The following is a 115,343-nucleotide window of genomic DNA, read 5'->3' as shown; positions in this document are numbered from 1 at the left end:
ACCGGCAGCTCGGCGGCGTCGGCGACGGCCGTGAAGTGGCGGTACAGGCCCTCCTGCGGGGGCTTGTTGTAGTACGGGGTGACGACCAGCAGACCGTGCGCGCCCGTCCGCTCGGCGGCCTTGGCCAGCTCGACGCTGTGGTGGGTGTCGTTGGTGCCGACGCCGGCGACCACGTGGGCGCGGTCTCCGACGGCCTCCAGGACGGCTCGTACCAGGTCCGATTTCTCCGCGTCGCTGGTGGTGGGTGACTCACCGGTGGTGCCGTTGACGATCAGGCCGTCGTTGCCTGCGTCCACCAGGTGGGTGGCGAGCCGCTGTGCGCCGTCGAGGTCGAGTGCGCCGTCCGCCGTGAAGGGCGTGACCATGGCGGTGAGGACCCGCCCGAAGGGGGTCTGCGGAGTGGAGGTCGGAGCCATGGCATACACGCTACTCGGTGCTCATCGCACGGTCTGCCCTCGGGGGCTCGGAAAAGTCAGGACAAATGCGGAGCCCGGCACTGCCTGCTCGGGGGTTCAAGCAGTGCCGGGTCCGTTTGATCAGGCTAGATGAACTTCTCCAAATGCCGCAATACGGACACTTCGCCCGGATGATCCGTACATACGTCTCCGTCGCTCGACTTCGTTACGTCCGTTACGGCGCGACGCGGCCGTTGGCGTTGAAGGCGGCGTACGTCAGGGGCATGAGCTTGGCCCACTCCGCCTCCATCTTCTCGCCCACCATCTCGATCTCCCGCTGCGGGAAGGACGGGACCTTCGCCAGCTCGTGCTGGGTGCGCAGGCCGAGGAAGTGCATCAGCGAGCGGGCGTTGCAGGTGGCGTACATCGAGGAGAACAGTCCGACCGGGAGGACCGCGCGGGCGACCTCGCGGGCGACGCCGGCGGCGAGCATCTCCTGGTAGGCCTCGTAGGCCTGGCGGTAGGAGTCCTCCATGGTGCGGCCGACCAGTTCCTGCTGCGCCTGGGTGCCCTCGACGAAGACGTACTTGCCGGGGCGGCCCTCCTGGACCAGCTTGCGGGAGACGTCCGGGACGTAGAAGACCGGCTGGAGCTCCCGGTAGCGGCCCGACTCCTCGTTGTACGACCAGCCCACGCGGTGCCGCATGAACTCACGGAAGACGAAGATCGGGGCGCTGATGAAGAAGGTCATCGAGTTGTGCTCGAACGGGCTGCCGTGCCGGTCCCGCATCAGGTAGTTGATCAGGCCCTTGGAGCGCTCGGGGTCCTTGCCCAGCTCGTCCAGCGACTGCTCCCCGGCCGTGGAGACGCGGGCGGCGAACAGCACGTCGGCGTCGGAGGCCGTGTGCTTGATCAGCTCGACGGTGACATCACTGCGGAAGCCGGGCTTGAGGTCATCGGCTGGGGTGTCGGTCACGGTGCGGAGGGTCCTTCCATCGCGTCTTCGGAGCGGCGCCAACTTTACGGGGGCCGTTGAGCCGAACGGTCACGGGCATGCCGCGAGATTCATGCGGGACGTCTGCCGATATTGGGCACGTTTTCGGGCACTCGCTCGTCTGTATCAGTGACGACGTCCAGTGACAGCGTCCACTCGAAAGCTCCCAGGAGGAAGTACCCACCATGTTCCGCCGGCGTGAACCCGTACCCTTCGCCTTCCTCGCCGAGGCCGACAGGTTCCGTAGCAATGTCGCTCCCCCGCCTCCCGAGCGGTCCTCCGTGAGTCAGATAGCCGGGCGGTGGCTGCTGGGGCTCACCATCGTGGCCGCGCTCGTCGGCTCCCTGGTCATCGGGATGCCGGCGCTGAGCCTGGACCACTCCTCCGAGACGCAGCAGTCACAGGCGTCCCAAGGGCGCTGACTCCATCCGGACCCCCCGATAGTGGTGAGCGGGGACACAGGCGGATAGCCTCACCGGGCACAGCCCCAGCATGGATCGAGTGAGGACCAGCCGTGCCCCTGCCCTTCCTGACGGCCGACCGCGCATTCGAGGCGGCGGAGGACGTCGCGTTGCCCTTCGACGACCGTGAGCGCTGGCGGCGCCCCTACCGGCCCGGGCCCTGGAGGGTCGGGGTGGCTGCGTTGGCGCTGCTGCTCGCCTCGTACGTGCTGTTCGCGGCCGTCATCATCGCGTTGACGGGGTCGGTGTCGGAGGCCGGCGCGGTCTTCGGCTGCTCTTTGCTGGTGATCGCCTGCGCGCTGCGGCTGCTGCGGGTGGGCGTGTGGGTGAGCGACCGCGGGCTGCGGCACGTGAGCTTCCTCTTCACACGCACGCTGCCGTGGGACCGGGTCGTGGCCGTGCGGACCGTGCAGCAGCCGGTGCGCTGGCTGGGGCTGCCGCGGACCGTCCAGGGGCAGGCCCTGACCGTCGTGCGGCGGGATCGGCCCGCCGAGGCGGGCGCGCAGCTGCTGACCACGCACGGGGCGGACTTCCTGTCGCGCCCCGAGGCGTTCGACCGGGCGTCGGACGCGGTCGAGGCATGGGCCGCGGAGAACCGCAGCGGCTGATTCCGCGCACACGCACGAAGGGGCCGGTCCGCCACAGGTGCGGGTCGGCCCCTTCGCGTTCTCGGCCCCGTCGCGTTCTGCGCGGTGCGCCGGACGGACGTCGGCTCAGGCCGGCTCAGGCCGGCTCGATGTGCTTGCCGTCGTGCAGGCTGATCGCCCGTTGCATCGCCTTGCGGGCGCGCGGGGTGTCGCGGGCGTCGTGGTAGGCGACGGCGAGGCGGAACCAGCTGCGCCAGTCGTCGGGGGCCGCCTCGGTCTCGGCCTTGCGCTTGGCGAAGACCTCGTCGGCCGAGTCGCGGTCGACACGACCGCCCGGGGTGCGCTTCAGCTCGTCGACGGGCAGGCCGCCTTCGGCGTCGAGTTCGGCGGCGAGGGCGTTGGCGCGGCGGACGAACTGGGTGTTCTTCCACAGGAACCAGACGCCGATGACCGGCAGGATCAGCACCGCCACACCGAAGGTGACGGTCAGCAGCGTGCCGGACTGTATGAGCATGACGCCGCGGCTGCCGACCAGGACGAAGTAGAAGACCAGGACGGCGGCCGTGAGGGCGTAGGAGAGCTTGGCTCGCATGTCGGTCTCGGTCTCAGCCGAGGTCCAGGAAGTGTTCCAGGCCGAAGGTGAGGCCCGGAGTCGTCACGACCCGGCGGGCGCCCAGCAGGATGCCCGGCATGAAGCTGCTGTGGTGCAGCGAGTCGTGGCGGACCGTGAGGGTCTCGCCCTCGCCGCCCAGCAGGACCTCCTGGTGGGCCAGCAGGCCGCGCAGGCGGACGGCGTGCACGGGGATGCCGTCCACGCTGGCTCCCCGCGCGCCGTCCAAGGCGGTCGCGGTGGCGTCGGGCGCGGGGGCGGTGCCCGCCGCGCGGCGAGCCTCGGCGATGAGCTGGGCGGTGCGGGTGGCGGTGCCGGACGGGGCGTCCACCTTGTTCGGGTGGTGGAGTTCGACGACCTCGACGGATTCGAAGTACGGGGCGGCGATCTGGGCGAACTTCATGGTGAGGACGGCCCCGATGGAGAAGTTGGGCGCGATGAGCACGCCCGTCTCCGGGGACCCGGCCAGCCAGCCCTTGAGCTGTGCGAGGCGCTCGTCGGTCCAGCCGGTCGTGCCGACCACGGCGTGGATGCCGTGCCGCACGCAGTAGTCGAGGTTGTCCATGACCGAGGCGGGCGTGGTCAGTTCGACCGCGACCTGGGCACCGGTCTCGGTCAGCGTCTGAAGCTTGTCGCCGCGGCCGAGGGCGGCCACCAGTTCCATGTCCTCGGCGGCCTCGACCGCCCGTACCGCCTCGGAGCCGATCCGGCCGTTGGCGCCGAGGACCGCCACGCGCAGCTTGCTCATCGTTCTCGTTTTCCTTACGGGAGTGGATCAGGCCACAGCGTCGTGCAGCCGGGAGGCCTGCTTGTCCTTGAGCGGTCCGATGACCGACAGCGACGGGCGTCGGCCCAGGATGTCGCGGGCCACGGCCCGCACCTCGTCCGGGGTCACGGCCGCTATCCGGGTCAGCATGTCGTCGACCGACATCTGCTCGCCCCAGCACAGCTCGCTCTTGCCGATGCGGTTCATGAGGGCGCCGGTGTCCTCCAGGCCGAGGACCGTGGAGCCCCTGAGCTGGCCGATGGCGCGGCCGATCTCGTCGTCGGACAGGCCCTGCTCGGCGACCTGGTCGAGTTCGTCCCGGCAGATCTTCAGCACGTCGTGGACCTGCGAGGGCCGGCAGCCCGCGTACACGCCGAAGAGGCCGCAGTCGGCGAAGCCGGAGGTGTACGAGTACACGCTGTAGGCCAGGCCGCGCTTCTCGCGGACTTCCTGGAACAGGCGCGACGACATGCCGCCGCCGAGGGCCGTGTTGAGCACGCCGAGGGCCCAGCGGCGGTCGTCCGTGCGGGCCAGGCCGGGCATGCCGAGGACGACGTGCGCCTGCTCGGTCTTGCGGCCGATCAGCTCGACGCGGCCGGCGGTGCGGATCGCGCGCCGTCCGTCGCGCGGGGCGATGGGTGCGGCGTCGGGGCTGTTGAGGGCGCCCGCCTTCTCGAAGGCCGCGCGGACCTGGCGTACGACCTTGTTGTGGTCGATGTTGCCGGCGGCCGCGACCACGAGGTGGGTGGGGTCGTAGTGCTTCTTGTAGAAGCGGCGGATGCGGTCGGCGGTGAGGGCGTTGACCGTGTCGACCGTGCCGAGGACCGGGCGGCCGAGGGCGTTGTCGCCGAACATCGTGTGGGCGAAGAGGTCGTGGACGCAGTCGCCGGGGTCGTCCTCGGTCATCGCGATCTCTTCGAGGATCGCGCCGCGCTCGACGTTGACGTCCTCTTCGAGGATGAGCGAGCCGGTCAGCATGTCGCAGACGACGTCGATGGCGAGCGGCAGGTCGGTGTCGAGCACGCGCGCGTAGTAGCACGTGTACTCCTTCGCGGTGAACGCGTTCATCTCGCCGCCGACCGCGTCGAGCGCGGAGGAGATGTCCAGCGCGGACCTGCGGGTCGTCCCCTTGAAGAGGAGGTGCTCCAGGTAGTGCGTGGCGCCGTTCAGGGACGGCGTCTCGTCGCGGGAGCCTACGTGCGCCCAGATGCCGAAGGTGGCCGAGCGCACCGAGGGGAGGGTTTCGGTGACGATCCGCAGGCCGCCCGGGAGGGTGGTCTTGCGGACGACGCCGATGCCGGCCGTGCCCTTGATCAGGGTTTGGGTACGGGCGACGGCCCGCGCCTCCGAAGAGGTGCGGGCCGTCGCCGTGGAGCTACGAGACGTCACTTGTCGGTGTCGTCCTTCTTGTCGTCGTCACCCGCGGCGGAGCCGCTGTCGGACTCGCCTTCGCCCTCGACCACGGGGATCAGGGAGAGCTTGCCGCGGGAGTCGATCTCGGCGATCTCGACCTGGACCTTCTGGCCCACACCGAGGACGTCCTCGACGTTCTCCACGCGCTTGCCGCCGGCGAGCTTGCGGATCTGCGAGATGTGCAGCAGACCGTCCTTGCCCGGGAGCAGCGACACGAACGCGCCGAAGGTCGTCGTCTTCACGACGGTGCCCAGGTAGCGCTCGCCGACCTCCGGCATGGTCGGGTTGGCGATGCCGTTGATCGTGGCGCGGGCGGCCTCGGCGGCCGGGCCGTCGGCGGCGCCGATGTAGATGGTGCCGTCGTCCTCGATCGTGATCTCGGCGCCGGTGTCCTCCTGGATCTGGTTGATCATCTTGCCCTTGGGGCCGATGACCTCGCCGATCTTGTCCACGGGGATCTTGACGGTGATGATCCGCGGGGCGTTGGGGGACATCTCGTCCGGCGTGTCGATCGCTTCCATCATCACGTCGAGGATGTGGAGGCGGGCGTCGCGGGCCTGCTTGAGGGCCGCGGCCAGGACGGAGGCCGGGATGCCGTCCAGCTTGGTGTCGAGCTGGAGGGCGGTGACGAACTCCTTGGTGCCGGCGACCTTGAAGTCCATGTCGCCGAAGGCGTCCTCCGCACCGAGGATGTCGGTGAGGGCGACGTAGTGCGTCTCGCCGTTGATCTCCTGGGAGATCAGGCCCATGGCGATGCCGGCGACGGGGGCCTTCAGGGGCACACCGGCGTTCAGCAGCGACATGGTGGAGGCGCAGACCGAGCCCATGGACGTCGAGCCGTTGGAGCCGAGGGCCTCGGACACCTGGCGGATCGCGTAGGGGAACTCCTCGCGCGTCGGCAGGACCGGCACGATGGCGCGCTCGGCGAGCGCGCCGTGGCCGATCTCGCGGCGCTTGGGGGAGCCGACGCGGCCGGTCTCGCCGACGGAGTACGGCGGGAAGTTGTAGTTGTGCATGTAGCGCTTGCGGGTCACCGGGGAGAGGGTGTCCAGCTGCTGCTCCATGCGCAGCATGTTGAGGGTGGTGACGCCCAGGATCTGGGTCTCGCCACGCTCGAACAGCGCCGAGCCGTGCACGCGCGGGATGGCCTCGACCTCGGCGGCGAGCGTACGGATGTCCGTCAGCCCGCGGCCGTCGATGCGCTTCTTCTCCTTGATGACGCGCTCACGGACCAGGGACTTGGTCAGCGAGCGGTACGCGGCGGAGATCTCCTTCTCGCGGCCCTCGAACTCCGGCAGGAGCTTCTCGGCGGCCAGACCCTTGACGCGGTCCAGCTCGGCCTCGCGCTCCTGCTTGCCCGCGATGGTCAGCGCGGAGGCCAGCTCCGGGCGGACGGCGGCGGTGAGCGCCTCCAGGACGTCGTCCTGGTAGTCGAGGAAGACCGGGAACTCGCCGGTGGGCTTGGCGGCCTTGGCGGCGAGGTCGGCCTGGGCCTTGCAGAGCACCTTGATGAAGGGCTTCGCGGCGTCCAGACCGGAGGCGACGACCTCCTCGGTCGGCGCCTCGGCGCCGCCCTTGACCAGCTGGATGGTCTTCTCGGTGGCCTCAGCCTCGACCATCATGATCGCGACGTCGCCGTCCTCCAGGACGCGACCGGCGACGACCATGTCGAAGACGGCGTCCTCGAGCTCGGTGTGCGTCGGGAACGCGACCCACTGGCCGTTGATCAGCGCGACGCGGACGCCGCCGATCGGGCCGGAGAAGGGCAGACCGGCCAACTGGGTGGACGCGGAGGCGGCGTTGATCGCCACGACGTCGTACAGGTGGTCGGGGTTGAGCGCCATGATCGTGGCGACGACCTGGATCTCGTTGCGCAGGCCCTTCTTGAAGGACGGGCGCAGCGGGCGGTCGATCAGGCGGCAGGTGAGGATGGCGTCCTCGGAGGGACGGCCCTCACGGCGGAAGAAGCTGCCGGGGATCTTGCCGGCGGCGTACATCCGCTCCTCGACGTCCACCGTGAGGGGGAAGAAGTCGAGCTGGTCCTTGGGGTTCTTGGAGGCGGTGGTGGCCGACAGCACCATGGTGTCGTCGTCCAGGTACGCCACGGCGGAGCCGGCGGCCTGCTTGGCCAGGCGGCCCGTCTCGAAGCGGATGGTGCGGGTGCCGAAGGAGCCGTTGTCGATGACGGCCTCGGCGTAGTGGGTCTCGTTCTCCACTAGCGTTTTCTCCTCGTCTTCGTCCCGCGCTCTGCCCGTGTGGCAGGGGGACGGTTGCGGAGAGGCGCGCCGTGCGGTGCGGGCCGGTCTTCGATCGAAGCACCCGGGGATCTCTTTCCCGGGGGCCACTACCGAGGACCGGCGGCGGTGAGGTGCGCTTCTCCTCGTTCGGTGTGCGTGGTGACGTTTACCCGCAGCGAGTACACGTCATCACGCTGTGTCGTACGTATTGCGTTGTGCTACCACACTACAAAGCGTTGGTGACACTCCGCACGTTTCCGCACGAAGGCGGGGTGTACGACGGCCCCTGCCATGCGTCCTGTCGTGCGTACAGCAAAAGGGAGCGGTCCCGATGATCACGGGAACCGCTCCCCTCACGGCGTCCTACTTGGCGCCCGCCGCACCGCGGCGGATGCCGAGGCGGTCGACCAGCGCACGGAAGCGCTGGATGTCCTTCTTGGCGAGGTACTGCAGCAGGCGGCGACGCTGACCGACCAGGATCAGCAGACCACGACGGGAGTGGTGGTCGTGCTTGTGGGTCTTGAGGTGCTCGGTCAGGTCCGAGATCCGGCGCGACAGCATGGCGACCTGGACCTCGGGGGAGCCGGTGTCGCCCTCCTTCTGGCCGAACTCGGTGATGATCTGCTTCTTCGTAGCGGCGTCGAGCGGCACGCGTACTCCTCGTAGTCTTTTCAGTGGCCATCGAGTGCCCCCGGTCTGTGTCTCGGGGGAGCTTCCGTTACTCGGGAGGCGGGGATCCGCTGGGCGCGACCTCCAGAGCCTTCAGGGAGTGCCTGAGGGTTCTTCCGGGGGTGCGTACACAAACGGCCGTCATTGAGGGTACCAGGCAGTCGGGGGCGTCCTCGCACGGGTCCGCAAAAGCCGGAAGGCGGCGCGGCCCCGGCCACTAGGGTGAACGCACAGATCGTTTTCGTACGTCGGGAAGGGGCCGTTGCGGCATGGCGGAGACGGAAGAGCAGACCAAGGCGCGCAAGGAGCGGGAGCGCGACGAGCTGTACGCGCTCGACATCTCCGGCGTCGAGTGGAAGTGCGCTCCGGGCACGGAGGAGCACGAGGAGCGCGTCGAGATCGCCGAGCTGCCCGACGGGGCCGTGGCGATGCGGTCGTCGCTCGACCCGGGGACGGTGCTGCGGTACACCGAGGCGGAGTGGCGGGCCTTCGTGCTGGGCGCCCGGGACGGCGAGTTCGATCTGGAGCCGGCGCCGCACAACGGGGGTCTGGCGGCGGAGTAGCGCGGTCGCGGAGCGAGCGGGGGCGCGGAGCGAGCGGGGGCGCGGAGCGAGCGGGGCGCGGCACAAAGCGCAGGCGCGCAGTGGTGGAGCAGCCGTGACGGCGATCGTCACGGCTGCTTCTTCGCGTTCGGCCGCGGGTCAGCCCGTCATCGAGCGGGCGGTCGCGTACACGTCGAAGACGGCCAGCGCCAGCGGTACGAGGGTCAGCAGGACGAAGCCCTCGGCGATCTCCGTGAACCGGCCCCAGAACGGCGTGAGACCGCCCCGCGAGGCGATCAGGCCGACCGCGGTGACGATCGCGGAGGCAGCGGCGATCGCGGCGACGAGCCAGATCGTACGGATGTCCAGGTCGGCGCGGTCGCCTGCGAGGGCGGCGCGGATCGCCGAGTGGGGCGGCTTGAGGGCCAGGCCGAGTCCGAGCAGGACGAGGGAGGCGAGGCCCGCGGCCAGCACGGGGGCGACCTGGGCGGTGTAGCGGAACAGGTGGGCGCGCATCAGCAGGGCGATGCCGGTGGCCAGCGCGAGGAGCTGGGCCCAGACGTCGTCGGAGAAGCCGAGGACCGTGCAGGCGCCGACGGTGATCGCCGCGCAGCCGCCGACCAGGCCCACCAGAAGTTCGTGGCCGCGGCGGGCCTGGGCGGCGATCCGCTCGGCGTCGACCGGTTCGCGGGGCGTCGGGTCGGCGCCGTAGGCGCTGCGCGCGCCGGACTCCGGGGCGTCGAAGCCGATCGGCAGGCGGGCGAAGCGCATGGACAGGCCGGGCAGGAAGGCCAGGGCGCCCACGCCGACGGGGGCGCACAGGGCGGCCGTCTCGGCCGGGGTCCAGTGCGCGAGGATCGCCGCGAACACCGCCGCCAGGCCGGCGCCGGAGGCGACGACGAAGGCGACGAAGGGGCCGTCGCCGCGCGGCGAGCACAGGGTGAGCAGCACCGAGGCCAGCAGGACCGCCGCGCAGGCCAGCAGGAACTGGAGCTTGCCGATGCCCTGGCCGTCGGCGAGCGGGAGCAGCCCGGAGCCCGCGACCGCCACGCCCGGCAGGGCGCCGAGTCCCAGGGCGACGGCGGAGCCGCGGTCGTCGTAGACGCGGGCCCGGACGCAGGCGAGGGCGACCAGCAGGACGCCGACGACCGCGGCGAGGACGCCGGGCAGGCCGTGCATGTCGTGGTGCGGGTCGCCGGTCCAGGCCACGAAGGCGAGCAGAGCCGGCAGGACGCCTCCGCCGACGAGGCCCGCGGCGCGGGTCAGGTCGCCGCTCCACAGGGTGTGCTCGCGCGTCACGGCGGAGGCGACCGCCTCGGACACGTCGTCGAAGACGGCGGGCGGCAGTGACTCGGCGAAGGGGCGCAGGGTGAGGAGTTCGCCGTCAAGGATGTGCTGGGCGGCGAACGACCGTGAACTGTCGAGGACGGCGCCGTCCCGGCGGACGAGGTGGTAGCCGACCGGGGCGCCCTCGGCGGGGCTCTGCCGGGACAGCCTGAGGATCTCCGGGTAGATGTCGGCGACGGGGACGTCGTCGGGCAGAGCCACGTCGATCCGGCTGTCGGGGGCGACGATGGTGACCCGGCAGAAGCCGAGCCCCGTCCCCGCCGCGGGAGCGGCTGCGGCGCCGCGCCCTTCTCCGGTGGCTGCCGCGGAGGCCGCGATACTCACCTGCTGCTCCCCCTCAGTGATGGTTCCGCGTCGACGGTGTGAATGTGCAGTGTGGAGTCCCGCTCCGGTGCGTGCGCCGGGCGGCCCGCGGGTGTGCTCACGCGAACATCCGGCACCCTACCGCCCTCTGGTCGCAGGGGCAGTCAGTAGGATCACGCGGCGGCCTGCGTCCGCCTGACACGGGGTGGCGGACGGTACTTCGGGGGCCTCGCAAGGGGATTGGTGAGCAGTGAGCCATATCGTCGTGAAGCGTCCGCCACGGGCGCTGCCGTCCGAGGTGCCCACGGGCGAGGTCGTGCTGCAGCCTCCGCCGGAGCTGCCGCGGGGGCATCAGGAGAGCGTGCTGATGCAACTCCTGCCGACGCTCGGCATGGGCGGCTCGGTGGTCTTCTTCTTCACGAGCGGGCAGCCGTTCATGAGGATCATGGGCATGGTCATGATCGCCTCGACGGTGGCGATGTCGATCGCGATGGTGGTGCGCTTCCGCCGCGGCTCGCAGGGGCAGTTGGCGGACATGCGCCGGGACTACCTGGGCTATCTGGCGCAGACCCGGCGCACCGCGCTCGACACCGCGCGGGCCCAGCGGGACGCGCAGTACTACCTGCACCCCTCCCCCGAGCAGCTGTGGGCGCTGGTCGCCGAGGGCAGCCGGGTGTGGGAACGGCGGCCCGGGGACGAGGACTTCGCCCAGGTCCGCGTCGGCCTGGGCGTCCAGGCGCTGGCCACCCCGCTGCTGGCCCCCGAGACCGGCCCGGTGGAGCAGCTGGAGCCGCTGACCGCGGGCGCGCTGCAGCGCTTCATCGCCGTCCACGACAGCCTGGACGACCTGCCGATGGCCGTGTCGCTGCGCGCCTTCTACCACGTCACGGTCAGCGGTGAGCCGCGGTCGGTGCGCTCCTGTGCCCGGGCGCTGGCCGGTTCGCTGGCGGCGCTGCACTCGTCGCAGGACCTGGTCCTCGTCGTCGCGGCGGGCCGGGAGGAACTGCCGCACTGGGACTGGGCCAAGTGGCTGCCGCACGTCCAGGCCGCCGGCGCCGTGGACGGGGCGGGCAGCCGCAGGCTGATCGGCGCCGACACCCGTGAGCTGGAGCAGCTGCTCGGGGCGCGGCTCGCCGGCCGGCCGCGGTTCCATCCGAACGCCGCGCCGCTGCCCGACGAACCGCACATCGTCGTCGTCCTGGACGGCGTCTCCCTGCCCCCGGACTCGGTCCTGGCCAACCCTGAAGGCCTGCAGGGCGTGACGGTGCTGGAGATCGTGCCCGGTGAGCTCACGGGGGCGGGCGGCGAGCTGGACATCGTCGTACAGCCCGGCGCGTTGCGGCTGGAGTCGGCGCACGGGGCGGTCTACGAGGGGACGCCCGACGCCCTCTCGCCGGAGTCCGCCGAGGCGCTCGCGCGGCAGCTCGCCCCGCTGCGGATGGCCTCCGGCGGGGACGACGACGAGCCGCTGCTGGCCAACCTGGAGTTCACCGACCTGCTGAGCCTCGGGGACGCGGCGTCCGTGGACCCGTCGCGCACCTGGCGGCCGCGTTCGCTGGCGGAGCGGCTGCGGGTGCCAATCGGGGTGGGCGAGGACGGCCGTCCGGTGATGCTGGACCTGAAGGAGGCGGCGCAGGAGGGCATGGGGCCGCACGGGCTGTGCGTGGGCGCGACGGGCTCCGGCAAGTCCGAACTGCTGCGCACCCTGGTGCTGGGCCTGGCGGTCACCCACTCCTCCGAGACCCTGAACTTCGTCCTCGCCGACTTCAAGGGCGGCGCGACCTTCGCCGGCATGGCGCAGATGCCGCACGTGGCGGCCGTCATCACCAACCTGGCGGACGATCTGACGCTGGTCGACCGGATGGGCGACTCCATCCGGGGCGAGCTCAACCGCCGTCAGGAGCTGCTGCGGGACGCGGGCAACTACGCCAACATCCACGACTACGAGAAGGCGCGGGCCGCGGGCGCCGCCCTGCAGCCGATCCCCTCCCTGGTCCTGGTGATCGACGAGTTCAGCGAGCTGCTGACGGCGAAGCCGGACTTCATCGAGATGTTCGTGCAGATCGGCCGGATCGGCCGCTCGCTCGGCGTGCACCTGCTGCTGGCCTCGCAGCGCCTGGAGGAGGGGCGGCTGCGCGGCCTGGAGACCTACCTGTCGTACCGCGTCGGTCTGCGCACCTTCTCCGCGGCGGAGTCGCGGGCGGCGCTGGGCGTGCCCGACGCGTACTCGCTGCCGAACGTGCCGGGTTCGGGGTTCCTGAAGTTCGGCACGGACGAAATGGTGCGGTTCAAGGCGGCGTACGTGTCCGGGGTCTACCGCTCGGGCGGTCAGCGGGCGGCGGCGGGCGGCGGCCCGCTGCCGGTGGACCGGCGGCCGGTGCTGTTCACGTCGGCCGAGGTGCCGGTGCGGTACGCGGCCGTGCCGCAGCAACTGCGTTCCGGGGAGGGTCCCGAGGTCGACGAGGCGCTCGCCGATACTGTCCTCGACGTGATCGTGCGCCGGCTGGAGGCGCAGGGCCCGGCGGCGCACCAGGTGTGGCTGCCGCCGCTGGACAGCCCGCCGTCGCTGGACGCGCTCCTGCCCGGGCTCACGGCCGTTCCGGAACGCGGGCTGACGCAGCCGGGCTACGAGGGGGCGGGCCGGCTGGTCGTGCCGGTCGGCCTGGTCGACAAGCCGTTCGAGCAGCGCCGCGACTCCCTCTGGGTGGACTTCTCCGGCGCGGCCGGCCATATGCAGATCGTCGGCGGCCCGCAGTCCGGCAAGTCGACGCTGGTGCGTTCGCTGATCTCGGCGTTCGCCCTCACCCACACCCCGCACGAGGTCCAGTTCTACGGCCTCGACTTCGGCGGCGGCGGCATGGCGACAGTGGCCGGCCTGCCGCACGTGGGCGGGATCGCCTCGCGGCTGGACCCGGAGCGGGTGCGGCGCACGGTGGCCGAGGTGTACGGCGTGCTGACCCGCCGCGAGGAGTACTTCCGCGCGGCCGGGATCCCGTCGATCGCGGACTTCCGGGCCAGGCGGGCGCGGGGCGACATCTCGGTGACGGACCAGCCGTGGGGCGACGTCTTCCTGGTCATCGACGGGTGGGGCAACTTCCGCGCGGACTACGAGGCGATGGACCAGATCATCCACGAGATCGCGGCGCGCGGTCTCGGCTACGGCATCCACCTGGTCCTGACCGCCTCGCGTTCGATGGAGGTCAGGGCCGCCCTCAAGGACCACCTGATGAACCGCCTGGAGCTGCGGCTCGGCGACACGATGGACTCCGAGATCGACCGCAAGGTCGCCGCGAACGTCCCGGCGGGCGTTCCGGGCCGCGGCCAGTCCCCGCAGAAGCTGCACTTCATGGCGGCGGTGCCGCGGATCGACGGCCTCACCTCCGACACCGACCTCTCCGACGCCACCCAGGCGCTGGCCACGGAGGTCTCCCGACACTGGCAGGCGGCGCCGGCTCCCGAAGTACGGCTGCTGCCACGCGAGTTCCCGGCCGCCTCGCTGCCGCCGGGGAGCCGATTCCCGCGCCGCGGGGTCGCCTTCGCCCTCGACGAGAACGCCCTCGAACCGGTCTTCGTCGACTTCGAGCAGGACCCGTTCTTCCTCGTCTTCGGCGAGAGCGAGTCCGGCAAGTCGAACCTGCTGCGGCTGCTGATCAAGCAATTGACGGAGCGCTACTCGGGCGACGAGTGCAAGCTGTTCGTCGTCGACAACAGGCGGTCCCTGCTGGATGTGACCCCGTCCTCCCACCTGGCGGAGTACATCCCGATGTCCAACGCCATGGAGCATCACATGGCCGCGCTGGCCGACCTGATGAAGCGCCGGACGCCGACGGCCGACGTGACGGCACAGCAACTCCGGGACCGGAGCTGGTGGCGGGGGCCGACGGTGTTCGTCGTCATCGACGACTACGACCTGGTCGCGACGTCGAGCGGCAATCCGCTGGCCGGACTGACGGAGCTGCTGCCGTTCGCCCGGGACGTGGGCGTGCGGTTCATCGTCGCCCGGTCGACGGCGGGCGCGGGGCGGGCGTCGTACGAGGCGTTCATGCAGCGCATCAAGGAACTGGGCGCCCAGGGCGTGGTGTTGGCGGGCGACCCCGGGGAGGGGGACCTCCTGGGGGGCGTACGGCCTCGTCCGATGCCTGCGGGGCGGGGGGTCTTTGTGTCGCGGCGGCGGGGGAAGCCGTTGGTGCAGGTGGGGTGGGTGCCGGAGGGGGTGGATGAGGGGGCGGATGAGGGGGCGTAGTTGGCGGGCCTCGCCTCACCTGCCCCCCGTCAAGCCGCGTGCGGTGAGTTGTGGAAAGTATGGTGAGATCCGTGAACTCACTTGAACCGAGTTCACGGATCTGGCTGCTAGGAGCGGGCGTAACTGTCCCGTCCGGCGGGCGGGCTTCACGGGGACACGGGGAAGGGGTTCACGCGTGGCGTGGGACGAGTGGGAGCAACTCAAAAGTGCGGCGGCCGAGCAGCATGCGGCCCAGATGCAACTGAACCACGTACCACTCGATCCGGGTGGCGGCACCGGCACGCTGGTGTCGAACAAGCCGGCCTGGTCCAAGGCCGGTCAGGACGTCGGCTCGCTGCGCGAGGACGTCAGCAAGGCGATGGGCAAGCTGACGGACGGGCAGAAGGGCCTTGGTGAGGACGCCGGTTGCCTGACCGCGGCGGCCCAGAAGGACGTCCATGACTCGTGGGAGACCTACGTCAAGAACGTGAGCGGGCGCTGCGGGAAGCTCTCGGCTCTGCTGGAGAAGGCGGGCAGCGACCAGCTGAAGACCGACGAGGCGATCGAGGTCGAGATCGGCAACCTGAAGGTGGAGTACGCGGATACTCCGGCCGTCGGCGGCAAGGGCTGAGGGCGGTAACGAGACGTCATGGACCTCGCAACGCTCAAGGCCCTCAAGCCGACGGAGTACTCGGAAGCGGCCGACGGTTATCGCAGCACCTCTGACATGGCGAGCGCGGCCAAGGACCGCATCGAGAACCAGATCGTCGTAGCGATGCGGAACTCCCTGAAGGGGGAGGCGGCGTCCGCGGCAATCAAGCAACTGGGTGAGCTGGGCAAGAACTTCCACTACGTCCAGGTGGAATGTGGGCTCGTCAGCACGGCTCTCGAAGCTTTCTCCTACGAGGTGGGAGCTGCCAAGGGCAAGCTCGACGCGGCGCTCGGGGGCGCGCAGGCCGCGAAACTCACGGTGAACGCCGACGGTTCGGTGTCCTATCCGGCGGGTGGGGAGAAGGACGCCGACGGCAAGATCCCCGACGGCGGCACGGTGAGCGGCCTGACGGACGGCACGGCCGCCGCGATCGGCCGCCAGGCGGCCAACGTCGACCCCAACCCCAACCACCGCCTCGCCCAGGACTACGCCGACCAGATCGCCGCGGCGCTGAAGGAAGCAACGGAGGCCGACGAGAAGTGGGCGCCGAAGCTGCGCGCGCTGAAGGCGGACGACGACCTGACCGTCTCCGACAAGGACTGGGCCGACGCGTCCTCGGACACGAGCGGCGTGAAGGAGGCGGGCAAGAAGTACCTTGACTCGCTGCCCCAGCCGCCGAAGGAGGGCAGTCCTGAGGCCAACGCTGAGTGGTGGAAGGGGCTCGACGCGGAACAGCAGGCAGCGTGGATCTCCATGCGCCCCGATTCCGTGGGCGCGCTCGACGGACTGCCGGCCACGGTCCGGGACGAGGCGAACCGCATCGTGTTCGACGAGGCGCGGGGATCAATGCAGACAGAGCTCAACTCCATCCCGAAGCCGCCGCTCAACGAGTGGACCTACATCACCGCCGGGGGTTACCCGTCCAAGGTCCACACCGATGAATGGATGGAGTGGCACAACAAGTACGGCGATCGGTACGAGCTGCTCACCAGCAATCTCAAGGGAATGCAGAGCATCCAGACACGCTTCGACCAAACCGGCACGAACGGACTACCCGAAGCTTATCTGTTGGGATTCAGCACCGAAGGAGACGGCCGAGCAATCGTCGCCAACGGAAACCCGGACACTGCGGATCACACGGCGGTCTACGTTCCAGGAACCACCTCGGACTTGCCGGGTATCGAGGGGAACCTGAACCGAATGGTCAATGTCTGGCATGCGGCCGATGCCAAAGCCCCTGGCGAATCCGTTTCCACCATCACCTGGCTCGGCTACGACGCACCTGACAGCGTCTTCAAGGACGCACCGCGGGCACACTACGCATATGACGGTGCCCCGGCATTCCGAGGATTCATGGACGGACTGGACGCATCGCATTCCGGCGATTCACCTTCGCACACCACAGTGATCGCCCACTCGTACGGAACGACCCTTGTCGGTGCTGCGGCCCAGACGGGCCATCTCAACGCCGACGACCTTGTGTTTGCGGGCAGCCCTGGTGTCAGGGTGTCCGGTGCGGATGAACTTGACGTCCCCAAGGGACACGTGTGGAACGAAGAGGCCGACGGAGACATCGTTCCGGACGTGGGCCGCTGGGGCCACGGCGGGGACCGCTTCATCATCCCCAGCGATCCGGAGTTCGGCGCCAACCAGATGACCACAGACACCGAAGGACACAGCGGGTACTGGGATACAGGATCGGACGGAGACTCGACAAGTCTGCAGAATCAGGCCCTTGTCGTCGTCGGAAAGGGCGACAGCGTGCCGCTGAAGCCGCCGCCCGACCCGTGGGCGCATGTGAAGTAGGAACTCCGGCCCACAACCCCGCCCGACGAAGTAAGGCTTCTGACGTGAAGAGCAAATTGAGCGCTTTTGTGCTCACAGTCTCCCTGGCCCTCACCACTCTCACCGGATGCAGCATGACTGACGACGATTCCAACGCAATTCCGTCCTCCGGCACGAGCACTTCGCGTGATGCCTCAGATGCCATGGAGAAGGTGTCCAGCACTATCTATGACCTGATCGGCGTCAAGGGAAAGGCATCCGACAGCCGTCCGACAGTCCTGGACTGTTCGGGAAAGGACACGAAGACGTACTTCCGAATCTTGCACCCTTGGAGCTTCGTCCCGGCGTCGGTGAGCGACCTCGACGTAGCGATGAAACGACTCAAGGAGGAACTGCCGAAGAATGGGTGGGAGATCGTCAACTACGGGCCGGACACAAGCAAGAACCGGAACATGAATCTCACCGCCGACAATGACAAGAAGAAGGTCAGTGTCAAGGTCGTCGCCATGGCGAAGGACGACCCACCGATGTTGAGCCTGGACCTCATCTCCGGGTGCTACAAGGTCCCGGACGGCCAAGAGGTCGAGCGCTTCTGACGACTCGATCCGAGCCCACCGCCTCCTGTTTCGCCGACCGCTTCCTCGCAGGGCCGAACCGTTTGAGCACGGCCCTGGGTGACCGGGCACACACCCTCGCAGCGGAAACAACGGCAATTCGCCACGACAGGCAGTACCGCAGCACGTTGGCATCGGCGCCGCCGCCATGGGCACAGGTCCGGGTCAGGCCGACACCTCGGCCCGATCCAGTCCACGCCTCAGATGCTCAGCGTCGGACGTCAGGCGCCCGCTCGGATGCGGCGCCGGCGCTCACTGCGCCCTCTCCGGCAACGGGCGATGGCAGGCGCAGTCGCAGCGACGTACCAGCGGCAGTCCCCCGCTGTGTGGCAGCGGAATGTCCCGCAGGCGTCGGCAAAAGCTGTGTACGTCCTCGTGCCCGGGCCGACTCGCCAGCGTGCACTCCGGCGACAGCTCCCGCGCCTCCCTTGCCGTTCTGACAGACCGCGCGCTCACTGCTCATCCCGGGCTGGGCGGGACGGAGACAGGACAGTGAGCACGTCCGGCTGCGGCGGGTAGTGCACGACGCACACCTGGCACGCGTACACGACGAAGCCCGGCCCCGAGTTCTGGTGGACCACGCCGACTACGACCGGAGTCTCGGTCGTCACGTGGCAGCGCACGCACATCCGCACGGGCGGGCGGGGTGTCTTACTTCCCGTCGCCATTACGCCGCCCTCCCCGCGCCGGTGCCATGACGGTCAACGGCGATACGGAAGTCCACCGCCAGGCCCGGCGCGACGCGACGCCGTGTCTGCCGTGCATGCTCACACTCCCGTTCCCGGCAAGCCCGCTCCGCCGCGAGCACGTACGGACGGACCGTGGCCGTAGAGGTGCCGTCGAGGAGCTCGGGTAGCCCGTACGGGGACCGGAGCGCGGGGAGCCGCACGACCACTGCGCCGGGCCTCTTGGGAATGCGGGTGGGGGCGGGTACGGCGGAGCGTGTACCCGCCCTTCGCCTGCCGGTGCCGGGCGCGAACACGCCCAGGATCCAGCGCAGTAGCGCGTGGATAATGCTCATTGTCATCAACCTCCGTGGGGTTGGCGGCCATGCCCCCGGACGGCGCCCACCGTCGCGGGGGTCTTCTACTGACGTCGACTATACGCCAACTTAGTACGTCTTAGCACGTCTCATCACGTAACAAGACGCCCTATGCTGGCTTGAGCTGGCCTTTTACGCTCCAGGACATGATAGAAATCGACCGGGAGAGCATCGTTCCGATGTACGTGCAGCTTGCTTCCGCCCTGCGCGAGCGCATCCGACGCGGCGAGATTCCGGTTGGCCGCCGCATCCCTTCTCACTTCGAACTGGAGCAGGAGACGGGCGGAGCAGTCAGCCGTCGAACCATCAAGTCCGCCATCGAGGCACTACAGGCCGAGGGAATCGTTCAAGGAGTCCAGGGCAAGGGCGTGTTCGTCATCGCTCTGCCGGCCGACACGTCCGAGGACGACAAGGTCGACGACTGACAGGCAGGTCACTGCTTCAAGGTGCCGGAGACGATGGAGGACCCATTACGCCTTCACCGACGCCTCTTGCTCTCCGGCGCGCGCCGAAGGTTCCGGACGACACAGCACAACACCAGGGTGGGCACCTCCCGTGCGTGCCCACCCTGTGCTGCGCAGTTCGTGCTTGGTCTCACATGAAGTAGCTGGCGCCCTTCAGGTCGCCGCCGCGGTAGTCACCGCCGGCGCCGTGGACCTTGTGCGAGATCTGGAGCAGCGCCGCGTGGATGCCTCGGGCGTGCTTGTTCCACTCTTCGCTCTTGCTCTGGAACTGCTGGAATGCCTCGCCGCCCCAGCCCGCGGACACATTGAGCACGGCCTGCCGCAGCGCCTCGAGGTCTTCCTCGAGCTTCCTGGCCTGATCGCCGAGTTCGGTGGCGAGCGCGTCCATGGTGCCGTAGGTGACGGCGAGTTCCTCGTAGTGGACTCCGGACATGTCTTCCCTCGTTTCTCTGAAGATTTCAGCCGGACTTCGCGGTCCGGAGAACGGTGTGGTTCAGCGCCGCCAGTGGCTCGCCGGGAGCTCGTCAGTAGCTGTTGAGCGCCGAGGTCTTTCCACCGAGGTCCTCGACCGAGATCTTGGTCATGTCGGCCGTGATCTGGTCTTCGAGGTTCTGCTTGTCGGTCTTGGTCATGTGGATGCCCTCGAGGAAGTCGTCGAGCATCTTGCCGATCGCGGCCATGTGGCCGTTGATTTCCGTCTGCTTGGTGTTGAACGCGTTGGCGCCCTGGCCTGTCCACGCCTTCTCGATCATGTCGATCGTGCCCTGCAGTTTCGCGAGGGAGCCCCTGATGTTGTCGTATCGGTCGATGACTTCCTTCTGGAGCTTCTGTACATCGCCGTCATTGAGCTTGCGGTCGACCATTTCGGCACTCCTTGTCGTAAGCCGTGGTTCGTTCTGCGCGCCTCGCTGCGCCAGAAGCGTTGTGTGAGACCGGTCGTCGTGCGTGGGTCGTCATGCGCTTCGCCGTGAGCGGATCAGCGCGAAAGCGCCGCCCCCGATCACCAGGACAGCCGCCGCGGCTCCGAGCGCAACCCACATCGTGGTGTTGTCGGAGGTGTCGGAGGTTGATCCTGCCGCCGAAGTCTGGCCGTCTGAAGTGCCCTTCGAGGGCTGTGGCGAGGTTGATGCGGAAGCGGAAGGTGAGGTACCTGTCTTGTTCGTGACACCCGCTGCGTTTTCCCTGGCGAGCGGGTCGGTGTTGGCCGGTCCCGGGTTGAAGTCGCTTTTCTCCAGCACCATGCGGGGGCGGATCAGTCCGTATCCGAGGTACGTGCTCGGGTCGTCCTTCGCCCAGTCGCGGCCGGCGGTGTCGATCAGGCTGGCGAGGACCTGGTTGGCGGTCCACTTGGGGTGGGCGGACCAGACGAGGGCGGCGGAGGCTGAGGCGATGGCGGTGGCTTGGCTGGTGCCCTGGCCTGTGCAGTACGAACGGAACGTCTCATCGCACCAACTGGGCACGTCAAGGCCGGGGGAAGCGAGATCAACGTAGTTCCCGTATTGCGAGAACTTCGCAACCGTACCGTTCTCGTCTGAAGCTGCAATTCCGACAACATACGGATACCCGGCCGGATAGCCGATGGGGCTCTTCTTTTCCGCGTCATTGCCAACGCCAGCAAACATCAACTTACCCTTGGATTGGGCGTACTGAATTGCCGCCGCTTCCTCGGCATTATCGCCGGGACTGCTGAAGGACATGTTAATGATTTTGGCGTCGCTGTCAGCTGCAGCCCTGATCGCCTGTGCCGAGTTCGCGGTCTTCTTTCTCTCCGTCGCATCCTTCAGCTCGTCGAGCGTGATCCTGTAAGGAACGACCTTTGCTCCGGGAGCAAGACCTTTCAGGCCGTCACCAGCACCAGTCCCGGCAATCAGTTCCGCCATAGTCGTTCCGTGGCCCGTGTAGTCCTTGGTCGCACCGTACGCCACGGCCTGCGGCACTTCGTCGGTGAGTACCTGGCCCTTCAGAGAGGAGGTGTCAGGGTTGACGCCCGTGTCGATGACCGCGACCCTGACGCCCTTGCCGGTGCTCACCTTCCACATCTCGTCCGCTTTCATCGCCGACAGGTACCACTGCTGGGACTGAACGTCGGCGGCTGCGGTACTCGGAGCCAGACCTGCCGAGAGAACGGCCAAGGCACCGAGCACTGAACAGACGGCGGAAACCCGTCTCCCGTTTCGTCCCGCGAAAGAGGCGCTCCGCCCGCCGCGTCGGCTGATCCCTGCCACCATGCTTCTATCTGTCCTCGCTGTTGTCTGGTCAGTCGGTCGCCGACGCGTCATCGCGCCGCTCGTCACGGCGCGAACGTTTCTCGCCTGAACCCTGGTTGCGCCCAGAACCACGCGCCGCGCCCGGGCCGCCGGGCGTGTTTCCGTTGTTACTGCTTCCGGAGACTCGTCCCTTCGGCGTTCCGACCACACCGCCGGGACTGCCGACGGGGCGGCGAGCCGCCTGTCCCGCGCCCGTGCCCGTCGTCGAGCCCGGGGTCCCGATCACTCCACGCTGGCCGGGACTCTCGCCTGCGACACGTGAGGTGGGTCCGCCCTCACCGCCGACGACCGTGCCGCGCGGCAACCTGGAACCGTTGGTGCCGGGGGCACCCCCGGTGACAGGCTTCCCGCCGACAACGCCGTCGCTGGTACGTCCGGCGCCGGCGCGCCCACCTCCCGGACGTCCGGGAGTCGTGGCACCCATGCCGGTAACGGGACCGCGTGGGACACCGCCGGAACGCCCGGTCGCCGACCCTCCGGACTTCGGCGCTCCTCCAACCACGCCTCGCCCCATAGGACCAGCCACACGACCACCTGCTTGCCCCGGTGCGCCAGTACGTCCAATCGGCCCCATGGGACCAGATCCCGTACGCCCTGCCGGGGTACGGCCCTGCATACCGCCGACTCGACCCTGCGCCGAGGCAGGAGCTTTGATTCCGGGCTTGCCACCGAACCCAGAGGTGCGTCCGACTGGCCCCCGCAAGGCTGAGGGTGCCCCAACAGGGGCGAAAGGAGTAGTTGTTCCCACCGGAGTTACGTTGGGGCCTGTCGTCGACGGCGGAGTGACGGGCGTCGGCTTCACGGTCTCCTGCGGCGGCAACGTACCGACGCTGTCGATCTCCGTACCAACATGCCTATTCGGGCGCGTGACGGAATCGTCCAACTCTTTGGCAGACGGCAGAGGGGTAGCCGACTGTGGCTCAGCCGAGGCATTCACCGAGTGATGCCGCACGGTATCCGAAGCACTTGTCCCCGAAAGCGATCGGTCCTCCCTGGCACCAGGAGGCTCCTCGCCAATGATGACCTGCGGCGCAGGCACCCCCACATCCGGCATCTGAGGAAACACCGGCTCCTCCGCCAGTTCCATCATCCCGCTGGACACCGTGTAGAAGGACGCCAGGCGGTACATCTGGTTGATTGCCTCTTGGCGGTCCTTCTCGGCCGCGACTGCCGCCACGTAGTCCTTGTTGCCGTCCACTTGCTGCGGCGTCGGAATGTCGTCGACCTTCTTGGGGTCGATGCGGTTGTCGCGTGGGGGCATCGACTTGCGTACCGAGGCGAGGCCGGAGCTTGCTGCCAGGACCTGGGTGCCCACCTCGTCGGTGTAGCTGGCGAGCGCCAGGGCCGTGGTGGTGAGGTTCATGCCCCAGGTGTAGAAGGCGGTGTGGGCCTCGCCCTCCCAGTCGACGTTGCCCAGGTTGCGGCTGAGTTCGTTGGCGGCGTCGTTGATGGCGTCCCGGGCGTCGACGAGGGCCGTGGCCGCGTTCTCCATGGTTTCCGGGCTCGCCGACTCGACGATGTCGATCATCGCGTTGAGGTCGTAGCCCTCGAAGCTGGTCTTGCCGAAGCCGCCGGGGCTGCCGGCGGGCGGGGGGCTGATCACCGCGGCCTTGTTGACGGCGTCGTCCACGCCGGTGTTCTGCTGGGCGGCGTCCTGGCGTTCGGCCTGGTAGTGGTCCGGCTTCTTCTTGTCGCCGCTCATCAGTACCCCGCGTCGGTGTGGTCGGCGTCGTTGGTCCGCTGGATCTGCTTGTTCAGCGTCTCTTCCCGGTCCCGGTTGACCTCGGTGCGGATCTCGTGGAACCGGTAGCGAAGCTCCTCTTCGAGGTTGTCGAAGGTGACGTCCACGCCGTGCACGGCGATCTGCATCGCCTCCAACTGGAGTCCGAGCGACTTGGAGAGCGCCGTGATGCGCTCATGGACGCGCGCGTACTGGAGGTGGAGTGCCTTTGCCTCTGGGAAGTTCCCCGCTCCGAACGTGGCCTCCGACAGGTTGTGGTCCCCGACCTTCGCCGAGCCGCCCGCGGACTTTTCGAAGGCCGTGAGCAGGTCGTCCACCCGCTTCTTGAACGTCGACAGCGCCATGTAGCCACGCCGTACGTCAGCGGCGCCCCCGCCCATGTCCGCAGGAATCACGACAGCCCATCTCCCCGTTTTCCGCTGCCCGTCCTGAGCAGCTCAGCCCACGCCTCTCAAGTGTTCATGACCGCAACACAACCACTGTAATGACTTCCTCTGACAGCCCCAACTGCCCTATGCAACAACCGTGCTACCACCTACGCGCATTCAACTCATTCCTCGCGGAACGGCACACCGCGAGGGACATGAGGGACACTTCGACCGTCATGTTCGGGATGTTCCCCCCTGCAACCAGAGCCGGGCCCCGACCTCGCTCGGATACTCGTGGACCGTGAGCATGGCCACGAACCAGCCGACGCCCCACGCGACGATCGCCGGTAGGACAGGCGCCGCGATCAGCAGGGGTAGAACTGCGGCACGGGCCAGTCCGGGGGCACGTCTGGTATCGCCGCGCTTGGCGTCCCACATCTGCTGGGGATTGGGAGGGGCGAGGAGTTTCCGGCGATGATCCCGACGTTGCTTCATCCATCCCCACACGACAGCCACGCCGGACGCGATCGCCTGCGTCCAGTCCCACGCGGTTCGCACGGTGGGCGGAAGATCGCTGCGGGGAACACCCACGTAGAGCCTGAGCGCGATGCAGCAGATGAAGGCGAGGACGAGGAAGAACAGGACGGCCGTCCAGACCCGGCGTGCCCAGTAGCGTACCCCCCGCTCGTACCAGGTGGTGCCCAGTCCTGGCAGGGCCGGGATCACGTCGGGGGGCGCCTGCGTCGTCATGGTCGGGACCCTTGCCTCTCGAGCTCGAGCCAGCGCCGAGCCCCCACCTCGCTGGGGTACTCGCGCACCGTGAGCCAGGCGGTCAGCCAGCCGACGATGTACGCGGCGAAGGCCGGCATGACGGGTGCCGCGAGGAGCACCAGGCCGCGGCCGGCGGCTGCCCGGCCGGGGGCGCGTCTGTTGTGGTCGCGTTTGGCCTGGCGGGTCTGCTCGGGGGTGGGCGGGTTCAGGAGGGCTTCGTGGTGGCCGCGGCGCTGCTTGATCCAGCCCCAGACCAGAGCTGCGCAGGACGCCGCCACCTGCACCCGGTTCGCGACGGTGCGCGCGGTCGGCGACCACTCGCTGGTGAACCCCTGGTAGAGGCTGAGCGCGAAGAAGGAGACCAGGGCCATCACCACGAGGAGGAAGACGGTTGTGCGGGCGCGGCACAGCCAGTACAGAGCGCCGCGCCGGTGCCATGTGGTGCCCAGTTTGGGCAGGGACGGGATGTCGACAGCAGTGATTCGTGCCGTTGCTGTCGCCGCTGAACGGCTCATTTCCGCATCGCCCGCCGGGCACCGACTTCGCTGGGGTATTCGCGGACGGTGAGCATCGCCACGCTCCAGCCCAGAGCGAACGCTGCGAGCGCCGGCATGACAGGAGCGGCGATCAGCACGAGAGCGCGGCCGACGAAGGCCAGTCCCGTGGAACGGTGGGTCTCGTCGCGCTTGCGCATGCGGAACTCGTCGGGGCCGGGGGGATCAAGGAGGTCCCTGCGGTGGCGCCGACGCTGCACCAACCACCCCCAGGCCACGGCCACGCAGGAAGCGACAGCCTGCGCCCAGTCCCACGCCGTGCGCGCGCTCGGCGGCAGCACGGTACGAAATCCCCGGTAGAGGCTGATCGAGGCGAAGCACAGGAAGGCGAGGACAGTGAGCAGAAGAAGGGCTGTCCAGACCCGGCGCATCCAGTACCGCGCACCGCGCTGGTACCAGGTGGTGCCGAGTCCTGGAAGGGATGGGATCCGGACGGGCGCCATCGAAGCGGGGATCTCAGAAGATGCTCGTGACGCCATGCCACACGTCCTTTCCCAGTCGTGCGTAGTCGTGTCCTGTCTCCGACAGGACGTTGCCAGTGCCGTGCAACACCCCGCCGACCACGCCGTGGTCGTGGATGTCCTCGCTCCAGTGCTCATGGAAGGAGTGATCGATGATGCCGGTGGCGCCGATCACTACCAGCCCGCCGCCCACGGCCACGGCGGCGACGGGCACCTCGAAGGGCAGGGCGGCCACGACGCCCGCCGTGATGGCCGTACCGGCCACCAGACCGGCGACGTTCGCGCCGCCGTCGACGGCAACCGACTTCTGCCACGACCAGCCTTTGTCGTGGTCGTCGGAGGCTTCGAGGATCCCGCAGGCACCGGCCGCGGCGACATCCAGGACCGGGACCTCTTTCAGGAAGTCCGGCAGCTTCTCCAGGCTCTTGCCCGCGCGGAGCGCGTCCGCCGCGTCGGCCAGTTTGACGTTGAGGGCCCGGTCGTACGGCAGTGCCGTGCTGCCGTGGTCGGCGCGGGCCATGGCCTCTTCGAGCGAGTCCACCTTCATGACCGCGTCGGCGTACGCGCCCTTGGCCGGAAGGTCGTCGGGCAGTGCGCGGCCCGCCTTCTGGTACGCCTTGCGCTCGGCGCGGAGTTCCTTCTTGGCGGCCTGCGCCTCCGCCTTGGCGTCGTCGATCCTGGTGCGGGCCTTCGCTCCGCCGGCCCGGGCGTCCTCGGCGTCGTAGGCGTACAGCCCGCGCAGATAGTCGGCGATGGTGATCTTGTCGCCGGTGGACGCAGGTGCCGTCACCTGCGCGTACAGCCCTCGCAGCTTGTCCGCCGCGACCAGCCGGGCGTGCTGCGCCGTGTGCAGCACCTCCTGGCGCACCTTGTTGTACTCGCCCATCGCGGAGATCGTCTTCTGGTCCTGCGCGCTCGGCGGATTCGCGGTGACGATCGTCTGGGGCACGCCCATCGCGGCCATGGGCACGCCCTTGCCGGTCGCCACGTGTTCGGCGTTCTGCAGGGCCGTCTCGCAGGTGGTGAGGGCGTCGGCGAGGTCGGAGAGGATGTCCCCCGCGTCGTGGACGAGGTTGGCGAAGGCGCCGGCCGTCAGCGCGTCCTCGCTCCAGGTGGCGCGGAAGGTCTCCGCCGCCTCACCCTTCCAGGCCGCGTCGCCGACCAGCGCCTCGACGGCGCGGCTGATCGGGGTGATGACGTCGTCGAGTTTGTCCTTGGCGTTCTTGTACGTCTCGGCCATCGTGCGCAGTCCGCCGATGTCGCCGCCGACCCAGCTGTCGGCCATCAGCCGTCACCCGCCATCAGGTCCTCGAACAGGCCGTGGACGTCGATGTCGTGCCGTTGGAAGGAGTCGCGGGCGTACGTCACCTTGTCGCCGTGGTCGTCGAGGCGGTCGGCGAAGCCGATGTGCAGGGCGACGATGAGGTCGGCGACCTCCTTGAGGGCGTGGTCGAGCCCGGCGTCGCCGCCGCTGACGAGGGGTGGGGCGACGTCGGCGTGCAGCTTGCGGTAGTTGACGGCCTCGTCGTGGAAGGTCTTGGACATCGAGGTCAGGTCGCCGAGGACGGCCTTGAAGTCGGGCGGCATCAGCGCACCTCCCGGGCGTAGGCGGCGAGGTCGTCCGGCTGCCAGTTGTGGTGGCCGGGGGCGATACGCGGGTCGAGAAGGACCATGACGTCGTGTTCGGCGACGGCCTCGGCGAGCGGGCCGATGGAGGTCGCGACCCAGGGCTGGGCCTCGCCCAGCGCGGCGACGAGGCGGGCGCGTGTGGTGAAGGCGAAGGCCACGGCCCCCGTTCCGGCCCCGGACCCGGCTTGGGTTCCGGTTCCGTCCCCGGTCTTGGTTCCGCTTCCGGTTCCGGTGTGGGGGCTGGTTCCGGCCGTTGGGTGTTCGAAGAGTTCGTAGGCGATGAAGGGCACACGGGCCGGACGGCCGTCCGCGTCCGTGACGTCGGCGTAGCGGGGGTGGGCCGGTACGAAGACCGGCGTGTGGTAGGCGGGGACGCCGGGCTTGGGGCCTGGGTGCGCGGGCTGGGTTGCTTCGGTTCCTGCGGCCTCGGCGTATTCGAGAAGGCGTGATCTACCCGGCCGTGGCGTCGGAGGAGGGGCCGGGGCCGCGCCTACGGGCGGCTCTGCCTCGATGTAGTCGAGAAGGCGCGAACGGATTGGTGTGCCCACCGCCGTCTCCTGTTCCCCGTGGACCTGCGGATGGTGTGGCGGCACCACCGTAGCCAGGGAACTTTCGGGCAAGTCCGGCTATTTCAGGTTGACAGGACCGGAGGATGCGGAACCCATACAGGTGTTTGGCCGTGGCCAGATCAGTACTTGACCGCGAGATGACCCGGCTTCCGGTCCGCCGGTCAGGGCGTGTCCGTCTGCGGGCCGGAGCCGGGCCCGTAATCGGCACGCGGAGCGCTCATCCGGCCTGCGACGAACGCGAGCCAGGCGCTGGGTGGGTACGGGGCCGGCGGGTCGACCTCCATGCCCAACTCGGCGACGGCCAAGGCGTAGTCGGGCTCGTCCAGGTCGAGGGCGAGCAGTTCGTGGAGTTCTCCGACGAGGCGGGCCACGAGGTGCGGGTCGGTGGTGGTGCGGTAGTCGTCGACGGCCGCGTCGTGGTCGTCGAACTCGTCCGGCATGTCCTGGGAGAACCAGCCGCCCAGGAACTGGGTCAGTTCCGGGAAGCGGGTCTGCCATTCCCAGTGGGTGGCGGGGGCGGCCATGGGCGGGACCTCGCCCTGCTCGATGCTGTGCCTGATGTGGTCGGCCAGGCAGTACAGCCACTGCTGGATCTCCGCCTCGGGCAGACCGACGTCCGGGATCGCGTAGAACTCGCCCAGGCGGAGGCGGAGTCGGCCCGGCGGGTTGTCGGCGTACTCGCGCAGTTGCCGCTCGGCGACCGCCAGCGCCCAGGGGCGGGTGTGCCAGGTCTGGCGTAGGTAGGCCGTCAGGGCATGGCTGGGCTTGTCCGGGGTGTCGTCGGCCGGTTGGCCGGTGTAGGCGCGGATCACCTGGTCCAGCTCGCCGTAGCGGCGGTCGTGTTCGAGGGGGCTCAAGGGCACGGTGTCAGCCTCTACTTGGTCTCTACGAGTAGAAGGGAAAGGTGGCGTGCACGGAGAACCCGTGCGCTGCGGACGGCTCGCGGCGCAGCACGACCCGCGCGGCCCGCACGTCGACGGCGCCGCGCCCTGCCAGCATCATCGCCTGCAGCAGCACCCGCCCGACGGGCTCCTCGCGGGACGGCCAGGACGCCTCGATCGTCAGCCGCTGCCGGGTGGACTGCGCCAGCCAGCGGTGGATGACCTGTTCGTTGCGGGTGACCACCTGTTGGGTCGCCCACTGGGCGGTCGCGCGGTCGGGGTAGGTGGCGGTACGGGTGCGCAAGGGGCTTCTCCATCATGGGCAGTACGGAGTATCGGGGCAGCACGGCGGATCGCATCACATCAGCGGAACGACCAGACCATCCCGACTTCCGTCTCCGACACGAGTACCAAGCCGAAGTCGAAGGTGCGCACGGAAAAGGGGTACCACCGAGAAACCCGCTGGTAGTAGTCGTGGGTATCGCTGCCGTGGCCGGTGTTCGCATAGAAGTGCGAGCCTTCAGGGAAGCGCGACAGGATGACCCGGGCCTTCGCTTCAAGGGCCTCCCTGCGCACCTCGAAATCCGGTTCCTTTGTGACATCGATCCAGCGCGTGGAAAGGGCCACGAGGAATCGTACGGCCTGAGAACGCGGGATCTCATGCAGGTAGGGCTTCCAGGCGTCCGCGGTCGCGACAGCCTCCGGAGGCATGACGAAGGGGTAGGACGGTTCGTCGAGCCTTTCGAGTTCGCCCTCCCATATGTCCACCATGCGCCAGCCGCGGGCGTCGCGGGTGTCACCGCGCATCAGGGTGGACAGGTCGAGCACCCAGTTCTCGTGCTCCCTGCTCGTCACCTTGGCAATGGTCGCCCGACGCTCGTACACGTCGATCGCATCGGACCACGAACGCTCGTCGAGTTCGGCCATCGCTGTCTCCTCACTCACTCATTGCGGCATGGACGTCAGGACCACGAACGGCGGGTCCAGGTTCGGTTCGTATTTGAGTACGGTCAGAACACCGTGAGCGTCCTGTGGTGGCGTCGCCTGGTCGTTCACCACCGGCGCCGTACGCCCTGTCACCGCCGGAATTCCCAGAGGCCCTGAGGGCACCGCATCCACGGAGAACTCCTGCCTCTCACCCGGCACCGGAGGCGGCGGGCCTTTAATCCACTTGTCAATTTCTGCCGTATTGGTCCGGACATTGTGCTGAGTGTAATACTGCGCCGATTCCAGGTCGGTGAAAGAGGAAGCCGCGGGAATATCGACCTTGCCCGACCCGGTCGCCTCGTCCCGCAACCGCTGCGTCAGCTGAGCGTCCGTCAGCCCGACGTGCTTGTCGATGCTGTGCCCGCCGTACAGTTCCTCCTCGGTGGCCAGGTCGATGGAGTACTTGTAAGGGGTCTGGCTCTCCGTGCGCTGCCAGATGTGTTCCTTCTTGAAGTCGTTCAGGGAACGCGCGCCGTACGCCTCCGCACGTGCCGCCTCCGCACGGAATGTGGGCACGCTGAGCAGTGCCTCGTCCAGTTCGATCTCCAGGGTCTTCAGCTTGGTGGCCGCGTCGCTGAAGGCCTGGTGGTACTTCTCGACCGCCTCGTCGGCGGCCGCCTTGTCCATGTGCGAGCGGAACGTCAGCACGATCTCGCCGAACGCCATGGTCGCCGCGAGCCGGGTCAGCTCGAACAGGTCGAGGCCCGTGGTCAGGTCTTTGACCGTCGCCTTCGCGGCCTCCTTGCCGAGGCGGGTGGTCGTCTCCGCGGTCTTGATGCGCACCTCGGCCAACTCGTCGAGGCTCGCCTGCACGGTGGTCGCGGTCTGGCGGAGAATCTCGATGATGGGCCGCTGCTTCGCCGGCACGACACTGCGGTTGGTCTTCCAACTGCGGCCCATGGAGGCCCGGTTGCCCTGGGCGTCGTAGGTCCTGCCCCATTCGGTGGTGCCCCAGATGGTCTGGCAGAACGCTTTCATCGCGCCCTGCCATTCGTCGTTGCCCTTGTTGTTGGTGATGATCTTGATGGCGCTGTTGAAGTTGTCCGACGCCGCCTTCGCGTCCTTCTCGACCGCGCGCCAGGCCGTTGCCATGCCCTTGAGATCCCCGTCCCTGGCACCCGGGGTGATCTCGTGCATCTTGCCGAGGTTGAGGCCGTGCTCGATTGCGGGCCGGATGACGTCGGCGAGGAAGTCGGGGACCTCGCCGAGGATTCCGGAGATGTCCCAGGAGTCCGCGTCCTCGCCGGTGCCGGACCACTTGATGTCGTTGACCGGGCCGTACTTGGGCGGCTTGTCGATGACGGCGGGCGGCGGCTTCTCGAAGGGCGGCGGACCGTACATCTTGCGGGCGAACCAGTCGGCCTGGGTGTACTTGTTGGCCGTGTCCGTCAGGCCGACGGCGACACCGCCCACGCTGACCACGCTCTTCGCCCAGAGCTCCAGAAACTTCTCGTTCACCGACTTGTACGCCGCCGCGAAGGAGTCCGCGCCCCAGCCGGTTCCCGCCGACTGGCTGTACTGGTTCAGCGCGTCGACGAGAGCCGTCGCGCCCTTGTCGTAGTCGAACTGCCCGTCACGCACCACAAGTGCGGTGTAGTGCACATGCTGCGGCTGTACGTCGAATCCGCCGTCGCTCCCGCTCTTCTTGGGCGACTGGGGTCGGGCGTCCGACCGCTCCTGTGCGCGCTCCTCGTCCGTGGGCCGCCGCTCGGCCATCAGGCGCCGCCCCAGCCACGCAGCACCGCCAGGTGCGCCGCCGCGTAGTTGGTGTGGCCTGTGGTGACGTACTCGTGCAGCCACTTCTGGGCCGCTTGGAGGTCCTGGGCGGAGCGGTCCCACTCGTCGAGTTTGTCGACGAAGACCTCCCGGGTCTCGCCCTGCCACGACAGAACGACGGGCACGACCCGGTCGTAGAGGTCGTCCAGTTTGCCGTTGAGTTTCTTGAGGACGTCCTCAAGGTCGGCGGCCAGTTCGGCGAGGGTGGCGAAGGAAACGGCTATGTGCTCGTCGTCGGGTGCGGCGCCGGTCGACATGACTCCCCTGTGTTCGTCTCGGCAACTGCGGTTCTGGTGCGGTCCTGATGACGTTCTGATGCGGTTCTGAAAGGGCTACAGGTCGTCGAGGCTGCTGCGCGGCGTCGAGGTCGGTGGCTCCGTGTTCGGTGTCGAGAGCCGGTCGACCTCGCTGTCGACGTCCACCTGGATCCGCCGCATCTGCGCGAGGACCTCGAGGTCGTCCTGGGAGAAGCCGTCGCGGCTCAGTCGTACCGCTTCCTCCAGGAGTTTCATCACTTCGCGGATGCGTACGGCGTCCTCGGCGGCCGCTCGGTGGAAGTCGCGGTACGCCGAGGCCGCCGGGCCGCGCCAGCCCGCCTCGATGTTGTCGACGATCGCGTCCATGCGCTGCACCTGCTTGTCCAGGTGATCCTGCATGTCGTCGAGGTCGTCGGCGAGTTTGGCGAGGTCCGTTGCGGACGCCCGTAGATCGGGGCCGCCGCCCTGCCCTGAGGCGGCTCCTGGCACGCCCATGCTGTACCTCCGTCCCCCGGCACATCGGCATCACAAGTCACTTGCTGTTGCGATGATCCTATAAGTCGGTGGTCATCGCACGCTTCAACTCGCCCCGGTACGCAGTGAGATGGCCGGAGTTCTCTACTCCGCCCCGGCGATCCTGCGCGCCCGCCTGCGCGCGTCCCGGATCGCCACCGCCGTCCCGCCCAGGCCCGCCACCAGAACCGCCGCCGCCACGACCACGTACGTGGCGAAGCGGGTGTTGCGTTCGTCGGGGGTCTCGCCGGTCTGGAACTTCGCGGCGGACGGGGCCTCGGCCTTGCCCAGGCCGTCCTTGGGGCTCGGGGACTCGACGGGTCGGTCGTCCTCGGTGAGAGCGCGGACCGGGTCGACGACACCCCAGCCGACCAGTCGGTCGTGGCCCGCGATGGTGCGTTCCGCGGTCTGTTCGATCTGGGCGACGATCTCGCGTGCGGTCCAGTCCGGGTGTCTCGCCTTGAGCAGCGCGGCCACGCCCGCGACGTACGGCGCCGAGAAGCTCGTGCCGTTGTCGGAGCAGTGGCCGCCCTGGGGGACCGTGGAGATCATGTCGACGCCGGGAGCCGCCACGCCGACGAACTCGCCGGACTGGGAGAAGGAGGCGCGTTCGTTGTTGCGGTCGGAGGCGGCCACCGCGAGGACGCCGTCGTAGGAGGCGGGGTAGGTCTCCTTGACGTTGCCGCCGAGGCCGTCGTTGCCCGCCGAGGCCACGACCACGATCTTCTTGGCCAGGGCCTCGTCGATCGCCCGTTCCAGGTCGGGGGACGGCTTCATCGCGTTCGAGGTGTCCTGGGAGATGTTGATGACTCCGGCCCCGGCCTGGGCGGCGTAGCGGATCGCTTCGGCCAGGGACTTGGTGTCGCCGTGGCCTTCGGCGTCGTTCTGCTGGATCGGGATGATCGTCGCCTCGGGGGCGAGGCCTACGAAGCCGGTGCCGTCGAGGGGGCGGGCCGCGATGATGCCGGCGACCTTGGTGCCGTGGCCGACGGTGTCCGTCGTGCCGTTCTCGTTGCCCCGCTCCACCGGGTCGCCGTTGTCGTCCTTGAGGTTCTTCGGGAGCAGGTTACGGCCGGCCTTCGCGTCGACCGCCGCGGTGAGCTGCGGGTTCTTCACGTCCACGCCCGTGTCGATGACGGCCACGCGGACGCCCTTGCCCTTGGAGCGGCTCCACAGTTCGTCCAGGAGGACGCGCTGCAGCGACCAGGGGCGGCCCGGGTACTCGCCGTTGGGGAACGTGCACTGGTCCGAGTAGGGAAGTCTGCCCGCCCTCGTCGCGGCTCCCGCGGCCTGCGCGGGGGGTGCGAGGAGCGTGGCGGTCGTGAGGAGGGTCGCGGCCGCCACCAGCGTCGTACGCACGGCCATCGCCGTACCCCGGGGCCTCGCCGTCGTCGTACGCAGGGCCATCCTCGTCCTCCTCCTCACGAGCCCTGGGGCTGGCGGGCCGCCGCCGTCGACAGGCGGGGGCCCGTGGGCAGGAACTCCGACCAGGCGGCCGGGATGGGCGCCGGGTCGACGTCCTTGTAGCCCAGCAGGGTCTGGGCCTGCTTCGCCTCCTGCTGGAGCTGCTCGCGCTTCTCGGCGGTGGTGCCGATGCCCGCGTCGTCCGTCGCGCTGTCGCCGTTGGACTGCAGGACGTAGCGCAGCCCTGTGTCGGTGACCAGGAAGACCGGGCCGGCCTTGGTCTCCTCGCCCTGGAACTGGCGGTAGAGCTGACCGGAGCCCGGCGTGACGTAGGCGCTGGAGGAGCCGGTGGGCAGCGGGGCCGGGAACTCCGTGCCCGCCCAGGTGCTCAGGGTCGTGGCGCCCGAGGTGGCGTTCACGCCGCGCAGGACGCTGCAGACGGTGCTGCGGCTCCCGGCGGCCGACGACGCCTCGTTGACCGGCTCGGGGACACCGGTCGGCCAGCGGTGCTCGGTGCCGAAGGCCTGGCCCGGCACGATGGCGCCGGGGCTCATCTCCCGGGCGTGACCGGCCTGGCCGAGCGGGGCCAGGTCCTTGCTGAACAGCAGCAGCTGGGCGACGAACGCGGACACGGGAGCGACCCGGCCGCTCAACACCACGTAGTACTGCTCCTTGTTGTTGTCGAACGCCTTGAGCACCATGCCGACCTTGTCGGCGGACTCGTCCAGCTGGCCGGGTGCGCCGGCCGCGGCGCCCGGCTGCCCGGGGACCTCCGGGAAGGCGATCGGGTCGCCCTGGTGCAGGGTCGCCAGCCACTCCGCGGACACCCGTTGGGGCTGCCGCCCGGAACCGACCACCGCGCGCAGCAGCAACTCGTCGCTCTTGTCGACGGGGTAGGCCGTGCCGTCCGCGTCGACGACGTAACGCTTGCCGTCCGGGTCCGCCACGTAGAGCAGTTGGCCGCCGTGGAGGCGCTCCGCGCCCTCGGTGGCGTCCTTCTCGCGGGCCGCCAGGACCAGCGCGGCCTTCTGGACGGAGTCCCCGCCTCCCGCGCCCGGCCGCTCGCAGACCGCCCAGCGCTTCGGGGTGCCCGCCTCGGAGGCCGAGGGCAGCCGGTCGGGGGCGTACGGGATGCCGACGGTGACACCGTGCGGGATCCTGCCGTTGTCGAGGACGGACTCCGAGACGGTCACGACGTCGCCCTGGCCCTCGTCGAGGAGCAGTTTGGCGGAGGCCATGTTGAGGACCGGGTGCAGCTGGACCTCTTTGCCGGTCTTCAGGACGACGTAGCGGGTGGTCGACTTGCTCGCGACGATGACCTTGGCGTTGGGCACGTCCCAGCCCTTGGGAGCGGTCGGCTTGAACATGCCCCACGCGCCGAAGACGGCCATGACGATCACCCCGACGACCACGCCGGGCAGGATCGCGCGCAGCGGGCGCGGCGCCCCCTCCTCCGAGCCGTCGGGCGACGGCTGCAGAAACGCCGCGAGCATCCGGCGCTTCGCGAAGGTGTAGGCGTTGAGCTGGTCCCGCCGAGATGCCATCTGTGCCCGTCACTCCCCGTTTTCCGGCCGATCCGCGTGCTCCGTGGCGCGGATGGACCCGGTTCCCCGTCCGACGATGTCAGAGCGGCCACCTACTATGCCCGGTAACCGTGGGGACTTGGGGAGCGGGTAGGGTTCCTGGGCCGTCGAGTGCCCTGTGCGGTGCTGCAACACGGGCGAATCGTGAACGGAACGGGGGGATGGAGTGATGGCTTCGGGAACGGGCGTGCGCTCCGTCGGCCGGTCGCGGAACCGGGGCTCCTCGGCGGCCGGTCCGCAGCCGCCCGAGCGGTCCCGGTCCCGGCGGTCCGAGCGGCCGTCGGCGCCGGGCACGCTCTCTCTCAGGGCACGCGCGGGGCAGGGCGGGGCATTCCGGTTGCAACGCCTCGTCCTGCTGGAGATCGCGGCGGCCGTGCTGCTCGTCGGCTGGGTGGTCGGGCCGGTGGCGCTGGTGGCCGCGGGAGTGGTCGCCGCCGTGCTGGTGGTCCTGGCCTTCGCTCGTCGTCGCGGCCGCTCGCTGCCGGAGTGGCTGGCCACGGCACGGGAGTTGAAGGCCCGCCGACGCCTGGCCGCCCGGCTGGAGATACCGCCGGGGACGGAACCGGGGTTCGGGCCGGCCGTGGAGTGCGACCCCGGGCTGCGGACGTACGTGTACGGCGGCCGTGACCGGCGGCCCGTGGGGCTCGTCGGGGACGGCACGTTCGTCACCGCCGTCCTCCAGGTGGAGGCGGACGCGACCGCGTTGCGCGCCGAGCGCGGCCGGCAGCCGCTGCCGCTCGCCCTGGTGCAGGACGCCCTCGAGGTGGACGGCATCCGGCTGGAGTCCGCGCAGATCGTGCTGCACACACAGCCCGCGCCCGCCCTGCACCTGCCCCCGCAGTCCGTGGCCGTGGCCAACTACGCGCCTCTGCAGGAGCAGACGGGAGCGCCGGCGGTCCGCATCACCTGGATCGCGTTGAAGCTGGACCCGGAGCTGTGTCCGGAGGCCGTGGCGGTCCGCGGGGGCGGGCTGACCGGGGCGCAGAAGTGCGTCGTGCGGGCGGCGGACCACCTCGCGAGCCGGTTGACCGGCGCCGGGTTCCGGGCGACCGTCCTCGACGAGGAGGGGTTGACGGCCGCCGTCGCCACCTCGGCGTGCGCCAACCCGCTGGTGACGGCGGAGGCCGGGCGGACCGGGACCACGGAGCGGCGGACCGAGGAGACCAGCCGGAGCTGGCGTTGCGACAACCGCCGCCACACCACGTACTGGCTGCGCCGGTGGCCCGCCCTGGGCGGGGGCGCGGCTCCGTCGCTGCCGCAGTTCGTCGCCCTGGTCACGGCCGTTCCGGCGCTCGCCACGACGTTCAGCGTCACCCTCGCGCGCGGTGACCGGCAGGAGGTGTCCCTCATGGGGCACATCCGGGTGACCGGCCGCAGCGACGACGAACTGGTGGCCGCCCGGCGCGCGGTGCAGGGCGCGGCCCGGCACACCGGCGCCGGACTCGCCCGTCTCGACCGGGAACAGGTGCCCGGCATGCTCGCGACGCTGCCCCTCGGAGGTGCCCGGTGACGGCGGCCACGTCAGGCGGAACCATCGCTTCGGGTGAACCGGACGACCCGTCCACCGGCCGGTCCGGCCGGTCCGGCCGGCCCGGGCGGCCCGGGCGGCTTGGGCGGCTTGGGCGGCCCGGGCGCCGCTCGCCGCGCAGCGGCTTCGGCCTGCTCGGACCGCGGCACGGCCGGCACTCGGTGTCCGTGGACCAACTGTCGGCACTCGCGCTGCCCATCGGGGACGACGGTGTCGTCGTCGGGGTCGGCGGCGAGGGCCGGCCGGCCGTGCTGGGCGTCAACCGGCCCACGCCGTACGACGTCGTCCTGATCGGCGGTCTGTGGACCGCGCAGGTCCTCGCGCTCCGGGCGGCGGCGACGGGGGCCCGGGTGGCCGTGGAGACGGGGCGGCCGCAGGCCTGGGTGCAGATGGTGCACGCGATGGGCGGCGGGCAGAACGGGCTGGCGGTGTACGAGGTCGGGCGGGTGCCCCCGCAGGGCGCCTCGGCCGGTACGCCGGTGCTGGTGGTGCGGGACTGCGGTATGCGCCCGCCGCGTGGGCGGGTCGCCTCCGGGCCCTGGCAGTCCGTGTTGACGCTGCTGCCGTATCTCAGTCCGGTCGCCCCGCGACTGATCCGGCAGGCCCGACTCGTGGGCGTGCAGCGGATCTCGCCGGACGAGGCCGCGGAACTGGGCCGGACCCTGGCTCTGCCCCGGCACGACGTGGAGGCCCTGCCCACTCTCGCCGACGGCTTCACCCTGTGGTGCGCCGACCGCGACAGGCAGTACGTGATGACTCAGCCCACGGACGCGGAGATCGGGTTGCTCGGTACGCCGAGACGGATGGACTGAGGCCGCTTCTCCCGTTGCTCGTGCGGCACTTCAACCACTATGGCCGTTTGGTCCGCGGCTCGGCGTGCGCACGCGGCCCGTTCGGTGACTGCGTGACGTGGTGGACTGGTGCTCAGGGGCGGGCGGGCCTGCCGGGGCGGGCCGTCTGATGATTAGGCTGGTACGGGGCGCGATGCCGGAAACCAGCGGGTGGACGTCGGCGTCTCCGGGGGAGGGCCGCATCGGACGACGTCATCGGACGACGTCAGACGGCCTCGAACCACTTCGGACGACAAGCAGGACAAGCAAATGGTCGCTTCGGCACGGCATGAGGGTGCTCGACCACACCAGGAGGAATTGTGAGCAGCGATCGGGACGGGATCCGCGGGGGCTGGGCCACACCCGGCGATGATCAGCCCGACGCGGAGTCCGCCGTCGAGGCGACGGGCGAGTTCACCATCGACTACGCGCCGCCGGCTTGGTACACGCAGAACACGGGCGGCGCAGGCGGCGATGCGCAGAGGGCGGGAGCAGGATCGGGGGTCGACGCTGGGGCCGGTGGCCCTGGCGCACCGGTCGCACCGCCTGCGCCGCCCGCACCGCCTACGGCGCCTGCCGCACCGCCCGTGTCCGCCGCACCGCCCGCGCCGCCCGCGCCGGGGGTTCCGGGGACGCCGGTCACTCCAGCCGCGCCGCCCGTGCCACCCGTGCTGGATGCGGCGGATGCGGCAGGTGAGCACTTCGCTCTGGCCGCGCCACATGTGCCCGGTGAGCACGTCGCTCCGGCCGCGCCGCCTGTTCCGGGTGTGCCGGTCGGCCCTCCTGCTCCGGCGATGCCGCCCGTGCCGCCCGCGGCGGTGCCCAACCTTCCGGTGGACAGCGGGTTCGAGCCACAGCCGCAACAGCAGCCACAGCCACAGCCACAGCAGTCCGAGGCGCAGTGGGAGCCCACAGCCACTTCCGCGGGTGCCGAGGAGAGCGGTTCCGACAACGGGGACCTGGAGAGCGGCGCCACCATGCGCTTCTCCGCGGCGGCCCTCAAGCGGGAGATCGCTGAGCACGCCGCCGCGGTGCAGACCGAGCCCGAGGCGCCCGTGGAACCGGCCGTCGGGCCCGCCGAGGCCGTGGACCCCACACCGGAGGCCTCCGTGCCGACGGAGGAACCGGACGCATCGGACGGAGGCGAGGTCGTCGCGGAGGCCGCGGACGTCGACGTCGTCGACGGTACGGTCGACGAACGTGACACCCCTGCCGGGCCCGAACCCGAGCCCGAGGCGGGAGAAGCCGTCTCCGAGGCTGTAGTCAGCGGCGAGACGGCCGTTCAGGACGCGGACGCCCCCTCGGCCGCCGTTCCCGCCGACGCGGTCGAGCCGCAGGACAGCGGCCCCCAGGACGCCGTTCCGGCCGCGCCGCCGGCCTGGGCTCCCCCGCCGGCCCCGCAGAGCGAACTGCCTCCGCTGCCTCCGTCGTACCAGCCCGCGGCGCCCACACCGGCGACCCAGTGGCCGGCACAGCCGCAGCCGACTCCGCCCGGAGCGGACGGCGGCTGGACCCCGCCTGCCCCGACCGCCCCGCAGCCCGGCTACGGCTTCCCGCAGCCCCCAGCTGCCGCCCCCGCCCCGGCAGCACAGCAGCCGTCCGCCCCGCAGCCGGGCTACGGCTTCCCCCAGCAGAACACCGCCCCGCCAACACCCCCAGCCACCCCCAACCCCCAGCCACACCCGGCACCCCAACCCCCCACCGACGCCCACGCGGCAGGCGGCTACGGCTTCCCCCAGCCCGGTGCCGCACCGGCCCCCACCCCTCCCGCCACACCCGGCGGCTACGGCTTCCCCCAGCAGAACACCGCCCCGCCAACACCCCCCGCCACCCCCAACCCCCAGCCACACCAAGCACCCTCGGCACCCCAACCCCCCACCGACGCCCACGCCCCAGGCGGCTACGGCTTCCCCCAGCCCGGCGGCGCACCAGCCCCCACCCCACCGGCCACACCCGGCGGCTACGGCTTCCCCCAGCAGAACACCGCCCCGCCAACACCCCCAGCCACCCCCAACCCCCAGCCACACCAAGCACCCTCGGCACCCCAACCCCCCACCGACGCCCACGGGGCAGGCGGTTACGGCTTCCCTCAACCGCCGGTGCCCGACGCCCCCGGCGGTTACGGCTTCCCGCAGCCCCCGGGACCGCAACAGCAGCCCCAGGCTCAGCCCCACGCCCAGCCGCCCCAGAGCCAGCAGGCTCCCCAGGTGCCGCAAGCCCCGCAGGCCCCCCAGGCGCACCCCGGTTTCCCGCAGCCCGGGATTCCGCAGCAGGCGGACGGGCAGGCTCCGCCCGCCGCTCCTCAGGGTTTCCCGCCGGGAGCCCCTCAGGGCTTCCCCGGACCGTTCCCCCAACCGGCACCGCACGCCCCGCACGCCCCCGGGCCCGACGGGGCACCCGGGCCGTCGGCGCCGCAGGTTCCGCAGGTTCCGCAGGTTCCGCAGCAGCCCGTCGATCCTCGGGCCGGGGCCGCCTGGCCGCAGCCGATTCAGCATGACCAGCGGCAGCCGGTCAACCCCGGTGCGGCGCCCTTGGGTTACACGGCCGCCGTGGAGCTGTCCTCCGACCGGCTGCTCAACAACAAGAAGCAGAAGGCGAAGAGCGGTCGGCCGGCCGCCGGATCCTCGCGGTTCAAACTCGGCGGAAAGAAGGAGGAGGCGGAGCGGCAGCGCAAGCTGGAGCTGATCCGTACACCGGTGCTGTCCTGCTACCGGATCGCCGTCATCAGCCTGAAGGGCGGCGTGGGCAAGACCACGACCACCACCGCGCTCGGCTCCACCCTCGCCACCGAGCGTCAGGACAAGATCCTCGCGATCGACGCCAACCCGGACGCCGGCACGCTCGGCCGCCGGGTGCGCCGGGAGACCGGGGCGACGATCCGTGACCTCGTCCAGGCGATCCCGTACCTCAACTCGTACATGGACATCCGGCGGTTCACGTCCCAGGCGCCGTCCGGCCTGGAGATCATCGCCAACGACGTCGACCCGGCCGTGTCCACGACCTTCAACGACGAGGACTACCGGCGGGCCATCGACGTGCTGGGCAACCAGTACCCGATCATCCTCACGGACTCCGGCACCGGTCTGCTCTACAGCGCCATGCGCGGTGTGCTGGACCTCGCCGACCAGCTCATCATCATCTCCACGCCCTCCGTGGACGGTGCGAGCAGCGCCAGTACGACGCTGGACTGGCTGTCGGCCCACGGGTACGCCGAACTCGTGTCGCGGTCCATCACCGTCATCTCCGGGGTGCGCGAGACCGGCAAGATGATCAAGGTCGATGACATCGTGTCGCACTTCGAGACGCGCTGCCGCGGGGTCGTCGTCGTACCGTTCGACGAGCATCTCGCCGCCGGCGCCGAGGTCGACCTCGACATGATGCGGCCGAAGGTGCGCGAGGCGTACTTCAACCTCACGGCGATGGTCGCGGAGGACTTCATCCGCCACCAGCAGCGCCAGGGACTGTGGACCAGCGACGGCAACCCGCCCCCGGTGGCCGCACCGCCGATGCCGGGTCAGCAGACGCCCGAGCAGCCGATGCCCGGCCAGCCGTATCCGCAACAGCCCCAGGCGCCGCAGCCCGGTCAGCCTTACCCCCCGCAGGGACAGCAGCCGCCGGCCCAGCCGTATCCGCAGCAGCCGGGTCAGCCCTACCCGCAACAGCCGCAGCAGCCCCAGCAGCCGCACCCGGGGTATCCCCCGGCCGGTTACGGCTACCCGCAGCACCCTCAGGCGCCGCAGCCCGGTCAGCCTCCGCAGCAGTAAGAGCGAGCCGTGAGAACGCCGAAGGGCGGCCGGTGTCCTGGGACACCGGCCGCCCTTCGGCCGTTCGCTACTGCGCCGCCACCAACTCCCGGCAGCGCTTCACGTCCTGCGCCATCTGCTCCAGCAGACCTTCCAGCGACTCGAACTTCGCCTGGCCGCGCACGAAGGCGAGGAAGTCGACGGCGACGTGCAGGCCGTAGAGGTCGAGGCCGACGCGGTCGATGGCGTAGGCCTCCACCGTGCGCTCGGTGCCGTCGAACTGCGGGTTCGTGCCGACGGAGATCGCGGCCGGCATGGCCTCGCCGTCGACGTGCAGCCAGCCCGCGTAGACGCCGTCCGCCGGGATCGCGGTGTGCGGCAGCGTCTCGACGTTCGCGGTCGGGAAGCCGAGTTCGCGTCCCCGCTGGGCCCCGCGCACCACGACCCCCTCCACCCGGTGCGGGCGGCCGAGGATCTCCGCCGCGCCCTCGACGTCGCCCTCGGCGACCAGCCGTCGCGTCAGCGTCGAGGAGAACGGCTGGCCGCCGCCCGCCTCGCCGCACAGCACCAGGTCGACGACCTCGACCTCGAAGTCGTAGACCTTGCCCTGCTCGGCGAGGAACTCGACGTTGCCCGCCGCCTTGTGGCCGAAGCGGAAGTTGGGGCCCTCGACGACGGCCTTGGCGTGCAGCCGGTCGACCAGGACCTTGACCACGAAGTCCGCCGGGGACAGCTTCGAGAACTCCGTCGTGAAGGGGAGGATCAGCAGCGCGTCCACGCCCAGTTCCGCCATCAGCTCGGCGCGGCGGTGGTGCGGGGCGAGCAGCGGCGGGTGGCTGCCGGGGCGGACGACCTCGCTGGGGTGCGGGTCGAAGGTGACGATGACGGAGGGAACGCCCAGTTCGCGGGCGCGTTCCACGGCATGGCGGATGATCAGCTGGTGCCCGCGGTGGACCCCGTCGTAAGAACCGATGGTGACGACGCTGCGTCCCCAGTCCTCGGGGATGTCCTCCAAGCCACGCCAGCGCTGCACTGTGACCGCTCCTCGAACCCGTGTCCGTATCTAGCATTGCCTCTTACGCAGGTCTAAGGGTGCCATGCCGGGTGGCCCGTGCCCGCATCGGCATGGAGGCTGTGACCCGCCCCACGCACGACGACCCACGCAGGGCGCCACGCAGGGCGCCACGCACGACGGTACGCAAGGTCCCGCTCAGGACCGCAGGCGCGCGCTTCAGGCGGGCACCCGCACCGCCGCCAGGTTCTCGATCATCCGGCGGGCGCTGGGGCCGATCACCACGGCCCACTCCCCCGGCGCGTCGGTGAGCCAGTGCACCACCTGCGCGGCGAAGCCCGGCACCTGCCGCCCCAGGTCGACCAGAGCGCGGTCGAAGCAGGTCGCGCCGTCCGGGGTGCGGACGAGGAGGAGGCCGGTGCGGTGGACGAGGTCGCGCAGGTCCTCGCCGCTGCGCCCGGCGGCCCCGTGCAGCACGGCGGCCAGGACGGCGGGGGCGTGTTCGTGCGCGAGGAGGCGCTCCAGGAGTTCGCGGCGCAGGGGGCCCGAGTCCGGGGCGCCGGGCGCGGCCAGCACGCCGGCCAGCGCGGCCCGTGCCTGCTCGGGGCCGCCGCCGTCCAGCAGGCCCGTGACCAGCGGAAGGAGCACGGCACGGACGGCCGGTCCGTGGTCGAGCCGCCGGTCGACGTACGCGGCCACGTGCCCGGCGCAAGCCGGCCGCCGCTCCAGCACGTCCCGCACGAGGACGGCCACCCGGTGGGCCAGGTCGGGTGTGGTGACGTCGGCGAGCGCGCGCAGGGCGCTGCCCGCGTCCGCGCGGTCGGGGCCGCTCAGGCGGTTCCGGAAGGCGTCCAGGACCGGCTCGGGGTGGGTGCTCAGGGCGGCGAGCAGCGCGCCCGGCGGCAGCTGCGGGTCGCCCGCCTCGAACCGCTCCAGTGCCTGCGGGAGGTGGTGGGACCGGGACTCGGGGTCCCGGACGAGAAGGGCGAGCGCCCCGCCGTGCAGGGCGCGGTCGGCGGGGCGGGCGAGCAGGGCGAGGGCCGCGTCGCGCAGCAGCCGACGGTCGGCGTCCGTCGTCGCGTGCGGGGCGGCGCGCAGTCCGTGCGCCGCCGCCGCGACCCGGCGGGCCTGCCGCTCGTCGTGCGCCCACCGGTCCACGGCCCGGCACAGCGCGGACGGCTCGTCCTCCGCCAGCACGGCGAGCAGCTCGTCGGCGCGGTGGTGCGCGCAGTCGACGAGCACCTCCGTGAGGTCGTCCAGCGCCCGGCGCCGGTGGGTGTGCAGCAACGCCTGCGCGGCCGTCGCCACGGTGGCGTGCGGGGTCGCGGGCAACGGCCGCTCATCGTCGAACCACTGGATGAGATACGGCTGTACGGCGGTGGGGTCGACGGTGAGGAGCCGGGCGACGGCGTCGAGGTAGCGGGGCGCGTCCGCGTCGCGCGGGCCGCCGTCGGCGAGGACCAGACGGCGCAGCAGGTCGAGGCGCGCGTCGAGCGGCAGGGCGATCTCCGTCCAGAAGGAGGGACCGAAGTCCACGCCCCGGCCGCCCTCCGCCGCCCCGGCCCCCGCGCCGATCCGGTCCGCCAGCAGGCGCAGGACACCCGTGTACGGCGTCGCGTCGGGGACCCGCAGCAGGGTCTCGGCGAGCAGTCGGGCGGCCCACCACGAGTCCGGGTCGGCCTCCAGGGCGTGGACCAACTCCCTCAGCCGAGCGGCGAGTCGATGGGCTCCCTGCTGGCGGGCGACGAGCAGCAGCGCTTGGACGACGGGGCCGATGCGGTGGTGCGGAACGGGCAGCGGGTGACCGCCGTGCTCCGGGGCGCGGCGGTCGTGGACCAGCGCGCGCAGGGCTTCGTCCAGGTCGAGGTGGATGCCCTGGATCCAGTCGGCGAGTTCCTCGTGGGCGAAGCGGTAGCCGGTGCCCGCGGGCACGAGGAGGCCCTCGGTGAGGACGGCGGACGCCCAGCCGGCGCCGCCGCCGAGGCGGGCGGGTGCGGGCCCCCAGGGGAACACCGCCTCGAACGACGCCCGGTCCAGCTCGCCCTGTCCCGGCCCGAGGCTGCGCCGGGCGGCTTCGTGCACCTGGCCGGCGACCTTCGTCGCGAGGCGTCGTACGGCGGTGCCGCGCAGCCCGTTCTCGGCGGCGAGGCGGACCGCGATGCGCAGACACATCAGGTCCAGGTGGGCGGCGAGGACGTCGTCCCGGTCGACGGGACCTTGCTCCGGGGGGCCGGGGAGGGCGGCGCGGATTTCGGAGAGGAGACGGAGGGTGAGGGGGTGCCGGTCGTCGGGGGCGGCGAGGACGGCGTCGGGCAGGGTGTAGCGGGCGCGGGCCTCGCGTGCCTCGTCGGGGGTGAGGTCGCCCAGGCGGACGCAGGGCGGGAGCGGGTCTCCGGCCGCCGCGACCCCGTACAGCGTCTCCGGCGGGAACTCCGCGCCCGCCTGCTCCCAGTACTCCCCACGGCACGCCACCACCAGCCGCGCCCCCGTCTCCCGCAGCCACTCCGCCGTGCCCTCGGTCCACTCGGCGAGCCGGTGCGCGAGGACCGGGGGCATCTCCTCGGGACCGTCGAGGAGCAGGAGCAGGGGCCGCCCGACGGCCCGCGCGAGCCGGGCGAGCCGCTCGGGACTGACGTCACCGAGCCCGGAGGGACCACAGGAGCCTGAGGAATCGGAAGAGCGGGAAGACCCCGAGCCCGGCATCGAAGCCGCGGCCGTGTCCGCAGCTGTGTCCGAAGCCGCGACGATGCGGGCCGCCCGGGTCAGGGTGCGGCGGGCCGCGTCGGCGAGTGAGTCGTCCTCGTTGCGCAGGTCGGCGCCGCGCAGCCACAGGGTGGGGGCAGGCCGTGCGCCCCGGGCGCGGCGGGCGGCGAGGACCGCGAGCTCCGTCGTACGGCCGCTGCCCGGTGCGCCGACGAGGCCGAGGACGGCCGCCGGGCTCGTGGCGAACGCGGCGAACTCCCGTGCCAGATGGGCGCGTTCGACCGGTTCCGAGGCGGCGACACGGGAGCCGGACCCGGCGCGCCCCAGGGCGCCGGGCGGCCCGTCCGAGCCGACCGACGTGGCCGTCAGTTCCAGGACGCTCGCCAGGTTGAGGTCGGCCCCGTACGCGGGCACGGTCGCCGCGTTGCGGGCGAGCAACTCGGCGAGGGGACCGTCGACCGGAGCCGGCGCCACCCGCGGGGACGGCTCCGCCGCCGAGCCGTCGCCGTCCGGAACCCGGGCGCCAGGACGCAGGGGCACCGCGAAGCCGACGTCGCGGTCCTCGGACCGCAGTGCGGTGCCGAGGACGGCGACGACCGCCCCGGTCTCGGCGTCGAGGACAGGGCCGCCGGCCGCGCCGCCGCCCAGCCGCAGCGCGTCCCGGCCCGCCGTGCCGATCGCCAGTTCCAGGGCGTCGTCGAGGACGTGGAGACGGTCGGTGGCCGTGTACGTCACGCGCGTCTCGGTCAGCACCCGCGCCTCGCGCCAGCAGCCGGCGGCCAGCCGGACGTATCTGCCGGGCTCGACTCCCTCTCGCACGGTCACCGGCAGGGGGTCCACGCCGAGGCCCTCGGTGCGGACGAGGGCCAGGTCGAGCTCCGGGAGGGGCGTCACCGCGTCGGCGGTCACCACGCAGCCGCGGTCGTCGGCGGCGTACAGAACGAGCCGGGGCAGGCCGTCGACGGCCTCGTGGCTGGTGATCACCGTGCCGTGGTGGTCGGCGACGAAGCCGGTGCCGCGGGGGCGGCCGGCGAGGTCGCGGATGCGGACCAGGCAGGCGTCGGGAGAAGGGGCAGGGCCGGGAGCGACGCCTGTGGGTTCGGTGTGTGCGCGATCGCCTCCGCCGGTCCACGGGCCTCGTCCCGCCATCGTGGTACCTCCCCGCCGTGCCCGCCTGTCCTCTGTCCTCTGTCCGACGGTAGGGGCGGGATGATCAGCGGGACAGATCGCGCAACGAACGCGCCCCCCTGCACTCCCTCGGTTCACCCCGAGCGCCTGCCCGGACGGGTGACTGAACGGGGGACGTTGGATACACCCTAGGGGTGGGGGAACCGAGGGGGGACCGTGGAGCGGCGGCGCAGCACAACCCCGTGTTCGCCGCTCCACGGGCAACGACAGAAGGACTCTCCGGAGCCGGTCAGCCGAGCACGGCCAGGCTCTTCGCCTTCCCCTTCTGCTCCTCCACCAGGGCCAGGAAGCGGCCGTCGGGGTCGAAGACGGCCACGGCGCCGACGCCCGCGTACTCGTCGGGCATCTCCAGGCGTACGCCGTTCAGGAGCAGCCGGGCCCGCTTGGCGTCCACGTTCCAGCGGGGGAACGCGGCGGCGGCCGCGTCGGCGATGGGCATCACGCTCAGCTCCTGCTGGAGCTGGTCGAGCGTCCTGGCCGAGTCCAGCTTGTAGGGGCCGACGCGGGTGCGGCGCAGGGCGGTGAGGTGGCCGCCGACGCCGAGGTCGGCGCCCAGGTCGCGGGCGAGGGCCCGGATGTAGGTGCCGGAGGAGCAGACGACGGACACGACCAGGTCCAGGACCGGGGTGCCGTCCTCGGCGACGGCGTCGCGGACGTCGTACACCGAGAAGGAGGAGACGGTGACGGGGCGGGCCGGGATCTCGAAGTCCTCGCCGTCGCGGGCCCGCTTGTAGGAGCGGACGCCGTCGATCTTGATGGCGCTGACCTTGGACGGCACCTGCATGATGTCGCCGCTCAGCTTGGCGACGCCCGTGTCGATCGCGTCCCGGGTGACCTTCGAGGCGTCCGTGGACCCCGTGATCTCGCCCTCAGCGTCGTCCGTCAGCGTCGTCTGGCCGAGCCGGATCGTGCCCAGGTACTCCTTCTCGGTGAGCGCGAGGTGCCCGAGGAGCTTGGTCGCCTTCTCGATGCCGAGGACGAGGACGCCCGTCGCCATCGGGTCGAGCGTGCCGGCGTGGCCGACGCGGCGGGTCTTCGCGATCCCCCGCATCTTGGCCACGACGTCGTGCGACGTGAAGCCCGACGGCTTGTCGACGATGACAAGGCCGTCGGGCGGGGTCGGCTTGCGGTTCATCAGGCGGAGTCGTCCGTCTCGTCCTCGTCACCGGGCTTCTTGTACGGGTCGGCCCCGCCCGCGTACCCGGCGCCCGCGGACGCCTCGCGGACCTTCTCGTCGGCGGCGCGCGCCTTGTCGAGGAGGTCGTCGATGGTGCGGGCGTTGTCCGGCAGGGCGTCGGCGACGAAGGCGAGCGTCGGGGTGAACTTCACGCCCGCCGCGCGGCCCACCTCGGAGCGCAGGATGCCCTTGGCGCTCTCCAGGCCGGCGGCCGCGGCCGCACGCTCCTCGTCGCCCCCGTACACGGTGTAGAAGACGGTCGCCTCCCTGAGGTCACCTGTGACCCGGGTGTCCGTGATGGTGACGTGGGATCCGAGCCGCGGGTCCTTGATCCCGCGCTGCAGCTTCTGGGCCACCACCTCTCGGATGAGGTCCGCCAGCCTCTTGGCGCGCGCGTTGTCGGCCACTGGTCCGTCTCCCGTTCTTTCTTCTTCTTGCGTTTCTTCGGTCGGTCAGTCGTCTTCGCCGTGGAAGCGGCGTCTGACCGACAGCAGCTCCACCTCGGGGCGGGCGGCGACCAGCCGTTCACACCGGTCCAGCACATCGGTCAGGTGCTCCGCGTCCCCGGAGACCACAGCGAGGCCGATCTTGGCCCGGCGATGGAGGTCCTGGTTGTCCACCTCGGCCGCGCTCACCGCGTACTTGCGCTGGAGCTCGGCGACGATGGGACGGACGACGGAGCGCTTCTCCTTCAACGACCGTACGTCGCCGAGGAGAAGGTCGAAGGACAGAGTCCCCACGTACATGTGTGTAGCCGGTTCACCCGCCGGTACGGGATCGATGGCCCTGCCGTCCATGGGACAGGGACATCAAGAACGGTACAACGATCGGGACGGCGGCTCGACGGGGTTTTACCCCCGGGGTTCGGGGGCGGCAGCCCCCGGGACGGCGCACCGGCCGACGGGACCATGTCCCGTCGGCCGGCAGCGACCATCGGCGTTACACGCGGGGCTTCTCCCGCATCTCGTACGTCGCGATGACGTCGTCGATCTTGATGTCGTTGAAGTTGCCGAGGTTGATACCGCCCTCGAACCCTTCGCGGATCTCGGTGACGTCGTCCTTGAAGCGACGCAGGCCCTCGATGTTGAGGCTCTCCGCGATGACCTTGCCGTCGCGGATGAGTCGGGCCTTCGTGTTGCGCTTGACCTCGCCCGAGCGGATGAGGACACCGGCGATGTTGCCCAGCTTGGACGACTTGAAGATCTCGCGGATCTCCGCCGTGCCGAGCTCGACCTCCTCGTACTCCGGCTTCAGCATGCCCTTCAGGGCCGCCTCGATCTCCTCGATCGCCTGGTAGATGACCGAGTAGTACCGGACGTCCACGCCCTCGCGCTCGGCCATCTGCGCGGCACGACCGGCCGCACGGACGTTGAAGCCGATCACGATGGCGTCCGAGCCCATCGCCAGGTCGATGTCGGACTCCGTGACCGCACCGACGCCGCGGTGCAGGACGCGGATGTCGACCTCTTCGCCGACGTCCAGCTGGAGCAGGGAGGACTCGAGGGCCTCCACCGAACCGGAAGCGTCACCCTTGATGATCAGGTTCAGCTGCTGGACCTCGCCGGCCTTCAGGGCGGCGTCCAGGTTCTCCAGGGAGAACCTGCGCGTGCGCTTGGCGAACGCGGCGTTGCGCTCGCGGGCCGCACGCTTCTCGGCGATCTGGCGGGCGGTGCGGTCCTCGTCGACGACGAGGAAGTTGTCGCCCGCACCCGGGACGTTGGTCAGGCCCAGGACCTGGACCGGCGTCGACGGGCCGGCCTCGGCGACGTTGTTGCCGTTGTCGTCGAGCATGGCGCGCACACGACCGTAGGCGTCGCCCACGACCATCGTGTCGCCGACCCGCAGCGTGCCTCGCTGGACGAGGACCGTCGCCACGGCGCCGCGGCCGCGGTCGAGACGGGACTCGATCGAGATGCCCTGCGCGTCCTGGCTGGGGTTGGCCCGCAGGTCGAGCGAGGCGTCGGCCGTGAGGATCACGGCCTCCAGCAGCGAGTCGATGTTCAGACCCTGCTTGGCGGAGATGTCGACGAACATGGTGTCGCCGCCGTACTCCTCGGCCACCAGACCGAACTCGGTGAGCTGACCGCGCACCTTGGTCGGGTCGGCGCCCTCGACGTCGATCTTGTTGACCGCGACGACGATCGGGACGTCGGCCGCCTTGGCGTGGTTGAGCGCCTCGACCGTCTGCGGCATGACGCCGTCGTTGGCCGCGACGACCAGGATCGCGATGTCCGTCGACCGGGCGCCTCGGGCACGCATGGCGGTGAACGCCTCGTGACCCGGGGTGTCGATGAAGGTGATCGCGCGGTCCTCTTCGTTGACCTGGGTCGAGACCTGGTAGGCACCGATGTGCTGGGTGATGCCGCCGGCCTCGCCCGCGATGACGTTCGTCTTGCGGATGGCGTCGAGCAGTCGGGTCTTACCGTGGTCGACGTGACCCATGACGGTGACGACAGGCGGACGGACCACCAGGTCCTCGTCCTCGCCCTCGTCCTCGCCGAACTCGATGTCGAAGGACTCGAGCAGCTCGCGGTCCTCCTCCTCGGGGCTGACGATCTGAACCTCGTAGTTCATCTCGCCCGCGAGGAGCTGCAGCGTCTCGTCGGAGACGGACTGCGTGGCCGTGACCATCTCGCCGAGGTTCATCATGACCGCGACGAGCGACGCCGGGTTGGCGTTGATCTTCTCGGCGAAGTCGGTGAGGGACGCACCGCGCGACAGGCGAATGGTCTCGCCGTTGCCGCGAGGCAGCATCACGCCGCCGACCGACGGGGCCTGCATGGCCTCGTACTCCTGGCGCCTCTGCCGCTTCGACTTGCGACCGCGACGCGCGGGACCGCCGGGACGACCGAAGGCGCCCTGCGTGCCACCACGGCCACCGGGACCGCCGGGACGACCGCCGAAGCCGGGACGGCCACCGCCGCCGCCGAAGCCGCCGCCACCGCCGCCGGGGCCACCGCCACCGGGACGACCGGCGAAGCCGCCGCCGCCACCGGGACGGGCGCCGCCGCCGGGACCGGCCGGACGGCCGGCGAAGCCGCCGCCGCCACCGGGACGACCGCCGCCGGGACGACCGGCGCCGCCGCCCGGACCGCGGCCGCCGGGGCCGCCGCCGGGACGCGGGCCGGCAGCGGGACGCTGCGGCATCATGCCGGGGTTGGGACGCGGACCGCCCGGACGCGGGCCGCCGGGGCCTGCACCCTGCGGGCGAGGCATGCCGCCCGGGCTCGGACGGGCGCCGCCCGGAGCCTGCGGACGCGGACCGCCGCCCTGGCCACCGGGGCCCTGGGGACGGGGACCGGCGCCGGGAGCGCCACCGGGGCCGCCGGGACGCGGTGCGCCCTGCGGACGGGGCGCCTGCGGGCGCGCCATACCGGCGTTGCCGCCGGAGGTGAAGGGGTTGTTGCCCGGACGCGGACCCGACGGACGGGCGCCGCCCGGACGCGGGGCGCCGGCGCCACCGGGGCGCGGACCCTGCGCTGCGGCCGGACGCTGGCCGCGGTCACCGCGGTCCTGACCCTGACCGGGCGCGGGACGGCCACCGGGACGGGGCGCGCCGGGGCGCGGACCCTGGGAGGCCGGACGCGGGCCGGACTGCGCCGGACCGGACTGGGCGGGAGCGGCCGGGGCGGCCGGCGGAGCGGTGAACTCCGGGGCGGCCGGGGCCGGACGCGGCGCGGGCTTGGGACCCGGCACCGGACGCGGGCCGGGAGCAGCCGGCGCGGGGGCCGACGAGGCGGCCGGGGCCACCGGCGCGGCCGGAGCCGCGGGCGGCTGGGCCGCGGGGGGCTTGGGGGCGGCCGGCCGCGGAGCAGCCGGACCCGGACGGGCCGCCTGCGCCGGGGAAGGCGCCGCGGGCCTGGGGGCAGCCTTGCGCGGGGCGGGCTTGCCGCCGCCCTGGAAGGCGTCTGTCAGTTTGCGGACAACGGGCGCTTCGATGGTCGAAGACGCCGAACGGACGAATTCACCGAGTTCCTGGAGCTTGGCCATGACGACCTTGCTCTCCACCCCGAACTCCTTGGCGAGTTCGTATACCCGGACCTTAGCCACTTCGCTCCTTTTAGGTCCGGGTGTGTCCGGACCGTCGCTACTTCATGGGCGTACTCATCGCGTGCTCATCGAGTGCTCATCGCAATCTCGACCTACTTCCAACTCGCGGGGTACCAGAGCCGCGCGGGGGTTTCCGCGCGACGCCTTCTTACGGTGTTGCCTGCTCGGCAACGGTCGTCTGCTCGACGTACTGGCGCAACGCCTTTGTGTCGAGCGCTCCCGGGGCTCGCAACGCCCTCGTGAACGCCCTGCGGCGTACCGCCTGGTCGAGACAGACCGGGGCGGGATGCAGATACGCACCCCGGCCGGGCAGCGTACCGCGAGGATCGGGGACGCATGCGTCCTTGATCGCCACGATGCGCAGCAGCTCCGTCTTGGCCGCTCGCTTCCGGCACCCCACACAGGTGCGTTCAGGGCATGCTCCGGCGTGCGTCCGGCCAGACACTGTTAAGTCTACCTCCCCGCGGCGACCTCACCCCTTTGGGCCAGGATTCGAACAGTTGCCGCGTTACATCTGTCGTGATCTGAGCCTCGGCAGGCCGAGATCTATTCCCCGGGCTGCTCGGCGGGCTGTTCGGTGTCCGGACGGATGTCGATCCGCCAGCCGGTCAGCCGGGCGGCGAGCCGGGCGTTCTGCCCTTCCTTGCCGATCGCCAGGGACAGTTGGTAGTCCGGCACCGTCACGCGCGCGGAGCGGGCCGCGAGGTCGACGACCTCGACCTTGGAGACCCGGGCCGGGGACAGCGCGTTCGCCACCATCTCGGCCGGGTCGTCCGACCAGTCGACGATGTCGATCTTCTCGCCGTTCAGCTCGCCCATGACGTTGCGCACCCGGCCGCCCATGGGGCCGATGCAGGCGCCCTTGGCGTTCAGACCCGAACGGGTGGACCTGACGGCGATCTTCGTACGGTGACCGGCCTCGCGTGCGATCGCGGCGATCTCGACGGAGCCGTCGGCGATCTCCGGCACCTCCAGGGCGAAGAGCTTCTTCACCAGATTGGGGTGCGTCCGCGACAGCGTCACGGACGGGCCGCGCACGCCCTTCGCCACCCGGACGACGTAGGACCGCAGGCGCAGGCCGTGCGAGTACGTCTCGCCGGGGACCTGCTCCTGCACCGGCAGGATGGCCTCCAGCTTGCCGATGTCCACCAGCACGTTCTTCGGGTCGCGGCCCTGCTGGACCACGCCGGTGACGATGTCGCCCTCACGGCCGGCGTACTCGCCGAGCGTCGCGTCGTCCTCGGCGTCGCGCAGGCGCTGCAGGATCACCTGCTTGGCCGTGGTGGCGGCGATACGGCCGAAGTCGGACGGGGTGTCGTCGAACGTGCGGGGCTCCTGCCCCTCTTCGAGGTCGTCGGGGTCCTCTTTCGCCCACACGGTCACATGTCCGGTCTCCCGGTTGAGCTCCACGCGCGCGTGACGGCGGCTTCCCTCGGTGCGGTGGTAGGCGATGAGGAGGGCCGACTCGATCGCCTCGACCAGCAGGTCGAAGGAGATCTCCTTCTCCCGAACCAAGCCCCGCAGGGCACTCATGTCGATGTCCACGGCTACGCCTCCTCTTCCTTCTCGTTCTCGTCGTTGTCGTCGTGCTCGTCGTGCTTGTCCTTGCGGTTGAACTCGACCTGCACGCGCGCCTTGTCGATGTCGCCGAAGGCGAGTCTGCGGGCGGTGGCCTTGCGGCCCTTCACGCCCGGCACCTCGACGTCGAGCCCCTCGTCGTCGACCTTCAGGATCCGGGCGACCAGTTCGCCGCCCTCGGTCAGCTGGAACCGCACCAGCCGGGCCGTGGCGCGCACGTAGTGCCGGTGCTCGGTGAGGGCGCGCTCCGCGCCCGGGGTGCCGACCTCGAGGGTGTACTCGCCCTCGCCCATCGCGTCCGTCTCGTCGAGCTTCGCCGAGAGCGCGCGGCTCACATCGGCGATTCTGTCCAGGTCCGCCCCGGTGTCGGAGTCGACGACGACGCTCAGCACCCGCTTGCGTCCGACGGAGTCCACGGTGATCTCTTCGAGATCCAGTCCCTGGGAGGCGACGAGCGGTTCCAGGAGCTCTCGCAGCCTCTCGCTCTGGGTGGTGCTCATCCGGGTGACTCCTCGGCCGCGTGTGCTGTTGTGGGATGGGGCGCGTGTCTGGTCAAAGGGTATCCGGTCGCAGGGTGTGTTGCCGTCCACCCGTGCACGGAGGGTGGCCGGACATGCGGTGAAACGGTGCCGCTGAGTGATGGCGGACGGGTGCGCGGGTACGGTGATCACGGGCCTGCCGCCCTTCTTGGTGTTTCTTTCGTACGAGTTCCCCGAGGACGTCTGCCGTGCCGTTCCCCCCTCCCTCGCGCACCCCGTCGGGGCCGCGCAGAAGATCCCTGCTCGCGTCGGCCGCGGGAGCCGCGCTGCTCGTGGGCTGCTCGTCCGGCGCCGGGGAGAGCGAGGAGGTCGAGGGGAGCGCGAGCGGCGGCCCGTCGGTCACCGAGCGGGCACGCGCGCGTGCGGCCCAGCAGAGCAACGGTCTGGTGGCGCGCTACGACGCCGTCCTCGCCGTCCATCCGACGCTGGCGGTGCGGCTGGCGCCGCTGCGGGCGGAGGTCGTACGGCATGTGGAGGCGTTCGGGGGCGTGCACAAGGCGTCCGCGTCCCCCTCGCCCTCGTCGCCCGCTTCCTCCTCGTCGCCCTCCTCCCCCGCCTCCTCGGCTCCGGCGGCCTCGGCCGCGCCGTCCGCCGCGCCGGTGACCGAGCAGGACGCCCTCGCCGGGCTGGCCGCCGCCGAGCGGGCGCTCGCCGACCGCAGGGCCACCGAGCTGCTGGACGTCCCCGGCGAGTTGGCCCGGCTGCTGGCCTCGGTGGCAGCGGCCGGCGCGGCGCACGCCTATCTGTTGACGGAGGGGACCCGATGAGCGAGGAGACGAGCGCGGAGCTGACGGCACTCCAGGCGGCGCTGGCCGCCGAGCACGCCGCGGTGTACGGGTACGGCGTCGTCGGCGGGCGCATCGGTGCGGAGCGGCGCACGGAAGCGCAGGCGGCGTACGACGCGCACCGGGCGCGTCGGGACGCGCTGGCGCGTGCGGTGCGCGGCGTGGGCGCCGAGCCGGTCGCCGCGAGCGCCGGGTACGCGCTGCCGTTCGCGGTGCCGGACGCCGTCGCGGCGGTCCGGCTCGCCGCCCAGCTGGAGGACCGGGTGGCCGGGGTGTACTCCGACCTGGTGCGCGCGGCCACCGGGGCACGGCGCCGGGACGCGGCGGCGGCGCTGCGGGAGGCGGCGGTCCGCGCGGTGCGCTGGCGCGGCGGGAGCGTAGCCTTCCCTGGTCTCGCGGAACGGTCCGGTACGACCGGTACGAATCCGGCCGCGGCAGGAGCTGGGGCAGGAGCTTCGGGGACACCGACCGCTTGACCGGGAGACGGAAGGGAACGACTCGCGCATGGCTTTCGAACCGCCGCAGCGTCTGGTCAGGGCGCTCGGTGAGACGGCACCGGACGGTGACGGCTGGTTGGAGAAGCTGCCGGAGGCGGCCCGACAGGCCGTGGATCTACGCGAGTTGACCGTTGACCGGGTGCAGGTGCCGGGCGGCCGGAGCAGCCTGGTCGTGCTCGTGCGGCGCGCGGACGGGACCCCGGCCGTGCTGAAGCTGGCCCCGCCCCGGTTCCGGCCCGAGGCCGAGCGGGCCGCGCTCGCGCACTGGGGCGGCCTGGGCGCCGTCCACCTGCTGGAGGGACCGGAGACGGCCGGGGTGCTGCTGCTCGAACGGCTGCATCCCGATGTGTCGGTGCGGTCGCTGGCGGAGGCGAAGGCGCTGCTGGAGGCGGCGGGGACGCTGCGGCGGCTGTGGGTGGAGCCGCCGGCCGGGCAGGTCTTCGAGACCGTGGCCGAGCGGACCGGCCGGCAGGCCGAGGCGATGCGGGGGACCGCCGTCGGCTCCGACGTGGGTGTGCTGGTGGACGCGGCGCTCTCCGCCCGCGAGGAGTTGGTGGGGGCGGCGCCCGAGGTGCGGTTGCTGCACGGAACGTTTCGGCAGAGCAAGGTGCTGGCGGGCGAGCGGGCCCCGTGGCTGGCGGTGGGGCCGGATCCGGTGGTCGGTGAGTGCGCGTTCGATCTGGCGCGGCTGGTCCGGGACCGGGTGGAGGATCTGATCGCCTCGCCCTCGGGGGCGTCGATCACGCGGCGGCGGGTGCGGAAGCTGGCGGAGTCGTTGGAGCTGGACCCTGAGCGGGTGCGGGGGTGGACGCTTTTCCGGGCGGTGGAGTCGGGGGTGCGGGCGCTTCGGGTGGGGCGGGCTCGGGACGCCGAGTTGCTGCTGGAGTTCGCCGGGTGGCTTTAGGGGTGGTGGTTCGGGGGCGGGAGCGTGGTGGCCTGCGTCAGCCTCATGGCCAGGACCGGGCAGTCCGCCGCTGCTCTCCGGGCGCGTTTCACCGTTCTCGACGGGACGGGCGTCCGCTGCATGAGGGGACAGCCCCACTCGTCGAGGGGGATGTGGTCCGGCATGAGTTCCGCGCAGAGGCCGTGGGCCTGGCCGGACGTCCAGTCGATGTCGATGTGCTGGTCCGTGCTCATGGGTCAGTTCTCATCCAGGACGGGCAGCAGGGGTGTGCGGTCGGTCGCCGTGCAGTGGCCGTGGGCGTGGGCGTCGACCTCCGTGGCGAACGTCGTCAGCGCGCTGCGGACCGGGCGGACCGTGCCGTCGGGGTGGCGGCAGGCGCGCCGGCCCTCGACGAGGCCCGACCAGCGGGCGAGGTCGGCTCGGACTCTGCCCTGGGGCGGGGGCGGCGAGAGCGCGGAAGCCGGCGGCGATGCGCGGCAGGCCGTTGAGACAGGGGCCGCACTCCCGCGCCCAAGTAGCTTGCGTCGAGGGTGAGTCGGCTCGCCTCCGAGGCCGGGATCCAGGCGCCGTGGTAGCCGCCGACGAGGGCCGCCGTGCTCGCCGCGTTGGCGCCGGCGCAGGTCGCGGCGGCGACGGAGCCCGTGCGCCACGGGGAGCGGACCGGCAGGCCGGTGCGCGGGTCGACGATGTGGTGCAGGTCGTGGCCGCCGCGCCGTCGGCGGCGGGCGGTGGTGCCGGAGGTGGCCAGGCCTCCGCCGCGCAACCCGACGGTGGCGTACGGGCTTTCGGTGGGGGCTTCGTCCACGGGACCGGTGACGTCCTGGACCCGGATCTGCCAGCCGCCGGCCGGGGGGGATCCCCCGCGACGGCCGTGTCGCCGCCCAGGCTCACCAGCACCCCGCAGCCGGCCGCCGCGGCGAGCGTCTTCGCGGAGCGGTCGGCGGCCCAGGCCTTGGCGGTGGCGCCCGGGTCGAGGCGGACGCCCTCGGGGACGGTGACCGTGAGACCGCCGTCGGAGCTGTTGGAGCCGGTGGAGCTGTCCGAGCTGCTCGACGAGGAGTCGTCCGACGATGTGCTGCTCGACGAAGTGGCCGTGCTGCTGCTCGTGCTGGAACTCGTGCCGGGGTTGCTCGCCGTCGTGCTCGCGTCCGCCTGCATGGCGCCGGTCAGGGCGAACACTCCCGCCGCCCCGGCCAGCGGGACAGCCGCCGCGAAGGCCGCCGCCCGTCGCGCACCTCTGCGGACCGCGGCCGCGGCCCCCCGCTCTTCTTACCTGGTCGCCATGACCGTTCCCCTCCGCAGTGACGTTCTGTCACGCCCTGCGGTCGGGGAACGGTCTGAGACGTTTCTTTAGATCACGCCGTCAGGCGGGCGATCGCCTCGTCCACCGTGAGCTCCTCGCGCTCGCCGGTCCTGCGGTCCTTCAGCTCCAGGACGCCCTCGGCCGAACGGCGGCCCGCCACCAGGATCTTCGGTACGCCCATCAGCTCGGAGTCGGTGAACTTCACGCCCGGCGAGACGCCGGCCCGATCGTCGACCAGGACGCGCAGACCGGCCGCGTGCAGCTTCTCGGAGACGTCGAGCGCCAGCTCCGTCTGCAGGGCCTTGCCCGCGGCGACGACGTGGACGTCGGCCGGGGCGACCTCGGCCGGCCAGACCAGACCCTTGTCGTCGGCGGTCTGCTCGGCGAGGGCGGCGACCGCGCGGGTGACGCCGATGCCGTAGGAGCCCATGGTCACGCGGACCGGCTTGCCGTTCTGGCCGAGGACGTCGAGCTTGAGGGCGTCGGCGTACTTGCGGCCCAGCTGGAAGATGTGGCCGATCTCGATGGCGCGGTCCAGCTTGAGGCCGGTGCCGCAGTTCGGGCAGGGGTCGCCTTCCTGGACGACGACGACGTCGACGTACTCGGCGACCTCGAAGTCCCGGCCCGCGACGACGTTCTTCGCGTGCAGGCCCTCCTTGTTGGCGCCGGTGATCCAGGCGGTGCCGGGGGCCACGCGCGGGTCGGCGATGTAGGTGACCTTCTCGCCCAGGCCCTGCGGGCCGACGTAACCGCGGACCAGGTCCGGGCGGCCCACGAAGTCGTCGGCGGTGACCAGTTCGACGGCGGCGGGGGCGAAGTGGGCCTCGACCTTGCCCATGTCGACCTCACGGTCGCCCGGGACGCCCACGGCCACGATCTCGCCGTCCACCTTCACCAGAAGGTTCTTGAGCGTGGCGGAGGCCGGGACGCCGAGGTGGGCGGCGAGGGTCTCGATGGTGGGGGTGTCGGGGGTCGGGATCTCCTCGAGCGCGGCGACGCCCTCGGCGTCCACCGGCTTCAACCCGTACGTGATCGCCTCGGTGTTCGCCGCGAAGTCGCAGTTCGGGCAGTCCGCGAAGGTGTCCTCGCCGGCGCCGGCCGGGGCCAGGAACTCCTCCGACTTGGAGCCGCCCATCGCGCCCGCCGTCGCGGCGCAGATGCGGTAGTCGAGGCCGAGGCGCTCGAAGATCCGCTGGTAGGCCTGGCGGTGCAGGGCGTAAGAGTGGGCGAGGCCCTCGTCCTCGGTGTCGAAGGAGTAGGAGTCCTTCATCAGGAACTCGCGGCCGCGCAGGATGCCGGCCCGCGGGCGGGCCTCGTCACGGTACTTGTTCTGGATCTGGTAGAGGATGACCGGCAGGTCCTTGTAGGAGGACGCCTGGTCCTTCACGATCAGCGTGAAGATCTCCTCGTGGGTGGGGCCGAGGAGGTAGTCGCCGCCCTTGCGGTCCTGGAGGCGGAACAGCTCCGGGCCGTACTCGTCCCAGCGGCCGGTGGCCTCGTAGGGCTCGCGCGGCAGCAGGGCGGGGAGCAGCACCTCCTGCGCGCCGATCGCGTCCATCTCCTCGCGGACGATCCGCTCCACGTTGCGCAGGACCTTCATGCCGAGCGGCAGCCAGCTCCAGATGCCGGCGGCGGTACGGCGCACGTAGCCGGCGCGGACGAGGAGCTTGTGGCTGAGGACCTCGGCGTCGGCCGGGTCGTCGCGCAGCGTCTTCGCCATCAACTGGGACATGCGCTGGACCGGTGCGTTCGCCATGGTTCTCGTACTCCTGCCGGGTAAGGGTGATGGCTAGGAGGTTAGCCGGGAGCGCGCGGGGCCGGAAATCCGTTATGGGCGCAGGAGGGGAAGGGGGGCGCCCATCACCGCGTACGGGCGGGGGGCGCTGGGGAAGAGGACTCTGCGGGCCAGGTCCCGGTAGCCCAGGGAACGGTAGAGGGCGCGGGCGGGGCTCTCGGTGTCGATGGCGGAGAGGATCGAGCGGGGCTCGGCCGCGGTGTCGGTGATCGTGGTGATCAGGGCCCGGCCCGCGCCGCGGTTCTGGTGCTCGGGGTGGACGTGGAGCTCCGTGATCACGAAGGAGTCGTCCAGCCAGTGCTCGTTGCCCTGGCCGCGGAGGTAGGGCTGGACGACCGTGGACCACCAGTGGGTGCGGTCGTTGGGCATGCCGTAGACGAAGCCGACGAGTCTGTCCCCGACGGTCGCTCCGAAGGCTCTGGCGCCCGGGTTCGTCATGTGGCGCAGGACGATCTGGCGGCGGACGGCGACCTCGTCCGGGCCCAGTCCGAAGGCGACCGCTTGGACGGCCAGTGCCTCGTCCACATGGGCGGGAAGGTCCAAGGGGCCGATGACGAGGTCCATGGCGGGGAGCCTACAGGGGCGTCAAAAAAGCACGCTCGTGAATGCGCCGACCTCCTGGAAGCCGACCCTGAAGTAGGTGCGCCTCGCCGGGGTGTTGAAGTCGTTGACGTAGAGGCTGACGACCGGGGCGACGTCCGCCAGGGCGTAGCGCAGGACCGCTGCCATGCCGGGGGCCGCGAGGCCCTGGCCCCGGTACTCGGGGGCCACCCACACGCCCTGGATCTGGCAGGCCTGGGATGTCGCGGCGCCGATCTCCGCCTTGAAGGCGACCCTGCCGTCGTCGTCGAGGCGGGCGAACGAGCGGCCGGAGCCCACGAGTTCGGCGACGCGGGCCTGGTAGAGCAGGCCGCCGTCGCCGGCCATCGGGGAGACGCCGACCTCCTCGGTGAACATCGCCACGCACGCCGGCATGATCGTTTCCATCTCGTCCTTGCGGATGCGGCGGACGTGGGGATCGGGGGCGATGTCGGCGGGCATGCGGTCGGTCACCATGAGGGGCTGGCGGGTGCGGACCTCCCGGGCCGGGCCCCAGTGGGGTTCGAGGAGGCGCCAGAGCTGGGTGGTCGGCTCGGTGGGGCCGACGATCGAGGAGCAGCGGCGGCCTGCCCGGCGGGCGCGGTCGGCGAAGGCGCGGACCGCGCGCGGGGTGGCGCAGATCGGGACCAGGTTGGCGCCCGCGTAGCACAGGGACGTCAGCATGCCGTCCTCGTACCAGCCCCACATCTCGCCGCCGAGCCGCCACGGGTCGAGGCCCGCGACCTGGACCCGGGAGGTGACGAAGGCATTGGCGACCGGCTCGCGGTCGAGGACGGCGAGCGCGGCGTCCAGGTCGCTCGGTTCGAGGACCCGGGAGGTGGTCTGGGTCAACACGCGCTGGGCCTCACACTCAGGTCTGGCTGATCCCCGCACTGTACCTGCGGATGCTTTGCCGTGCCGCCCTGTGGTTGGCTGCCGTTGGTCTGCGGTGGCCGCGGGCTGTCGTGCCGTCCTCTGGGGCTGCCGCCCCCAGACCCCCGCTGTCGGCCCTGAAGGGGCCTCGTCCTCAAACGCCGGACGGGCTGGAGTCGCGGACCGGCGTCATGGAGTCGTCCCCTGCTCGGCCTTGAGCGCCGGGTGGGCTGGACTGCCCCGCCGGCGCTCCCAAGGGTGCGTCAGCCTGCGACCGATACCGACGGTTCGCCGGAGGGGGCGCCGGCTGCTTCCATCTGTTCGGCGAGCTTCATGGCCTCTTCGATGAGCGTCTCGACGATCTTGGACTCGGGGACGGTCTTGATGACCTCCCCCTTGACGAAGATCTGGCCCTTGCCGTTGCCGGAGGCGACGCCGAGATCGGCCTCGCGGGCCTCACCGGGGCCGTTCACCACGCAGCCCATGACGGCGACGCGCAGCGGGACCTCCATGCCCGTCAGGCCCGCGGTGACCTCCTCGGCCAGCTTGTACACGTCGACCTGGGCGCGACCGCAGGACGGGCAGGAGACGATCTCCAGGCCGCGCTGCCTGAGGTTGAGGGACTCCAGGATCTGGTTGCCGACCTTGACCTCCTCGACCGGCGGGGCCGAGAGGGAGACGCGGATGGTGTCGCCGATGCCCTGGGAGAGGAGGGCGCCGAAGGCGACCGCCGACTTGATCGTGCCCTGGAAGGCGGGGCCCGCCTCGGTGACGCCGAGGTGGAGGGGGTAGTCGCACTGGGCGGCGAGCTGGCGGTAGGCCTCGACCATGATCACCGGGTCGTTGTGCTTGACCGAGATCTTGATGTCGCGGAAGTCGTGCTCCTCGAAGAGGGACGCCTCCCAGAGCGCCGACTCGGCCAGCGCCTCCGGGGTCGCCTTGCCGTACTTCTGGAGCAGGCGGCGGTCCAGCGAGCCGGCGTTGACGCCGATGCGGATCGGGGTGCCGTGGTCCTTCGCGGCCTTGGCGATCTCCTTGACCTTGTCGTCGAACTGCTTGATGTTGCCGGGGTTCACGCGGACCGCCGCGCAGCCCGCCTCGATCGCGGCGAACACGTACTTCGGCTGGAAGTGGATGTCGGCGATCACCGGGATCTGCGACTTGCGGGCGATCGTCGCGAGCGCGTCCGCGTCGTCCTGCGTGGGGCAGGCGACGCGGACGATCTGGCAGCCGGAGGCGGTGAGCTCGGCGATCTGCTGGAGGGTGGCGCCGATGTCCGACGTGCGGGTCGTGGTCATCGACTGGACCGACACCGGCGCGTCTCCGCCCACCGCCACGGAGCCGACCTGGATCTGCCGGCTCTTGCGGCGCTCGGCGAGCCTGGTCGGAACGGACGGCATGCCGAGAGAAATCGCAGTCATCTGCTGTGCAACCCCAAGTCGTGGATCAAGGCCCAGGTCCCGCTCTTCAGGCGGGTTCCAGGCTTCGAGATTACGGCACCGGCCGGGGCACGGGCACTCCCCGCCTCGAACCCACTCGGCGGGGGGACCCCCGTCGCCGTCGCGGTCCGGTCGACGCAAGCGGCCCGGGACGGATCCGTCCCGGGCCGCCGTGAACTGGGGGTGACGTGGAAGTGGCCGGAATCCGCCCTAGGAGATCCGCACCGGGTTCACCACGTCCGCGATCAGGACCAGGACGGTGAAGCAGATGAAGATGCCCGCCACCACATAGGCCACCGGCATCAGCTTCGCCACGTCGAACGGGCCCGGGTCGGGGCGGCGCAGCACCTTGGCCAGGTTGCGGCGCAGCGACTCCCACAGGGCGCCCGCGATGTGCCCGCCGTCCAGGGGCAGCAGCGGGAGCATGTTGAAGAGGAACAGGGAGAGGTTGAAGCCCGCGACCAGCATCACGGCCATGGCGAGCTGCTGCGAGGCCGGGATGTCCAGGGTGAAGATCTCGCCGCCGACGCGGGCCGCGCCGACCACGCCCATGGGTGAGTCGGGCTCGCGGGGCGCGCCGTCGAAGGCGGCGTTCCACAGGGCCGGGATCTTGCCGGGCAGGGCGGCGATGGAGTCGACGGCCTCGCCGACCCGGTCGCCCATCCAGGACACGGAGTCGCCGAAGTCCTGCTTGACGACGCCGGTGGCCGCGCTGAAGCCGAGGAAGCCGGCCTTGATGTACTCGCCCTGGACGTAGCTGCCGTCGGAGTCCTTCTTGGCGACCTGGTTGGTGGCGATGGTGGTGTGCAGGGTCAGTTCCCGGCCGCCCCGGTCCACGACGATGTCGACCTTCTTGCCGGCGCTGACGCGGATCAGGTCGGAGAGGGTGTTCCAGTCGTCCGTCCTGTTCCCGGCGAAGGAGACGATCTTGTCGCCCGGCTTCATGCCGGCGGCGGCCGCCGGGGAGGCCGGGTCGGTCGACTTGCACGTGTCGCGGTTCTGGCTCTGCGCGATGACGCAGGGGGAGACCGAGCTGACCGTGGTGGTCTGCTGCGAGATGCCGAAGCCCATGAGGACGGTGAGGAACAGCCCGATGGCGAGCACCAGGTTCATGAAGGGGCCCGCGAACATCACGATGACCCGCTTCCACGGCTTGCGCGTGTAGAACATGCGCGTCTCGTCGCCGGGCTGGAGCTCCTCGTAGGCGGCCGAGCGGGCGTCCTCGATCATGCCGCGCCAGGGCGAGGTGGAGCGGGCGGTGATCCGGCCGTCCTCGCCGGGCGGGAACATGCCGATCATGCGGATGTAGCCGCCGAGCGGGACGGCCTTGATGCCGTACTCGGTGTCGCCCTTCTTGCGTGAGAAGACGGTCGGGCCGAAGCCGACCATGTACTGCGGCACTCGGATGCCGAAGAGCTTGGCCGTGGACAGGTGTCCCAGCTCGTGCCAGGCGATCGAGAACAGCAGGCCGACCACGAAGACGACTATGCCGAGGATCATCATCAGGGCTGTCATGCACGCGCCTCCGCGGTAGCCGTCAGTTCCTGGACCCGGGCCCGTGCCCAGGTCTCCGCTTCGAGGACGTCCGACACGGTGAGTGAAGTTCCCGTCACCGGCGTGTCGTGTTCCCCCACGACCCGGGTGACGGTCTCCATGATCCCGTTGAACGGGAGCGCGCCCTTGCGGAACGCCTCCACGCACTCCTCGTTGGCGGCATTGAACACCGCCGGGGCCGTGCCCGCGAGCTCGCCCACGTGCCGGGCGAGGTTCACCGAGGGGAAGGCCTCGTCGTCGAGCGGGAAGAACTCCCACGTCGACGCCGTGCTCCAGTCGAAGGCGGGGGCCGCGTCGGGGACGCGCCCGGGCCAGCCGAGGCCGATGGCGATGGGCCCGCGCATGTCGGGGGGCGTCGCCTGGGCCAGTGTCGATCCGTCCGTGAACTCAACCATCGAGTGGACATACGACTGGGGGTGTACGACCACCTCAATCCGCGAGAAGGGAATGTCGTAGAGGAGGTGCGCCTCGATGACCTCCAGGCCCTTGTTGACCAGGGTCGCGGAGTTGATCGTGATGACCGGGCCCATGGACCAGGTGGGGTGGGCGAGGGCGTCCTCGACGGTGACGTTCGCCAGTTCCGCCTTGCTGCGACCGCGGAAGGGGCCGCCGGAGGCGGTGACGACCAGCTTGCGGACGTCGGCGCGGGCGCCGGCGGCCAGGCCCTGGAAGAGGGCCGCGTGCTCGGAGTCCACCGGGATGATCTGCCCGGGCTCGGCGAGCGCCTTGACCAGCGGGCCGCCGACGATGAGCGACTCCTTGTTGGCGAGCGCGAGGGTGCGGCCCGCCTCCAGGGCGGCGAGGGTGGGGGCGAGGCCGATGGAGCCCGTGATGCCGTTCAGCACGGTGTGGGAGTCGGAGGCGGCGAGCAGGGTGGCCGCGTCGGGGCCGGCGAGGATCTCGGGGAGGGGCTCCCCGGTCCCGTACTCGGCGGTGAGCGCCTCGCGCAGCGCGGGGACGACGTCCTCGCGGGCGACCGCCACGGTCCGCACCCGCAGCCGGCGGGCCTGCTCGGCGAGGAGGGCGACCCGGCCGCCGTTGGCGGACAGGCCGGTGACCCGGAAGCGGTCCGGGTTGCGCAGCACGAGGTCGATGGCCTGGGTGCCGATCGAACCGGTGGAGCCGAGTATCACCACGTCCTTCGGGCCGTCGCCCGCAACCGGGTCGTAGACGAGGTGCGGGTCGGCGAGGGCACGGGCGGCTGGACTGTCGGTCATCCCCCCATTGTTGCCGAGGCGGGCGGGCGGCAGGACAGGGTGCCCCCTCCTCGTCCCCCTCACGAGGGGCACGGAGCAGGGGGCGCCCTTCGGGCGGGTGTGCGACGCCTCACCTGATCGGGCGGTGCACGTTCTCCTTCTCGCTCGGTCCCGGTGTGGCCTCGGCGATCCAGGGGCCCTCCCCCGACGGGTCGACGATGCCCTGTTCCAGCCACGCGTAGTCGCCCGCCATGACGCCCTTCACGACCCTGCGGTCCAGGTCGTCGGTGTTGCTCCACAGACGGTTGAAGAGCTCGTCGACGCGGATGCGGGACTGGCGGCAGAACGCGTCGGCGAGCTGGTAGGCCTCGCGTCCGTTCTCGCCGCGCGAGCGCAGCAGTTCGGCGCGCACGCAGGCGGCGCTCATCGCGAAGAGTTCCGCGCCGATGTCCACGATCCGGCCGAGGAAGCCCTGCTTGGACTCCATCCGGCCCTGCCAGCGGGACATGGCGTAGAAGGTGGAGCGGGCGAGCTTGCGGGCGTGCCGTTCCACGTGCCGCAGATGCGGGGAGAGGTCCACGCCCGCGTGCTTGAACTCTCCGTACGACGAGGGCAGTTGGCCCGGTCCCGCGACGAGTTTCGGCAGCCACTTGGCGTAGAAGACGCCCGCGTTGGCGCCCGCTTTCGCCTTGTCCTGGAGGGACTTGTCGGGGTCGATGAGGTCGCCGGCGACCGTGAGGTGGGCGTCGACGGCCTCGCGGGCGATGAGGAGGTGCATGATCTCCGTCGAGCCCTCGAAGATGCGGTTGATCCGCAGGTCGCGCAGGACCTGCTCGGCGGGGACCGCCTTCTCGCCCCGGGCGGCGAGGGACTCCGCCGTCTCGAAGCCGCGGCCGCCGCGGATCTGGACCAGCTCGTCGGCCATGCGCCAGCCCATCTCGGAGGCGATGAGCTTGGCGAGCGCGCCCTCGATGCGGATGTCGTTGCGGTCCTCGTCGGCCATCTGGCTCGACAGGTCCAGTACCGCCTCCAGGGCGAAGGTCGTCGCCGCGATGAAGCTGATCTTCGCGCCGACGGCCTCGTGGTGGGCGATCGGCTTGCCCCACTGCTCACGGGCCGCCGACCACTCGCGGGCGATCTTCAGACACCACTTGCCGGCGGCCACGCAGGACGCGGGCAGCGAGAGCCGGCCGGTGTTGAGCGTGGTCAAGGCGATCTTCAGGCCCGCGCCCTCGGGGCCGACGCGGTTGGCGGCCGGGACCCGGACCTGGTGGAAGCGGGTGACACCGTTCTCGATGCCGCGCAGGCCCATGAAGGCGTTGCGGTTCTCGACGGTGACGCCGGGCGAGTCGGTCTCCACGACGAAGGCGGTGATGCCGCCCTTGTGCCCCTCGCTCTTCGGGACGCGCGCCATGACGACCAGCAGGTCGGCGACCACGCCGTTCGTCGTCCACAGCTTCACGCCGTCGAGGACGTAGGCGTCGCCGTCCGGGACCGCCGTCGTGGCCAGGCGGGCCGGGTCGGAGCCGACGTCCGGCTCGGTGAGGAGGAAGGCGCTGATGGCGGTGGTCGCGCAGAGCGGCAGGAACCGCTGCTTCTGCTCGTCGGTGCCGAACAGCTTCAGCGGTTGCGGTACGCCGATCGACTGGTGCGCCGACAGCAGCACGCCGATCGCGGGGCTGGCCGAGCCCGCCAGGGCCAGCGCCTTGTTGTAGTACACCTGCGTGAGGCCGAGACCGCCGTACTTGGGGTCGATCTTCATGCCGAGGGCGCCGAGCTCCTTGAGCCCGTTGACGACCTCGTCGGGGATGCGGGCCTCGCGCTCGATGCGGGCCGCGTCCACCTTCGTCTCGCAGAAGTCGCGGAGTTTCGCCAGGAACTGCTCGCCACGCCGGACGGCCTCGTCGGAGGGGAGCGGGTGGGGGTGGATGAGGTCGAGCCGGAAGCGGCCCAGGAACAGTTCCTTGGCGAAGCTCGGCTTGCGCCAGTCCTGCTCCCGGGCGGCCTCGGCGACCTGACGGGCCTCACGCTCGGTGACGGTGGGTTTCTTGAGGGGTGGTGCGGACATGAGGCTCACCTCGCCGCGAATCGGGATCTCGGACCACATTGGTTACCGATGGGTGCTACCCGATCGTTGGTACCCGATCCGGGATGAGCCCGCCACCCCTCGCGGGCGGGTTCGGGCCTCCCGGACGGCCCGCTCCCCGGCCCGCTCCCCGGCCGGCGCCGGGGCCGGACCCGTCGCCGGGGGCGTGCTCGTCGCCGCCCGGCGCGCTGCGCCGAACGAGTGCCCCGGCGGGGGTGAGGGCCTCGGCGAAGGGTTGCCGTACTCTTCTCCACCAATCCCCCACAACTCGCTGTCGAAGCGCTTCGACAACCTATGGACACCCACCCCCGCTAGAGCTACTGTCGAACCACCCTCACCCGCCCCTGTTCGCAATGCGCACTGTCGAAGCGCTTCACAAAACTTGGAGAGCTGGATGGTCACCCTCGCCGAGGTCGCCCAGCACGCCGGAGTCTCGGCGAGCACGGTGAGCTATGTCCTCAGTGGCAAGCGGTCCATCTCCACGACCACCCGGCAGCGGGTCGAGCAGAGCATCAGGGAGCTCGGCTACCACCCGAACGCGGGCGCCCGCGCACTGGCCAGCAGCAAGTCGAACATCATCGCCCTGATGATCCCGCTGCGCACCGACATGTACGTGCCGGTGATGATGGAGATCGCCATCGCGGTGGCCACCACGGCACGTACGTACGGGTACGACGTCCTGCTGCTCACCGGCGAGGAGGGCCCCGACGCGGTGCGCCGCGTCACCGGCAGCGGGCTCGCCGACGCGATGATCCTGATGGACGTCGAACTGGACGACGAGCGGCTGCCGTTGCTGCGCTCCACCGACCAGCCGTCCGTGCTGATCGGGCTGCCCGCCGACACCTCCGGACTGACCTGTGTCGACCTGGACTTCGCGGCGACCGGCGCGCTGTGCGTGGAGCACCTGGCGACGCTGGGTCACCGCGACATCGCTGTCATCGGCGAGGCGCCGGCGGTCTACGAACGACACACCGGATTCGCCGAGCGCACGCTCGACGGACTCCGGTACCGGGCCAGGGACCTGGGCCTCAGGCTGCTGCACCGGCCGTGCGAGGGCGGGTACGACGCGATGGCCGTGACCCTGGCCCGGGTCCTCGACGAGCGTCCGGGCACCACCGGGTTCGTCGTGCAGAACGAGTCGGCGGTCGAGCCGCTGCTCGCGCTGCTGCGCCAGCAGGGCCGGGCCGTGCCGGAGGACGTGTCGGTGGTGGCGATCTGCCCCGACCAGGTCGCCGTGCAGGCCTCGGTCCGGCTGACGTCCGTCGCCATCCCCGCCCAGGAGATGGGCCGCCACGCGGTGGAACGCCTGGTGGACAAGCTGGAGGGGCGCGGCAGCGACGAAGTCGTGCTGATCTCCCCCGAGTTGACGGTCCGGGCGAGCACGGGACCGGCCCCCACCGCTTCCTGACCCACCCCCTCGCCGCCTGCTCCACCCCTGCTTTCCCGCTGTCGTGCCCTGCCGGGGCACCGCCGGTCTGCACTCCTCATTTACTTCAAGGAGCACCCCACTTGACGCTCTCCCTCCTGACGGAGGGAGCTTCTTACGGCTCGCGCCGTGAGACTTCCTGCTTCATCGCCGACTGCCCGCCCGGAGAACTCCGTTGAGGTCTTACACCAGCTCCCCAGGCTGCAACGGCCCGTCCGGCCGCCAGAAGGTTGATCGCCGCGTTCACGTCCCGGTCGTGGGTCGTTCCGCAGGCACACGTCCAGGTGCGGACGTTGAGCGGCATCTTGTCCTGCAAGGCGCCGCAGTGGGAGCACATCTTGGACGAGGGGAAGAAGCGGTCCACCGCGATCACTTCCCGCCCGTACCAGGCGGCCTTGTACTCCAGCATGGAGCGGAAATCGCGCCAGCTCGCGTCCGAGATGGCTCGGGCGAGCGTGTGGTTCTTGACCATGTTGCGCACGGTCAGGTCCTCGATCACGAGCGTTTGGTTTTCACGCACGAGCCGAGTGGTCAGCTTGTGGAGCAGGTCACGGCGACGGTCGGCGATCCTCGCGCGGATCTTGGCGACCTTGCGCCGGGCCTTGGTCCGGTTGGCGCCGTCGCCCTTGGCCTTGCGGGACAGTTTCCGCTGGGCCTTGGCAAGTCGGAGACGGTCCCGGCGTTCGTGCTGGGGGTTGGTGATCTTCTCCCCTGTGGAGAGGATCAGCAGGTGGTCCAGGCCGACATCGATTCCGACCGCGCTTTCGGTGGCGGGGAGGGGCTGGACGGACGGGTCGTCGCACAGCAAAGAGACGAACCAGCGTCCCGCCGGGTCCTGGGAAACAGTCACCGTGGACGGCTTCGCCCCACATGGGAGCGGCCTGGACCACACGATGTCAAGCGGTTCGGTCATCTTCGCCAGGGTCACCTCCCCGTCGCGGAAGCGGAACCCACTGGTGGTGTACTCCGCCGACCTGCGGGACTTCTTCCGCGACTTGAAGCGCGGGTACTTCGCCCGCCTGCCGAAGAAGTTGGTGAAGGCGGTCTGCAAGTGCCGCAGCGTCTGCTGGAGCGGCACCGACGACACCTCGTTGAGGAACGCCAACTCCTCGGTCTTCTTCCATGCCGTCAGCATCGCCGACGTGGCGTTGTAGTTGACCCGCTCCTGCCGCGCCCACGCCTCCGTGCGAGCAGCAAGGGCCAGGTTGTAGACCTTCCGCACGCAACCGAACGTGCGCGACAGCTCGGCTGCCTGCGCATCGGTCGGATAGAAGCGGTACTTGAACGCCCGCTTCACGCACGTCGCTGTCACGCTCACAAACTAACGAGGCTACGACTTAAGATCAAATCTGCGGGTCAGGGCACGGTCTTCCGCCCTGGGGGCGAAACCCCGCTCCTTGCCGTGCTCCGCAGGAGTCCGTTTCTTCTCCGCCCTGAAGGGCGGAGCATCCACGGAGGAATCCGATGAACCAGCCCGCCGAAAACCAGCCTCAGGTCTCCCTCGCGCAGTCCTCGCCCACGGTCGGCACGTTCCGCGAGCGCGGCGGTGCGCTGGAGTGGAGCGGCCGTCAGGAGACCCTGCGGGTCGAGCCCTGGGGTCCGGACGCCGTCCGGGTGCGCGCCCGGCTCGGCGGGCCGATTCTCGAAGGGCTGCCGGGTGCGCTGCTCGACGAGCCGCCGGCCACCGAGAGCAGCGTCAAGGTCGATGACGGCGAAGGGCAGTTGACGGTCGGCGCGCTGACCGTCGAGGTGTCCGCCGAGGGCCTGATCCGCTTCCTGCGCACGGAGAGCCGTACGGAGATCCTGGCCGAGGAGCGCGCCCACTTCTGGTGGCCCGGCTCGCGGCTCTACACGGCCGTCGGCAACGGACACCACCGTCTGGAGCAGCGCTTCGCCGCGTACGACGACGAGAAGCTGTACGGGCTCGGGCAGCACCAGCACGGCCGGCTGGACCAGAAGGGGCTGGTCCTGGACCTGGTCCAGCGCAACGCCGAGGTCGGCATCCCGGTGCTCACCTCCAGCCGCGGCTACACGCTGCTGTGGAACAACCCGGCGATCGGCCGGGTGGAGCTGGCCGGGAACGGCACGCGCTGGGTGGCGGACTCGGCCCGGCAGATCGACTACTGGATCAGTGCGGGCCCCCCGGCCGAGGGCCAGCGCCGCTACAGCGCGGTGACGGGCCGCACCCCGATGCTGCCGGAATGGGCGGCGGGCTTCTGGCAGTGCAAGCTGCGCTATCGCACACAGGACGAACTCCTCGCCGTGGCACGGGAGTACAAGCGTCGGGGGCTGCCGCTGGACGCCATCGTCTGCGACTTCTTCCACTGGACGCACCTCGGCGAGTGGAAGTTCGACCCCGCGGAGTGGCCCGACCCGGCGGCGATGGTCCGTGAACTGGACGAGCTGGGCGTGAAGTTGGTGGTGAGCGTCTGGCCGTCGGTGTCGCCGCTGAGCGAGAACCACCCGGTGATGGAGCAGCGCGGCTACTTCATCGGCACCCAGTACGGCCCGATGGCGCACGCCGACTGGCCGGACAAGGGCGTCGCCTCCACGGTCCAGGTGGCGTTCTACGACGCGACGAACCCCGACGCCCGTGAGTTCGTGTGGTCGAAGATCCGGGACAACTACCTTGCCCCGTACGGCATCACGGCGTTCTGGCTGGACGCCTGCGAGCCCGAGCTGAAGCCGGGCTTCCAGGAGAACCTGCGGTACTGGGCGGGTCCGGGTCTGGAGGTCGGCAACATCTACCCGGCGGACAACGCCCGCACCTTCTACGAGGGGCTGCGCGCGTCGGGCGAGGAGGAGATCATCAGCCTCAACCGGTCGGCGTGGGCGGGCAGTCAGCGCTACGGCGCCGCCCTGTGGTCCGGTGACATCGGCACCGACTTCGCGACCCTGCGCCGCCAGATCGCGGCGGGTCTCAACACGGCCCTGTCCGGCATCCCGTGGTGGAACACGGACATCGGCGGCTTCCACGGCGGCGACCCGAGCGACCCGGCGTACCAGGAGGTGATGGTCCGCTGGTTCCAGTTCGGCGCGCTGTCCCCGCTGATGCGGCTGCACGGCTTCCGCGACCCGGGCATGCCGCTGGGCCCGGACATGACCGGCGGCCCCAACGAGGTGTGGTCGTACGGCGAGCGGGCGGGGGCGGTCCTGGAGCAGTACCTGCGGCTGCGCGAGCGCATCAAGCCGTATGTCCTGGAGGTCATGCGGGAGGCGCACGAGGAGGGGCTGCCGCCGATGCGGCCGCTGTTCCTGGAGTTCCCGGACGATCCCGCGACCTGGTCCGTCGACGACTCCTACCTCTTCGGCCGGGACCTGCTGGTCGCCCCGGTGCTGACGGCGGGCGCCACGGCCCGCACGGCCTACCTCCCGGCGGGCGCCACCTGGACGGACGCGTGGACGGGTCAGACGTACGAGGGCGGCTCGGCCGTGACGGTCGACGCCCCGCTGGACCGCCTCCCGCTGTTCCTGCGGGACGGGGCGCGGCTGCCGGTGGCCGGGTAGCGGCGCCGGTGCGGCCGGTCCCACGGGGGTGGGCCGGCCGCACGGTCGTGCGGGTCAGTCGCAGACGGAGGCCAGGGAGCGGACGAGTGCCCGGGTGTGCAGGCCGTCGAGGTGGTCCTCGTGGTGGACCTGGAGTACGCCGACGGCCGCTCCGGGACGGCAGGTGGGCGTGGAGCGGTCGGCGGTCGTGTCGGCGAGGGCCTGGACGAGGGCGCTCGTGACGCGGTTGATCTCCACACGTACGACGCTCAGATCGGGGCGGGTGGTGGGGGCCTGCTCGGGGTGGTCGGTCCAGCGCTGGAACAGGCCGCGCTGCACGATCTTGTTCGCCTCGATCTGGTCGCGGAATATCGTCCGGATCTCGTCCGGGTCGGCGCCCAGCCGCGTGGCCTGCGCGGCCACGTTGTCGAGGACCTGCTGCTCGCGGGCGGGGTCGTCGATGGGAGAGGCGGTGCCCCACTTGGCGGCGGCGACCTGGTCGGCGGTGGCGAGCCGCTCGGCGGACAGTTCGACGACGAGGTGGAGGGCGGAGAGGGGGTGGGGGGTGGCACGGGGCGCCGTGGCGGGCGCGGAGGTCCCGGAGAGGGGAACCGCGACCGCGGTGCTCGTCGCGGTGAGGGCGACGGCCGCGGCCGCGGTCACGGTGGTCAGGACACGGCGCAGGGGGGTGGTGGTACGCATACCCCCATCCAACCCGACGCCGCTTCACGATCAGGTCAACTGCTGCTCACGGAAAGGTTGTTCGTGGTGAAGTCCAGGCCGCCGGAGGACGAGGTGATCTCGAAGCCGAACTGCACGTCGGTGATGGTCACGTTGCCCATCCACTGCTTCGTGTCCTTGATCCACTTCAGGATCGGCAGGATCTGCACGGTGCCGGAGGTCGAGTCCGACGTGCGCAGGAACGAGTAGACCTGCCAGGTCGAGCCGTCGGACCGGGTGGCCGTGCCCTTGTAGACGTTCCAGCTGTGGCCGCCGAGCGTCGCGCTGCCCTGGAGGCTGCCGAGCGCCCCGACGCTGCCGTTGTAGTTGACCCACAGCATGATCTCGTGGTTGTTGCCGGTGTCCCAGACGTCGTAGGACGTGTTGTACGAGCCCGAGGACGGGACGGTGACGTTGTAGCTGCTGTTGAGCGACCCGAGGGAGGTGATCGACTTGTTGATCACCTTCTTGGCGTTGGGGTAGGACTTGATGCCGCCGGTGTTGGGGTGGTTGGCCCAGACCCCCCAGTTGGTGCCGGAGTTGGCCCAGATGCACTGGCTGCCGGCGCCGGAGCCCCAGATGTTGTTGTAGAGGGTGTAGCCGTTCAGGCTGGTGTTGCCCCACTGGTCGCAGGAGTTCCAGACGGCCGCCGATGCGGGGGCGGAGGCGAGGCCGACGGTGGCGCCGATGGCGAGGGTGGGGGCGAGCAGGACCTTCATCGTCCTGCCGAGAGCAGTTGATGACATGGGTCTCCTATCCCGTGGTAATTTCATTTTGTCCCGTAAGGGATCGGTTCGGGCTGGACCGCAACCTCCGGGTTGGAAGCCCTCCTGGTTCAGGCGGAGCGGAGTCACGGGGTCCCTTTCCATGGTTTGTTGTGGGGACAAAGGCAGTAACGGGAAGTCACCACGTCCCCAGGGTGAGGACGTGGTCTTCTCCGGCGACGAGGTCGAGCGGCTCTGCTGCGTCGTCGCCGTCGCCGGAGGAAGTCCGGAGTTCGATGCGGTGGCTGCGGTGCGGCTTCAGGACGGCCCGCGCGCCGTCGGGGCCCCAGGTGAGGTCGAGTTCGGCGCCGAACCGGGTGCGCACGCCCCGGAGTTCGCCGGACTGGAGGGCCGGGTCGGGGGCGGGCAGCAGGACCAGCCGGTCGGGGGTCGACTGGACGAGCGTCTCGATCAGCACGGCGGGCAGGGTGTGCGCGGCGTCGGCGTTGTAGACGTCGCGGCGGGGGTAGTGGGCGCTCATCAGGGAGGCGTGGAAGAAGTCGCCGTCGAGGACCTGTGCGAGGGCGTGGGCGACGCGCCGGCCGTCCCGGAGCCGGGCCGCGATCAGCGCGTGGTGGAGGTGGCCGTGCGCGGAGTCGTTCTCGGGGCCGCGCAGTGCGAGGGCGCGGTGGGCGGCGGCCGCGAGGCGCGGGGTGTCGTAGGGGTTGATCTCGTCGAGGGGCCAGACGCCGTAGAGGTGGCTGAGATGGCGGTGGTCGTAGGTGTCGTCGAGGCCTGGCCAGGCCCATTCGGCGAGGGCGCCGTCGGCGTTGATCCGGTGGGGCGGGAGTCGGTCGGCGAGGGCGCGCCAGCGGTCGGCCTGCTCGGGGTCGTCCGGGTGGTAGTCGGCAGCGGTGAGGAGCGCGTGCCGGGCGGCGGAGAGGTCCATGGCCGCGTTGAGGGCGCCCCAACTGGCGTTCGCGGGGCGGTTCTCGGGTGAGTAGGAGGGGACGACGACGAGGTGGCCGTCGGGGTCGTCGGGGTCGGTGCGGGTCAGGAAGTCCTCGTAGAACCGGGCGACCTCGGCGAGGGCGGCGGCGGTGCGCGGGTCGCGTGCGCCGCGGGTCTCGTCGTGGTCGACGAGCGGTTTGAGCAGCCAGTCGGCGCCGGCGGTCCACAGGTGCAGCGGGTACTCGCGGCTGAGGTGGTACGTCAGCCCGGACTCGCCGTCGGTGTGGGCGGGCGCGACCGCGCCCCGGGCGCCGAAGACCGCGCGGGCGTTCTGCCGCCAGTCGTCGAACTGACGGTGGATCAGGGAGGCGAGGGCGTCGGTCACTTCGGGGAGTGCGGCGGGGGCGGCGGAGGCGGTCTGGAGGTTGACGTTGGCGTCGTTGGTGAAGGCTCCGGCCCAGGCGGTGTCCCAGTCGCCGGTCCACAGGCCGGGCAGGCGGGGCGGGTTGAGGCCGGAGGAGGAGAGCAGGTGGTAGCGGCCCGCGGCGAAGAGGCGCTCCAGGAGAGCCGCGCTGCGGGGGCGTTCCAGCAGCTCGGAGCCGGGGAGGCCGCGCTCGGCGGGGTCGGCGTGGAGGTCGAGCGTGACGCGATCGTAGGCGGTGCGGTGGAGGGGGAGGTGGCGGGCGAGCAGGTCGTCGTAGGAGTGCGGCAGCTCGCTCAGGGCGCGCTGCTGGGCGGTGACGTCGAGTTCGCCGGTGTGCCGGCGCACCCGGGTGAGCAGCAGCACGGACTCCGCGCCGGTGACGCGTACGCCGGGGTGGGTGAGTTGGGTGCGGCCGCCGGCGGCGACGACGAGGGTCACGCCCGTGTAGGCGCGGTCGCTGTCGGGGTAGCGGGCGCGCAGGGTGAGCAGGGCGCCGTCCGGGGTGAGGGCGGAGCCCTGGCCGACGGCGAGGTCGGCGGGCGCGCCGGGGAGCCGGTGGTCGAGGGAGATGTCCAGGTCGAGGCCGGTGACCTGGTGGACGATGACGTCGTCGGCGCGGGAGACGAAGACCCGGCCGACGCCGCCCACGCAGGTGGCCGTGGTCTCTCCGGTGCTGAAGTCGACGGAGCGCGCACGGTATCGGCGCGGCTCGTCCGAGGAGAGCCTGCTCAGCCGTATCTGGAAGGCCGGGTGGAAGGGCTGGACCCACTGCAGGGGCCGGTGGTCGGTGAAGCCTTCGGCGGCCTCCCACTCCCCGGCCAGCAACTTGTCCTGGAGTGCGGGGAGTTCGGCGGCCAGCTCGGGCGGGCGGGCGTGTTCGGCGCCGTTGGGGCGGACCAGGGTGTGGTGGGTGACGATGACCCGGTCGTCGTAGGGATCGCCGAACACGAGGGCGCCGTGCCGGCCGTTGCCGCTGAGGAAGGCGTCCTCCCAGCGGAAGGCGGGCTGGTACTCGTAGGTGCCGTGCACGGGGGTGTCGGTGCTCGGGCGGGCGGGGTAAGCGCGGGACGGGATGTGGGTCATGAGCGCAACACCACCACGCCGTAGCGGCCCAGCGTGACCTCGTCCGTGACGGTCGTCCCGGTCAGCAGGTCGTGGTGGGCGCCCGGAAGGTCGACGGTGACCGGCTCGCGGCCGTGGTGGAGCAGGAACAGCAGGTCGCCGCGGCGTACGGCCTCGACGCCCGGCGGGAGGCCGTCGACGGCGGGGCGGGCGCCCGCGTCGGCGGCGATGCGGGCGAGCAGCGTGCGGAAGGCGTCGGGCTCGGGGAGCGTGGAGACGTACCAGGCGCGGCCGCCGCGCAGCACGGCGGGCAGTCCGTCGAGCTCGCCGCCCTTGTAGACGGCTTCCACCGCGCCCTGGTCGGTCGCTTCCAGCTCCTCCGACCACAGGGTGCCGCGAAAGCCGTCGGTCTCGACGCTCTCCCCCGCCTCCAGCGGCCACCACTCGTGCAGGGTGCGGATGCCGAACAGCTCGCGCAGCCGGGCGTCCATGCCGCCGGGCCGGATCCGGTCGTCCTGGTCGGCCACGCCGGTCAGGAAGCCGGCCACGAGGGCGCCGCCGCCGTGGACGTGGGCGAGGAGGTTGTCGATCGCCGTGTCGGTCATCGCGTACAGCTGTGGGACGACGACCAGCTTGTAGCCGGTGAGGTCGTGCTCGGGGTGGGCGAAGTCGGTGGTGAGGTGGGCCTCCCACAGGGCGCGGTGCCAGGCGTGCAGGACGGCCGCGTGGTCGACCTGGGTGGAGGGGCGGCCGTCCTGGGCGCCGGCCCACCAGGCGTGCCAGTCGTGCAGGATCGCCACGTCCGCGGTGATATGACGTCCCGTCACCTCGCCGCCGATGCGGGCGAGTTCGGCACCGAGCTGCTTGACCTCCTGGAAGGTGCGGCCGTGTTCGCCGGCGTGACCGACCATCCCGGAGTGGAACTTCTCGGCGCCCTGCCGGGACTGGCGCCACTGGAAGTAGCAGACGGCGTCCGCGCCGCGGGCCACGGCCTGGAGGGACCAGAGCCGGTTGAGGCCGCGCGGCTTGGGGTGGTTCACCCCGCGCCAGTTGACCGGGCCGGCCGCCTGCTCCATGAGCATCCAGGGGCCGCGGGCCTGGGACCGGGTCAGGTCCTGGACGAGAGCGCCGTGCTGCGCGCCGAGGGGGTCGCGCGGGTCGGGGTAGAGGTCGACGGAGACGACGTCCTCCTCCTCGGCCCAGCGCCAGGCGTCCTGGCCGAAGAAGAGCGGCATGAAGTTGGTGGTGACCGGGATGTGCGGGGTGTGCCGGGCGACGATGTCGCGTTCGGCGAGGTAGCACTCCAGGAGCGCGTCGGAGGTGAAGCGCCGGAAGTCCAGCACCTGGGCCGGGTTCTTCAGGTAGTGGGGGCGGCGGGCGGGCAGGATGCCGTCCCAGCTGTCGTAGCCCTGGCTCCAGAAGGCTGTGCCCCAGGCGGTGTTGAGGGCGTCGAGGGTGCCGTACCTGGCGCGCAGCCAGCGGCGGAACGCGGCGGCCGCCTCGTCTCCGTGGTCGGCGGTGCAGTACTCGTTGTTGATGTGCCACATGGTGAGGGCGGGGTGGCCGCCGTAGCGGGCGGCCAGGTCCTCGGTGATGGCGGCGGCGTAGCGGCGGTAGACGGCGCTGGAGTGCGAGAAGTGCTGGCGGCCGCCCCACCACTCGACGTCGCCGTTCTCGTCCCGGGGCAGCGTGTCCGGGTGCAGGCGGCCCAGCCACGGGGGCGGGGCGGAGGTGGGGGTGGCCAGGACGACGCCGACGCCGTGCTCGTGCATCAGGTCCATGAGCCGGTCCAGCCAGCCGAACTCCCTTGCGCCCGGCTCGGGTTCGAGCTTCGCCCAGGAGAAGACGCCGAGGGTGACGGAGTTGACGCCGGCGTCCTTCATGAGGCGGACGTCCTCGTGCCAGGTCTCCTCGGGCCACTGCTCGGGATTGTGGTCGCCGCCGAAGAGGATGCGGCCCCGGGTGGCGTCGGCGAGGGTGGGCCGGTGGACGGACGGCATCAGACGGGCTCCCCGTACTGGATGCCGCGGCCGTTGGTGGCGATGTACACGCGGCCGTGGATCCGCGGGTCGGCGGCGATGGTCGCGCCGATCCAACCCCACTGGTGCTGGTCGTCGTTGACCCGCGTCCAGCTCTTCGCGCCGTCGTCGGAGCGGTACACGGCGGTGATCGCCTCCGTGGAGCCGACCTGGTAGACCGCCGGGTAGTCGGCGCCGTCCGCGGCCTTGCCGAAGGCGAGGGTGTACGAGGCCCAGCAGCTGGTCAGCTTGGTGAAGGTCGCGCCGCCGTCGGTGGACCGGTACAGGCCGTTCCACTTGGTGCTCAGCCACAGGTCGCCGGAGCGTCCCGGGGCCGCGGCCAGCTGGAACTGGCTGTCGCCTGCGGGCAGTCCGCTCGCCCGCCCGGTGAAGGTGAGGCCGCCGTCCGTGCTGGCGAACAGGGTTCCCGTGTCGGTGTCGTAGGCGTAGAAGCGCGTCGGGTCGGCCGGGTCGGCGAGCGGGGTGGCGCCCTTGGGGAAGGAGGGGACCTCGGTCCAGGTGGCGCCGTTGTCCGTGGAGCGGTGGGCGGGGTACTTGGTGCCGTCCCAGTGCACGAAGGTCCACAGCAGCACGCCGCCGTCGGCGCCCGCGGCGATCGGCCCCGGCGCGTCCTTGGCGAGGGCCGGCTGGGTCGCGAAGGGCGCCCAGGTCCGGCCGCCGTCGCTGGAGCAGGCGCCGTTGCCGTGGTCGCCGAAGCCCGTGCGGACGACGTAGGACGGCTTGGCGGCGGCCTGGGCGAGTCCCGTCGCCGACCCGAACACGGGGTTCGTCGCCATGCCCCGCGACGGCGAGGCCGTGAGCCGCTCGTGGTACATCACGCCGACGTCGCCGAGCCCGCTGATCAGGTGCGCCTCCCCGGTCGGGGGCGAGATCAGCCGGCGTACGGAGGTCTCCTCCAGGCCGCGGATCTGCGGGGCCCAGTGCTTCAGGTCGCGGGTGCCGTAGAGGGTGGCGCCGGTGCCGTAGACGATGTGCCGGGAGTCGTACGGGTCGACGGCGAGGGCCTGGATCCACCAGCCGAACTTCGGCTGGTCGGCGCCGAACGTGAGGAACGGCGTCTCGGACACGTCGAGGATCGCCGAGTCCTTCAGGGACGTCCAGGTACGGCCGCCGTTCGTGGTCCGGTACAGGGTGTCGACGGCGGCCCAGCGGTTGTTGGTGGAGACGACGACGGCGCCGGGGCGACGGGCGTCGACGGCGACGCCGCCGTAGCCGAAGCTGTCGACGCTCCCGTCGCTGGTCGTGCCGCCCGGCTTCACGGGGGTGACGTCGGTCCACTTGCCGGTGGCCGTGGCCAGTTTGTGAGCGCTGCCGTCGGACTGGCCGTTGGGTCCGGGAGCGTTGGCGTACGTCACGTACAGCTCGCGGGTGTGGCAGTCGTAGGCGGCGCGGACGGGGACCTTGGCGGAGGCGCCGGACGGCTGCCCGGGGACGGCTTCCCAGGTGGCGCCGTCGGCGGTGCGGAACAGGTTGGCGGTCATCCCGTCGGAGTCGCCCCAGCCGGCGTAGAGGGTGCGGCCGGCGGCGACGAGGAGGGTGACGCCCTGGCCGCTCGCGCTCGGGGCGCCGGGGAAGGCGGGGGCGGCGGCCCACGTGGCGCCTCGGTCGGTCGACTTGAGCAGCCCGTCGTGTCGCGTGCCGAGCCACAGGGTGTCGCTGTCGCGCGGGTCGACCAGCAGCCGCTCGCCCGTGCCCCGGCCGTCCTCGTTCCCGCCGAGCTTCACGGCGAGGTCGCTGCGGGTCCAGGTGGCGCCGCGGTCCTCGGAACGCAGGACGGCTCCGTTGCCGGCCCAGGACTGGGCGTAGGCGCCCAGCGCGAGGTAGACGCGGTCGGGGTGGGCGGGGTCGACGGCGAGTGCCTCGACGCCGAGGAGGTTCCAGTCGTCCCAGCCGAGGTGGTCGGTGAGGGGGGTCCAGCGGGCGGTTCTGTCGTCCCAGCGGTAGGCGCCGCCGATGTCGGTCCGGGCGTAGGCGAGACCTCGGACGGCGGGGTGGAAGAGGACGCCGGTGACGAACCCGGTGCCGCCGATGACGACTTGGCGCCAGCGGTAGCCTCCGGCGGTCGAGCCGGATCGGGTGGATGCGGATCGGGTGGATGCGGCCCGGGCTCGGTCCTGGGTGAGCGGGAGTGCGGTGAGCGTGGCGGCGGCTGCAGTGCCGGCGAGGAGGGTGCGGCGGGTGGGGAGCATGGTGGGGTACCTCGGTGGGTGAAGGTTTACGGTCCGGGGCCATGTCGTTCGGCTGCGGGTGGTGGGGGCTGGTCGCGCAGTTCCCCGCGCCCCTGAGCAGGGCCGGTCACGCCCGGCCCGAAAGGCGCGGTCTGTGTCGATGTGCGGCTCCGCGACGTGGGCACGCCTGCCACGACGCATGCGCAGCCGCCGTGGCGTCCCGCCCCCTACGCCGGGCGTCAGCCCTTGACCGCGCCCGTCAGCATGCCCTTCTTGAAGTGCTTCTGGACGAACGGGGAGAGCACGGCGACCGGCAGCAACGCCAGCACCATGACCGCCATCTGCACGGCCAGGGCCGACACCTGGCCCGTCTTGATGGCCTGCCCCATGCCCACCGGCGCCTCCTGCTTCTGCACCAGCTGGATCATGACGTTCTGCAGCGGCATCATGTCCTGGTCGTTGAGGTACAGCGAGGCGTTGAACCAGGCGCTCCAGTACCCGACGGCGTAGAACAGCGTGATGACGGCCAGGACCGCCCTCGACAGCGGCATGACGATCTGCCAGAGGATGCGGAAGTCGCCCGCCCCGTCGATCCGCGCGCTGTCGATGAGCTCCTGCGAGATCCCCATGAAGAAGCCGCGCAGGACCAGGATGTTGAACACGCTGATCGCACTCGGCAGGATCAGCGCGAGGTAGGAGTCCATCAGGCCCAGGGACTGCACCAGCAGATAGGTGGGGATCAGGCCCGCGCTGAAGAACATCGTCGCCAGCAGGACCATCAGGATCCAGCGGTGCCCGAGCGAGCCCGAGCGGGAGAGACCGTAGGCGCACAGCACGGAGACGCCCATCGAGAAGAGCGTGCCGACGAGGGTGATCAGGACGCTGATGACCGCCGCGCGGGTGACCTGTCCGCCGCTGAGCAGCTCCCGGTAGGCGACGAGGGTGATCCCCTTGGGGATCATCACCAGCCCGCCGGCCTCGTCGATGGTCTTCCGGGAGGAGAGGCTGGTGACGAGGACGATCCACAGCGGGAAGAGGATCGCCAGGCAGGCGAAGGCCAGGGCGATGCCCTTGCCCGCGAGGCCGGCCCTGCTGGGCTCCTCCTCCCACACGGGTCGCGGCGGCGCGGCCCACCGGCCGGGTGTGCGCACGGGTTTGTCGATGACGGCGGTCACTTCTTGTACACCCCCTGCTCGCCCATGAGATGGGCCACCTTGTTCGCGACGAGCACCAGGCCGAGGCTGATGACGCCCTTGATCAGGCCGGCGGCGGCCGCGTAGCCGAAGTCCTGGTTGCGGACGCCGTTCCACCACACGAAGGTGTCGAGGACCTCCGACGCCCCTGGTCCGACCGCGTCGCGCTGGAGCAGGATCTGCTCGAAGCCGACCGTCAGCGCGTCCCCCACCCGCAGCACCAGCAGCAGCGCGATCACGGGGCGCAGGGCGGGAAGGGTCACGTGCCACATCCGGCGCCAGCGGTTCGCGCCGTCCATCGCGGCGGCCTCGTAGAGGTCCGGATTGACCGAGGCCAGCGCAGCGAGGAAGACGATGATGCCCCAGCCGGCGTCCTTCCAGACGCTCTGCGCGGTGATCAGGAACTTGAAGGTGTCCGGGTCGGTCATGATGTCGATGCCGTCGTACCCGTGCTGCCGCAGCAGCTGCGAGAGGAGCCCCGCGCCACCGAACAGCTGCTGGAAGACGGCGATGACCAGCACCCAGGAGAAGAAGTGCGGCAGGTACAGGATCGCCTGCGACACCGCCCGCACCCGGGGCCTGACCACGCTGTTGATGAGCAGCGCGAGCATGATCGGGATCGGGAAGTACAGCACCAGCTGGAGGAAGAACAGCACCAGGGTGTTCTGGACGGCCTCCCAGAAGGCCGAGTCCTCGAAGAGCCGCTGGAAGTTCTCCAGGCCCACCCAGGGGCTGTGCAGGATGGAGACGACTCCGTTGTCGCTGATGTAGGGGTCGTAGTCCTGGAAGGCGACCACGTTGCCGAGGATCGGCACGTAGTTGAAGAGCAGGATGAGGGCGACCGCCGGGAGCGTCATCAGCAGCAGGACGCGGTCCCGTCTGAATCTGACCCGCAGACCCAGCTTCCCGGAGGACCGTTTCCTCTGGGGGCCGGCAGGGCCGCCGGGCGCCGCCGGGGTCTTTCCCGTCTCGTCTGCCTCGGCCCTGCTCCGAGGCACCGTGCTGTGCGACACGGCCGTTCTCCTCGCCTCGCCGCCGGTCAGCTCGCCGCCGTGCCGTTGTCGTCGAGCAGCTTCTGGTACCAGGCGCGCAGCTCGTCGCCGCCCTTCTTCTTCCAGTCGGAGACGGCCGCCTGCATGTCGCTGATCTTCTTGCGGCCGCGGACGATGTCGTCCTCCAGCTGCTCGAAGTCGTTGGAGAGGTTGGTCCAGCGGCTGGGCTCGGTGATCTGCATGCCGTAGAAGGCCGACTTCTTGGTGAAGGCGCCCATCCGCTGCTGCCACTCGACCTGGCCCTTGGCGATGGCCGGGAAGTCGGGGTGGGCGATGGTCGACGCCGGGCTCGCGACCATCACGAAGGCGTTCAGGACCTCCTGGTTGCCCTTGTCGTTCTTGACGGGCACCCCGTCCTTGACGCTGTAGTGCGTGCCCTCCACCCCGTAGTTGGTGAGCATGTACTCCTTGGTGCCGTACGGGGCGGCGGTGACGTTGGCGACGGCCAGCACGTCCCGGATGACCGACTCGGAGGCCTTCTTGTTGACGAAGGCGAAGATGTTGGCCGGCTGGGTGGCGTAGATGACCGGGTCGGCGCCGCCGTGGCCGAAGATGTCCATGCCCCAGATCTGGAAGCCGGGGTTCTGGGTGGCCTGCGAGGCCTGCTGCCCGTACCAGCTGGAGATGTCGTTGTTGTAGATGAGGAACTCACCGGCGGCGAACTTGGTGCTCGGGTCGACGGCCTGGCTCTTGCCCAGCTTGAAGTCCGGGTGCACGTAACCGGCGGCGAACAGCTTGCGCGCCCACTCCAGCGCCTCGAGGAAGGAGTCCAGCTCGATGCGGTTGACCAGCTTGCCGCCTTCGAGGATCCAGCCGAGCGGCTTCTCCCCGCCGGAAGGGACCCCGAAGCTGTTGAACGCGGTCCACTTCATGTCGCCGCAGGCCCACACCTTCGCCTTGGCGTTGGTGATCTCCTTGGCCAGGGCCATGAACTCGTCCGTCGTCTTCGGGACCGTGTAGCCGTGCTTGTCGAAGAGGTCCTTGCGGTAGAAGGGCACGATGTTGGGGACGTAGGAGGAGGGCATCGGCAGACCGCGCAGCTTGCCGCCGAAGAGGGAGCGCTGCCAGGCGTCGGTCGGGATCGCCGCGAGGTTCGGGTAGTCCTTGACCTTGTCGCCGGACAGGTACGGGCCCAGGTCGGCGAACTTGCTGAGGATCGCGCTGGGTATCTTGCCGCCCATGTTCCAGCCGGGGACGACCACCACGTCCGGCACGTCGCTGGAGGCGAGCACGGCGCCGAGCTTCTGGTCGTAGGTGTTGCCGTCCTGGTTCTGCCATGCGACGTCGACGCCGATGAGGGCGTTCATCGCCGTGTAGTAGGCGTTGTCGGCCTTCGGCGGGGAGCCCCAGAACGGCGACATGATCGTCACCTTGCTGCCCTTGCCGAGCTTCTTCGGCACCGAGGTCTTCAGCGTGGCGAGGTCGAGCTTGCTGGTGAAGCCGACCGAGGAACCGTTCTTCGACGGGATGTCCGGCGTCACCACGTTGCTGGCCACGAAGGCGGGGAGGATCTTCTTCGCGTCCTTGCCCGACGTGGTGCCCTCGCGCGAGCCGCTGTCCGTGCCTCCGCAGGCGGCCAGCAACGGCATCCCTCCCGCCACGGCCGCGGTGGCGACCGCCGTGGAGGCGAGGAAGCTTCTCCGGCTGGGCCCGGAGGAGGCGGAAGCGGCGTTCGGCGTCATTGCGTCAACCCTTCATGGCGCACCAGGACACCCGGCGGTGGCCGTCGGCTGCGGTGTCTCGAGTGGAACTGGCTGAGCTGAAGCGGATACTCCGACCACTGTCAGGGTGATTTTCAGTCGAAGCGCTTCGATGTTGCTGCGAGGTTAAGTGAACACCCGGGGGTGCACAAGGGTCGCTTCAAACATTCCTCCGAGGTATCCCGGGTGACCTGTTCGTATGCGCTGCTTGAAATAGCGGCGAGATGCCCTTGACACCCACCCGTGCGTCGAATGAGCATCGAAGCGCTTCGAAAGAGCCTTCCCGCTCCACCGCAAAGGGATCCCCAAGTGACCGCACACTCGACGCCCACGCCGCCTTTCCGCGATCCGCAGCTGCCTTTCGCGAAGCGCATCGACGATCTGCTGTCGCGGCTGACCCTGGACGAGAAGGTCTCCTTCCTCCACCAGTTCGCCCCCGCCGTCGACCGTCTCGGCATCGCCGCGTTCCGCACCGGCCAGGAGGCGCTGCACGGCGTCGCCTGGATGGGTCCGGCGACGGTGTTCCCGCAGGCCGTGGGGCTGGGCGCGACCTGGAACACCGAGCTTGTGCGCCGGGTCGGCGAGGCGGTGTCCAAGGAGGTCCGGGCGATGCGCGCCCGCGACGAGCGCGTCGGCCTCAACGTCTGGTCGCCCACGGTCAACCTGCTGCGCCACCCGCTGTGGGGCCGTAACGAGGAGGGCTACTCCGAGGACCCGAAGCTCACCTCGGCCATCGCCACCGCCTACACCCACGGTCTGCGCGGCGACCATCCGACGTACTGGCGCACCGCCCCGGTCCTCAAGCACTGGCTGGCCCACAACAACGAGACCGACCGGTCCGTCACATCTTCCTCGGTCCGCCCGCGCGTCCTGCACGAGTACGATCTGCGCGCCTTCAAGGAGACGGTCGAGGCGGGTGCGGTGGCCGGGGTGATGCCCGCGTACAACCTGGTCAACGGCCGTCCCAACCATGTCTCGCCGTATCTGCGCGAGCAGCTGCGGGCCTGGACGGACGAGGAGCTGCTGGTCTGCTCGGACGCGGGCGCGCCCTCCAACCTGGTCGACTCCGAGCACTACTTCGACACCCACGAGGAGGCGACGGCGGCCTCGCTGGTCGCCGGCGTGGACAGCTTCACCGACCACGGCACGGACGGCTCGACGATCGTCGCCCGGGTCAGGGGCGCTCTGGAGCAGGGCCTGCTGACCGAGACCGACGTCGACACGGCGGTGCGCCGCCAGCTCTCGGTCCGCTTCCGGCTGGGCGAGTTCGACCCGCACTACGACCCGCACGCGGACACCGGCGAGTTCGACACCCCGGCGCACCGCGCGCTCGCCGAGGAGGCCGCCGAGCAGGCGATCGTGCTGCTGCGCAACGACGGCGTGCTGCCGCTGGCCGCCGACACCCGGATCGCGGTGGTGGGTCTGCTCGCCGACGAGTGCAAGCTCGACTGGTACAGCGGCACCCTGATCCACCGCTCCACGCCTCTGGAGGGGCTGTACGAGCGGTTCGGCGCCGAGCGGGTGGAGTTCGCGGAGGGCGTGGACCGGGTCCTGCTGAAGACCTCCGCGGGAACGTTTCTGAAGGTCCCCGCCGCCCCTGAGGCCGCCGACGAGGCGCGCGGCGCCGAGGGCGCCCTGGACCCGGCGCTGCTCGCGGGCCGCACGGACCTGCCCCCGCTCACCACGGACGGCGTGGCCGGCACGGAGTTCGCGCTCGTCGACTGGGGCGAGGACGTCCTGACCCTTCGCGCCCCCGACGGCCGCTATGTCTCCGTCGCCGAGGACGGCTTCCTGCGCGCCTCCGCCGACCAGCCCGGCGGCTGGATCGTCCAGGAGACGTTCCGCCTCGAACCCCACGAGAACGGTCACCTCCTCCGGCACTTGGGTACGGGTCGCCACGTCAGTGTCGCCGCCGACGGCGTGCGGGTTGCCGAGGAGGATCCGGAAGTCGTCGAGGTCATCGTCGTAGAAAGCGGCGAGGACGCGGTGACCCGCGTCACGGCGGAGGCCGATGTGGTCGTGGTCGTGGCGGGCAACGACCCGCACCTCAACGGCCGGGAGACCGAGGACCGCGCCACCCTGCGGCTCCCCGCCCATCAGGAGCGGCTGCTGGCGGCGGCCCGGGCGGCGAACCCGCACACGGTGCTGGCGCTGGTGTCGGCGTACCCGTACGCGTTCCAGCCGGGTCCGCTGGCCGCGGCGCTGTGGACCGCGCACGGCGGACAGGCCGCGGGCACCGCCCTGGCCCGGGTCCTGGCGGGTGACGTCTCCCCCGCCGGCCGGCTCCCCCAGACCTGGTACGCCGACGACGCCGACCTGCCCGACCTGCTCGACTACGACGTGATCGGCGCCCGTCAGACGTACCTCTACTTCGAGGGCGCCCCGCTGTTCCCGTTCGGGCACGGCCTGTCGTACGCGTCGTTCTCCTACGCCGACCTGGCGGTGCGCGTCGAGGACGGCGCGGTGCGGGCGGCCTGCACGGTCACCAACACGGGGGATGTGACGGCCGACGAGGTCGTCCAGCTGTACACCCGGGCAGTGGACCCGTCGGTCACCCGGCCGCGCCGTGAGCTGCTGGACCACCGGCGGGTGCGGCTCGCCCCCGGCGCGAAGGCGGAGCTGGCCTTCGAGGTCCCGCTGTCCGCGTTCGCGTTCTGGGACGTGGCGCAGGGCCGGTGGCGGCTGGAGTCCGGCCCGTACGACGTCCTGGTCGGCGCGTCCAGCGCGGACGTCCGGCTGCGCGGGACCGTCACGCTGGAGGGCGAGCCGTCGGCTCCGCGTCCGGTCCGCCGGGTCGGTCTGGAGGCGGCCGACTTCGACGAGCAGAGCGGCACGGAGATCGTCGACCGCACGAAGGCGTCGGGCGACGCGGTGACGCCGGCGCCGGGGATGGCGGACGGGTCGGGCGAACTGGTCTACCGTGCCTGCGACTTCGGCACGGGCGCCAAGCGCGCGACGGTGACGGTGGCCGGTTCGGGGACGGTCGAGCTGTCCCTCGGCGGCGGCCCGACCCTGGCGACGGTGACGGTCGCCACGCCCACGCCCGGACCGTACGACTATCTCGACGTCGAGGCGCCCTTCGCCGCCGAGGGCGTCCACGACCTGCACCTCAGACTGCGCGGCCCGCTGCGGCTCGCGCACGTCGGCTTCTCCGGTTGAGGGGCTGGAGCCGCCGACGCGATGAAGGGGTCCGGCACCGGAAGGCATCGGTGCCGGACCCCTTCGGGGACGGCGTTTTCGCGCCACCCCGAGACTATCTGAAAATGGTTCCCATTAGCTAGAGGGTATGGGCCCTCGCGTCAGAGCGCGAGGCCGGTCAGGACCAGTACGCGCTCGTAGGTGTAGTCCTCCATCGCGAAACGCACGCCCTCGCGTCCCACGCCGGACTGCTTGGCGCCGCCGTACGGCATCTGGTCGGCGCGGTAGGAGGGCACGTCGCCGACGACGACACCGCCGACCTCCAGCGCGCGGTGGGCGCGGAAGGCGACCTGGACGTCGTGTGTGAACACGCCCGCCTGGAGGCCGTACTTGGAGGAGTTGACGGCCACGAAGGCCTCGGCCTCGCCGTGCACCTTCTGCACGGTGAGGACCGGCCCGAAGACCTCCTCGCAGGCGATCTTGGTGTCCGCCGGTACGTCGGTGAGGACGGTCGGCGCGTAGGAGGCGCCGTCGCGCTTGCCGCCCGCCAGGAGGGAGGCGCCGGCCGCGACGGCCTCGTCCACCCACGTCTCGACGCGCTTGGCCGCGTCCTCGCTGACCAGCGGGCCGACGTCGGTCGAGTCGTCGGACGGGTCGCCGGTGACCTGGGCCTCGACGGCGGCGACGATCCGCGGCAGCAGCCGGTCGTGGACGGAGGCGTCCACGATGACCCGCTGCACGGAGATGCAGGACTGGCCGCCCTGGTAGTTGGAGAAGGTCGCGATGCGGGTCGCTGCCCAGTCGAGGTCGGCGTCGCTCGCGTAGTCGCCGAGGACGACGGCCGCGCCGTTGCCGCCCAGCTCCAGGGTGCAGTGCTTGCGCGGCACCGAGTCCATGATCGCGTAGCCGACCTTCTCGGAGCCGGTGAAGGAGATGACCGGCAGCCGCTCGTCCTGGACGAGGGCGGGCATCCGGTCGTTGGAGACCGGCAGGATGCTCCAGGAGCCGGCGGGCAGCTCGGTCTCGGCGAGCAGGTCGCCGATGATCAGTCCGGAGAGCGGGGTCGCCGGCGCGGGCTTCAGGATGATCGGGGCACCGGCCGCGATCGCCGGGGCGATCTTGTGGGCGCACAGGTTCAGCGGGAAGTTGAACGGCGCGATGCCGAGCACGACGCCCTTCGGGAAGCGCCGGGTGAGGGCGAGCCGGCCCTGACCGCCGAGGTCGGTGTCGAGGCGCTGGGCCTCGCCGCCGTTGAACCGCCGGGCCTCTTCGGCGGCGAACCGGAACACGGAGACCGCGCGCCCGACCTCGCCGCGCGCCCACTTGATCGGCTTGCCGTTCTCGGCGGAGATGAGCTGCGCGATCTCCTCGGTGCGCTCGACGAGGCGGCGGCTGACGTGGTCGAGGGCGGCGGCGCGGACGTGGGCGGGGGTGGCGGCGAACGCGTCCCGTACGGCGTACGCGGCGGCCACGGCCTCCTCGACCTGCTCGTCGGTCGGCACGCTCACCTTGCCGACGAGGCGGCCGTCCCACGGGGAGGTGACGTCGAAGGTGTCCTCGCCGGTGACCTGGCGGCCGGCGAGCCAGAAGGCGTGGGTGGCCCCCACGTTCTTTTCCTGGGGCATGTGCGAGTCCCGGCCCTTCCGCTTAGGGGGTGTCCTGTGGTTTCCGTGCTCCACGGTAGGGGCGGGGAGCGCGGGGGTCGCTTGTCCGAGTCGTACGGGTGGGCGGCGGGGGTGCGCCGGTTTGGCACGGTCGGCCCTGCTCCCGTACCGGGTTCCGGGCCAGGAAGAGCCGGAGCGCACCGAGCAGCACCGCGCACAGGCACCAGCTCGCCACGACGTCCAGCGGCCAGTGGTAGCCCCGCCGGACCAGCCCGAACGAGACGGCCAGGACGAGCAGAGCGCCCGTGACGACGGCCGCCCGGCGGGCGAGCGCCGTGCGCAGCCACGGCAGGAGGATCATCACCGCCGAGCCGTAGGCGATCGCCGCCGTCGCCGTGTGCCCGGAGGGGTAGTAGCCGGTGGCCGGCGGCACGGCGGGCGTGCCGGGCCGGTCGGTCCACTCCTTCAGCGGGACGATGATCAGCGGCGCCAGCACGATCAGTCCGACCGCGGCGGCGGACGGCGCCCACCAGCGCGCCCCGCCCGCCGCTCTCCCCCGCCATGCCGCATACCCCGCGACCAGCAGCAGGGCCGGCACCGCGACCGGCACGCCGCCGAGATCGGACAGCAGCTCGGAGGCCCGGTCGGGGTGGACCAGGGCACGGCTGAGGCGCTCGTCCAGGCGCAGGAGCGGCCCGTCGGCGGCGACCTGCCAGGTGATCAGCACGAAGAGCAGGGCAGGCAGGCCCAGCAGGGCATGCGGAGTCTGCGGGCGGGCGCGGAACGACATGGGCCCCAGCTTGTCAGGAGCCGTCGCCCTCGTGGACGGGGGTCCGGGCGGTGTGGTCCAGCACCGCTGCGGCCAGCGGGGCGTGCACCGGGCGAGGCAGGGCGTGCCCCATCCCGGGAATCTCGACCAGACGGGCGTTCCGGATCACCTGGGCGAGATGGTGGGCGTGGGGCAGCGGGTAGACGGGCTCGGCCGGAGCGGCGACGACGAGGGTGGGGACGTCGTTATGGGCGAGTCGTTCGGTTCGGAGCAGTCCGGTCGCGTCGGCGAGGGCGTGCGCGGCGCCGGAGCGGCAGTGTCCGGTGTGCGCGACGATCCGGCGTTCGAGGGCGCGGGCGTCCGCGGCGTCGAAGGGGATCTCGTCGCCGCCGAGCAGCCGCCAGTGCTCGACCCGCCGGTCGAGCTCCGCCTCCAGATCCGGGTCGTCCTGTGCCGGGGCGCCCTCTGCCGGGCTCTCCTGCTCCGGCCTTCCCTGTCCCGGGCTCTCCTGTTCGAGGCGGGCCCACAGCTCCAGCAGCTGCGGTGTGGGGCCGGGCAGTTCCTCCACGGGGACCCGGGCGCCGTCCGGCGCCCGGTAGGGCGTGCTGCTCAGGGCGCCCGTGCCGATGAGGGTGGCGGTGCGCAGCCGGTCGGGGTGGTCGGCGAGGAGGAGTTGGGTGAGCGTCCCGCCCAACGACATGCCGACGACATGCGCCCGGTCGACGCGGAAGGCGTCCAGGACCGTGACGGCGTCCTCGGCGAGTGCGCTGAGCGGGTAGGGATGCTCGTCGTACGCCCAGGTGGAGCGGCCGGTGTCGCGGTGGTCGTAGCGGATCACGCGGTGGCGGGCGGCGAGGAGGTCCACGAATGCGTCCGGCCAGCCGAGTCCGGACGTCTGTGCGCCCATGATCAGCAGCAGCGGGGGCGCGTCGACGGGGCCGCGTTCCTCCGCCCAGAGCCGGATGCCGGGCGCGGCGTCGACGAAGCGTTCCATCGGTTCCTCCAGAGATACGAGACGAGACGCATCGTATTGCAGGCGGGTCGAAAAAAGACCCCGGAACGAATCCGGGGTCCGCTTTCCGTGGTCTGCACGAGAGAAGGAGGTCGGCCACCCCGGAACAGGGGGGGTGGTTCCGGGGTGGCCGTCCGGACCGGAAACGCCGGCCGCCCCGGGGGGTTTGGGGCGGGCGACCGTCCGATCGGTGTGGAGATCCGAAGCCGGAAGCTCCGGTTGTGTGCGCGAGGGCACGACCAGGTCGAAGCTGGGGAGGCCCCGGCCTGGGTTCCGCCCACAGTCCCCTGTGGGCGGGGTGTATCTCTCATCTCGGTAGAACCTACGGCAGGGGCAGGCGGTACGACAGGCCCCATTCCGTCCCGCCATCCTCCCCGCACACCTTCTTCACACCCTCTGCGGCCGGTGGGAATCAGCTGTGCGACGACGCCCGTGCTCAGATGCGCGCGAAAGCCTGCTCGATGATGTCGAGGCCCTCGTCGAGCAGGTCCTCGCCGATGACCAGCGGGGGCAGGAAGCGCAGCACGTTGCCGTAGGTGCCACAGGTCAGCACCAACAGGCCCTCCTGGTGGCAGGCCTTGGCGAGCGCGGCCGTGGCCTCGGCGTTCGGCTCCTTCGTCGTACGGTCCTTGACCAGCTCGATGGCGATCATCGCGCCGCGGCCCCGGATGTCGCCGATGACGTCGAACTTCTCGGCCATGGCGGCGAGGCGGGACTTCATCGTCGCCTCGATCGCCTTCGCCCGGGCGTTGAGGTCGAGCTCCTTCATCGTCTCGATGGAGCCCAGCGCACCGGCGCACGCGACCGGGTTGCCGCCGTAGGTGCCGCCGAGGCCGCCCGCGTGCGCGGCGTCCATGATCTCGGCGCGGCCGGTGACGGCGGCGAGCGGCAGACCGCCCGCGATGCCCTTGGCCGTCGTGATCAGGTCCGGGACGATGCCCTCGTCCTCACAGGCGAACCACTGGCCGGTGCGGCAGAAGCCCGACTGGATCTCGTCGGCGACGAACACGATGCCGTTGTCGGACGCGAACTTGCTGATGGCCGGAAGGAAGCCCTTGGCGGGCTCGATGAAGCCGCCCTCGCCGAGCACCGGCTCGATGATGATCGCGGCCACGTTGTCCGGGCCGACCTGCTTGGTGATCTGGTCGATGGCCTGCGCGGCGGCCTCGGGGCCCGCGTTCTCCGCGCCGGTGGGCCAGCGGTAGCCGTAGGCGACCGGGACGCGGTAGACCTCGGGCGCGAACGGGCCGAAGCCGTGCTTGTACGGCATGTTCTTCGAGGTCAGCGCCATGGTGAGGTTCGTCCGGCCGTGGTAGCCGTGGTCGAAGACGACGACGGCCTGGCGCTTGGTGTACGAGCGGGCGATCTTGACGGCGTTCTCGACGGCCTCGGCGCCGCTGTTGAACAGCGCGGACTTCTTGGCGTGGTCGCCCGGGGTGAGCTCGGCGAGCGCCTCGGCGACCGCCACGTAGCCCTCGTAGGGGGTGACCATGAAACAGGTGTGGGTGAAGTCGGCGAGCTGGGCGGCGGCCCGGCGCACGACGGCCTCGGCGGAGGCGCCGACGGAGGTCACGGCGATGCCGGAGCCGAAGTCGATCAGGCGGTTGCCGTCGACGTCCTCGATGATGCCGCCGCCCGCGCGCGCCGTGAAGACGGGAAGCACCGAGCCCACCCCGGCCGCGACCGCGGCGGTACGGCGGGCCTGCAGTTCCTGCGACTTCGGGCCGGGGATGGCGGTGACGACGCGGCGCTCCTGCGGAAGGGCGGTCATGAGGGGCTCCTGTGGTTCTGCGAACGGGGGGAACGGGGCGATGCGGACGCTTGCCTTCTTTTCTCGCAGGCTAGGACGGGGAACGGAGGGTGGGCATGCTCCATGTGGGCGGTGTCGGCGGGGCGGCTTGTCCGTCCTGGACAGTGCCGGCGGCGGCGCCGTGGCCGGTGATCGTCGCAGGCCCGGCCGGGTAAGCGGTGAACTCCCCTTGTGGGCGCGTTAGATTGACTCGCTGATGGTGGACGGAACGGCTGGTCAGGGGGCAGGGGCGATGGACAGCGACGGGACGCAGGACGCGCGGGGCACGCATGCGAATCCTGTGCCGCGCCCGGCGGGGCCGCCGCGGGCGCCCTCGACGCCGCCGCGCCCCGCCCAGGCGCCGGGTGTCCCACCTGCGCCGGAGCATGCCCCGCGAGCCTCGTCCGCCGTCGCCGACTGGCTCGACGAGGAGCGGCCCGCCGCGAAGCCCGGCATCTGGCGCTTCGGGTACCGGCTGCCGAAGGCGGGGCGGGCAGCGGTGGAGCGGCTCGCGCCCGTGACGGTCGTCGGCATGCTGGTCCCGCTGGTGGTGGCGCTGGTCGCGTGGTCGCTGTGGCGGCGGGGCAGCATGCCGTACCAGTTCACCCTGCTGCGGCTGTTCACCCCGGACGGCTGGTGGTGGGGCGGCACCATCGCCTCCCCGAAGACCATGGAGGGCGCCGAGGCGCGGGTCGTCTACGACGGGGTGTTCTTCGCCGTCCTCGTCTACGCCATGGGCCGGCTGGGCAGTTGGCCGCACGCCGTACGCCACTTCGTCGGCCGCCGCCCGCAGCCCGCCCGTGCCCTGCTCGCCCTGCTCGGCGCGCTCGCCACGCTGAGCTTCGTCTTCCCTGAGGCCTTCGGGGTCGGCTGGGACGCGCTGCCGGTCGTCGACCCGCTGTTCTCGCTCATCGTGCTGATCTCCGGCAGCTACGAGCTGTTCGCCTCCCCCGTGTTCACGAACACGCTGTACGCCGTCATCACGCTGCTGGTGGTGTGGCCGTTCGCCCGGTTCGGCGGCTGGTTGCCGTATCTGAAGGAACGACGGGCCTCCCGTGAGCGCCCGGCGGTCGCCCCCGCCGTGGAGCGGCCCCGCGCCCAGTGGCCCGAGCTGCGGGACGCCGGGCAGTACGAGGCGGCCGAGCTGCTGACCGGGGAGGTGGCCGCCGGGCGGATGAACGACGTCGACTGCACGCGGGTCCGGCGGGCCTGGACGGCGGGGCTGCCCGACTTCCGGGAGACCGTGCTGCGCCACGGCGGGGCGGCCTGGACGCATCCCTCCGGCGCCCGCGACCTGCCCCGGCGCACCGCCCGCCACGACCTGCTCGCCGGACAGGTGCGCATCGGCCGCTGGGTGGCCGCCGAGCGCACGCCGACGGGCTACCACGACGCGGGCGCCGCGCTCGGCCCGGACGTGCTGGGGACCTCGCTGCTGGCCGTCGGGCCGTCCGGCTCGGGCAAGACGCGCACGCTGATCGAGCCGCTGACCGAGGCGCTGGCCCTGCAGGCGCTCACCGGGTCGTGCGCCGTGGTCGCGGTGTCCTCGCCCGGCAGCGGGCCGCTCGGCGCCGACTCCGCGTTCGACGTGATCGTCCGGATCGGCGATCCGTCGTCCGTGCACGACCTCGACCCCTACGCGGAGTCCGACGACCCGGACGAGGCGGCCGCGATCCTCGCCGAGGCGCTGGTCGGCGATCTCGACACGGTGAGCGGCCAGGGCGCGGCCACGGCGCTCGCCCAGCTGCTCGGCCCGTACCGGAGCGCGCACGGCTGCTTCCCCACCCTCCCCGAGCTGCGGGAGCTGCTGGAGGGCGAGCCGGGCGCGCTGGCCGCGCTGCGGGCGGCGGTGGCCGGGGACGAGGTGATGCGCCGTGAGCTGGAGGCGCGCAGCCGGCAGACGGGCACGCCGGGCGACGTCGGCCGAGCCCTCGCCGACCGGCTGGCGCTGCTGAACCGGCCGGTGTTCGCGGAGTTCTTCGGCGGGGGCGGCAACGCGCACCGGACGTTCTCGCTGCGCGCCGTCGCCCACCATCCGCTGCGGGTGCGCATCGACCTGCCCGAGCGGGGCCACGAGGAGGCCGCCCGGCTGATCACCCGGCTGGTCCTCGCACAGTTCCACACCGTCGTACGGGAGCGGCGCGACCACTTCGTCTGTCTGGTCCTGGACGACGCGACGGGGGCGGTCACCGACGGGTCGGTGCGCCGGCTGCAGCGGCTGCGCTCGCAGAACGCGGGCGCGGTGCTCGCCCTGCGCACGATCGGCGACGTCCCCGAGGCGCTGCACGGGCCGCTGTACGGGGCCGTCGGCTGCCGGATGGCGTTCTCCGGCATCACCACCTGGGACGGCAGCAGGTTCGCGCAGACCTGGGGCACCGAGTGGGTGGAGACCACGGAGGTCGCCAAGCACACCGTCTTCGCCGACCAGCCGATGACCCGCGCCATCCACGCCCTGCGCAAGCTGGTGACCGGCAAGGCGGTGACCACGGACGCGGTGACCGTGCGCCAGGTCGAGCGGGAGCGGTGGTCGGCGTCCCAGCTGGCGCACGAGGTGCCGCCCGGGCACGCGGTGCTGTCCTTGACGAGCGTGGCGGGCGAGCACGCGCCACCGTCGCTGGTGGACCTGCGGTCCGTACAGTGAGGCAGAATCGGGGGAGGCTGTTCATACGCGGCGGACAAAAGATCACCTCTCCGACCTGAAGGCCCCATGCCTCCCACGCTCGCCTCGCTCGTCCACCACTCCGCGCTGAAGCTGACCGTGCGGGCGGGCGGGGACCGTCTGGACGTGCCGGTGCGCTGGGCGCACGTCAGCGAGCTCGCGGACCCCGTGCCGTACATGGAGGGCGGGGAGCTGCTGCTGATCACCGCGCTCAAGCTGGACGCGGAGGACCCGGAGGCCATGCGGCGCTATGTGAAGCGGCTGTCCAAGGCGGGCGTGGTCGGGCTGGGCTTCGCAGTCGGCGTCGCCTACGAGGAGATCCCGCAGGCGCTGGTGGACGCGGCCGAGGAGGAGGGCCTGCCGCTGCTGGAGGTGCCGCGCCGCACGCCGTTCCTCGCGATCAGCAAGGCGGTGTCGGCGGCGATCGCGGCCGACCAGTACCGGGCGGTGACGGACGGGTTCGCGGCCCAGCGGGAGCTGACGAAGCAGGCGTTGACGGACGGCCCGCAGGGGCTGCTCGGGGCGCTCGCCGCCCAGGTCGACGGGTGGGCGGCGCTGTACGACGCGTCGGGCGCCGTCGTGGCGGCCGCGCCGGAGTGGGCGGGCCGGCGTGCCGCGCGGCTCACGGCGGAGGTGGAGCGGCTGCGGGAGCGGCCGGCCCCGGCCTCGGCGGTCGTCGGGGGCTCCGGCGGCGCGGAGCGCTCCGGGCCCGACGAGCGCTACGACGACCGGGTCGAACTGCACTCCCTGGGCACCGGCCGGCGCCCGCGCGCCGCGCTCGCCGTCGGCACGGCGTCGGCTCTCGGCACGGCCGAGCGGTACGCCGTCCATTCGGCGATCGCGCTGCTCACCCTCGCCACGGAGCGCTCCCGCCCGCTGCAGGCGGCGCAGCAGCGGATCGGCGCGGCGGTGCTGCGCATGCTGCTGGCGGGCGAACCGGACCATGCGCGCGCCGTCGCCGGGGACCTGTACGGCGACCTGCTCGACGCCCCGTTCCGGGTGATCGTCGCCGAGCGGGCGTCGGCCGCCCGGGCACACGCCGAGCGTCAGGGGCGCGGGCCCGCGACGACGCCAGCGGACGGGCCGCACGCGCGCGTGACGCCCGGAGACGGGCCGACCGCCGAGGGGCGTGGGCCCGCGCGCGGGTCGGTCGACGCCCGGCCGGCGGTCGGCGCCGAAACGGCCCAGGATCCCTTCGGCGGTCTCACCGAAGTCGTCGAGTCGGCGGGCGCGCGGGCCGGGGAGGCCGTGCTCGTGGTGCCCCGGGGCGAGCAGCTGGTGGCGCTGGCCACGGACGGGGGCGCGGCCGTGGCGGCGTGCGCGCGGTACGCGGCGTCGCTGGAGGCGACGCGCGGGACCGGCGAGGGCGTGGACGAGGACGAGCTGGTCGTCGGCCTGTCGGCGCCGGCCGGGCCGATCGCGGCGGCAGCGGCGTACAAGCAGGCCGAGCAGGCGCTGTCCGTGGCGCGGCGCCGGGGCCGGGTCCTCGTGGAGCACGAGCAGCTCGCCGCGGGCTCCGTGCTGCCCCTCCTCGCGGACGACGCGGTGAAGGCGTTCGCGGACGGCCTGCTGCGCGCCCTGCACGAGCACGACGCGACCGGCCGCGGCGACCTGGTCGCCTCCCTGCGGGCCTGGCTCTCCCGCCACGGCCAGTGGGACGCCGCGGCGGCCGACCTGCGCGTCCACCGGCACACCCTGCGCTACCGGATGCGGCGGGTGGAGGAGATCCTCGGGCGCTCGCTGGACGACCCGGACGTCCGGATGGAGCTGTGGCTGGCGCTGAAGGCCACGACATCGGACTGACGAGCTCGTGCCTCGACGGAGACCGTCCTCAAGTCGGTCGTGTTCAGCCGAACAGCTGGGAGCCGAGCGGGTGTCGCCGGTCGAAGCCGGGGAGGATCAGGAAGGTCGCGCTGGCGGTCGTGGTGGTGAAGGGCAGCAGCGCGTCGGAGGCGTCCATGTGGGTGAGGGTGGCGGTGAAGGTCCGCAGGTCGTTCTGGAAGCTGATGAAGAGCAGGCCGGGGGCGGGGTCGTCGGTGCCGTAGGAGCGGCGGAGCATGAGGCCGACCCCGACCACGGTGGAGTGCGCTCTGCGCACGTGGGCGTCCGCGGGGACGAGATAGCGCCCGTCCGGTGTCTTGGCTCCGAGTTGCGGGCCCGAGGCGGCCGCGCCGCCGGAGAGGGGGACGCCGCTGGCCCGGCGCCGCCCGAAGACCGCTTCCTGCTCGGCTACGGACAGGGCGGCGAACCGCGGCAGGTCGAGTTCCATACGCCGCAGTACGGCAAGGGTGCCGTCGGCGACCGCCGGGGGCCCGGCCAGCCACAGGTCGCGTTGTTGTTCGGCGGTCGTGTGCGGGCCCACGATGCCGTCGATGAAACCGAGCGGGTTTCGTGGCGCGGTCAGGCCGTTGCCGACGGACACGTTCGCACCGCGGCGTGCCGACTGGCGCCAGCGTTCGCGGATGCGGTCACCGGCCTGCTCCAGGAGCGCGGCGGCGACGACCGGTAAGAGCAGCGGGTCGCCGGCGCAGATCTGTATCAGCAGGTCACCGCCGCGCGCTTGCGGGGCGATCCGCTCGCGGGAGAAGCGCGGGAGGTCGGCCGCGCCGGGCAGCGAGGCGCCGACCGTGCGCACCAGCCGGGGGCCCACGCCGACGGTCACGGTGAGGTCGCCCGGCGGCAGGCCCAGCAGCCGCCGGTCGGCGCCTGCTGTGAGGGTGCGGATGGCCTGGCCGAGTTCGGCCAGCAGCGGGCCGGGGGCCACGGTGGCCCCGAGGTCGGCCACCACGGCGAGCAGGTGGGGCTGGGCCGGCTGGGGAAGCGTGATGCCTGCCTGACGGCGGCCCGTGGCCGGAACCGGCATGGGCGTGGCCCCCGGCGCAGGGGCGTGCCGGCCTGGCTGGGCGGAGCCCGATGTGCACCCGGCGGTCAGACCGGCGACCATCATGGCGCCGGCGACATCGAGGAACGTGCGGCGGGACGGGTGGTGATCGGCTCGGCGCATGGGGTGCACAGTGCCACACCCGATTCGTATGTGCCGGTCAACTTCGCGATTCTGGCGGGGAATTGGGCGTCGTACCAGACGGGGATCATGCCAGACTGGGATCATGCCTCGATTAGCTCTGCGCGTGCTGGCGGCGGTAGTGGGCACGGTGGCACTGGTGGCCGGCTGCGGCGGTGACGGCGGATCAGGCGAAGGCCGGCGTCCGGCCGGTGCGCAGGCGACGATCCGAGTGCCTGCCGATGCCCCGACGATCTCGGCCGCGGTGTCCTTGGCCCGGCCCGGTGACCTGGTGCTGGTCGCTCCGGGGGTCTACCACGAGTCGGTGCGGCTCGACACGGCGCGCGTCACTCTTCGCGGCTTGTCCCGGGACAAGGTCGTCATCGACGGGCGGTTGCGCCAGCCGAACGGCGTCGTCGTCTCGGCGCCCGGGGTGGCCGTGGAGAACCTGACCGTGCAGAACAACACGCAGAACGGGGTCCTGGTCACCGGTTCGGCGAAGGCGGCCGCCGGACTGCCGGGGGGAGGCGGCGGTTACGACACCGGCGACGAGCCCGTCACCTTCCTGAAGTCGTTCCTGGTCTCCCACGTGACCGCGACCCGCAACGGTCTGTACGGCATCTACGCGTTCTCCGCCCAGAACGGCGTCATCGCGCACTCGTACGCGTCGGGCGGCGCCGACTCGGGGATCTATGTCGGCCAGTGCAAGCCCTGCAACATCGTGGTGCGGGACAACGTCGCCGAACTCAACGCGGTCGGTTACGAAGGCACCAACGCCAGCGAGGACATGTACGTGGTCGGCAACCGCCTGGTCGGCAACCGGGTCGGACTCACCACCAACTCCGACCACCAGGAGAAACTGCTCCCGCAGAAGGGCTCCGTCATCGCGGGCAATCTGATCGCCGCCAACCAGCAGACGGCCACCCCGGAGCAGGCCGACGGCGGGTGGGGCATCGGCGCCGGCATCGACGGCGGCAGCGACAACCGGTTCATCCGCAACCGCATCACCGGGCACCGCACCGCCGGGCTGGTGATCACCGCGACCGCCGACATGCCTCCGGTCGGCAACCAGATCGTGGACAACACGTTCACCGGCAACGGCGTCGACGTCGGCTGGACGTTCCCCACCGCCACGCGGGGACGGGGCAACTGCCTGCGGGGCAACGAGCTGCGCACCACCGTGCCCGCCCGGCTCGCGACGACCGCGGCCTGCCCGCTTCCGGCCGGGTCGTCCTCGCCGGCCGGCACGTGGGCGGCGCCGACGGCGCCCCGTGGCATCCCGTTCACCGAGGTCGCGGCGCCTGCTCCGCAGCCGCAGCTCCCCGACGCCGCCACCGCGGGCGCCACCGCCGTCCCGCCCGTCCCGGCCCTGCCGAAGACGGAGGGCATCCGGCTGCCGTCGGTGTCCCTGCTCGCCGCGAACGCGCGGGTGCAGACGTCCTGAACAGCGGCTACCGGGTCGGGGCGGTTCCGGGCGCCGGCTCGACCGGAACGTACGTGTGGGTGTCGAAGTCGATGACCACCGGCTCCGGCTGCGAACCCACGCTGACGCGGACCCGGTACATGGTGCCGTCAGAGCCGATCCAGTAGCGCACGTTGCCCGCCGTACCGGAGCGGCCGGGGGAGGACGGCCCGGTCATGACGTCCACGCGGCGGCCGTCCACCTGCTCTCGCCCCCACCAGGCGGCGCCGTTCTGCGGCAGCAGTTCGGCGTTGTCCGGCCGGTCGCCGCCGAGACCGAGCGCGATGGACAGGGAGGTGTCCAGCGCGCTGCCGGACGACAGCAGCGGACGGTCGTACCAGCCCGAACGGGGCGGCGACGCGGGTGCGTGCGCCGGGGCGTCCGTCATCGGGCGGACGCGCACCGAGGCGGGCGTCCACTGGATCAGCCCGTCGCTGGACTTGTCGCGCCCGGTGCCGTGCACCACGCCGTAACCGACCTTGCGCCGGTAGTCGACGGACCCGGTGACGGTGAGCCCTCCGGCGGCGCCCGGCACGGTGATCGTCACCGCGCGGCCCTGCGCCTGGTAGTTGAGGAATCGCGTGATCGCCAGCCGGCCCGCCTCATCCGCCGTCAGCGGGCGCGGACCGTCGGCGCCGGAGCCGCCGTCGGCGACCAGGAACGCGGCCACCGCGGCCACCCCGACGGCCACGGTTCCGATGACGGCCGCGGCCCGGCGCGACCGCGGCCATCGGCGCCGGTCGGCCGGACGACCCGGTGGGGCTTGCCGGATTCTCCCGCTCCGCACGCGGTTCGACGCTGACACTCTCCGATTCATCCTTTCGATCACCACGCCGTCCGGCCCTCGTGGACCGCCGAGACGTGATCTGCCCGTCCGCGCCGTCCTGACCGCGGACGGGCAGATCACCGTTGTGCGGTTCGTTCAGTGGTGCCGGGCGCGACGATTCCGGGTCACGAACGCGATGACCAGGCCGGCGCCCACCAGCAGACCGACGAGGCCGATCAGCTCCGCCAGCCCGGCCGTACCGGTGCTCGCCAGCGAGCCCCCGCCGCCACCGGCCGGGGTCGGCTGGTTGGCGGGCGGCGTGGAGGCCGCGGGCGGCGTCGGTGTCGGTGTCGGTGTGGGAGTCGGCGTCGGCGTTTCCTTCGGGATGTACACCCCGGCGTCGATCGTGTGATCGACCCCGCCCGGTTTGTCCGGCGCCGTGACAGGCGCGGAGCCGTTGCACAGCGGTCCGGTGGTCGGCGGGGTCACATTGGAGTCGTGCGCACGGTTGGCGCCGGCCCGCGGGAGCGTGAACCTCAGCTCGCTCGCCGGGGGCTGCTCGGGCACCCGGCTGGTGTCCGCGGTGCACACGTCGAACTGCACCGTGTACTTCGCGCCCGGCGTGAGCTCGTACGCGGCGCCGACGCCACCGAAGTAGTACTCGCCGGCGGCATCGGTCCTGGTCGTGGCGACCTGTTTGCCGTTCGCGTCCAGCAGGTTGATCGTCGCCCCGGGCAGCAGCACGTGCCCCGGGTCCTGGATCCCGTTGTGGTCGCCGTCGAACCACACGACGTTGCCGATCTGGATCGGCGCGTTCGCCGCCGCGTAGGCGATGTCACCGAGCCCGCCGGCCTTGCCGAACCCGCCTTGTTCCCGGCTGACGAACTGGAACCCGTTGGCCTTCGGGTTGTTGCCCGGGCCCTGACCGGTCGTGATGTCGTGGTATCCGGTCCCCGAGGTCGCGACGTCGACGACCGGGTCGAACTCGGTGCTGACGACCCACTGCTGCTGCGGGACATAGGCCACCGACCCCAGCGCGGTCTCCTGGTGCGCGTTGGCGTAGGAGTCGCCGGGGAAGTACTCGACGACATCGGCGGGCTGGCCGCCGTTGTTGGCGGGGGTGGCGTGGTTGGGGCAGCTTCCGGTGCCCTCCCACTGGTATTCGCCGGTGGGGGTGGCGCAGACCATGGTGATGTCACCACCGGACATGCCGTTCTCCGCCGTGTCGTTCCCCGGGCGGGGGTCCAGCCCTCCCCAGCTGAGCACGTCCATGAACCGGTCGCGGAAGCCCAGGATCATCGAGCCGTCGCGGGCGAAGGCGAGGGAGGACAGCTCCGGCTGCGGATCGATGTAGACATTGCCCGCCTTCCGGTCGTCCCACGTGTCCAGGCCGGTGTTCCACGGGTTCCAGTGGGTGGCCTTGTCGCCGGCGCCGAAGACGCTGCCGCGCTGGTACGTGAGCGGGTGGCTCAGCACCGTGGTGAACCGCTTGCCGTCGTAGGTGGAGACGAAGGCTTTCAGGTCCGCGCGCCGCTGCGTGCTCTCCGCGCTGCACACGCCGCCGACGTACAGCGTGTCGTTGTGGACCTGGAGACCGAACGGCCGCCAGTCGTCGGGGCTCGCGCACCCCGGGTCCGGGATCGGGACCGTCGACTCGGGCGCCGTGGCGGTGGCGCCGGTCGCGTCGAAGCTCACCAGGCTGCGGGTTCGCAGGTTCACGGCGTACAGCGTGGCGCCGTCCTCCGACAGGGCCAGGCCGCCGATGCTCTCCTTGCCCGGTGCGTCGGTGAACCCGGAATCCTTGATCATGTCGGCGGTGTCGTGCCGCGTGACCGTGGCGTCCGGCACCCGCGCGAACGGCTGCGGCGCACCCGAGCCGTTGACCGGCACCGTGTAGATCGCGCCCCCGCCCTGCGGCCCGTACGGGGCGTAGCGGCGGGCGAACGCGCTCTGGAACAGCCGGGTCCGGTCCTTGTCGTACGCCAGCCCGAACGTCGTGCCCACCTGGGCCTGTGTGGCCAGCGTGGTCGGGCACGCCGTATCGGCGGGACACGTGCCCCGGGTCTTCGTCCCGAACGCCACCAACGCCCGGTTGTCGGTCCCGTTGGCGCCGTTGTGGATCGGCACGAAGTACCGCGAGTCCGGCAGTGTGTAGTCGGCGGGATCCCACACCCCCGTCACCACCGAGGCGTTCTTTCCGTCCGACACGTCCACGAACGACGTGAAGCTGTCGAAGTGGTTCTCCGCCGTCGACGCGGGCGCCGCCCGCAGATAGCCGTTGTACGGCGCCGGGATGCTGACGTCCACGCGGTATCGGCCGCCGCTCAGCACGGTCGAGGGCGACACCACGACCTTTCCGGTGGCGCCCGTGACGCCGGCGACATCGTGCCCGGCGGGGTCGGAGATCTCCACCTTCATGCCCCGCTGCGGCACGTCCATCGTCGCGTTGATCACGCCGGTGCCGAAGAAGTCGCGCAGCACCTCAACCGTCAGCGTGCCGTCGGCGGTCGAAGCGGCGGCCGGTCCGGCCGTCGCTCCCACGGCGCCGCCGCCCAGCAAGAGAACAGACAACCCGATGCGCGCCGACGGCCCTACAAGCCCCCAGGCTAATCGGCGCGAGTCTCTGCCGACTCTGTTCATGGCATCACACTCCACATTTCTCTTGTCGTGAAAAGCGGAACACCCGCTTCTCGCCACACGTCCGCTTCATGAGGAAAAAGGGCCCACCGCTGTTGCGTGGACCGCTTTGTGATGATCGTTGGAGGATATTGCGGGTGAGTTGTAAGCACCGCAGGCCAGGAAAACAAACGCGCGTTCACGACCTCGGGCAGGACCGCCTCGGGTTGCGTGTCTGTGCAGCTCAATCACGGTGCTTCCCCCACCCCGGCCTCCCCGACCGTCATCGCGAGCAGCGCGCGATATCTTATCCCTGGAGTCTCGCCGTCACCAGCAGAACCCCTCGTATCCATCGGGATCCGCGATAGTCTCCGAACGCTCGGACAGTGAAGTGATGGCCGAATCTGATCCCGTCGAGTCCGAGAAACGAGACCAGGCCGGTGACCGGAGATAAAGCTCGCAGTGGCTCATGACAGCCCCCCGGCACCCCCCTATTCGGCCAAGCCGGCGGCAGCCTCGTGCATCGCGAGTTCAAGGAGCGCCGGGTCGGTCAGGGTGCCGGAGCCGTCCGGCGGGACCAGCCAGCGGACGCTCCCGGTCGAGCGGCCCGGATACGGCACGACGATCCAGGTGCCGACGCCGGCCGAGCGGATGCCGGTGCCGAGCCAGCGGGCGGCCGTGCCCGGGGCCACGAAGAACCCCATGCGGTCGTCCCCGAAGTCGACGAGCACGGGGCCCGGCCGGTCGAGGATCCGGGTCAGCACGTCGAGGGTGGGATAGCCGAGCTCGCCCGGCAGGATGAGTACGTCCCAGGCCCTGCCCGCGGGCAGCAGCGCCACCCCCAGGGGGTTGCGCTCCCATTCCCACCGGCATGCCTCGGGATCCGGTGCGACGGATGCCAGCCACTCGACCGCCGTCTTCGCCCCAGCCATAAGAAGCCCTGCCTCTCCCTCGTGAACGCATGCGCGTCACGAGGGAGAGGAGGGTTCACGGCGAGCATTACGCGGGTTCCGACGCCCCGTAGGGGTGAACCGGCTCACACCCCGTCAGCAGGGGTCAGCTGTCGAAGCCCAGGCCCAGTCGGTCCATCGTCTTCAGCCACAGGTTGCGGCGGCCGGCGTGTGCGTCGGCGCGGGCCAGGGACCACTTGGTGAGGGCGATGCCCGTCCAGGCGAACGGCTCGGGCGGGAACGGCAGCGGCTTCTTGCGGACCATCGCCAGGGACGTCCGCTCGGTGGTCTCCCCCGACAGCAGGTCCAGCATCACCTCGGCGCCGAACCGGGTGGCCCCGACGCCCAGACCCGTGTAGCCGGCGGCGTAGGCCACCTTGCCCTGGTGCGCCGTGCCGAAGAACGCCGAGAAGCGCGAGCAGGTGTCGATCGCGCCGCCCCACGCATGCGTGAAGCGGACGCCCTCCAACTGCGGGAAGCAGCCGAAGAAGTGCCCGGCGAGCTTGGCGTAGGTCTCCGGCCGGTCGTCGTACTCGGCGCGCACCCGGCCGCCGTACGGGTAGATCGCGTCGTAGCCGCCCCAGAGGATGCGGTTGTCCGCGGACAGGCGGAAGTAGTGGAACTGGTTGGCGCTGTCCCCGAGGCCCTGGCGGTTCTTCCAGCCGACCGAGTCGAGCTGTTCGGCGGTCAGCGGTTCGGTCATCAGCGCGTAGTCGTAGACCGGGACGGTGTACGCCCGCACCCGCTTGACCAGGTTCGGGAAGATGTTCGTGCCGAGGGCGACCTGCCGGGCGCGGACCGACCCGTAGGGGGTGCGTACGGCCATCCCCGCGCCGTACGGCTTCAGGCTCAGGGCGGGGGTGTGCTCGTAGACGCGGACGCCGAGGCGGGCACAGGCCTGCTTCAGGCCCCAGGCCAGCTTGGCGGGGTGCAGCATGGCCACGCCCCTGCGGTCGTACAGGCCCGCCTCGAAGGTGGGCGAGGCGACCTGCTCGCGGACCGCGTCCGCGTCCAGGAACTCCAGGCCCTCGGCGAGGCCCTTGCGGTCGAGCTCCTCGTACCAGTCGCGCAGTTCCCACGCCTGGTACGTCTGCGTCGCGACGTCGATCTCGCCGGTGCGCTCGAAGTCGCAGTCGATGCCGTGCCGGGCGATCGCCGCCTCGATCTCGTCGAGGTTGCGCCCGCCCAGCTCCTGCAGCCGGTGGATCTCGTCGGGCCAGCGGGCCAGCCCGTTGGGCAGCCCGTGGGTGAGGGAGGCCGCGCAGAAGCCTCCGTTGCGGCCCGAGGCGGCCCAGCCCACCTCGCGGCCCTCCAGCAGCACCACGTCCCGCCGTGGCTCGCGCTCCTTGGCGACGAGCGCGGTCCACAGTCCGCTGTAGCCGCCGCCGACGACCAGCAGGTCGCAGGTCTCGGCCCTGGTGAGCGCGGGCTCGGGGTGGGGCTTGCCGGGGTCTTCCAGCCAGTACGGGACCGGCTGGGCGTCGGAAAGAGAAGTGATCCACCGGTTCATGGCGCTTGGGGCCATGATGTCAACTCCCTACAGAGCCTTATGCCTTACAGGCCTTTATGCCTTTTGTTTGTGGCGACGGTTTCCGATGACCATCGACATCAGGACGAAGAGTACGGCGACGAGGAACATGGCCGTGCCGATGACGTTGATCTGAACGGGCGTTCCGCGCTGTGCCGAGCCCCAGACGAACATGGGGAAGGTGACGGTCGAGCCCGCGTTGAAATTGGTGATGATGAAATCGTCGAAGGAGAGCGCGAAGGCGAGCAGCGCGCCCGCGGCGATTCCGGGGGCCGCGATGGGCAGGGTGACGCGCAGGAAGGTCTGCGCCGGTCCGGCGTAGAGGTCCTGGGCGGCCTGCTCCAGGCGCGGGTCCATCGACATGACGCGTGCCTTGACGGCCGTCACGACGAAGCTGAGGCAGAACATGATGTGCGCGATGAGGATCGTCCAGAATCCCAACTGTGCACCCAGGTTGAGGAACAGGGTGAGCAGCGAGGCCGCCATGACGACCTCGGGCATCGCCATGGGCAGGAAGATCAGCGAGTTGACGGCGCCCCGCGCGCGGAAGCGGTAGCGGACCAGCGCGAAGGCGATCATCGTGCCGAGGACCGTGGCGCCGACGGTCGCCCAGATCGCGATCTGGAGGCTGAGCGAGAGCGAGCCGCACAGCCCGGCGACCCCGCACGGATCCTTCCAGGCGTCCGTGGAGAACTGCTGCCACTGGTAGTTGAAGCGGCCCTTCGGTTTGTTGAAGGAGAACACCGTGACGACGATGTTCGGCAGCAGGAGATAGGCGAGTGTGAGAAGTCCCGCGATGACCACGAAATGGCGCTTGAGCCAGTTGACGAAGGGCATTTAGACCAGATCCTCCGTCCCGGACCTGCGGATGTAGAAGGTGACCATGAGCAGGATCGCGGCCATGAGAATGAAGGAGAGGGCGGCAGCCGTCGGATAGTCCAGCACGCGCAGGAACTGCGTCTGGATGACGTTTCCGATCATGCGGGTGTCGGTCGAGCCGAGGAGTTCGGCGTTGACGTAGTCGCCGGCCGCCGGGATGAAGGTGAGCAGCGTGCCGGAGACCACGCCGGGCATCGACAGCGGGAAGGTGACCTTGCGGAAGGTGGTGAGGGGCTTGGCGTACAGGTCGCCCGCGGCCTCGTGCAGGCGCCCGTCGATGCGCTCCAGCGAGGTGTAGAGCGGCAGGACCATGAACGGCAGGAAGTTGTACGTCAGACCGCAGACCACCGCGAGCGGTGTGGCGAGGACGCGGTCCCCGGCGGTCCAGCCGAGCCAGCTGGTGACGTCCAGGACGTGCAGCGTGTTGAGGGCGCCGACGACCGGGCCGCCGTCCGCGAGGATCGTCTTCCAGGCGAGGGTGCGGATCAGGAAGCTGGTGAAGAACGGCGCGATCACCAGGATCATGATCAGGTTCCGCCAGCGGCCCGCGCGGAAGGCGATCAGGTAGGCGAGCGGGTAGCCCAGCACCAGGCACAGGATCGTGGCGGCGCCCGCGTAGAGGACCGAGCGCAGGAACTGCGGCCAGTACTCGCTCAGTGCGTCCCAGTAGGTCGCGAAGTGCCAGGTGACCTTGTAGCCCTCCTCCAGGGAGCCCGTCTGCACGGACGTGGAGGCCTGGTAGATCATCGGCAGCGCGAAGAACACGACGAGCCAGAGCAGCCCGGGCAGCAGCAGCCAGTACGGCGTCCACCGCCCGCGCTTGCGGGGCGGCTTGTGCGCGGGGGCCGTCGGGGAGAGCGGCGGGGGCGCCTCGGTGAGCGTCGCCATCAGAGCGCCGCCTCTTCCTGGATCCCCGCGTCGCCCGTCGTCCCGGCGAGCAGGGACTGGGCGGCGTCCAGGCCGAAGGTGTGGGCCGGGCTCCAGTGCAGGACGACGTCGGCGCCCGGGACCAGCCGGGAGTCGCGGTCGATGTTCTGGGCGTACACCTCGAACTCGGGGCAGATCGCGCTGTCGATGACGTACTGGGTGGAGACGCCGATGAACGAGGAGTTGGCGATCTTCCCGGTGATGCGGTTGCGGCCCTCGGGGATCTCGCCGGCGTCGTCGGCGTGGGTGAGGGAGATCTTCTCCGGGCGGACGCCGACCAGCACCTTGCCGCCGGTCGTCGTGGGCGCGGCACAGCGGGCCTCGGGCAGCACGAGCTTGCCGCCGCCCGCCTTCAGGACGATGTCGTCGCCGCTCTTGGAGTCGACCTCGGCCTCGATCAGGTTCGACGTGCCGAGGAAGTTGGCGACGAAGGTGGTGCCGGGGTTCTCGTAGAGGTCGGTCGGCGAGCCGAGCTGTTCGACGCGGCCCGCGTTCATCACGGCGACCGTGTCGGCCATCGTCATGGCCTCCTCCTGGTCGTGCGTGACGTGCACGAAGGTGATGCCGACCTCGGTCTGGATGCGCTTGAGCTCCAACTGCATCTGGCGGCGCAGCTTGAGGTCGAGGGCGCCGAGGGGCTCGTCGAGGAGGAGCACCTTGGGGTGGTTGATGAGGGCCCGGGCCACGGCGACGCGCTGCTGCTGGCCGCCGGAGAGCTGGTGCGGCTTCTTGCGGGCCTGCTCGCCGAGCTGGACGAGCTCCAGCATGTCCTCGACCTGCTTCTTCACGCTCTTGATGCCGCGTCGGCGCAGGCCGAAGGCGACGTTCTCGAAGATGTCGAGATGCGGGAAGAGGGCGTAGGACTGGAAGACGGTGTTCACCGGGCGCTTGTACGGCGGGAGGGCCGTGACGTCCTGGTCGCCGAGGTGGACGGTCCCGGAGGAAGGTTCCTCCAGGCCGGCGATCATGCGCAGGGTGGTGGTCTTGCCGCAGCCGGAGGCGCCGAGCAGGGCGAAGAACGAGCCCTGCGGGACGGTCAGGTCGAGCGGGTGGACGGCGGTGAAGGAGCCGTAGGTCTTGCTGATGCCGGCGAGACGGACGTCGCCGCTGCCGTTGTCCGTGGTCTTCATCGTCGTCACGCCCCAGTGAGCTTCGCGAACTGTGCTTCGTAGGCGGTCTCTTCCTTCGAGCTCAGGGAGCGGAAGGAGTGGGACTTCGCCTGCATGGCCTTGTCGGGGATGATCAGCGGGTTGTTCGCCGCATCCGCGTCGATCTTCGCAAGGGCGTCCTTCACTCCGTCGACGGGACAGACGTAGTTGATGTAGGCGGCGAGTTCGGCGGCCGGCTCCGGCTCGTAGTAGTAGTCCATGAGCCGCTCGGCGTTCGTCTTGTGCCGCGCCTTGTTGGGGATCAGCATGTTGTCGCTGGACGTCAGATAGCCGCTGTCGGGGATCACGAAGTCGACGTCCGGGCTGTCCGCCTTGAGCTGGACGACGTCGCCGGCCCAGGCGATGCAGGCCGCGAAGTCGCCGCTGGTGATGTCGGACGTGTAGTCGTTGCCGGTGAAGCGGCGGATCTGGCCGCTGTCGACGGCCTTCTGCAGGCGGGCGATGGCCGCGTCGTAGTCGTCGTCGGTGAACTTCGCCGGGTCTTTGCCCATGTCGAGCAGGGTCATGCCCATGCTGTCGCGCATCTCGGTGAGGAAGCCGACGCGGCCCTTCAGCTTGGGGTTGTCGAGCAGGTCGGAGACCGACTTCACCTCGACGCCGTCCAGCGCCTTCTTGTTGTAGGCGATGACCGTCGAGATGCCCTGCCAGGGGTAGGAGTAGGCCCGGCCCGGGTCCCAGTCGGGGCTGCGGAACTGCTGCGACAGGTTGGCGTAGGCGTGCGGCAGGTGGGAGGCGTCCAGCTTCTGGACCCACCCGAGGCGGATGAGACGGCCGGCCAGCCAGTCGGTGAGGACGATCAGGTCGCGGCCGGTGTCCTGGCCCGCGGCGAGCTGCGGCTTGATCTTGCCGAAGAACTCGTTGTTGTCGTTGATGTCCTCGGTGTACTTGACCTTGATGCCGGTGCGTCGGGTGAAGGCGTCGAGCGTGGGGTGGTGCTTGCCGCTGTCGTCGACGTCCATGTACTCGGTCCAGTTGGAGAAGTTCACGGTCTTCTCCTGCGCCGAGTGGTCCTCGGCGGACGTGCCGCCCTCGGACTTGCCGGCCGCGGGGATCCCGCAGGCACTGAGTGCCCCGAGGCCGCCGAGGGTGAGCGCGCCGCCGGCGGAGGCGCGCAGCAGCGACCGGCGGGTCATGGCCGCCCTGCCGTTGCGGAAGCTGCGCCGTATGGCGGCCAGTTGGGCCGGGCTCAGGCGGTCGGGCTCGTACTGCTCCATGCGCGTGGTGCCCTTTCGGGAGGTCCGGCCGTGGTCGGCGGCCGTTCGTCGTCGCTTGTCAGTCGTCGCTTACGCGTCCCCGAAGACGGTGCGGTGCCAGGGCTTCCTCACCACCGCCGTGTTATCGAACATTACGTGTTTGATCTGGGTGTACTCCTCGAACGAGTACGCCGACATGTCCTTGCCGAAGCCGGACGCCTTGTAGCCGCCGTGCGGCATCTCGCTGATGATCGGGATGTGATCGTTGATCCACACGCACCCGGCCTTGATCTCGCGTGTCGCCCGGTTCGCCCGGTAGACGTCCCGGCTCCACGCGGAGGCCGCGAGCCCGTACGGGGTGTCGTTGGCGAGCGCGATGCCCTCGTCGTCACTGTCGAACGGCAGGACGACCAGGACCGGCCCGAAGATCTCGGCCTGGACGATCTCGCTGTCCTGGGCCGCGTCCGCGATCAGGGTGGGCAGATAGTAGGCGCCGTTCTTGAGCTCGCCCTGCGGGGCCTCGCCGCCGGTCACCACGCGCGCGTAGCCACGCGCCCGGTCGACGAAGGCGGCGACGCGGTCGCGCTGGACGTGCGAGACCAGCGGGCCGAGGTCGGTGCCGGGGGCGAAGGGGTCGCCGAGCCGGACGGTCTCCATCAGGGCGGCCGTCCGCTCGACGAACGCCTCGTAGAGAGGCCGCTGCACGTACGCGCGCGTGGCGGCCGTGCAGTCCTGCCCGGTGTTGATGAGCGCGCCCGCGACCGCGCCGTTGGCGGCGGCCTCCAGGTCGGCGTCGTCGAAGACGACGAAGGGCGCCTTGCCGCCGAGCTCCAGGTGGAGCCGCTTGACGGTCGCGGTGGCGAGTTCGGCGACGCGCTTGCCGACGGCGGTGGAGCCGGTGAAGGAGGTCATGGCGACATCGGGGTGCCCGACGAGGTGCTCGCCCGCCTCCTTCCCGGTCCCGTTGACGATGTTGACGACCCCGTCGGGGAGGCCGGCCTCCGTCGCCGCCCGGGCGAAGAGAAGCGAGGTGAGCGGGGTGAGCTCGGCGGGCTTGAGCACGATGGTGTTGCCCGCGGCGATCGCCGGGAGGATCTTCCAGGCGGCCATCTGGAGGGGGTAGTTCCAGGGGGCGACGGAGCCGACGACGCCGATGGGTTCGCGGCGGACGTAGGAGGTGTGGTCGCCGGAGTACTCGCCCGCGGACTGGCCCGCGAGGTGACGGGCGGAGCCGGCGAAGAAGGCGGTGTTGTCGATCGTCCCCGGGACGTCGAACTCGCGGGTCAGCTTCAGCGGTTTGCCGCACTGGAGGGACTCGGCGCGGGCGAAGTCCTCCGCACGGTCGGCGAGGACGGCGGCGAGGCGGTGCAGGGCGTCCGAGCGCTCGCCGGGCGTGGCGCCGGACCAGCCCGGGAAGGCGGCGCGGGCGGCGGCGACGGCCGCGTCCACGTCGTCCGCGCCCGCCGGCGTGTAGGTGAAGACCTCCTCGCCGGTCGCGGGGTCGATCACGGCGTGGGTCCGGCCGGACGTGCCGTGGGTGAGACGGCCTCCGATGTACTGAGCGCCGTCCGCGAAACGTTCCTGTGCGGGGAACCGGTCCTGCATGTCGCTCTCCTCCGCCTTCGCCCCGCCCTGCGCGAGGGCGGGTGGCGTAGCTCCGGCCTGATTTGATTGCCGATCCTGACAGAGCGAGGGCACTCCAACAAGTGATTCCGTTGTTGCCTTTTGGTTACGCGACGAAATCTGTCGACGGGGGTCGACCAGGTGTCGAGTGGGGACGGAAAAGGCGGGACGCAGTGTCGGTGGCGGCTGCCATGCTGGCCTGCATGGAGACGATCGATGGTCGGGACGCCCTGGTCAGGGAGGCCCGGGCGGGGGCGAGGATCAAGTACCTGCACTTCTGGGGGCACCGGCCGAGGCCGGACGGCCAGGTGGGGCCGAGCTGTCTGAGCCAGTGGTGGCCGTCACCGTTCGTGGTCGACGGGGTCACGTATGCCACGGCCGAGCACTGGATGATGGCCGGGAAGGCGCGGCTTTTCGAAGACGCGGAGGCGGAACGGCGGGCGCTGGCCGCCGGGTCCCCCGCCCAGGCGAAGAAGGTGGGGCGGCTGGTGCGCGGCTTCGACGAGGCGGTCTGGGAGCGGGAGCGGTTCCGGATCGTGGTCGAGGGCAGCGTCCACAAGTTCGCCTCCGACGCCGGGCTGCGGGCGTTCCTGCTGGGCACCGGCACACGGGTGCTGGTCGAGGCGAGCCCCATGGACCGCGTGTGGGGCATCGGCCTGGCGGCCGACGACGAGGCGGCGATGAACCCGGAGCGCTGGCGAGGCCTGAACCTCCTGGGCTTCGCCCTGATGGAGGCCCGACAGCGCCTGAGAACACAAACCTGAACGCCCCCGACCGAGCCCGCCTGGCTCCCCCGGCTCCTGCGGGCGCCGACCCCGCCCTGCCGGGTTCCTTCCTGATCCTGCCGCGCCCTGCCCGGTCCTGCAGGGTCGGCCCGGTCCTGCCGGGCCCCACCCGGTCCTGGTCCTGCCTGGTCCCGGTCCTGCCTGGTCCCGGTCCTGCTTGGTACTGCAAGGGTCGGCCCGGTCCTGCCGGGGTTTGCCGGCGTCTGCGCCAGGACCAGTCGGGGTCTGTGCCCGGGACCGGTCGGGGGCTGCGGCTCGGGGCGGCAGGGCCTCAGCGGGGTCTCAAGGGGCCACGATCACCAGGATGCCCAGGCCGGTGGCCAGGACTATGCCTGCGGTGCCGCAGATGATGCCGGCCAGTGCCTGGCCGGGGTTCGAGGCCTCACCGCGTTTGGCCTTGCCGCGGCCGACCGCGCCGAAGACGACGCCCAGGATGCCGAGGACGATCGCCACCGGCCACAGGCAGAAGGCGACGGCCGAGATGATCCCGAGCACGAGCCCGGCGACGCCCATGCCGTTGCTCTCCCCGGCCCCGGGCCCGGCCCAGCCGTAGGGACCGGGAGCGCCGCCCCCGTAGTGGGGCTGGGAGGGGTAGCCGTAGCCGCCGGGATAGCCGTACGGGATCTGTCCGGGCCCGTCGGGTGCGATCGGCGGCGGCGGGATCGCACCGCCCTGGGCGGGAGGTGCGAAGGGGTGGGGCGGCGGGCCGCCGGCGGCCGTCGCGGGGTCGGGCGGCGGGAAGGACCCGAGCGGACCGTGGGCCTGCGGGCCCCCGAAGGCGCCGTCCGCGGGCAGCGAGGTGACCGTCCGCTGGTCGTGGACGAACGGCGGGAAGGGGGCCGGAGCCAGGGGTTCGTGCGCGGCGACGGTGTGGCCGGGGCCGCTCTGCCCGCTGTCGCCCGGAGCGGCCCAGGGGTTCGGCGCGGCGGGAGAAGCGGCTGCGGCAGCGGCGGCAGCAGCAGCACCGGCAGGGCTGTCCGTGGCGCCCGAGTCCGTCGGGCCCTTGTCCAACGGCACCCTGGGTACCGCGTCCTGCGGACCGGCTGCGTCGTCGGAAGCGGGCGCGGGCCACGGGTCGCGGGCGGCGTCACCGGCCGGAGTCGGCGCGTCGTCGGGCATGCGTGGATCCCCTCCTGTCACCTTCTGGCAAGCGTGCGCGTTCCGTCCCGCGTTCCGTCATCCGAACACCGTTCCGTCCCGCGTACGCTCCGTCATGCTACGGCCCACAGCTGGTGGATGGGGGCGGCGGGCGCGGGAGGGGGCCGCCTACGATGATCCCGACTCATCGATCAGCCGATCACCCGCGTCCCGTCCGGCCCGCTCGGCCCGGGGCGCCGTCCCGGGGAGGACCCCATGACCGACCGTTTCGACGCCGCCGCAACCCCGGGCTCCCCCGGCTCCCCCGTCTCCGGCTCCCCCGTCTCCGGCTCCCCCGTCTCCGGCGCGCCCGCCGGCCCCACCGCGCCCGCCGCGGCCGGCGCCCGCGACCTGCACGCCTTCATCGCCGGGCTGCCCAAGGCCGAACTGCACGTCCACCACGTCGGCTCCGCCTCCCCCCGCATCGTCTCCGAGCTGGCCGCCCGGCACCCCGACTCCAAGGTGCCCACCGACCCCGAGGCCCTGGTCGACTACTTCACGTTCACGGACTTCGCGCACTTCATCGAGGTGTACCTGTCCGTCGTCGACCTCATCCGCACCCCGGAGGACGTCCGGCTGCTGACGTACGAGGTCGCCCGGGACCTGGCCCGCCAGCAGGTGCGGTACGCCGAGCTGACCATCACCCCGTTCTCCTCGACCCGGCGCGGCATCGACGAACTGGCTTTCATGGACGCGATCGAGGACGCCCGCAAGGCGGCCGAGGCGGAGTTCGGGACCGTGCTGCGCTGGTGCTTCGACATCCCCGGCGAGGCGGGCCTGGCGTCCGCCGAGGAGACGGTGCGGCTCGCCACCGACGACCGGATCCGCCCCGAGGGGCTGGTCTCCTTCGGCCTCGGCGGCCCCGAAGTCGGCGTGCCGCGCCCGCAGTTCAAGCCGTACTTCGACCAGGCGATCGCCGCCGGGCTGCGCTCGGTGCCGCACGCCGGCGAGACCACAGGGCCGCAGACGGTGTGGGACGCGCTGACCCATCTGCGCGCCGAGCGCATCGGGCACGGCACCAGCTCCGCACAGGACGAGAAGCTGCTCGCGCATCTCGCCGAGCACCGGATCGCCCTGGAGGTGTGCCCGACCTCGAACATCGCCACGCGCGCGGTCCGCACCCTCGACGAGCACCCGATCAAGGAGTTCGTGAAGGCCGGCGTCCTCGTGACGATCAACTCCGACGACCCGCCGATGTTCGGCACCGACCTGAACAACGAGTACGCGGTCGCCGCCCGTCTCCTCGACCTCGACGAGCGCGGTCTCGCCGATCTCGCCGCGAACGCCGTCGAGGCGTCCTTCCTGGACGAGGCGGGGAAGGGACGCGTCAGGGCCGAGATCGCCGCCTACACGGCGGAGTGGCTTGCTCCCTGACGTCACAATGGGCCCATGCAGACGCTCACTGCCGTGGCCCATCGCGGCGACCCCTACCGCTTCCGTGAGAACACGCTCGACTCGCTGCGTTCCGCGCTCGACCAGGGCGCGGACGCCGTCGAGTTCGACGTCCGCCTCACCCAGGACGGCGTCCCCGTGCTGCTGCACGACGAGACGCTGAAGCGGCTGTGGGAGCTGGACCGGCCGCTGCGGTCGCTGTCGGCGGCCGAGGTGCGCGGGCTGACGGCGGGCGCGGTGCCGACGCTCGCGGAGGCGCTCGCGGCGACCGACGGCAGCCGGGTGATGCTGGACCTGCCGGGCACCCGGGAGGTGCGGACCGCGCGCCGGATCGTGGACGCCGTGCGGGAGGCGGGGGCGGCGGACCGCGCGTACTACTGCGCCGACGCCACCGCCATGCTCGCCGTGCGCGCGGCCGACCCGTCCGCCGAGATCGCCCTGACCCACACCAGCCTGGCGCCCCTGCGCCCGGCCCTGCTCGACGCGGTCAAGCCGCGCTGGCTCAACTACCGCTTCTCCCTCGTCGACCGGGACCTGGCCGCGCGCGTCCACCACGACGGCTACCTGCTCTCCGTGTGGACCCCCGACACCCGTCGATCCATGCGCCGGCTCATCGACCTGGGCGTCGACTCCATCACCACCAACCGCATCGACGTCCTGACCGCCCTGCGCAAGCAGGGGTGACCCGGGCCGCTACACCCGTGAGCGCTGCGCCACGGTCGCCGGGTCGGCCGGGGTCTCGCGGGTGACGTACTGCGGGACGGGCGTGTCGTCGCCGCCGGTGTCGCGGACCAGGCCGTAGCGCCGGGCGCCCTGGGCGGGGCCGGTCGTGACGTCCTTCTCCACGGCGTCCCACGTCGTCGGGAAGACGTTGAGGCCGTAGTCGGCGCCCCGCTCGTTCACAGTGAGGGTGACGCTGCCGGTGAGGTAGAAGTACTCGTTCTGCCACATCTGCTGGGCGCCGGACGGCAGGACGGTGTACCCGGTGCTCTTGCTGCCCATGCCGGTGGCGGTGCTGTCCGTGCTGCTGACGGAGTCGTCCATGCGGCGGCCGCCGCCCGACGCCACGTGGAAGAGCTTGCCCCTGAGGCCGGTCCAGCTCGGCATGACCAGGTTGCCGGAGCGGTACTGCGGCGATATCTGCCAGCGGACCAGCACATAGCCCTGCCCGCTGAGCGTCACGCCGTCCCCGCGGTGGTTCATGGTCGCGTGCGCGCCGCCGCTGCTGGTGACGCCGGACGCGGGCCGCTGCGGCAGGGCGGCGGGCGGGGTGTCCGGGGCGGGCGCGCGGTCGACGGCGTCGACGACACTGCCGTACAGCGCGGTCTTCTTCTGCGTCGCCGACGGCGAGGGGGACGGCGAGGCGGCGGGGGACGCGGCGGACGGCGCAGGGGCGGGTGTGCTCGCCGCCGTGGGGACGACCGCCGCGCGCCGGGGCGGGTCGTCGGGGGTCTGTACGACGACGTAGGCGCCGCCCGCGGCGAGGGTCGCGCCGGCCGTGACCGCGACGGCCGGCTTGGTCAGCGCGGTCAGCACCTTCGCGGACCAGCCGACCGAGGCCGTGCCGGTGGCCGCTGCGGCCGTCTTGCCGCCGAGGGCCAGGGAGATCGTGAAGCCGGCCGGGATCGGCACCAGCGCGATCCCGACGAGCAGCCGTTCCGCCGGGACGACGGACTCGCGGGTGTCGCCGCAGTAGCCGCAGCCGCGGATGTGCCGGGCCAGCCGCTTGCGCCACACGGAGTCCGGGCGGCCGTTCCAGCGGGCGGTCGTCTCGCGCAGGTCGGGGCAGGCGCCGTCGA

At 71.2% G+C, this 115,343-nt stretch carries 92 protein-coding genes and 1 pseudogene (2 of these 93 cut by a window edge); 23 read left to right on the top strand and 70 right to left on the bottom strand.

The annotated features are described in order from the left end of the window. Both dapA and thyX read right to left on the bottom strand, forming a co-directional pair. A protein-coding gene (gene dapA, locus ACIBAF_RS24445; protein WP_399465614.1) for a 4-hydroxy-tetrahydrodipicolinate synthase crosses the window boundary here: on the bottom strand, positions 1-416 show its 5' portion. It extends 484 nt beyond the left edge of the window; only the first 416 of its 900 coding nucleotides appear in the window; its start codon is at positions 414-416; the stop codon falls past the left edge of the window. A 214-nt stretch (positions 417-630) separates the two neighbouring features. Then, positions 631-1,371: an FAD-dependent thymidylate synthase gene (gene thyX, locus ACIBAF_RS24440; protein ID WP_399465613.1), complete on the bottom strand. Its 741-nt coding sequence runs from the start codon at positions 1,369-1,371 to the stop codon at positions 631-633. Positions 1,372-1,574: 203 nt separating this feature from the next. Here thyX and ACIBAF_RS24435 point away from each other — a divergent pair, with 203 nt between their 5' ends. Both ACIBAF_RS24435 and ACIBAF_RS24430 read left to right on the top strand, forming a co-directional pair. Beyond that, entirely contained in the window at positions 1,575-1,811 is a 237-nt protein-coding gene (locus tag ACIBAF_RS24435) for a hypothetical protein (protein WP_399465612.1), read from the top strand. Positions 1,812-1,903: 92 nt separating this feature from the next. Beyond that, positions 1,904-2,458 (top strand): hypothetical protein, encoded by a 555-nt coding sequence (locus ACIBAF_RS24430; RefSeq protein ID WP_399465611.1) that lies wholly within the window; start codon positions 1,904-1,906, stop codon positions 2,456-2,458. Between the two features lie 115 nt (positions 2,459-2,573). Here the strand turns inward: ACIBAF_RS24430 and ACIBAF_RS24425 are convergent, their stop codons facing one another. The 5 genes from ACIBAF_RS24425 to rpsO all read right to left on the bottom strand — a co-directional run bounded on the left by ACIBAF_RS24425 (position 2,574) and on the right by rpsO (position 8,114). After that, positions 2,574-3,029 (bottom strand): hypothetical protein, encoded by a 456-nt coding sequence (locus ACIBAF_RS24425; RefSeq protein ID WP_079659125.1) that lies wholly within the window; start codon positions 3,027-3,029, stop codon positions 2,574-2,576. A 13-nt stretch (positions 3,030-3,042) separates the two neighbouring features. Further along, complete coding sequence (dapB, locus tag ACIBAF_RS24420; RefSeq protein WP_399465610.1) at positions 3,043-3,795, bottom strand: 4-hydroxy-tetrahydrodipicolinate reductase; 753 nt, start codon at positions 3,793-3,795, stop codon at positions 3,043-3,045. Between the two features lie 27 nt (positions 3,796-3,822). After that, positions 3,823-5,202 (bottom strand): pitrilysin family protein, encoded by a 1,380-nt coding sequence (locus ACIBAF_RS24415; RefSeq protein ID WP_079659127.1) that lies wholly within the window; start codon positions 5,200-5,202, stop codon positions 3,823-3,825. After that, positions 5,199-7,442, bottom strand: a complete 2,244-nt coding sequence (locus ACIBAF_RS24410) for a polyribonucleotide nucleotidyltransferase (protein WP_399465609.1) — start codon at positions 7,440-7,442, stop codon at positions 5,199-5,201. Before ACIBAF_RS24410 ends, ACIBAF_RS24415 begins: the two co-directional genes overlap by 4 nt. 384 nt (positions 7,443-7,826) lie before the next feature. Next, positions 7,827-8,114 carry a 30S ribosomal protein S15 gene (rpsO, locus tag ACIBAF_RS24405; RefSeq protein WP_003993372.1) on the bottom strand — a complete coding sequence of 96 codons (288 nt, stop codon included), beginning with the start codon at positions 8,112-8,114 and terminating at the stop codon, positions 7,827-7,829. A 287-nt stretch (positions 8,115-8,401) separates the two neighbouring features. Here rpsO and ACIBAF_RS24400 point away from each other — a divergent pair, with 287 nt between their 5' ends. Continuing rightward, a complete protein-coding gene (locus tag ACIBAF_RS24400; RefSeq protein WP_399465608.1) occupies positions 8,402-8,695 on the top strand; it encodes a DUF397 domain-containing protein in 294 nt (97 codons plus the stop codon). A gap of 138 nt (positions 8,696-8,833) precedes the next feature. Here ACIBAF_RS24400 and eccD read toward each other — a convergent pair whose 3' ends face one another. Then, positions 8,834-10,345, bottom strand: a complete 1,512-nt coding sequence (gene eccD / locus ACIBAF_RS24395) for a type VII secretion integral membrane protein EccD (protein ID WP_399465606.1) — start codon at positions 10,343-10,345, stop codon at positions 8,834-8,836. Positions 10,346-10,574: 229 nt separating this feature from the next. Between eccD and eccCa the strand changes: the two genes are divergently transcribed. From eccCa to ACIBAF_RS24370, 5 genes are all read left to right on the top strand, one after another. After that, the gene (gene eccCa / locus ACIBAF_RS24390) at positions 10,575-14,567 is read left to right on the top strand and encodes a type VII secretion protein EccCa (protein ID WP_399465604.1); all 3,993 of its coding nucleotides are present in this window, start codon (positions 10,575-10,577) and stop codon (positions 14,565-14,567) included. A gap of 175 nt (positions 14,568-14,742) precedes the next feature. Then, the gene (locus ACIBAF_RS24385) at positions 14,743-15,177 is read left to right on the top strand and encodes a hypothetical protein (protein WP_399465603.1); all 435 of its coding nucleotides are present in this window, start codon (positions 14,743-14,745) and stop codon (positions 15,175-15,177) included. Positions 15,178-15,195: 18 nt separating this feature from the next. Beyond that, entirely contained in the window at positions 15,196-17,004 is a 1,809-nt protein-coding gene (locus tag ACIBAF_RS24380) for an alpha/beta hydrolase (RefSeq protein ID WP_399465602.1), read from the top strand. Positions 17,005-17,048: 44 nt separating this feature from the next. Then, positions 17,049-17,579: a hypothetical protein gene (locus ACIBAF_RS24375; RefSeq protein WP_399465601.1), complete on the top strand. Its 531-nt coding sequence runs from the start codon at positions 17,049-17,051 to the stop codon at positions 17,577-17,579. 1,206 nt (positions 17,580-18,785) lie between these two features. Beyond that, a complete protein-coding gene (locus ACIBAF_RS24370) occupies positions 18,786-19,064 on the top strand; it encodes a GntR family transcriptional regulator (RefSeq protein WP_399465600.1) in 279 nt (92 codons plus the stop codon). Positions 19,065-19,233: 169 nt separating this feature from the next. On the opposite strand, the gene ACIBAF_RS24365 is transcribed toward ACIBAF_RS24370, so the two are convergent. The 19 genes from ACIBAF_RS24365 to eccB all read right to left on the bottom strand — a co-directional run bounded on the left by ACIBAF_RS24365 (position 19,234) and on the right by eccB (position 34,825). Beyond that, positions 19,234-19,536, bottom strand: a complete 303-nt coding sequence (locus ACIBAF_RS24365; protein ID WP_399465599.1) for a WXG100 family type VII secretion target — start codon at positions 19,534-19,536, stop codon at positions 19,234-19,236. Positions 19,537-19,627: 91 nt separating this feature from the next. Next, the gene (locus tag ACIBAF_RS24360) at positions 19,628-19,966 is read right to left on the bottom strand and encodes a WXG100 family type VII secretion target (RefSeq protein ID WP_319347728.1); all 339 of its coding nucleotides are present in this window, start codon (positions 19,964-19,966) and stop codon (positions 19,628-19,630) included. A 90-nt stretch (positions 19,967-20,056) separates the two neighbouring features. Further along, a complete protein-coding gene (locus ACIBAF_RS24355; protein WP_399465598.1) occupies positions 20,057-21,157 on the bottom strand; it encodes a S8 family serine peptidase in 1,101 nt (366 codons plus the stop codon). A gap of 202 nt (positions 21,158-21,359) precedes the next feature. Then, positions 21,360-23,072: a WXG100 family type VII secretion target gene (locus ACIBAF_RS24350; protein ID WP_399465597.1), complete on the bottom strand. Its 1,713-nt coding sequence runs from the start codon at positions 23,070-23,072 to the stop codon at positions 21,360-21,362. After that, a complete protein-coding gene (locus tag ACIBAF_RS24345; RefSeq protein ID WP_399465596.1) occupies positions 23,072-23,506 on the bottom strand; it encodes a hypothetical protein in 435 nt (144 codons plus the stop codon). The genes ACIBAF_RS24350 and ACIBAF_RS24345 overlap by 1 nt, the downstream gene beginning before the upstream one ends. Before the next feature lie 207 nt (positions 23,507-23,713). Further along, positions 23,714-24,229, bottom strand: a complete 516-nt coding sequence (locus tag ACIBAF_RS24340) for a hypothetical protein (RefSeq protein ID WP_399465595.1) — start codon at positions 24,227-24,229, stop codon at positions 23,714-23,716. Further along, complete coding sequence (locus ACIBAF_RS24335; protein WP_399465594.1) at positions 24,226-24,765, bottom strand: hypothetical protein; 540 nt, start codon at positions 24,763-24,765, stop codon at positions 24,226-24,228. Before ACIBAF_RS24335 ends, ACIBAF_RS24340 begins: the two co-directional genes overlap by 4 nt. Next, positions 24,762-25,175, bottom strand: a complete 414-nt coding sequence (locus ACIBAF_RS24330) for a hypothetical protein (protein WP_399465593.1) — start codon at positions 25,173-25,175, stop codon at positions 24,762-24,764. The genes ACIBAF_RS24335 and ACIBAF_RS24330 overlap by 4 nt, the downstream gene beginning before the upstream one ends. A gap of 85 nt (positions 25,176-25,260) precedes the next feature. Beyond that, entirely contained in the window at positions 25,261-26,550 is a 1,290-nt protein-coding gene (locus ACIBAF_RS24325; RefSeq protein WP_399465592.1) for a WXG100 family type VII secretion target, read from the bottom strand. After that, positions 26,550-26,852, bottom strand: a complete 303-nt coding sequence (locus ACIBAF_RS24320) for a DUF6317 family protein (RefSeq protein ID WP_319676190.1) — start codon at positions 26,850-26,852, stop codon at positions 26,550-26,552. The genes ACIBAF_RS24325 and ACIBAF_RS24320 overlap by 1 nt, the downstream gene beginning before the upstream one ends. Next, entirely contained in the window at positions 26,852-27,442 is a 591-nt protein-coding gene (locus ACIBAF_RS24315) for a hypothetical protein (protein ID WP_399465591.1), read from the bottom strand. The genes ACIBAF_RS24320 and ACIBAF_RS24315 overlap by 1 nt, the downstream gene beginning before the upstream one ends. A 182-nt stretch (positions 27,443-27,624) precedes the next feature. Next, entirely contained in the window at positions 27,625-28,326 is a 702-nt protein-coding gene (locus ACIBAF_RS24310) for a contact-dependent growth inhibition system immunity protein (RefSeq protein ID WP_399465590.1), read from the bottom strand. A 22-nt stretch (positions 28,327-28,348) separates the two neighbouring features. Continuing rightward, positions 28,349-28,648, bottom strand: a complete 300-nt coding sequence (locus ACIBAF_RS24305) for an RNase A-like domain-containing protein (protein WP_399465589.1) — start codon at positions 28,646-28,648, stop codon at positions 28,349-28,351. A 59-nt stretch (positions 28,649-28,707) separates the two neighbouring features. Then, a complete protein-coding gene (locus tag ACIBAF_RS24300; RefSeq protein ID WP_399465588.1) occupies positions 28,708-29,271 on the bottom strand; it encodes a hypothetical protein in 564 nt (187 codons plus the stop codon). 18 nt (positions 29,272-29,289) lie between these two features. Further along, positions 29,290-31,047, bottom strand: coding sequence for an RNase A-like domain-containing protein (locus tag ACIBAF_RS24295; RefSeq protein ID WP_399465587.1), 1,758 nt, complete (start codon positions 31,045-31,047; stop codon positions 29,290-29,292). Continuing rightward, positions 31,047-31,364 carry a WXG100 family type VII secretion target gene (locus ACIBAF_RS24290; protein ID WP_399465586.1) on the bottom strand — a complete coding sequence of 106 codons (318 nt, stop codon included), beginning with the start codon at positions 31,362-31,364 and terminating at the stop codon, positions 31,047-31,049. The genes ACIBAF_RS24295 and ACIBAF_RS24290 overlap by 1 nt, the downstream gene beginning before the upstream one ends. A gap of 75 nt (positions 31,365-31,439) precedes the next feature. Next, on the bottom strand, positions 31,440-31,859 hold the full coding sequence (locus tag ACIBAF_RS24285; RefSeq protein WP_399465585.1) for a WXG100 family type VII secretion target: 420 nt from the start codon (positions 31,857-31,859) through the stop codon (positions 31,440-31,442). Positions 31,860-31,982: 123 nt separating this feature from the next. Beyond that, positions 31,983-33,242: a type VII secretion-associated serine protease mycosin gene (gene mycP / locus ACIBAF_RS24280; RefSeq protein WP_399465626.1), complete on the bottom strand. Its 1,260-nt coding sequence runs from the start codon at positions 33,240-33,242 to the stop codon at positions 31,983-31,985. A gap of 56 nt (positions 33,243-33,298) precedes the next feature. Then, positions 33,299-34,825 carry a type VII secretion protein EccB gene (gene eccB, locus ACIBAF_RS24275; RefSeq protein ID WP_399465584.1) on the bottom strand — a complete coding sequence of 509 codons (1,527 nt, stop codon included), beginning with the start codon at positions 34,823-34,825 and terminating at the stop codon, positions 33,299-33,301. A gap of 208 nt (positions 34,826-35,033) precedes the next feature. Between eccB and eccE the strand changes: the two genes are divergently transcribed. The 3 genes from eccE (at position 35,034) to ACIBAF_RS24260 (ending at position 40,986) form a co-directional block, all read left to right on the top strand. After that, the gene (gene eccE, locus ACIBAF_RS24270) at positions 35,034-36,374 is read left to right on the top strand and encodes a type VII secretion protein EccE (RefSeq protein ID WP_399465583.1); all 1,341 of its coding nucleotides are present in this window, start codon (positions 35,034-35,036) and stop codon (positions 36,372-36,374) included. A gap of 23 nt (positions 36,375-36,397) precedes the next feature. Then, positions 36,398-37,204, top strand: coding sequence for a hypothetical protein (locus tag ACIBAF_RS24265; protein WP_399465625.1), 807 nt, complete (start codon positions 36,398-36,400; stop codon positions 37,202-37,204). Between the two features lie 338 nt (positions 37,205-37,542). Beyond that, positions 37,543-40,986, top strand: coding sequence for an SCO5717 family growth-regulating ATPase (locus tag ACIBAF_RS24260; protein WP_399465582.1), 3,444 nt, complete (start codon positions 37,543-37,545; stop codon positions 40,984-40,986). Positions 40,987-41,053: 67 nt separating this feature from the next. Here ACIBAF_RS24260 and ACIBAF_RS24255 read toward each other — a convergent pair whose 3' ends face one another. The 9 genes from ACIBAF_RS24255 to rimP all read right to left on the bottom strand — a co-directional run bounded on the left by ACIBAF_RS24255 (position 41,054) and on the right by rimP (position 53,173). Further along, a complete protein-coding gene (locus ACIBAF_RS24255; protein ID WP_399465581.1) occupies positions 41,054-41,998 on the bottom strand; it encodes a bifunctional riboflavin kinase/FAD synthetase in 945 nt (314 codons plus the stop codon). 198 nt (positions 41,999-42,196) lie between these two features. Further along, entirely contained in the window at positions 42,197-45,829 is a 3,633-nt protein-coding gene (locus ACIBAF_RS24250; RefSeq protein WP_399465579.1) for a trypsin-like peptidase domain-containing protein, read from the bottom strand. A gap of 268 nt (positions 45,830-46,097) precedes the next feature. Next, positions 46,098-47,003, bottom strand: a complete 906-nt coding sequence (gene truB / locus ACIBAF_RS24245) for a tRNA pseudouridine(55) synthase TruB (protein WP_399465578.1) — start codon at positions 47,001-47,003, stop codon at positions 46,098-46,100. Then, complete coding sequence (rbfA, locus tag ACIBAF_RS24240; protein ID WP_399465576.1) at positions 47,003-47,452, bottom strand: 30S ribosome-binding factor RbfA; 450 nt, start codon at positions 47,450-47,452, stop codon at positions 47,003-47,005. Before rbfA ends, truB begins: the two co-directional genes overlap by 1 nt. A gap of 45 nt (positions 47,453-47,497) precedes the next feature. Then, positions 47,498-47,791 carry a DUF503 domain-containing protein gene (locus ACIBAF_RS24235; RefSeq protein WP_399465575.1) on the bottom strand — a complete coding sequence of 98 codons (294 nt, stop codon included), beginning with the start codon at positions 47,789-47,791 and terminating at the stop codon, positions 47,498-47,500. Between the two features lie 193 nt (positions 47,792-47,984). Next, entirely contained in the window at positions 47,985-51,095 is a 3,111-nt protein-coding gene (infB, locus tag ACIBAF_RS24230; protein ID WP_399465574.1) for a translation initiation factor IF-2, read from the bottom strand. Between the two features lie 148 nt (positions 51,096-51,243). Further along, positions 51,244-51,540: a YlxR family protein gene (locus tag ACIBAF_RS24225; RefSeq protein WP_399465573.1), complete on the bottom strand. Its 297-nt coding sequence runs from the start codon at positions 51,538-51,540 to the stop codon at positions 51,244-51,246. A gap of 101 nt (positions 51,541-51,641) precedes the next feature. Then, on the bottom strand, positions 51,642-52,640 hold the full coding sequence (gene nusA / locus ACIBAF_RS24220; RefSeq protein WP_399465572.1) for a transcription termination factor NusA: 999 nt from the start codon (positions 52,638-52,640) through the stop codon (positions 51,642-51,644). 2 nt (positions 52,641-52,642) lie between these two features. Continuing rightward, positions 52,643-53,173, bottom strand: coding sequence for a ribosome maturation factor RimP (rimP, locus tag ACIBAF_RS24215; RefSeq protein WP_399465571.1), 531 nt, complete (start codon positions 53,171-53,173; stop codon positions 52,643-52,645). 227 nt (positions 53,174-53,400) lie between these two features. Here rimP and ACIBAF_RS24210 point away from each other — a divergent pair, with 227 nt between their 5' ends. The 3 genes from ACIBAF_RS24210 to ACIBAF_RS24200 are packed head-to-tail and all read left to right on the top strand — an operon-like array spanning position 53,401 to position 55,398. Then, positions 53,401-53,979 (top strand): hypothetical protein, encoded by a 579-nt coding sequence (locus tag ACIBAF_RS24210; RefSeq protein WP_399465570.1) that lies wholly within the window; start codon positions 53,401-53,403, stop codon positions 53,977-53,979. After that, positions 53,976-54,473, top strand: a complete 498-nt coding sequence (locus ACIBAF_RS24205) for a DUF4439 domain-containing protein (RefSeq protein ID WP_399465569.1) — start codon at positions 53,976-53,978, stop codon at positions 54,471-54,473. The genes ACIBAF_RS24210 and ACIBAF_RS24205 overlap by 4 nt, the downstream gene beginning before the upstream one ends. A 28-nt stretch (positions 54,474-54,501) precedes the next feature. After that, entirely contained in the window at positions 54,502-55,398 is an 897-nt protein-coding gene (locus ACIBAF_RS24200) for an aminoglycoside phosphotransferase family protein (protein WP_399465568.1), read from the top strand. Here the strand turns inward: ACIBAF_RS24200 and ACIBAF_RS24195 are convergent. The 9 genes and pseudogenes from ACIBAF_RS24195 to ACIBAF_RS24155 all read right to left on the bottom strand — a co-directional run bounded on the left by ACIBAF_RS24195 (position 55,395) and on the right by ACIBAF_RS24155 (position 66,205). Beyond that, on the bottom strand, positions 55,395-55,631 hold the full coding sequence (locus ACIBAF_RS24195) for a ferredoxin (RefSeq protein ID WP_399465567.1): 237 nt from the start codon (positions 55,629-55,631) through the stop codon (positions 55,395-55,397). The genes ACIBAF_RS24200 and ACIBAF_RS24195 overlap by 4 nt on opposite strands. A gap of 95 nt (positions 55,632-55,726) precedes the next feature. Further along, positions 55,727-56,556 (bottom strand): annotated as a pseudogene (locus tag ACIBAF_RS24190) (FAD:protein FMN transferase). Between the two features lie 197 nt (positions 56,557-56,753). Continuing rightward, positions 56,754-58,457, bottom strand: a complete 1,704-nt coding sequence (locus tag ACIBAF_RS24185; RefSeq protein ID WP_399465566.1) for a proline--tRNA ligase — start codon at positions 58,455-58,457, stop codon at positions 56,754-56,756. Positions 58,458-58,529: 72 nt separating this feature from the next. Further along, the gene (locus ACIBAF_RS24180; protein WP_399465565.1) at positions 58,530-59,060 is read right to left on the bottom strand and encodes a GNAT family N-acetyltransferase; all 531 of its coding nucleotides are present in this window, start codon (positions 59,058-59,060) and stop codon (positions 58,530-58,532) included. A gap of 21 nt (positions 59,061-59,081) precedes the next feature. Next, complete coding sequence (locus tag ACIBAF_RS24175; protein WP_399465564.1) at positions 59,082-59,930, bottom strand: GNAT family N-acetyltransferase; 849 nt, start codon at positions 59,928-59,930, stop codon at positions 59,082-59,084. Positions 59,931-60,211: 281 nt separating this feature from the next. Further along, positions 60,212-61,369, bottom strand: coding sequence for a flavodoxin-dependent (E)-4-hydroxy-3-methylbut-2-enyl-diphosphate synthase (ispG, locus tag ACIBAF_RS24170; RefSeq protein ID WP_399465563.1), 1,158 nt, complete (start codon positions 61,367-61,369; stop codon positions 60,212-60,214). 228 nt (positions 61,370-61,597) lie between these two features. Then, positions 61,598-62,902 (bottom strand): M50 family metallopeptidase, encoded by a 1,305-nt coding sequence (locus ACIBAF_RS24165; RefSeq protein WP_399465562.1) that lies wholly within the window; start codon positions 62,900-62,902, stop codon positions 61,598-61,600. Next, positions 62,899-64,158, bottom strand: a complete 1,260-nt coding sequence (gene dxr / locus ACIBAF_RS24160) for a 1-deoxy-D-xylulose-5-phosphate reductoisomerase (protein ID WP_399465561.1) — start codon at positions 64,156-64,158, stop codon at positions 62,899-62,901. The genes ACIBAF_RS24165 and dxr overlap by 4 nt, the downstream gene beginning before the upstream one ends. Before the next feature lie 109 nt (positions 64,159-64,267). Beyond that, entirely contained in the window at positions 64,268-66,205 is a 1,938-nt protein-coding gene (locus ACIBAF_RS24155; RefSeq protein WP_399465560.1) for an acyl-CoA dehydrogenase family protein, read from the bottom strand. Between the two features lie 412 nt (positions 66,206-66,617). Here ACIBAF_RS24155 and ACIBAF_RS24150 point away from each other — a divergent pair, with 412 nt between their 5' ends. Beyond that, the gene (locus ACIBAF_RS24150) at positions 66,618-67,631 is read left to right on the top strand and encodes a LacI family DNA-binding transcriptional regulator (RefSeq protein WP_399465559.1); all 1,014 of its coding nucleotides are present in this window, start codon (positions 66,618-66,620) and stop codon (positions 67,629-67,631) included. A gap of 133 nt (positions 67,632-67,764) precedes the next feature. Here the strand turns inward: ACIBAF_RS24150 and ACIBAF_RS24145 are convergent, their stop codons facing one another. Further along, a complete protein-coding gene (locus ACIBAF_RS24145; protein WP_399465558.1) occupies positions 67,765-68,967 on the bottom strand; it encodes an RNA-guided endonuclease InsQ/TnpB family protein in 1,203 nt (400 codons plus the stop codon). 146 nt (positions 68,968-69,113) lie between these two features. On the opposite strand from ACIBAF_RS24145, the gene ACIBAF_RS24140 reads away from it, so the two are divergent. Beyond that, positions 69,114-71,156 carry a TIM-barrel domain-containing protein gene (locus tag ACIBAF_RS24140; protein WP_399465557.1) on the top strand — a complete coding sequence of 681 codons (2,043 nt, stop codon included), beginning with the start codon at positions 69,114-69,116 and terminating at the stop codon, positions 71,154-71,156. 54 nt (positions 71,157-71,210) lie between these two features. On the opposite strand, the gene ACIBAF_RS24135 is transcribed toward ACIBAF_RS24140, so the two are convergent. The 8 genes from ACIBAF_RS24135 to ACIBAF_RS24100 form a co-directional block, all read right to left on the bottom strand. Continuing rightward, a complete protein-coding gene (locus ACIBAF_RS24135; protein ID WP_399465556.1) occupies positions 71,211-71,837 on the bottom strand; it encodes a chorismate mutase in 627 nt (208 codons plus the stop codon). Positions 71,838-71,872: 35 nt separating this feature from the next. Next, positions 71,873-72,601, bottom strand: coding sequence for a hypothetical protein (locus ACIBAF_RS24130; protein ID WP_399465555.1), 729 nt, complete (start codon positions 72,599-72,601; stop codon positions 71,873-71,875). A gap of 157 nt (positions 72,602-72,758) precedes the next feature. Continuing rightward, positions 72,759-75,017 (bottom strand): glycosyl hydrolase family 95 catalytic domain-containing protein, encoded by a 2,259-nt coding sequence (locus ACIBAF_RS24125; RefSeq protein ID WP_399465554.1) that lies wholly within the window; start codon positions 75,015-75,017, stop codon positions 72,759-72,761. After that, positions 75,014-76,996 carry a beta-galactosidase gene (locus ACIBAF_RS24120; protein WP_399465553.1) on the bottom strand — a complete coding sequence of 661 codons (1,983 nt, stop codon included), beginning with the start codon at positions 76,994-76,996 and terminating at the stop codon, positions 75,014-75,016. Before ACIBAF_RS24120 ends, ACIBAF_RS24125 begins: the two co-directional genes overlap by 4 nt. Further along, positions 76,996-79,224 (bottom strand): 1,4-beta-glucanase, encoded by a 2,229-nt coding sequence (locus tag ACIBAF_RS24115; RefSeq protein ID WP_399465552.1) that lies wholly within the window; start codon positions 79,222-79,224, stop codon positions 76,996-76,998. Before ACIBAF_RS24115 ends, ACIBAF_RS24120 begins: the two co-directional genes overlap by 1 nt. A 218-nt stretch (positions 79,225-79,442) precedes the next feature. Further along, positions 79,443-80,378, bottom strand: a complete 936-nt coding sequence (locus tag ACIBAF_RS24110) for a carbohydrate ABC transporter permease (protein WP_399465551.1) — start codon at positions 80,376-80,378, stop codon at positions 79,443-79,445. Continuing rightward, positions 80,375-81,409: an ABC transporter permease gene (locus tag ACIBAF_RS24105; protein ID WP_399465550.1), complete on the bottom strand. Its 1,035-nt coding sequence runs from the start codon at positions 81,407-81,409 to the stop codon at positions 80,375-80,377. Before ACIBAF_RS24105 ends, ACIBAF_RS24110 begins: the two co-directional genes overlap by 4 nt. 26 nt (positions 81,410-81,435) lie before the next feature. Then, the gene (locus ACIBAF_RS24100) at positions 81,436-83,130 is read right to left on the bottom strand and encodes an extracellular solute-binding protein (protein WP_399465549.1); all 1,695 of its coding nucleotides are present in this window, start codon (positions 83,128-83,130) and stop codon (positions 81,436-81,438) included. Positions 83,131-83,457: 327 nt separating this feature from the next. Here ACIBAF_RS24100 and ACIBAF_RS24095 point away from each other — a divergent pair, with 327 nt between their 5' ends. Continuing rightward, positions 83,458-86,307, top strand: a complete 2,850-nt coding sequence (locus ACIBAF_RS24095; protein ID WP_399465548.1) for a glycoside hydrolase family 3 C-terminal domain-containing protein — start codon at positions 83,458-83,460, stop codon at positions 86,305-86,307. Positions 86,308-86,447: 140 nt separating this feature from the next. Here ACIBAF_RS24095 and ACIBAF_RS24090 read toward each other — a convergent pair whose 3' ends face one another. The 4 genes from ACIBAF_RS24090 to gabT all read right to left on the bottom strand — a co-directional run bounded on the left by ACIBAF_RS24090 (position 86,448) and on the right by gabT (position 91,442). Further along, positions 86,448-87,893, bottom strand: a complete 1,446-nt coding sequence (locus ACIBAF_RS24090; RefSeq protein ID WP_399465624.1) for an aldehyde dehydrogenase family protein — start codon at positions 87,891-87,893, stop codon at positions 86,448-86,450. Positions 87,894-87,933: 40 nt separating this feature from the next. Next, positions 87,934-88,680, bottom strand: a complete 747-nt coding sequence (locus ACIBAF_RS24085; RefSeq protein WP_399465547.1) for a phosphatase PAP2 family protein — start codon at positions 88,678-88,680, stop codon at positions 87,934-87,936. Positions 88,681-88,693: 13 nt separating this feature from the next. Continuing rightward, on the bottom strand, positions 88,694-89,653 hold the full coding sequence (locus ACIBAF_RS24080; protein WP_399465546.1) for an alpha/beta fold hydrolase: 960 nt from the start codon (positions 89,651-89,653) through the stop codon (positions 88,694-88,696). Positions 89,654-90,107: 454 nt separating this feature from the next. Then, complete coding sequence (gene gabT, locus ACIBAF_RS24075; RefSeq protein ID WP_399465545.1) at positions 90,108-91,442, bottom strand: 4-aminobutyrate--2-oxoglutarate transaminase; 1,335 nt, start codon at positions 91,440-91,442, stop codon at positions 90,108-90,110. Between the two features lie 271 nt (positions 91,443-91,713). Here gabT and ACIBAF_RS24070 point away from each other — a divergent pair, with 271 nt between their 5' ends. Both ACIBAF_RS24070 and ACIBAF_RS24065 read left to right on the top strand, forming a co-directional pair. Further along, positions 91,714-94,098, top strand: a complete 2,385-nt coding sequence (locus tag ACIBAF_RS24070) for an ATP/GTP-binding protein (RefSeq protein WP_399465544.1) — start codon at positions 91,714-91,716, stop codon at positions 94,096-94,098. A 66-nt stretch (positions 94,099-94,164) separates the two neighbouring features. After that, entirely contained in the window at positions 94,165-95,919 is a 1,755-nt protein-coding gene (locus tag ACIBAF_RS24065; protein WP_399465543.1) for a PucR family transcriptional regulator, read from the top strand. Positions 95,920-95,962: 43 nt separating this feature from the next. Here the strand turns inward: ACIBAF_RS24065 and ACIBAF_RS24060 are convergent, their stop codons facing one another. Beyond that, the gene (locus ACIBAF_RS24060) at positions 95,963-97,120 is read right to left on the bottom strand and encodes a Dyp-type peroxidase (RefSeq protein WP_399465542.1); all 1,158 of its coding nucleotides are present in this window, start codon (positions 97,118-97,120) and stop codon (positions 95,963-95,965) included. Between the two features lie 103 nt (positions 97,121-97,223). On the opposite strand from ACIBAF_RS24060, the gene ACIBAF_RS24055 reads away from it, so the two are divergent. Further along, positions 97,224-98,561: a right-handed parallel beta-helix repeat-containing protein gene (locus ACIBAF_RS24055; protein WP_399465541.1), complete on the top strand. Its 1,338-nt coding sequence runs from the start codon at positions 97,224-97,226 to the stop codon at positions 98,559-98,561. 7 nt (positions 98,562-98,568) lie between these two features. Here ACIBAF_RS24055 and ACIBAF_RS24050 read toward each other — a convergent pair whose 3' ends face one another. The 9 genes from ACIBAF_RS24050 to ACIBAF_RS24010 all read right to left on the bottom strand — a co-directional run bounded on the left by ACIBAF_RS24050 (position 98,569) and on the right by ACIBAF_RS24010 (position 110,212). Continuing rightward, positions 98,569-99,249 carry a hypothetical protein gene (locus ACIBAF_RS24050; RefSeq protein ID WP_399465623.1) on the bottom strand — a complete coding sequence of 227 codons (681 nt, stop codon included), beginning with the start codon at positions 99,247-99,249 and terminating at the stop codon, positions 98,569-98,571. 252 nt (positions 99,250-99,501) lie between these two features. Next, positions 99,502-101,886: an SdrD B-like domain-containing protein gene (locus ACIBAF_RS24045; protein WP_399465622.1), complete on the bottom strand. Its 2,385-nt coding sequence runs from the start codon at positions 101,884-101,886 to the stop codon at positions 99,502-99,504. A gap of 566 nt (positions 101,887-102,452) precedes the next feature. Next, entirely contained in the window at positions 102,453-102,893 is a 441-nt protein-coding gene (locus ACIBAF_RS24040; RefSeq protein WP_399465540.1) for a hypothetical protein, read from the bottom strand. A 124-nt stretch (positions 102,894-103,017) separates the two neighbouring features. Then, on the bottom strand, positions 103,018-104,436 hold the full coding sequence (locus ACIBAF_RS24035; protein WP_399465538.1) for an NAD(P)/FAD-dependent oxidoreductase: 1,419 nt from the start codon (positions 104,434-104,436) through the stop codon (positions 103,018-103,020). A 39-nt stretch (positions 104,437-104,475) separates the two neighbouring features. Beyond that, a complete protein-coding gene (locus ACIBAF_RS24030; protein WP_399465537.1) occupies positions 104,476-105,276 on the bottom strand; it encodes an ABC transporter permease in 801 nt (266 codons plus the stop codon). Next, positions 105,277-106,206 carry an ABC transporter permease gene (locus tag ACIBAF_RS24025; RefSeq protein WP_399465536.1) on the bottom strand — a complete coding sequence of 310 codons (930 nt, stop codon included), beginning with the start codon at positions 106,204-106,206 and terminating at the stop codon, positions 105,277-105,279. Beyond that, a complete protein-coding gene (locus ACIBAF_RS24020; RefSeq protein ID WP_399465621.1) occupies positions 106,206-107,375 on the bottom strand; it encodes an ABC transporter ATP-binding protein in 1,170 nt (389 codons plus the stop codon). The genes ACIBAF_RS24025 and ACIBAF_RS24020 overlap by 1 nt, the downstream gene beginning before the upstream one ends. A gap of 5 nt (positions 107,376-107,380) precedes the next feature. Then, complete coding sequence (locus ACIBAF_RS24015; RefSeq protein WP_399465535.1) at positions 107,381-108,628, bottom strand: PotD/PotF family extracellular solute-binding protein; 1,248 nt, start codon at positions 108,626-108,628, stop codon at positions 107,381-107,383. Positions 108,629-108,697: 69 nt separating this feature from the next. Then, positions 108,698-110,212 (bottom strand): gamma-aminobutyraldehyde dehydrogenase, encoded by a 1,515-nt coding sequence (locus ACIBAF_RS24010; protein WP_399465534.1) that lies wholly within the window; start codon positions 110,210-110,212, stop codon positions 108,698-108,700. Between the two features lie 221 nt (positions 110,213-110,433). Between ACIBAF_RS24010 and ACIBAF_RS24005 the strand changes: the two genes are divergently transcribed. After that, a complete protein-coding gene (locus ACIBAF_RS24005) occupies positions 110,434-110,994 on the top strand; it encodes an NADAR family protein (protein ID WP_399465533.1) in 561 nt (186 codons plus the stop codon). Positions 110,995-111,297: 303 nt separating this feature from the next. On the opposite strand, the gene ACIBAF_RS24000 is transcribed toward ACIBAF_RS24005, so the two are convergent. Beyond that, the gene (locus tag ACIBAF_RS24000) at positions 111,298-112,134 is read right to left on the bottom strand and encodes a DUF4190 domain-containing protein (RefSeq protein WP_399465532.1); all 837 of its coding nucleotides are present in this window, start codon (positions 112,132-112,134) and stop codon (positions 111,298-111,300) included. Between the two features lie 234 nt (positions 112,135-112,368). Between ACIBAF_RS24000 and ACIBAF_RS23995 the strand changes: the two genes are divergently transcribed. Both ACIBAF_RS23995 and ACIBAF_RS23990 read left to right on the top strand, forming a co-directional pair. Next, positions 112,369-113,526, top strand: coding sequence for an adenosine deaminase (locus ACIBAF_RS23995; RefSeq protein WP_399465531.1), 1,158 nt, complete (start codon positions 112,369-112,371; stop codon positions 113,524-113,526). Between the two features lie 15 nt (positions 113,527-113,541). Next, complete coding sequence (locus ACIBAF_RS23990) at positions 113,542-114,228, top strand: glycerophosphodiester phosphodiesterase (protein ID WP_399465530.1); 687 nt, start codon at positions 113,542-113,544, stop codon at positions 114,226-114,228. Between the two features lie 9 nt (positions 114,229-114,237). Here ACIBAF_RS23990 and ACIBAF_RS23985 read toward each other — a convergent pair whose 3' ends face one another. Beyond that, positions 114,238-115,343, bottom strand: partial view of an RNA polymerase sigma factor gene (locus tag ACIBAF_RS23985; RefSeq protein WP_399465529.1) — the 3' portion only. The gene runs 574 nt beyond the window's last position; the window shows 1,106 of its 1,680 coding nt (coding positions 575-1,680); its start codon lies beyond the right edge, outside the window — the gene reads right to left on this strand; it ends in the stop codon at positions 114,238-114,240.

It is taken from the genome of Streptomyces sp. NPDC051677 (assembly GCF_044453465.1).
Taxonomy (GTDB): Bacteria; Actinomycetota; Actinomycetes; order Streptomycetales; family Streptomycetaceae; genus Streptomyces.
This window is presented reverse-complemented; position numbering and strand designations above follow the sequence as displayed.

Coding starts and splice junctions, on each gene's coding strand:
- ACIBAF_RS24435 (WP_399465612.1), top strand. CDS start 1,575: ATGTTCCGCCGGCGTGAACCCGTACCCTTCGCCTTCCTCGCCGAGGCC.
- ACIBAF_RS24425 (WP_079659125.1), bottom strand. CDS start 3,029: ATGCGAGCCAAGCTCTCCTACGCCCTCACGGCCGCCGTCCTGGTCTTC.
- dapB (WP_399465610.1), bottom strand. CDS start 3,795: ATGAGCAAGCTGCGCGTGGCGGTCCTCGGCGCCAACGGCCGGATCGGC.
- ACIBAF_RS24400 (WP_399465608.1), top strand. CDS start 8,402: ATGGCGGAGACGGAAGAGCAGACCAAGGCGCGCAAGGAGCGGGAGCGC.
- ACIBAF_RS24380 (WP_399465602.1), top strand. CDS start 15,196: ATGGACCTCGCAACGCTCAAGGCCCTCAAGCCGACGGAGTACTCGGAA.
- ACIBAF_RS24370 (WP_399465600.1), top strand. CDS start 18,786: ATGATAGAAATCGACCGGGAGAGCATCGTTCCGATGTACGTGCAGCTT.
- ACIBAF_RS24365 (WP_399465599.1), bottom strand. CDS start 19,536: ATGTCCGGAGTCCACTACGAGGAACTCGCCGTCACCTACGGCACCATG.
- ACIBAF_RS24360 (WP_319347728.1), bottom strand. CDS start 19,966: ATGGTCGACCGCAAGCTCAATGACGGCGATGTACAGAAGCTCCAGAAG.
- ACIBAF_RS24355 (WP_399465598.1), bottom strand. CDS start 21,157: ATGAAAGCGGACGAGATGTGGAAGGTGAGCACCGGCAAGGGCGTCAGG.
- ACIBAF_RS24350 (WP_399465597.1), bottom strand. CDS start 23,072: ATGAGCGGCGACAAGAAGAAGCCGGACCACTACCAGGCCGAACGCCAG.
- ACIBAF_RS24340 (WP_399465595.1), bottom strand. CDS start 24,229: ATGACGACGCAGGCGCCCCCCGACGTGATCCCGGCCCTGCCAGGACTG.
- ACIBAF_RS24335 (WP_399465594.1), bottom strand. CDS start 24,765: ATGAGCCGTTCAGCGGCGACAGCAACGGCACGAATCACTGCTGTCGAC.
- ACIBAF_RS24330 (WP_399465593.1), bottom strand. CDS start 25,175: ATGCGCCGGGTCTGGACAGCCCTTCTTCTGCTCACTGTCCTCGCCTTC.
- ACIBAF_RS24325 (WP_399465592.1), bottom strand. CDS start 26,550: ATGGCCGACAGCTGGGTCGGCGGCGACATCGGCGGACTGCGCACGATG.
- ACIBAF_RS24320 (WP_319676190.1), bottom strand. CDS start 26,852: ATGCCGCCCGACTTCAAGGCCGTCCTCGGCGACCTGACCTCGATGTCC.
- ACIBAF_RS24300 (WP_399465588.1), bottom strand. CDS start 29,271: ATGGCCGAACTCGACGAGCGTTCGTGGTCCGATGCGATCGACGTGTAC.
- ACIBAF_RS24295 (WP_399465587.1), bottom strand. CDS start 31,047: ATGGCCGAGCGGCGGCCCACGGACGAGGAGCGCGCACAGGAGCGGTCG.
- ACIBAF_RS24290 (WP_399465586.1), bottom strand. CDS start 31,364: ATGTCGACCGGCGCCGCACCCGACGACGAGCACATAGCCGTTTCCTTC.
- ACIBAF_RS24285 (WP_399465585.1), bottom strand. CDS start 31,859: ATGGGCGTGCCAGGAGCCGCCTCAGGGCAGGGCGGCGGCCCCGATCTA.
- mycP (WP_399465626.1), bottom strand. CDS start 33,242: ATGGCCGTGCGTACGACGCTGGTGGCGGCCGCGACCCTCCTCACGACC.
- eccB (WP_399465584.1), bottom strand. CDS start 34,825: ATGGCATCTCGGCGGGACCAGCTCAACGCCTACACCTTCGCGAAGCGC.
- eccE (WP_399465583.1), top strand. CDS start 35,034: ATGGCTTCGGGAACGGGCGTGCGCTCCGTCGGCCGGTCGCGGAACCGG.
- ACIBAF_RS24250 (WP_399465579.1), bottom strand. CDS start 45,829: ATGGCGGGACGAGGCCCGTGGACCGGCGGAGGCGATCGCGCACACACC.
- truB (WP_399465578.1), bottom strand. CDS start 47,003: ATGAACCGCAAGCCGACCCCGCCCGACGGCCTTGTCATCGTCGACAAG.
- ACIBAF_RS24235 (WP_399465575.1), bottom strand. CDS start 47,791: ATGTACGTGGGGACTCTGTCCTTCGACCTTCTCCTCGGCGACGTACGG.
- rimP (WP_399465571.1), bottom strand. CDS start 53,173: ATGAGCACCACCCAGAGCGAGAGGCTGCGAGAGCTCCTGGAACCGCTC.
- ACIBAF_RS24205 (WP_399465569.1), top strand. CDS start 53,976: ATGAGCGAGGAGACGAGCGCGGAGCTGACGGCACTCCAGGCGGCGCTG.
- ACIBAF_RS24200 (WP_399465568.1), top strand. CDS start 54,502: ATGGCTTTCGAACCGCCGCAGCGTCTGGTCAGGGCGCTCGGTGAGACG.
- ACIBAF_RS24195 (WP_399465567.1), bottom strand. CDS start 55,631: ATGAGCACGGACCAGCACATCGACATCGACTGGACGTCCGGCCAGGCC.
- ACIBAF_RS24185 (WP_399465566.1), bottom strand. CDS start 58,457: ATGGCGAACGCACCGGTCCAGCGCATGTCCCAGTTGATGGCGAAGACG.
- ACIBAF_RS24180 (WP_399465565.1), bottom strand. CDS start 59,060: ATGGACCTCGTCATCGGCCCCTTGGACCTTCCCGCCCATGTGGACGAG.
- ispG (WP_399465563.1), bottom strand. CDS start 61,369: ATGACTGCGATTTCTCTCGGCATGCCGTCCGTTCCGACCAGGCTCGCC.
- ACIBAF_RS24165 (WP_399465562.1), bottom strand. CDS start 62,902: ATGACAGCCCTGATGATGATCCTCGGCATAGTCGTCTTCGTGGTCGGC.
- dxr (WP_399465561.1), bottom strand. CDS start 64,158: ATGACCGACAGTCCAGCCGCCCGTGCCCTCGCCGACCCGCACCTCGTC.
- ACIBAF_RS24155 (WP_399465560.1), bottom strand. CDS start 66,205: ATGTCCGCACCACCCCTCAAGAAACCCACCGTCACCGAGCGTGAGGCC.
- ACIBAF_RS24150 (WP_399465559.1), top strand. CDS start 66,618: ATGGTCACCCTCGCCGAGGTCGCCCAGCACGCCGGAGTCTCGGCGAGC.
- ACIBAF_RS24140 (WP_399465557.1), top strand. CDS start 69,114: ATGAACCAGCCCGCCGAAAACCAGCCTCAGGTCTCCCTCGCGCAGTCC.
- ACIBAF_RS24135 (WP_399465556.1), bottom strand. CDS start 71,837: ATGCGTACCACCACCCCCCTGCGCCGTGTCCTGACCACCGTGACCGCG.
- ACIBAF_RS24130 (WP_399465555.1), bottom strand. CDS start 72,601: ATGTCATCAACTGCTCTCGGCAGGACGATGAAGGTCCTGCTCGCCCCC.
- ACIBAF_RS24125 (WP_399465554.1), bottom strand. CDS start 75,017: ATGACCCACATCCCGTCCCGCGCTTACCCCGCCCGCCCGAGCACCGAC.
- ACIBAF_RS24120 (WP_399465553.1), bottom strand. CDS start 76,996: ATGCCGTCCGTCCACCGGCCCACCCTCGCCGACGCCACCCGGGGCCGC.
- ACIBAF_RS24115 (WP_399465552.1), bottom strand. CDS start 79,224: ATGCTCCCCACCCGCCGCACCCTCCTCGCCGGCACTGCAGCCGCCGCC.
- ACIBAF_RS24100 (WP_399465549.1), bottom strand. CDS start 83,130: ATGACGCCGAACGCCGCTTCCGCCTCCTCCGGGCCCAGCCGGAGAAGC.
- ACIBAF_RS24085 (WP_399465547.1), bottom strand. CDS start 88,680: ATGTCGTTCCGCGCCCGCCCGCAGACTCCGCATGCCCTGCTGGGCCTG.
- ACIBAF_RS24080 (WP_399465546.1), bottom strand. CDS start 89,653: ATGGAACGCTTCGTCGACGCCGCGCCCGGCATCCGGCTCTGGGCGGAG.
- gabT (WP_399465545.1), bottom strand. CDS start 91,442: ATGACCGCCCTTCCGCAGGAGCGCCGCGTCGTCACCGCCATCCCCGGC.
- ACIBAF_RS24070 (WP_399465544.1), top strand. CDS start 91,714: ATGGACAGCGACGGGACGCAGGACGCGCGGGGCACGCATGCGAATCCT.
- ACIBAF_RS24065 (WP_399465543.1), top strand. CDS start 94,165: ATGCCTCCCACGCTCGCCTCGCTCGTCCACCACTCCGCGCTGAAGCTG.
- ACIBAF_RS24060 (WP_399465542.1), bottom strand. CDS start 97,120: ATGCGCCGAGCCGATCACCACCCGTCCCGCCGCACGTTCCTCGATGTC.
- ACIBAF_RS24055 (WP_399465541.1), top strand. CDS start 97,224: ATGCCTCGATTAGCTCTGCGCGTGCTGGCGGCGGTAGTGGGCACGGTG.
- ACIBAF_RS24040 (WP_399465540.1), bottom strand. CDS start 102,893: ATGGCTGGGGCGAAGACGGCGGTCGAGTGGCTGGCATCCGTCGCACCG.
- ACIBAF_RS24035 (WP_399465538.1), bottom strand. CDS start 104,436: ATGGCCCCAAGCGCCATGAACCGGTGGATCACTTCTCTTTCCGACGCC.
- ACIBAF_RS24030 (WP_399465537.1), bottom strand. CDS start 105,276: ATGCCCTTCGTCAACTGGCTCAAGCGCCATTTCGTGGTCATCGCGGGA.
- ACIBAF_RS24025 (WP_399465536.1), bottom strand. CDS start 106,206: ATGGCGACGCTCACCGAGGCGCCCCCGCCGCTCTCCCCGACGGCCCCC.
- ACIBAF_RS24020 (WP_399465621.1), bottom strand. CDS start 107,375: ATGAAGACCACGGACAACGGCAGCGGCGACGTCCGTCTCGCCGGCATC.
- ACIBAF_RS24015 (WP_399465535.1), bottom strand. CDS start 108,628: ATGGAGCAGTACGAGCCCGACCGCCTGAGCCCGGCCCAACTGGCCGCC.
- ACIBAF_RS24010 (WP_399465534.1), bottom strand. CDS start 110,212: ATGCAGGACCGGTTCCCCGCACAGGAACGTTTCGCGGACGGCGCTCAG.
- ACIBAF_RS24005 (WP_399465533.1), top strand. CDS start 110,434: ATGGAGACGATCGATGGTCGGGACGCCCTGGTCAGGGAGGCCCGGGCG.
- ACIBAF_RS24000 (WP_399465532.1), bottom strand. CDS start 112,134: ATGCCCGACGACGCGCCGACTCCGGCCGGTGACGCCGCCCGCGACCCG.
- ACIBAF_RS23995 (WP_399465531.1), top strand. CDS start 112,369: ATGACCGACCGTTTCGACGCCGCCGCAACCCCGGGCTCCCCCGGCTCC.
- ACIBAF_RS23990 (WP_399465530.1), top strand. CDS start 113,542: ATGCAGACGCTCACTGCCGTGGCCCATCGCGGCGACCCCTACCGCTTC.